The following is a 113,177-nucleotide window of genomic DNA, read 5'->3' as shown; positions in this document are numbered from 1 at the left end:
CATGGGCTCGAGTTGCAGAGCCCAATCCGAACTGAGACGGCTTTTTGAGATTTGCGAGGGGTTGCCCCTTAGCGTCCCATTGTCACCGCCATTGTAGCACGTGTGTAGCCCAGCCCGTAAGGGCCATGAGGACTTGACGTCATCCCCACCTTCCTCGCGGCTTATCACCGGCAGTCTCCCTAGAGTGCTCAACTAAATGGTAGCAACTAAGGACGGGGGTTGCGCTCGTTGCGGGACTTAACCCAACATCTCACGACACGAGCTGACGACAGCCATGCAGCACCTGTGCTCTATGCCCCGAAGGGAAGGTTCCATCTCTGGTACCGATCATAGACATGTCAAGGGCTGGTAAGGTTCTGCGCGTTGCGTCGAATTAAACCACATGCTCCACCGCTTGTGCGGGCCCCCGTCAATTCCTTTGAGTTTTAATCTTGCGACCGTACTCCCCAGGCGGAATGCTTAAAGCGTTAGCTGCGCCACTAGTGAGTAAACCCACTAACGGCTGGCATTCATCGTTTACGGCGTGGACTACCAGGGTATCTAATCCTGTTTGCTCCCCACGCTTTCGTGCCTCAGCGTCAGTAATGGGCCAGTGAGCCGCCTTCGCCACTGGTGTTCTTGCGAATATCTACGAATTTCACCTCTACACTCGCAGTTCCACTCACCTCTCCCATACTCAAGACTTTCAGTATCAAAGGCAGTTCTGGAGTTGAGCTCCAGGATTTCACCTCTGACTTAAAAACCCGCCTACGCACCCTTTACGCCCAGTGATTCCGAGCAACGCTAGCCCCCTTCGTATTACCGCGGCTGCTGGCACGAAGTTAGCCGGGGCTTATTCTTACGGTACCGTCATTATCTTCCCGTACAAAAGAGCTTTACAACCCTAAGGCCTTCATCACTCACGCGGCATGGCTGGATCAGGCTTGCGCCCATTGTCCAATATTCCCCACTGCTGCCTCCCGTAGGAGTTTGGGCCGTGTCTCAGTCCCAATGTGGCTGATCATCCTCTCAGACCAGCTACTGATCGTCGCCTTGGTGCGCCTTTACCACACCAACTAGCTAATCAGACGCGGGCCAATCTCTCGGCGATAAATCTTTCCCCGTAAGGGCTTATCCGGTATTAGCACAAGTTTCCCTGTGTTGTTCCGAACCAAGAGGTATGTTCCCACGCGTTACTCACCCGTCTGCCACTGACATATTGCTATGCCCGTTCGACTTGCATGTGTTAAGCCTGCCGCCAGCGTTCGCTCTGAGCCAGGATCAAACTCTCAAGTTGGACTTGAACTTTGAACCGGCTGATCACATCGTATTGACGAGGTCCCACCATACTTGGTCAATCAAGCCGAAGCTCGATCAACCTGCCGTCCGCGCTTCACAGCGCAAACAACGATGGTGTAACCTTTGTATCAAAACGTGTACCGCCGAAGTCTTTCGTCCGGCCTCAATCCCAAAACACCAACTTGCGTCGAATGCTTCCTGATCAAGGCCCGCAAGGACTCCGCCGTCCACGTTTCTCTTTCTTCATCTAAACTTGTCAAACAACCCGATGCGCGAAGCATCGCCCTCCCCGTAAGGGAGAAATTTCGTCAGGCACTTCTACTTAAAGAAGACCGGCTCCCATCGGACGACAAATCAACCGACACCTATCGGCTGCTAAGTCACTCACCTTGATGAGGAGCACCAGAGGCATGAAAGCTTGCCTGGACCCGTGGGCCCCGGCGCCGCCGCGCTCAGTGGCCGGTTTATAGGCCCTCCTACTCGGATCTGTCAACGGCAATCGTCAGAAAAACGTCATCGCATTTCGGTACCCTGCCGGACGCCGAAAAGCTGAGGTTTTTCAGGGCATGCGCCGTATAAGAGCCACATTGCTCCGGCGTTCTGGCGGCAAGTCGGGCGAAAAAACTTCGCAGTCCCGCAAAGTTTTTGGGGATTGCAGCAAGGTTTCGAGCCGGACGCTCTCCTGACGGTCCACTTCGGCCGCTCGCCGGCGAGATCGGCGGGCAGCAGGCGGGATACAGCGTGAGATTTTGCAGCATTGACGTCCGGCGTGAGCGCCAGCATTTTGGCGCGACGTGTTTGGGCATCGATGCGAAGTTCTGGGGAAGTCTCTTCGCATGATGATGGAATTTGGGGGGACGCCGGTTTGAGCGCTGGGACGTCACGCGGCGGCAACTACAATCGCGAGACCGGGGTGATCGACCTCGGCCACGAGCCGCCGCTATCCGTCGATGGCTCGGAAGCCGCCGTCATCGACCGCCGCCGCGTCTCCGTCCAATGGTTCAGCGGCACGATCCTCACGGGTCTTTGCGGCGCAGCTCTGATCGGCGGCGCCGTTTTTGCGTCGCTGGACGGCGAAATGACATTCGCCAAATTGCCGGAGCGCGCCGAGGGCGCGCTGCGCGGCGCCTTTGGCGGCAATGACAAGATGGCCAGCCTGCACAAGAGCGACCGGCTGCCGCCGCCCAGCGAATCCAGCGCGGCGCGCCAGGTGCTGCGGGTCTCCACTGTCACGCGCGTCGGCAATCGCGACGTGATGCGGGTGCGGCCCTACATCCGGATATCCGGCAATCTGTCGATGGCGACCTCCGACCTCTCCGCCAAGATCCCGCCCTTCAATGCGCAGCGCATGCTGACCGATGTCGGCACCGCCGCAGTCGCCACCCCCGATGATGCGGCCGCCAACCCGGAGGCGGTGGAACCCGACGCCGAGGTTTCGTTCGTCACCCGCGATCTCGCGCAGGTGCTGCCAAAGGCCAAGCTCGGCGCCTCTGTGGCGATCGATGAAGTGTTGATGCGGGTGCGCGACGCGTCGAACTGGCGCGGCAATTCCGGCGTTCGCTATACCCTCGCCAGCGCCACCGGCGATATCGGCGCGCAGCCGGACATGAAGATGGCCTATGCCACCGAAGGCAGCACGGCCGACCCCTATGCCGGCTTCGAGACAAGGGTGATCCCGGAAAACGTCACACAGATGCCGAAGACCAAGGACCAGGTCACCGGCGGCAACCCGATCGGCGAACGCATCCATATCGTCAAGAAGGGCGATACGGTGCTGACGATTCTGCGCGACCAAGGCGCGACACCGGAAGACGCCAAGGCCATCGCCTATACGCTCGGCCCGCGCGGTCGTGACGGAGGCCTCCGCGAAGGCCAGAAACTGCGTATCCTGATGGCGCCCTCCGGCTACGGGCAGCGGCTGCAGCCCTACCGCGTCATCGTCGCCAATGAATCCACCATCGAGGCGGTGGCCGCCTTGTCGGACCTTGGCAAATATGTCGCTGTCGACGTATCCAGCATGAACACCGTGGCGGAGGCCCCCACCGCCGCCGATGACGACGATGACGATGACGGCACCGGGGTGCGGCTCTACCAGAGCGTCTACGAGACCGCGATGCGCAACAAGGTGCCGGCCACCGTCATCGAGGACATGATCCGGATCTACTCCTACGACGTCGATTTCCAGCGCAAGGTTCAGCCCGGCGACTCGTTCGACGTATTTTTTGCCGGAGAGGACGAAGGCGCCACCATTACCGAGAAGACCGAGGTGCTGTTTGCCTCGCTCACCGTCGGCGGCGAGACCAAGAAATACTACCGCTTCCAGACCCCCGACGATGCGATCGTCGATTACTATGACGAGACCGGCAAGAGCGCGAAGAAGTTCCTGGTGCGCAAGCCCGTCAACAACGCCATCATGCGCTCCGGCTTCGGCAGCCGCCGCCATCCCATCCTCGGCTATGTCAAAATGCACACCGGCGTCGACTGGGCGTCGCCCTATGGCACGCCGATCTTCGCCTCCGGCAACGGCGTGGTCGAGACCGCCGGCTGGGAAGGCGGCTACGGCAAATTCGTCAAGCTCAAGCACAATAACGGCTACGAGACCGCCTATGGCCATATGTCGGCCTTCGCCAAGGGTCTGGAGCCCGGCAAGCGGGTCCGCCAGGGCCAGGTGATCGGCTTCGTCGGCTCGACCGGCGCCTCGACCGGCGCGCATGTGCATTATGAAATCCTGGTCAACGGCCGCTTCGTCGATCCGATGCGGGTGAAACTGCCGCGCGGGCGCTCGCTCGAGGGCACGCTGATGGCCGGCTTCGAGAAAGAGCGCGACCGGCTCGATGCGCAGATGAACATGCGCGGCAATGGCGCCCGGGTCTCGGACGCCGCAGGAACGGTTCCTGCCGCACCGGTGCGGCAGACCAGCAACCGCTGATCGCCGACGCGCTTCAGATAAGCCCCGCCAGATAGAGCAGCACGCCGGCGCCGCAGCACGCGGCGAGCACGGTGAGCATGCCCATCCGGAAGCGGAAAATGGCAACTGCCGCGGCCAGCGATAGCAGCAGGGCGGCGGGATCGACGCTCGAAAACACCGGCATCTCGAATGACAGCCCGAACGACCGGACCGGCACCGCTTCGCGAAAAACCGTATGGATGGCGAACCAGATCGACAGGTTCAGAATCACGCCGACCACAGCGGCGGTGATCGCCGACAACGCGCCGGCCAGCACCTTGTTGCCGCGCATCGATTCGATGAAGGGCGCGCCGAGGAAAATCCATAGGAAGCATGGCGCGAACGTCACCCAGGTCGCCAGCAATCCGCCGAGGGTGCCAGCCAGCATCGGTGACAGCTGGCCGGGATCGCGGAACGCCGCCATGAAGCCCACGAATTGCAGCACCATGATCAGGGGTCCCGGCGTGGTCTCGGCCATGCCGAGTCCATCCAGCATCTCGCGCGGCTGCAGCCAGTGACAGTGCTCGACCGCCTGCTGCGCCACATAGGCCAGCACGGCATAGGCGCCGCCAAACGTCACCATCGCCATCTTGCTGAAGAACAATGCGATCTGGCTGAACACATTGGCCTCGCCATAGAGCACCAGCAGCGCGACCACCGGCGTGAGCCATAGCAACAGCCAGACCGCGCTGACCTTCAAGGCACGGGACAGGTTTGGCCGGACGTGGTCGGGCACTTCGTCGCTCATCAGGCTGTCGATCACCGCCCCCGATGGCACGACCCCATGGCCGACAACGGCGAATTCCGGACGTCCAGCGCGCGCGCCGACATAGCCGATCAGGCCGGCGCTGACGATGATCATTGGAAACGGCGCATCGAAGAAGAAAATGGCGACGAAGGCGATGGCTGCGAGGCCAATCATGACGCCATTGCGCAGCGCGCGCCGGCCGAGGCGCACCACGGCCTGGATGACGATCGCCAGCACCGCCGCCTTGAGGCCGAAAAAGATCGCCGCGACGATGCCGACGTGGCCAAACCCTGCATAGATATAGCTGAGGCCCATGATGGCGATGACGCCGGGCAGGATGAACAGCCCGCCAGCCATGACACCGCCGGCCGTACGATGCAGCAGCCAGCCGATATAGGTAGCGAGCTGCTGCGCCTCCGGGCCAGGCAGCAGCATGCAGTAGTTCAGCGCGTGCAGGAACCGGCTGTCGGAGATCCAGCGTTTCTCGTCGACCAGGATGCGATGCATCACGGCGATCTGCCCCGCCGGGCCGCCGAAGCTGAGCAGCGCGATCTTCATCCAGACCCGAAACGCTTCGCTGAAGCTGACGCCGTGGGTGGGTGGGACCGCATCGGAGGTCGAAGCGGCGGGCAGATCGGTCATGGAAACGTCCTTTGGCAGGGCGATATCTTTACCCCCAGGCGGCGACTGTCACGATAAATGGTACCGTAGGGCAACAGGGCACAAACCACCCGCCTCGGTAAATCGGTTGTTAGGTACTTTGGTGCAGGCTGGAAAGATTGCCGCAAAGCGGCGCCCTGCCCTTCCGGGAGCGATGCCTTGCCAATCCTTCTCCGCGCTCAGAGCCGCTTTGGCGTAGCGATTTTCGTGTTGGCCGCAGCCACGCTCGCCTACCAGATCCTGATCACCCGCTTCTTCAGCGTGATGCTGTATTATCACTTTGCCTTCGCGGCGATCTCGCTGGCCATGCTCGGGCTGACGCGCGGCGCGATGACGGTCTACGACCAGCCTGAGAAATATTCACCGGAGCGCGTCGGGGTGGAATTCGCCCGCCACGCCGCAAATTTCGCGATCAGCAGCGTCGGCGCCATGATTGCCTTCCTCTGCGTCCCGCTGGTGGTGCCGGCCGACGCCGTGGCGATCGCGCTGGCCGTCGTCGCCTTCGCCTTCGTCATGCCGTTCACCGAAAGCGGCGTCTGCATCACGCTGTTGCTGACCCGCCTGCCCTATGGCGGCGGCTGGCTCTATGCCTCCGATCTTTCCGGCGCCGCGCTTGGCTGCCTCGGCGTGATCTTCGTGCTGTTGCTGATCGATCCGGTCAGCGCGACGCTGTGGATCGGCGCCTTCGCCGCGGGCGCCGGCTGGATGGTCGCGCGCCCCGAAGGCGACGCCCGGGCGCGGCGCTTCAGCGGTGCCGTGGCGCTCGCGCTGGCCGGCGCGGCGGCGCTGCATACCGGGTTGGCTGCCTCCGGTCACAGCCATCTCGGCGTGTTCTGGGCCAAGGGCGAAGCGCAGACCGGGACGCTGTTCGAGCGCTGGAACACCTATTCCCGCGTCCGGGTCACCGGCGAGGGCGAGAGCACGCCGGCCGGTTGGGGCATGTCGCGCGCGCCGCAGGGCAAGATCGAGCAGAAGCGCCTCGACATCGACGCCGACGCCGCCACCGTCATTACGCGGTTCGACGGCGACCTCGCCAAGCTTTCCTACCTGCAGGACGACGTCATCAACGGCGCCTATCTGGTGCAGCCGCCGAAGGCCGTCGCCGTGGTCGGCGTCGGCGGCGGACGCGACGTGCTGTCCGCTTTGTATTTCGGCGCTAAAAGCATCCGCGGCATCGAGATCAATCCGGCGATCTTCGAGGTGCTGACCGACAAGTTCGCGGATTTTTCCGGCCATCTCGACCGCCAGCCCGGCGTGGCGCTGGTCAATGCCGAGGCCCGCAGCTACATCAACCACTCCCCGGAACGCTACGACCTCGTGCAGATCTCGCTGATCGACACCTGGGCCGCCACCGCGGCCGGCGGGCTGACGCTGACAGAAAACCGGCTCTACACCGTGGAGGCGTGGGGAGATTTCTATCGCGCGCTGAACCCCGGCGGCATGTTGTCGGTATCGCGCTGGTACGAGCCGAACGGCCACCGCGGCGAGTTCTACCGGCTGGTCGCGATCGCAGCGGAGGCGCTGCAGCGCAAGGGCGTGCCGGCTGCGGAACTGTCCAGACATGTGATCGCGCTGAACGTCGGCGGCATCGTCAACGTCATCAGCCGCCCCGACGCCTTCACCGCGGCTGAGTGGCAGAGCGCGCGCCAAAGGCTCACGGCGCAGGGCTTTACCATCCTGCTCGGGCCGGACGTCGCGTTCGACATCGTTACCACGACCATGCTGTCCGGAAAGGCCGACAGAGCGTTCTTCGACTCGCTGCCGGAAAACGTCGCGCCCTCGACCGACGATAATCCGTTCTTCTTCTACACCTCGCGGCTTGGCCTGGACACCTTCTCGTCCGGCAAATTCGCGCACGCCAGTTCGGCGGTCTCGACCACGCTGGCGCTGGTGCTGGCGGGATTGCTGGCCTGCGTGGCCTATATCGTGCTGCCCTACCTGCGCGCCGCCCGGACGATGCCGTTATCGACGCTGACGCCGCCGGTCGCGTATTTCAGCGCGATCGGCATGGGCTTCATGCTGATCGAGATCTCGCAGATGCAGCGGCTGATGGTGTTCCTCGGCCACCCTGTCTACGGGCTCGGCGTCGTACTATTCACCATCCTGCTGTTCGGCGGCATCGGCAGCGTCACCGTCGGCGCCAATCCACCGCGGCCGGGCGCCGTGATCGCGCGCGTGGTCGCTCTGCTGGCCGCGTTGGTCGCCGCCGGCCTGTTGACGCCCTGGGTCAGCGACTTCGCCAAGTCCGCGACCACCGAGATCCGCATCGTCGTGTCCATCTTTCTGCTGGCGCCCCCGGCGTTCTGCATGGGCATGATGTTCCCGCTTGGCCTCAGCATCTGGCGACGCCACGCGGATCTCCTGCCGTTCTTCTGGAGCGCCAACGGCATCACCTCGATGCTCGCCTCCGCGCTAGGCATGGCGCTGTCGATCGAGTTCGGCATTGCCAAGACTTATGCTTTGGGCACGTGCTTCTACGCGGTGTGCGCGGTGATGATCCTGGTGAGTTGGAAGTCGAATCGACTGATCACGTCGGTGCCGGAAAAGCCGGAAGAAGCGGCAGCGGTGGTTGCTCCGACAACGCCTTGACGACGCTTAATCGCCGGAAAGCCGCTCGGCCTCGACGATGTAAATGCCAGGAGTTCCCTCAATTGCCCCATCTATCAAAGCATCGGCGATCGCCGTCGCGGGGCTGATGCGGTAGCGTCGCGGCAGCAGCGGCCCGAGCATGCCAAGCACGACAGACGCGATGCGCTCAGCGGCGCGAAATTCATTGCGCTCGCCGCCGATCAGGCCTGGCCGAACGATCGTCAATGACGGGAATGCCAGCGCCTGCAAGTCGCGCTCCACCTCGCCCTTGGTGCGTGGATAGAGCAAGCGCGACGATGCATCCGCCCCCATGGAGGAATTGAGCGCGAAGCGGGTCGCCCCGTGCTCGCGCACCAGCCGCGCGACGGCGAGCGGGAAATCGTGATCGACCTGGCGAAAGGCCGCATCCGACCCGGCCTTGGCGCGCGTCGTGCCCAACGTGCAGATCGCGCCATCCACCGTCCACCATGCGGCGTCGACGGGGAGTTGCGCAAAGTCGACGATGGGGTTCTCCAGCTTCGTATGGGCCGCGAGCGGATGTCGCGTCGGCGCAATCACGGCCTCGATCCGGTCGTCAGCCAGCAGTCTCGTCAGCACGGTGGCGCCGACAAGACCGGTCGCTCCTACCAACAGAATTCGCATGAACGTATCGTCCTCGTCTGCGCTGCGCCGTCGCCGCCGGAAATTGTGGATCATGCGCTACGGGGCCGCAACGGCAAGCGTGCGGCCCCGTGTTTCACTCAGTTCAGCATCCGCTTTGCCGGCCGCTCGAACGGCTCGGTGTCGGCGGTATGAGGCGGCTGGCCGTTGAAGGTCAGCGCGCCGCCTTCGGTCGAGATGTCCACGTCGTCGCCGTCCTTGACGTCGCCGGCCAAAATCATCTCGGCCAAGGGATCCTGTACGTGGCGCTGGATCACCCGCTTCAAGGGACGTGCGCCGTAGGCGGGGTCCCAGCCCTTTTCAGCCAGCCAGTCGCGGGCCGCGGGATCGAGCGCGAGCTCGATCTTGCGGTCCTTGAGCAGGCTCTGCAGCCGCGCGAACTGGATCTCGACGATGCGGCCCATCTCGCTCTTCTGCAGCCGGTGGAACAGGATGATCTCGTCGACACGGTTTAGGAATTCGGGCCGGAAATGCCCGCGCACCTGCCCCATGACAAGATCGCGCACTTCGGACGTGTCCTCGCCTTCCGGCTGATTGACCAGGAATTCGGAGCCGAGGTTCGAGGTCATGATGATCAGCGTGTTGCGGAAGTCGACGGTGCGGCCCTGGCCGTCGGTCAGGCGGCCGTCGTCGAGTACCTGCAGCAGCACGTTAAAGACGTCGGGATGCGCTTTCTCTATCTCGTCGAACAGCACGACCTGATAGGGCCTGCGCCGCACGGCTTCGGTGAGTGCGCCGCCCTCGTCATAGCCGACATAGCCCGGAGGCGCGCCGATCAGGCGGGAGACCGAGTGCTTCTCCATATATTCGGACATGTCGAGCCGCACCATCGCGGTATCGTCGTCGAACAGATACGACGCCAGCGCCTTTGTCAGTTCGGTCTTGCCGACGCCGGTCGGCCCCAAGAACATGAACGAACCCATCGGCCGGTTCGGGTCCTGCAGCCCGGCGCGCGAACGGCGCACCGCGGTCGCGACCGCATGCACGGCCTCGGCCTGGCCGACGACGCGTTCGGCCAGCGACTCCTCCATCCGCAGCAGCTTGTCTTTCTCGCCTTCCAGCATCTTGTTGACTGGCACGCCTGTCCAGCGAGAGACCACCTCGGCGATGTGGTTGGCGGTGACCGCCTCTTCCATCATCTCGCCGTGGTTTTCCTGCGCCTCGGTATCCGCCAGCTTCTTTTCCAGCTCCGGAATCCGGCCATAGGCCAGCTCACCGGCGCGCTGATATTCGCCGCGGCGCTGGGCATCGGCGAGTTCCAGCCGCAGCGCTTCCAGCTCGCTCTTCAGCTTCTGGGCGTTGGACAGCTTGTTCTTCTCGGCCGACCAGCGCTGCGTCAGCGCGGCCGACTTCTCCTCGAGTTCGGCCAGTTCCTTCGACAGCGTCTCCAGCCGGCTCTTCGAGCCCTGGTCGGTCTCCTTGCGCAAAGCCTCCTGCTCGATCTTGAGCCGGATGATCTCGCGGTCCATCGAATCCAGCTCTTCGGGCTTGGAATCGACCTGCATCTTCAGCCGCGCCGAGGCCTCGTCCATCAGGTCGATGGCCTTATCGGGCAGGAAGCGGTCGGTGATGTAGCGGTTGGATAGCGTGACGGCCGCGACCAGCGCGGAATCCGTGATGCGGACGCCGTGGTGCTGCTCGTACTTGTCCTTCAACCCACGCAGGATCGACACGGTGTCTTCCACCGTCGGCTCGGCGACGAAGATCGGCTGGAACCGGCGCGCCAATGCGGCGTCCTTTTCCACATGCTTGCGATATTCGTCGAGCGTGGTGGCGCCGATGCAATGCAGCTCGCCGCGCGCCAGCGCCGGTTTCAAGAGGTTGGACGCGTCCATCGCGCCCTCGCCCTTGCCGGCGCCGATCAGCTGATGCATCTCGTCGATGAACAGGATGATGCCGCCTTCGGCGGAGGTCACTTCCTGCAGCACGGCCTTCAGCCGCTCCTCGAATTCGCCGCGATACTTTGCGCCGGCAATGAGGGCGCCGAGATCGAGCGACAGCAGCTTCTTGTCCTTGATGCTGTCCGGCACGTCGCCGTTCAGGATGCGCAGCGCCAGACCCTCGACGATCGCGGTCTTGCCGACGCCGGGCTCGCCGATCAGCACGGGATTGTTCTTGGTGCGGCGGGACAGGACCTGGATGGTGCGGCGGATCTCCTCGTCGCGGCCGATCACCGGGTCGAGCTTGCCGTCGCGCGCCGCCTGGGTCAGGTCGCGGGCATATTTCTTCAGCGCATCATAGGCGTTTTCGGCCGTCGCGGAGTCCGCGGTGCGGCCCTTGCGAAGCGCATTGATCGATGCGTTGAGGTTCTGCGGCGTGACGCCGCCTTTGGCGAGCAGGCTGCCGGCCTCGGACTCCTTGTCGAGCGCGAGCGCGAGCAGCAGCCGCTCCACCGTGACAAAGCTGTCGCCGGCCTTCTCGGCTGCCTGTTCGGAGGCTTCCAGCGCGCGTGCCGTCGCCGGTGCCAGATAGACCTGACCGGCCCCTGCCCCTGACACTTTCGGCATCTTGCCGAGTTCGGCCTCGGTCGCCTGCAGAATCGAGCGCGAATTGCCGCCGGCGCGGTCGATCAGACCGCCGGCCAGCCCCTCGCTGTCGTCGAGCAGGACTTTCAGGATGTGCAGCGGCGAGAATTGCTGGTGGCCCTCGCGCACGGCCAGGGATTGTGCCGACTGGATGAAGCCGCGCACGCGTTCGGTGTATTTTTCGATGTTCATGGTTCGATGTCCCTCGGCCTGCCATTTTCGCCCCGAAGGCACGAAAGAGGCATCTTCACTGGGTTTCCGCGGCTCCGCATTGACAGTCGTCAACCGGACACGGTCGTCGCCGGTCTAAAACCCGGTTTGATGCAAATATGGGCAGCTTTGGCTGGAGCGGAAGAGAGCGGCAGAAAATTTTGGCCAATCTGGTGCGCCCGGCGAAATTCGCTTAAATCAGGCGATGCCTGAAAATCATCCCGCCTCCGTCGCCAACCTGTATCGCTACCCCGTCAAGGGCCTGACGCCCGAACAGCTTTCCGAAGTGACGCTGTCGGTCGGCCAGCCCCTGCCAGGCGACCGGCGCTATGCGATCGAGAACGGGCCGAGCGGGTTCGACCCGGCGGCGCCGCAATATTTTCCCAAGACGAAGTTTCTGATGCTGATGCGCAACGAGCGGCTGGCCGGCTTGCGCACCCATTATGACGACGCCAGCCATGTGCTGACGATCCGCGAGAATGGCGAGGAGACGGCGCGCGGCCATCTCGACAGCGCCGAAGGGCGCACGGCCATCGAGCAGTTCTTCGCTGCGAACTTTGCCGACGATCTGCGTGGGCCGCCGAAAATCCTGTTCGCCGACGGGCACAGCTTTTCCGACGTCGCCAGGAAGGTGGTGTCGATCATCAACCTCGCCAGCGTGGCCGCGCTGGAAGGCGAGATCGGGCAGTCCGTGCACCCGCTGCGGTTTCGCGGCAATCTCCATGTCGCGGGTTGGCCGGCATGGCATGAATTCGAGCTGATGGACCAGGTGCTGTCGATCGGCGGGGCCCGGCTGAAGATCGTCAAGCGCATCGTGCGCTGTGCCGCCACCAACGTCGATCCCGACACCGCGGCGCGCGATCTCACGATCCCCGCGACGTTGCAGAAGACCTATGGCCACGCCGATCTCGGCGTCTATGCCGAGGTGATCGGCGGCGGCGTGGTCGCCGCTGGCGATACAATTGAAGTGGAAGCGCCGACCTTCCTGTAGCCCGGATGACAATCCGGGGCCGGCCGATCCACAACGCCGGCCCCGGATTGCGTCACCGCGCCGAGACGCGGCGCGGCGACTTCATCCGGGCTACACGAGCCTCAGCTCGTCGGCATCACATAGGCGTAGATGCGGCCGCGCGAGTACACCGACTCCGCGACGCGGTTGCCATGGTTGCCCGACACGATGATGGGATTGCCTGACGCATCGATGCCGCTGACGACACCGACATGGCCGCCGCGACGGCCGCGCGACATCACGGCGATGGCGCCGACCTGCGGGCCCGAGATGCGCTGGCCGTAGCTCGAGAAAGAGCGCGCCATATCCGAGCCGGTCCCCTGATGGCCGGAGCGCTGCAGCACCATGTTCATGAAGCGCGCGCACCACAACCGGCCGCGACCGGTCGGATTGCCGCCGATGTATCGCCGGGCTTCCGCAACGACGTTGGACGAACCGAAGCTGCTGTTGTTCGAAAAGGATTCGGCGGCACTGTCCGCGCTCTGCAGCGTCGCCTCGCGACGCGAGATGCGCATGTGACGGCGGCCGTGATGACGATGGCCGGCTGCGTGATGCTTGTAAGAATGTGAATGGGCGTGATGCCCGCGGTGCTTGGGTTTTGCTGAAGCTGGAGTAGCGATCGCGAAGATGAGGACCGAGCACATCGCCAACGCAGAAATGCGAAGCGCACGGTAGAAAGCATTGAACTGAACCATACCTATTCCTTGTTACGCCCCCGAACTCATCGACCCCTTTGAGGCCGACAACGGAATGGCTAGAACAGATTTTGGTGTGGCCAGAGCAAGGCACGAAGCGAGGTCATTTCGTGACGTCGCGATCACATTGATGCCTCAGGCGTGAAAGCTATGCAGCAAAGCGATCAAAATGCCGGAAGCCATGCAGCGGGAACCCGCAAAAGGTATCATCCGCAGGTTTTTCGTTAACGAATCTTGCCCGCGCGGCTGAGCAGGAAGACGCCCTGTTCGCCGAACATGTTCCAGAACCACCACGGCGCGTTCAGCCGCAACGGCCGGCCGTTGAGATCGAGCGCCACGGCGCGCTCCATCTTGACGTTGGTCTCGTCGCATAGCTGGACGAAGTCCTTGATGGTGCAGAAGTGGATATTCGGCGTGTCATACCACGTCGCCGGCAGGTTCTCGGTGCGCGGCATGTGGCCGCCGACCAGCAACTGCAACCGCATCTTCCAGAAACCGAAATTCGGAAACGAGACGATCGCGCGGCGGCCGATACGCAGCAGATTTTCCAGCACCACGCGCGGCTGTCGTGTGGCCTGCAGGGTTTGCGACAGGATCACATAGTCGAAGGAATCGTCGGGATAGTTGTCGAGGTCGGTGTCGGCGTCGCCCTGCACCACCGCGAGGCCCTTGCGGACGCAGTGATTGACGCCCTCGCGCGACAATTCGATGCCGCGGCCATCGATGCCGCGCGTCTCCAGCAGTTGCAGCAGATCGCCGTCACCGCAGCCAACGTCGAGCACTTTCGAGCCGCTCGGTATCATGCCGGCAACCAGCAGGTGATCGCCGCGGTAGATTACTTCGTTGCTCGTCGTCGGCGTCAGCAGCGGCAGGCCCTCTTGCAGAACGGACATGCTACTTCTCCACCAGGCCACGCACCGAGGCCGCGGAATCCAGGAAGGCACGGGCGATCTCGAGGAATTCCGGCACGTCGAGCAGGAAGGCGTCGTGCCCCCTGTCGGTTTCGATTTCCGCGAACGAGACCCGGACGCCGCCGGCGTTCAGCGCATGCACGACGTTGCGCGATTCCGAGGTCGGAAACAGCCAGTCGGATGTGAAGGACATCAGGCAGAACCGCGTCTTGGTATCGCGAAACGCTTCCGCGAGCACGCCGTCATGATCGGCGGCGATGTCGAAGTAGTCCATCGCTCGGGTGAGATATAGATAGGAGTTGGCGTCGAAGCGCTCGACGAACGACGAGCCCTGGTAACGCAGATAGCTCTCGACCTGGAAATCGGCATCGAACGAGAAGGTCGGCAGATCCCTGTCCTGCATGCGGCGGCCGAACTTGCGATGCAACGCGGCGTCGGAGAGATAAGTGATGTGCGCGGCCATCCGTGCGACGCCGAGGCCGCGATGCGGATGCACGCCCTCCTCGAAATAGCGGCCGCCGCGCCAGTCGGGATCGGCCATCACCGCCTGGCGGCCGAGTTCGTGAAACGCGATGTTCTGCGCCGAATGCCGCGTGCTGCAGGCGACCGCCAGCGCGGAGAACACGCGGTCAGGATAGGCCGCGGTCCATTGCAGCGTCTGCATGCCGCCCATCGAGCCGCCGACCACGCTGAACAATTGATCGATACCGAGCCGATCGATCAGCATCGCCTGCGCGCGCACCATGTCGGGGATGGTGATGACCGGGAAATCCAGCCCCCACACCTTGCCGGTGGCGGGGTTGGTCGAGGCGGGGCCGGTCGACCCCATGCAGCCACCGAGCACGTTGGAGCAGATGATGAAGTAGCGGTCGGTATCGAGCGCCTTGCCGGGGCCGACCAGGGTCTGCCACCAGCCGGGCTTGCCGGTCACCGGATGGGTATTGAAGACGTGCTGATCGCCGGTCAAAGCATGGCAGACCAGAATGGCGTTGGACTTGTCGGCATTCAGCGTGCCGTAGGCCTGGTAGGCGATCTGGAACGGGGCGAGATCGATGCCGCAATCCAGCCGCAGCGGCTGGTCGGCGCCGAACAGCGCGACCTGCGAGGTCGGATGGTCCGCCTCCTGCCCGCGTTCGTCGGCCTTGACCGGGCCTTTTACCGATTGGATCGTGACCATCTTGATACCGGCCTCCTCGGGAGGTTCTCAGCACGGACAAGCCATAAAAAAAACCCGGCCTGAACATAGGTTCGGCCGGGATCAAACTGTCCCCGGCCTGTTTAGCGAATTATTTAACGTGGCTGCAAGCCGGCCGGCTCAAATGACCACGAAGTCTTGAGATATTAGTCCCACGGTGCCCCTCCGTCAAGATGCGGAGAACGATACCTCCCAGCGTCCGGCGCTCTTGCGCGTTCTCCGGGCTTGGAGGAGAACACCTGCCTCTCCCCCGTCATTGCGAGGAGCGAAGCGACGCGGCAATCCAGAGCCACGAACTCGGCAAGGACTGGATTGCTTCGTCGCTTCGCTCCTCGCAATGACGGCGGATAGGCCTCAGTCAAACCGCCAAGGTCTCGCCATGTCCACCAAGCCACCTGCCCCGCCGTCGCTGGAAGTGCTCCGCCAGGAGATCGACAGCATCGACGCGCAGGTCCATTCGCTCTTGATGCAGCGCGGCGACATCATCGACCGGCTGATCTCGGTGAAGCAGACCCAGGAGGTGGGCTCCGCGTTCCGCCCGGCGCGCGAGGCCGACATGATGCGCAGGCTGGTACAGCGCCACCGCGGCATCCTGCCGATCGACACCGTTGAGAGCATCTGGCGGGTCATCATTTCCACTTTCACGTATGTGCAGGCGCCGTTCTCGGTGCATGCCGACCTGTCGCTCGGCGAGCCGGCGATGCGGGATTCCGCGCGCTTCCACTTCGGCTTTACGGTGCCCTATGTGGCGCATTTCAGCGCCCAGGCCGCCGTCGAGGCCGTCGCCAAGTCCAAAGGCGACCTGGCGCTGGTGTCGGCGACGTCGAGCCGGACGCCGTGGTGGCTTGAGTTGGAGCCGCAGGGCATGCCGAAAATCATCGCCCGGCTGCCGTTCATCGAGCGCGCCGACCATCCCGCCGCGCTGCCGGTGTTCGTGGTGTCGCGCGTTGCCGACAGCGCGATGGTGACAGAGGTCGAGATGTGGAGCGTGCGGGTGTCCGGCTGGAACGCCGAGACCGCGCGCGCGCTGTCGCCGCTGGCCGAGATCGTGGCAGTGCCCGATACCGCGTTCGACGGCGCGGCACTGCTGATCTCGATCACGTCCGCCACCAGCCTGGAGCATATCAAGGCCGCGTTGATCGCGGCCGGCGCCTCGGTGCGCTCCTCTGCCCTCGTCGGCAGCCACGCAACCCGCTATACCGTGCCCGGCTAGGGCCTCGTGATCCCCAAGCAAATTGATCGTCTGGAGTTGAAGATGTCCCGTCCCGTGCCGAAAGCCGGCATTCTCGATATTGCGCCCTACACCCCCGGCAAGAGCCCGGTGGTCGAAGCCGGCCGCAAGACCTACAAGCTGTCTTCCAACGAGACCCCGTTCGGCCCCTCGCCGCGCGCCAAGGAGGCTGTGGCCGCGACCGCCGCGCATCTCGAGGATTATCCGGAAGGCACGTCGAAGGTACTGCGCGAAGCGATCGGCCGCCGTTACAGCCTCGATCCCGCGCGCATCATCTGCGGCGCCGGTTCCGACGAGTTGCTGAACCTGATCGCCCACACCTATCTCGGCCCCGGCGACGAGGCGATCCACACCACGCATGGCTTTCTGGTCTACCCGATCGCCACCTCGGCGAACGGCGCCACCAATGTGATCGCGGCGGAAACCGACTTCACCTGCAACGTCGACGCAATCCTGGCCGCGGTGAGCCCGCGCACCAAGCTGGTGTGGCTGGCCAATCCGAACAACCCGACCGGCACTTTTCTGCCCTATGACGAGGTCAAGCGGCTGCATGCCGGCCTGCCCTCGCATGTCATTCTGGTGCTGGACGCGGCCTATGCCGACTACGTCTGCCGTCCCGACTACGACAGCGGCTTGGAGCTGGCGAGCACGACCGAGAACACCGTGGTGTCCTACACCTTCTCCAAGGTGCACGGCCTCGCAGCCTTGCGGATTGGCTGGATGTATGGCCCGGCCCACATCATCGACGCGATGAACCGCATCCGCGGGCCGTTCAACGTCTCGGCGCCGGCGATGCTCGGCGCGGTGGCGGCGATCGAGGACACCGCACATGTCGAGATGTCTCAGGCCTTCACCGTGAAGTGGCGCAACTGGCTGACCGAGGAAGTCAGCAAACTCGGAATCAAGGTGACGCCCAGCGTGGCGAACTTCATCCTGATGCATTTCCCGGATACGCCGGGCAAGACCGCGCTGGAAGCCGACGCCTACCTGACCCATCGCGGCCTGGTGCTGCGCTCGGTCGCCAGCTACGGCCTGCCCAACGCGCTGCGCATGACGATCGGCACCGAGGAAGCCAACCGCTTCTTCATCGAAACGTTCCGCGCCTTCATGACGGCCAATACGCCGGAGACGAAGTGACTGCTCAGCCGCCTTTCAGGCGCATCGCGCTGATCGGGCTTGGACTGATCGGCTCGTCGCTGGCGCGCGGCATCCAGCAGCTTGGTCTGGCCGGCGAGTTGGTGGCGACCGATGCGTCCGCTTCGGTGCGGGCGCGTGCGGTCGAGATCAAGCTCGCCGACCGCATCGCGGACGACAATGCCAGCGCGATCAAGGACGCCGATCTGGTGATCGCCTGCGTGCCGGTCGGCGTGTCCGGCGCGGTCGCGGAGAGCATCGGGCCGCATCTGATGAAGGGGGCAATCGTCTCCGACGTCGGTTCGGTGAAGTCATCGGTGCTGAAGGCAATGGCCGCGCATTTGCCGGATCACGTGCACTTCATCCCCGGCCATCCCGTCGCCGGCACCGAGAATTCCGGGCCGGATTCCGGCTTCGCCGAATTGTTCAGCAACCGCTGGTGCATTCTCACGCCGCCGGACGGCGCCGACGCCGCGGCGGTCGAAAAGCTGGAGCAGTTCTGGAGCGCACTCGGCGCCAATGTCGAGATCATGGACGCCGAGCGCCATGACCTCGTGCTGGCCGTCACCAGCCACCTGCCCCATCTGATCGCCTATACGATCGTCGGCACAGCCGACGAGCTCGAGGACGTCACCCGCTCGGAAGTGTTGAAATTCTCCGCCGGCGGCTTCCGCGATTTCACCCGCATCGCGGCGTCCGATCCGACGATGTGGCGCGACGTGTTTCTCGCCAACAAGGACGGCGTACTGGAAATGCTCGGCGCGTTTCAGGAGGACCTGTCGAAGCTGACCCGCGCGATCCGCCGCGGCGACGGCGAGGCCTTGTTCGAGCACTTCACGCGCACCCGCGCGATCCGCCGCGGCATCGTCAGCATCGGCCAGGACGAAGCGGCGGCGGATTTCGGACGCAAGCATACGGCGCTGAAGAAGGCGGAGTAGTAGCGCTCTCTTCCTTCCTTCTCCCCTTGTGGGAGAAGGTGGCGCGGACGAAGTCCGCGTCGGATGAGGGCGAGTGGCGAGGCTCGGAGTTTGCGGCACCCCCTCACCCGTCTCGACCGCTACGCGGTCGATCCACCCTCTCCCACAAGGGGAGAGGGAAAAGAACCCCTGCTTTGCGACCTATTAAAACAACGGCGGGATCTGCGCGATCTTCAGCGACGCCAGCATCACCGCGCCATCGACGAATTTCAGCGGGAAGCTGCGCGCCTTCTTGCCTTCCAGCATGGTCTCGGTGCCGAGCGAATTGATGCCCGCGGCGACGCCGGTATTGGCGTTCTGGCGCACCATCCGTCCCAGGCCCGGGATCGCGCGGTCGAGCGCGCCGAGCACATTGTTAACGTCGGCGCTCTTCACGCCCGGCGCGAAGCGATCCAGTGCCGCCTGCGGCACGCCCATTTCCAGCAGCTTGTCGATGCCGAGCGCCGGGATCAGCTTCTCCAGCCCGGCCACCGTCATCTGCAATTCGCCGTCGAGATTGCCCGCCGCCGTGAGGCCCAGCGAGCCGGTCGCCAGCGACACCATTTCGCCCTGCTGGACCCGCGACTGCACGATCTCGACGCGGCCGCCGGCGGCCTGCAATTCGCGGAAACGCTGCGGCCAGGGTTTTGGCGAGACGTCGGTCAGCCCGCTGAGCCGGGTGCGGATATCGGCGTCGAACGGCGTTTCCAGCAGCGGATGGACGTCGAGGATGCTGCCGCCGGTGAGTTGCAGCGCGGATTCGAGAATCGGCTTGTCCGGCGTCGAGCCTTCGGCGGCGCGGCCGTGCAATTCGATGTGCTGGACGCGCACGGTAGCGGACTGAACGGAGCCCGCGATGCGATCGACCGAGGCGTTGTCGAATTCGAGGTCCGCGCTCTCAGGCGTGCCCGGCAGGCCGACGACGCTGCTGCGGCCCAGCGTCCAGTTCACCGCCATCGCCGGCTGGCCGTTCTGGGACAGGATCGCCGGCGCCTTGAACTCGGCGATCAGCAGCTTCGGGCTGTAGATCTGCGCGACCACCAGGATCTCGCCGAGCTTGGCGGTGATCGGGGCCTGCGTCGCCGCCTGTCCTGCAGTCTGCGACAACAACGCGACGCTAACGCCGCTGCAGCGGACTTCGAGCCGGAACGGGAAGCCCGCCACCGAGCGGTCGGCGCAATCATAGATCCGCCCGGCCGCGGCCTCGCGGGCGCGCCAGGCGTCGACGTTCTCGTCCACCTTGGAGGCCGCAAAGAACCAGAAGCCGGTCCATGCCGCCGCCAGAACGACGACGAGGACGGGCAGGATGAACACGGGCCACAATCGGCGCTGGCGCGGCAGGACTTGATCGGAGGGATAATCGGACATGGCGGGACGTAAAGCCTATGATTTTGTCAAATCGACGATGACGGTAGGTTGATGCAGCGCGCAGCCCGGGGTTGCGCCCAGCCGCGTCGCAGCAAACGGCGGTTTCTGCTAGGTCCGTAGCATGAAAGCGATCATTACCGGCGAATCGGAATCCGACGGCGAGCTCTGGGTGTTCGGCTATGGCTCGCTGATGTGGCGGCCGGGCTTCGACTTCGTCGAGCAGGCCCCCGCGCGGCTGATCGGCGAGCACCGCGCGCTGTGCGTCTATTCCTGGGACCACCGCGGCACGCCGGAAAAGCCGGGCCTCGTGCTCGGCCTCGACCGCGGCGGCGCCTGCCGCGGCATCGCGTTCAAGGTCGAAGCTGCCAAGCGGGCGGCGACCATCGCGTATCTGCGCGAACGCGAGCAGACCACCGGCGTCTATCATGAGGTGATGCGATCCGTTTGGCTCGAGAACGACGCGCGCCAGCGGGTCAGCGCGCTGGCCTATGTGGTCGATCGCGGCCATGTGCAATATGCCGGACGGCTGAGCCTGCAGGAGCAACTGCATTTCGTGAAACAGGGCCACGGCCGCTCCGGCGCCAACCGCGATTACGTGCTCTCGACGGTGAAGGCGATCGAGGCGGAAGGTTTCAGGGACCAGAAGCTGCACCAGTTGGCCGCGATGCTGCAAAGCTAGCTTGGTGCGGCGGCGCGCCTTCTTCCTTCTCCCCTTGTGGGAGAAGGTGGCTTCGCGAAGCCAAGACGGATGAGGGGTAATGCTGGGTTCGGTGTTTACGGCACCCCCTCACCCGTCTCGAACATGCTCCGCATGTTCGATTCACCCTCTCCCACAGGGGGAGAGGGAAGGAAGAAAGATCAGCTCTCTTTCGCAGCCACATTCGGCACCCGGCCGAACAGCTCCGCCTGCTCGACGCGGGCGGCGGCGACGATGCGGTTGGTGGCTTCCTCGATCCGGGTGCTCATCACGACGATGAATTCCTTGCGACCGAGGCCGGCCGGCAGCGGATCGAGGAACTCCACGACCAGCGTGCCGGGATAGCGCAGGAAGGTGCGGCGCGGCCAGAACAGGCCGGAATTCAGCGCCACCGGCAGGCACGGCACGCCCGAATTGACATAGATCTGGCCAACGCCGGTCTTGTAGTCCGGCGGCGCCTCGACCGGGGTGCGGGTGCCCTCCGGGAAGATGATCAGTTGCCGGCCGCTCTGCACTTCCTTCGGCGCGCGGCGCGCCATGTCCATCAGCGAACGCATGCCCCCTGCGCGATCGACGCCGATCATCTTCGACTTCATCAGGTACCAGCCGAAGAAGGGAATCCACGCCAGTTCTCGCTTGTAGATGAAGAGCGGCGCATCGAAGAACTGCATCAGCGCGAAGGTTTCCCACATCGACTGGTGCTTGGAGGCGACGATCAGCGGCCCCGCCGGAATTTTCTCGAGGCCGCGATATTCGGTCCGGGTGTTGCAGACCACCCTCATCAGCCAGACGCTGCTGCGCGCCCACGCCTTTGCGACCGCCATGAACGCGCGCGGCGGCATCACCATGGTCGGGATGGCGACCAGGATCCAGAACACCAGCAGCACGTAGAACAAGACGTTGTAGATCAACGAACGCACGAAAATCGAGGTCATGGCCATCCGTTCAATTGGCGGAAATGCGCGCCGGGGGTCGTCGCGGCGCCTCTGTTTGCTGCGTGGCCCACTCCCGCGTCAAGTCGAGCCCGGCGCCGGCCAGCCTCACGCGCACTTCGGCAGCGAGATATTTGGCGTATTCCGACAACAGCAGCCGCAAGGTCGGCGCGCTGAACCACCAGGGTTCATCGCGCCACTTGTCGCCGATCACCGAGAATGGAATCAGCTCGATATCCGGCATCTCGTGCGACAATTCGACGATAGCACGCGGCATGTGATAGTTCGACGTCACCACGATCAGCGAGCGGAAGCCGCGCTCATGCGCCCAGCGCCGCGTCTCCACCGCATTGCTGCGGGTGTTGACCGCCGAGCGATCGAGATCGACGCAGCAGGTCAGGAGCTGTTCGCTGTCGGGCAAGGAGCGCGCCAGATCGCTGACATTGTTGGTCGGATGCACGCCGGAGATCAGCAGGCGCTTGCCATACCCATTGGCGAGCAGTTCGATCGCGTCCGAAACCCGCGACGAGCCGCCGGTGAGCACGACGATGCCGTCGGCATTGGCGGAGGGCTTGATTTCGCCGCTGCGCAACTGCGAGAGAAAACCGATGAAGCCCACCGCACCGACCATGAAGCCGAGCGCAAACAACACCACGATGGTTGCGCGCACCACGCGCCGACGCGGCGGCGCAGCCACGGGGGCATCGATCGGATCCTGGTCGGTCGGCGGCAACATGGCGGCTTGGTACAATTCTCCCACGATAGTCTAGATAATTTCGCCGGGGCTGGCGATGCCAGCGCCGTTCCGTTTCAAACGCATCTGCCTGGCGACACGCCTCATTCGATATCGTTCAGCGTCGAAAACAGCGTGCGCCGCGAGGCCCAGGCGGTGATCCCGGCGATCAGACAGGCCTGCGCAGCCAGCGCCAGATAGCCGGACGGCCGCAGCGCGAAAGTGCCGAGCAAGGCTGCGAACTGGTCGCCCACCGGAGTGCCGGAAAACCAGCCGGCGATCGATTCCGAGAAGCCGAAGGCCAGCATCGCCACCCCGCCGCCGATCAGCCCGCCCTGCAGGCCGAGCCGCAGGAAGTGCCGGAAGAACCGGTTGGCGATGAAGCGGTCGGTGGCGCCGACGAAATGCAGTACCTCGACGATCGGCCGGTTCGCGGCCATCGCGCCGCGGGTGGCGAACGACACCGAGATCAGGGTGGCGATGATGACCAGCGCCAGAATGCCGATGCCGGCCAGTACCGTCGCCCCGGTCATCGAGCGCATCCGCTCGATCCATGCGCGGTGGTCGTCGACGCTGGCATTGGGCGCGACCTGGGTGACGCGGGCCCGCAGCCCGGCAATATCGAGCGTGGTGCCCGGCATCAGGCGGGCCACGATGACACGCGGCACCGGCAGGTCGTCGAGCGACAGGCCGCTGCCGAGCCAGGGCTCCAGCAGGCCGGCGGATTCCGCCTTCGTATAGGGCCGCACTTCGACGATCCCCGGCTGGCCGCGGACGGCCTCGGCCACCGCCTGCGTATCGCGCTCGAGATCGCGGCCGGGCAGCGGCTTGACCTGGATGGTGATCTCGCTGGCGACCTCGGACTGCCATTCCGACGCCGAGGCGGAGACCAGCAGCACCGCGCCGGTGGTCAGCGACGCCAGGAACGTCATGATCGCGACCACCGCGACCAGCGCGCGGCCGGCGATCGAGCCGCGCGGCACGATCGGCGAGGTATTGCGCGCCTTCACCGGAACCTGCGGGGTATCGTGCCCGAGATCCATCAGCGCGTCGTGGTCGTCGCGAGATCTATTCATCGACCTGCCTATTCATAAATATGCAGCCGTCCCTGATGCAGCACCATGCGGCGCGCATCATACTGGTCCATCAAGGTAATATCATGGGTGGCGATGATCACCGCGGTGCCGGACTTGTTGAGCTCGATGAACAGCCGCAACAGCCGGCGGCCGAGCGTCGGATCGACATTGCCGGTCGGCTCGTCGGCGAGCAGCAGCAGCGGCCGGGCGATCACCGCCCGCGCGATCGCGGCGCGCTGCTTCTCGCCGCCGGACAGGATCGGCGGCAGCGCGTCCATGCGCTCTCCGAGGCCGACCCATTTCAGGAGGTCGATGACCTCGCGGCGGTAGCTGGATTCGTCGCGGCCCATCACCCGGAACGGCAAAGCCACGTTTTCATAAGTTGTCATGTGGTCGAGCAGACGGAAATCCTGCAGCACGATGCCGATGCGCTGGCGCAGATCCGCGATCTCGTCCTTGCCGAGCTGCGAGATGTCATTGCCGAACAGATTGACCAGGCCGCGGGTCGGCCGCATCGACAGGAACAACAGCCGCAGCAGCGACGTCTTGCCGGCGCCCGAGGGGCCCGTCAGGAACTGGAACGAGTGCGCGGGGATCTGGAAATTGAGGTCGCGCAGAATTTCCGGGCCAAGCCCGTAGCGCAAGCCGACATTTTCGAACCGGACCACATTCAGCTCCGTTCGATGGGGTACGAGACGGCTCCATGACCGTCGATGGGGAGACCGTAATTCGGTTGTGCGACCGTTATGGTTTCCGATTCGTTAACAGTCATCTTGTAACCTGCAGGCCATGTCATCGGCGACCCGCTCCATGCATATCGTTTGCCCCAATTGTACGACATCCTATGCCGTCAATCCGGCTACCTTTGGCGACGCCGGTCGCCAGGTGCGCTGTGCGCGCTGCAAGGAGATCTGGCTGGCGCAGCCGGAGGACCTGGCGCGCGCCAAAGTACCGGCGATGGCCGAGCCCGACCCGAACGAGGACATGAGCGCCTGGGGTATCACAGAGGACGAGGCCGACGAGGCCCCGGCCGCGGTGCCGCAGATCGAAAGCCCGTCGATCTCGGCGGAACAGCTCCCCGAGGCCGCCGCTCCCGTGACGGACGCCGACTGGACCGCCATGGCCCGGGACGAACCCGTCGCCGGGCCGCGCTTCGGCCGCAAGTCGCGGCTGTCGCCGCTGCGCCGGCTAGCCCCGAAATTTTCGCTACGCCTGCCTTTTTTGCCGCGGCTGAGCCTTTCCACGGCCTGTTTCGGCATGGCGGCCCTGGTCCTGGCCTTGCTGTTCTGGCGCGTCGACATCGTCCGAATGATGCCGCAGACCGCCGGCTTCTATCAGTTGGCAGGTATTCATGTGAACCTGCGCGGGCTGTCGTTCAACGACGTCAAGGTCTTGACCGAGACGGTCGATGGCAAGCCGGTGTTGGTGATCGAGGGCAATATTGTCGGCGACAGCAAGACCGTTCCGGTGGCGCTGCCGCGGCTGCGCTTCGTGGTCCGTGACGCCAAGGGTACCGAGATCTATGCTTGGAACGCGGTCCTGGAGCAGCAGGGCCTCAATCCCGGCGACAAGGCCTGGTTCCGCTCGCGGCTGGCGTCGCCGCCGCCGGAAGGCCGCAGCCTCGACGTGCGCTTCTTCAACAAGCGTGACCTGGCGGGTTGAGTTGCGCGGACGTTGCAGGGAGTGGTGATGCGTATCCTGATTGCCGATGACGAAGAATCGATGCGCGTGCTGGTGGCGCGCGCCATCGCGCTGGACGGCCACGAGATCGTCACCGCGCAGGACGGCGCCGAGGCGCTGGAAATCCTGACCGATCAGGACGGCGCGTTCGACCTGCTGCTGACCGACATCAAGATGCCGGTGATGGACGGCATCGCGCTGGCTTTGGCCGCGGCGCGGGATTTTCCCGAGGTCATCATCCTGCTGATGACCGGCTTCGCCGACCAGCGCGAACGCGCCTCGGGATTGAACGCCATCGTGCATGACGTGGTGACGAAGCCGTTCTCGGTGGCGGATATCCGCACCGCCGTGGCAGATGCGCTGGCGTCGAAGGCGCAGAAATAGGCCTTTAAGCGACAGCGTTGCAGTTCTGACATCCCCTCTCCGACAAGCAAAGCGAAGCCTTGCGAAGGCGGGAGAGGGTGGCCGCGCGCAGCGCGGTCAGGAGAGGGGAAGAAAGAAGCCCTCAATAATCCTTCAGCAGCCGCTCGATATAGTCGAGTTCGAGCTGCGGGCGGGCGGTGTCGCCGAGGCGGCGGCGGAGTTCTTCCAGAATTCTCCGCACCCGCTGCACGTCGATCTCGCCGGGGATTTTCACGCTGAGATCATCGCCAAGGTCGCGGCCCTGCAGCGGGCGGCCGAGCGGATCGGTCTGGCGGCCGGCGCCCTGCTGGCGACCGGGATTGTTGCCGGGACCGTCCTGCTGGCCTTCGCCCTCGCCGGGCTGCATCGCCTGCGCCAGCTTCTGCGCGCCCTTGCGCAGCGCATCAAGCGCCTTGCCCTGCGAATCGACCGCGCCGTCGGCATTGCCGTCGCCGAGCCGGCCATCGGCATCGCCCATCGCCGAATCGGCCTCGCCCAATCCGTCACCATCATCGCCATCGCCGGGATCGCCCTGCTGGCCCTGTTCGCCCTGCCCGCTCTGGCCCTTTTGGCCTTTCTCGCCCTTTTGGCCCTTCTGTCCCTGGCCCATGCCCTGCTTGGCCAATTGGTCCTGCAGCTTCTTCAGGCGGTCGCGCAGGCTTTTCTGGTCCTGCTGCAGATCGCCCATGCCCTGCTCGCCCGGCTTGGCTTGGCGCTGGCGGCGCTGCTCGCGGGATTCCTGGCCCTGCTTGAAGGTCTTGTCGCGCAATTGCTGCTGCTTGCGGATCATGTCGCCGAGTTCGTTCAGCGCCTGCTCCATCTCGCCGTCGCCCTGCTGGCCGGGCTGCGCCATCTGCAGGTTTTCCAGCATCTGCTGCATCTGTTCGAGCAGCTGCTTGGCGGCGTCCTTGTCGCCGGAGCGCGACAGCCGCTCCATACGCTCGATCATGTTGTTGAGGTCCTGCTGCCGCATCACCTTGGTGTTCTTGTCGAGCGGACGCGCCAGCTGCTGCGGATTCTCCTTCATCTTCTCGGCGAGATGCTTGAGGAAATTATCCAGCGCGGCGCGAAGATTTTCCGTGAGCTTCTTGATTTCCTCGTCGCTGGCGCCGCGTTCCAGCGCCTGCTTGAGCGCCTCCTGCGCGGCCTTCAGCGCCTTGTCGACGTCGGTGATGTCGCCGTCCTCGATGGTCACGGCGAGCGACCACAGCGAGGCCACCACCTCGCGCAACGCCGCATCGGTGCGGGCGCGGTCGAGCTGGCTCATCACGCTGCGCAGGCCGAGATACTGCCCGGCCTCCGGCGTGAAAGCTTCCGGCGCGATCATCATCGCTTCCAATGCGACGCCGATCTGGCCGCGCTGGTTGGCGTCGAGCGCCAAGATCCGGCGCTGCTCGATCAGCGCGCGCGGCAGCGGCTTGGTGAACAGCCGCTCCGGCAGCCGGGTGGCGAACGGTTCGCTCTGGCCCTCATTGCCGGCCTCGTCCTTGGCGGTCAGGGTCAGCGTGACGTCCGCCCCGGCATAGGGGTCTTCCGAGAGGTCCTTGACCGTCTGGCCGACGCCGTTGCGGGTCCGCGCATTGGGCAGCACCAGCGAGAATGACGGCGGCTCGAACAGCGGCCGCGGCTTGGCCCCCCGGGCGTCGGACTCGCGGGCGGCAAATTGCGCGCGGGCTTCGGTGACGCCGTAATCGTCCTCGAGCCTGTAGGACATTTGCAGCGACCCGCGCGCCTGGCGCTCGGGGTCCCTCGCCAGCGCGATGCTCGGCGGGCGGTCGCCGGTGGCGGTGAATTTCCAGACCGGCTGGCTGGCCGGCGCACGGACATGCGCGGTGCCGTCGGTGGTGATGGTGAAATGCCGCTCGCTGGTGCCCTTCGGGGCCTCCGCCGTGGGGGCGACCTCACTGATGCCGCCGGTCAGCGCGACATCGAGCGTGCCGCCGCTGGAGCGCACGATCAGCGTGCTGCCGGCCGGCACCGGCAGCAGATTGGCATCGGCGGCGTCCTTGTTGGCGGCGGAAAGAATGATCGGCGCACGCCCGGTATAGGCCGGCGGGGTCACCCAGGCATCGACGCGGACATTGCTCGGCGGCAGCACGCCCTGCCAGTTGAACGCGGCCATGATCCGCGCGCCGTGCTCGCCCGACGCGGCAAACCAGGTGGCAAACAGCAGCACCGCGACCAGTGCGCGCAGCGCCCAGGGATCGTGGATGGCGAGCCGCGGCGACGGCAGGCCGGCGCGGATCTTGTCGAGCGAGGCCAGCGTGCGCTCGCGCTGCACCAGCCACAGCGCGCGCGCCACCGGGTCCTGCGTCGCCAGCGTGTCGCTCAGCGCCGTGGCCGGGCGATGCCGGATGCCGGTGCCGCGGTCGAGCCGGGAGAGGCCCTCCTCGCGCGACGGCCAGCGGAACTTGACGAGCGGGATCAGCGTCGCCAGCGCGGCGAGCGCAAACAGCACCAGGCCAATGGCGCGGGCCACCGACGGCAGCATCAGCCATAGCCCGGCCCAGGACGCCACCAGGAACAGGCCGACCACGCTGAGCAGCCGGCCGAGATGCGGCCACGATCGCTCCCACGCAATGGCGATCCGCGCACGCTGCAGCGCCTGCGCAAGCTCCGGCTCAGGTCGGGATGGGGCGAGGTCGGGGGGCGTGGCGCTCACGACGATCTCCGAAGGTTACGGCACGACATCCTAGCACGGCGGCGGCAATGAGGCGCGGTCCGCCGGGCAGAGAATGGCCATGCAAACGGTGAGCCTAAGGGGATTCGCGGGGAATGGGGTCACGAAGGCGTGAGGCCAACGGCGATACCTTCGCTGGAAGGAAATCGGCGCGGCGGTTAGCTCCCCTCCCCCTTGCGGGGAGGGGTTGGGGGTGGGGGTGCCGCGGGCGACGGCGTCTGTGGCTCCCCCCCTCCCCGACCCTCCCCCGCAAGGGGGGAGGGAGCTACAGCGTTTCAGCTCACAGCCACGGCGCAGGCTTGTCCATCGCGATCAAATCCTCGATCTCGACGCGGGGGCGGACCACGGCATAGTGCTCGCCATTGACCAGCACTTCCGGGATCAGCGCGCGGGTATTGTACGTCCCGGCCTGCACCGCGCCATAGGCGCCGGCGGTCATCACGGCGATCAGGTCGCCGGGCTTCGGCAAGGGCAGGCTGCGGTCGAGCGCCAGATAGTCGCCGGTCTCGCAGACCGGCCCAACGACGTCAGCCACGATCATCGGCGCGCCGGGGGCCGGCTGCACCACCGGCAGGATCTCGTGATAGGCCTCGTACAGCGTCGGGCGGATCAGGTCGTTCATCGCCGCATCGATGATGACGAAATTCTTGCCGTCGCCATGCTTCACATAGATCACGCGCGCGACGAGAATACCGGCATTGCCGACGATCAGCCGGCCCGGCTCGAACATCAGCGTGCAGCCGAGATTATGCGTGACGCGTTTGACCATCGCGGCATAGGCCGCGGGCTCCGGCGGCACCGCGCGGTCTTCATAATACGGAATGCCGAGGCCGCCGCCGAGATCGACGTGGCTGATCGTGTGGCCATCGGCCCGCAACACGCCGACGAAATCGGCGAGCAGCCGGAACGCGGCTTCCATCGGCGCGAGATCGATGATCTGGCTGCCGATATGCATGTCGACGCCGGTGACCTGGATTCCCGGCAGGCTGGCTGCGCGGGCATAGACGGCGCGCGCGCCGCTCAAGGGAATGCCGAACTTGTTCTCGGACTTGCCGGTCGTGATCTTGGCATGGCCGCCGGAATCGACGTCCGGATTGACGCGGATCGAGATGCGGGCAATGCGGCCCATTTCGGAGGCGATCGCCGACAGCAGTTCGAGCTCGGGCTCGGACTCGACGTTGATGCACAGGATGTTTTCGGCGAGTGCGGCGCGAATTTCGTTGGCGGTCTTGCCGACGCCGGAGAACAGGATCTTGTCGGGCGGAATGCCGGCGGCCAGCGCCCGCTTCAATTCGCCACCGGAGACCACATCGGCGCCGGCGCCGAGCTTCGCCAGTGTGCGCAACACGGACTGGTTGGAATTGGCCTTCATCGCGTAGCAGACCACCGACTTCACGTCGCTGAAGGCTTCGCTGAACACGCGAAAATGCCGCTCCAGCGTGGCGGTCGAATAGCAATAGAACGGCGTGCCGACGGCCTCCGCCATCGCGGCCACATCGACGCCCTCGGCGTGAAGCACGCCGTCGCGATAGTCGAAATGTCGCATGGCGCCTAATCCAGCAGCGGATCGAGGACGAACGCGCGCTTGCGGCCGCGCGCGGCCGATGGCTGCGAATCGTCGCCGCTCGACGTCGAGAACAGCGCCGTACCCTTGCCGGCCGCCGAATTGGCGTCGGGATTGATCGTGGGCTCGGACGAAGCACTCGGCTGCAAATTACCCTGCGGCGGCAGGTCGAGCCCGCCCTTGCGGCCGCAGCCGGCCAGCGCCAGCGCGGAGACGGTCAAAACAAGCAGGGCCCAGCGCCTGGAGGCGGGGCGGGTCGAACAATTCACGGCAAAATCCCCAAATGCGCGGGCACCATACAAAGATTGGGCGGCTGTGGCGAGAGGTCCCGTCGTCCCCGCGAAAGCGGGGACCCATAACCTCAGGCGCCGTAACTAAAATACCGCAGCTTCCGTGTCCTTATTGAGGAGACGGAGGCTATGGGTCCCCGCTTTCGCGGGGACGACACGCCTATTTCTTTTCTTTTTCCAGACGCTTGGACCACGCCTTGGCCTGCGCCAGGACGTTTTTCGGCGCGGTGCCGCCGTAGCTGACGCGGCTTTTCACCGAGGATTCCACCGACAGCACCACTAGCGCCGCCGCCGTGATCTTCGGCTCCACGGCCTGCATGTCCTTCAATGGCAGCTCATGCAGCGCCACGCCGGCCTTGGTGGCCAGGCCGACGATCCTGCCGGTGACGTGATGGGCGTCGCGAAAGGGCATTTTCAGGGTGCGGACCAGCCAGTCGGCCAGATCGGTTGCGGTGGCATAGCCCTCGCCGGCAGCGGCGTGCATCTTCGCCTCGTTCGGCACGAGGTCGCGGACCATGCCGGTCATCGCGCGGATCGCCAGCGACAGCGCCGAAAACGCCTCCATGGCGCCCTGCTTGTCCTCCTGCATGTCCTTTTGATAGGCCAGCGGCAGGCCCTTCATCACGATCAGGAGCCCGGTCAGCGCGCCGATCACCCGGCCGGTCTTGGCGCGGACCAGTTCGGCGGCGTCCGGATTGCGCTTCTGCGGCATGATCGAGGAGCCGGTGGTGAATTTGTCCGAGAGCCGCACCAGACCGACCAGCGGCGAGGTCCAGATCACGATTTCCTCGGCGAAGCGCGACAAATGCACGGCGGCGATCGACGCGGCCGACAGCGTTTCCAGCACGAAATCGCGGTCCGACACCGCATCCAGCGAATTGTTCATCGGCCGGTCGAAGCCCAGCGCACGGGCGGTGGCGTGGCGGTCGATCGGGAACGAGGTCCCGGCGAGCGCCGCAGCCCCCAGCGGGCTTTCATTGAGCCGCTTGCGGGCGTCGGCAAAACGGCCGCGGTCGCGCGCAGCCATTTCCACATAGGCCATCAGATGGTGGCCGAAAGTCACCGGCTGCGCGGTCTGCAGGTGCGTAAAACCGGGCATCACGGTGCCGGCATGCTCCAGCGCGCGATCGACCAGCGCCCGCTGGAACGCGGCAAAGGCCTCGTCCAGCACATCCAGCGTATCGCGGACGAACAGCCGGAAGTCGGTCGCGACCTGGTCGTTGCGCGAGCGCGCGGTATGCAGCCGGCCCGATGCCGGGCCGATCAGCTCGCCGAGCCGGCTCTCGACATTCATGTGAATGTCCTCGAGCGCGCGCTTGAAGGTAAACGAGCCCTTGGTGATCTCTGACAGGATCGTGTCTAGACCGCCGGCGATTTGTTTCGCATCCTTGGCGGTAATAATGCCCTGGGCGGCGAGCATGGCGGCATGCGCCTTGGACGCCGCGATATCCTGGGCGTAGAGGGCGCGATCGACATCGATGGAGACGTTGATCTCCTCCATGATCGCGTCGGGGTTCTCGCCGAACAGGCCGCCCCACATCTTGTTGCTCGTGCCTGCCATGCTGTATTCCCGACCTGCTTCGTGTGACCGGCCGCGCGGACGATGCGCTGTTGCCGGTCGCCTCCTATATGCCTCTGCATAGCCGTATCTGACACCGGATGACAAACGATATGCCCGACGTCACGCCCTCCCCCGCCCGGCCGATGCGCCGCCGTGCTCTCGTGCTCGGCGCAGTCGTGGTCGGCGCCATCGCGGGCTATGCCGGGGTTTCCTACCTGAGCGACCGCGCGCCCTCCGGCGATCCCTCGTGCCAGCCGGCCGTGGCGCTATCCAAGAGACTGGCGCCGCTGGCGCGCGGCGAGGTCGCCGCCCTGACGATGGCCACGGCGCCGCTGAAGCTGCCGGATCTGGCCTTTGTCGACGGCGAGGGCCAGCCGAAAAAACTCTCCGACTGGCGCGGCAAGACCGTGCTGGTGAATTTGTGGGCGACCTGGTGCGTGCCGTGCCGCAAGGAAATGCCGGCGCTGGACGAATTGCAGGGCAAGCTCGGCGGCGCCGATTTCGAGGTGGTGGCGATCAACATCGACACCCGCGATCCGCAGAAACCGAAGGCCTTCCTGAAGGACGGCAATTTGACGAAGCTCGGCTATTTCGCCGACGCCAATGCCAAAGTGTTCCAGGACCTCAAGGCCGTCGGCCGCGCGCTGGGGATGCCGACCTCGGTGCTGGTCGATGCCAAGGGCTGCGAAATCGCCACCATCGCCGGCCCCGCCGAATGGGCCAGCGAGGACGCGCTGAAACTGGTCCGGGCTGCCGTGAAGCCCGCTGCGGCGGGGATGTAGGCGCCTATCCGTCGCGACGCGGCCAGGTGGCCGCTCCCCGGGATGAGGGAGATTGTGGCGTTGCGCCACATCTGCAGGGAGAGACCGACATTCCCAGTATCGCGCACCGTTGTCGGAAACGGAAAGGCTCACACGTCTTCGGGTGAAGCCCGGCGCCGTGCGCCGCTGCTCGTGTCAGGAAGGAGTTCGATATGCCCTATGTCGATGGCTTCATCGTGCCGGTGCCGAAAGATCAGCTCGGCGCCTATCGCAAGCTGGCGCGCGTGGCCTGCAAGGTGTGGATGGAACACGGCGCGCTGGATTATCAGGAATGCGTTGCCGACGATGTGGCGGTCGGCAAGGTCACGTCGTTCCCGCGCAGCGTGAAGCTGAAGCCGGACGAGATCGTGATCTTCTCCTACATCGTCTACCCGTCACGCAAGGCGCGCGACCGGACCATGGCCAAGGTGATAAAAGACCCACGCCTGGCCGAGATGATGGATCCCAAGGCGATGCCGTTCGACGGCAAACGGATGATCTTCGGCGGTTTCAAGCAGATCGTGAGTGCATAGTAATCAGGCGGCGATATCGACCTGGCCGCCGACGCTGGCCGCGAGATTGGCCTGCGAGGACTGCTGGGCGGCGCCGAGAAGCGTCAGTACCGTGGATTTCTCCATGTCGGCGTTCGACTTCATGATCGTCGCGCCGATCTGCGACTGCGTCTTGCCCGCCTGCAAGGCGAGCGCACTGGCAACCAGGGCCATATCCATATCGTATACTCCGTACTGCCGATGAATATAGAAGGGCAACCGTTAACGAATGTTTCCGGACCATCTTCAAAGTCACCGGCCCCACCCGCCGGCCATCTGCCTTTCGCGCGCCGCAAACCGAGGCGCTTGTTGATGTCATTGAGATCGAAGGTGGCGATCTTCATGACTTTCAGAGACACTTAAAGACCGCTGAAAAAGAAAGAGCCGCGCGGGCGTTACACCGCGCGGCCTCTTTTGCGACTGCCGGGTGCGCCGGTTCCGTCTGCCGCACTAACAATGCCGGACCCTGTGAAATGTTCCGGTGCCGGTCAGACGGGCATCTGTCAGTCCGCAGTCCGGAAGCGATAACCTATTCCGGTTTCGGTCAGCACGAAGCTCGGCCGCTCCGGATCGGGCTCGATCTTCTGGCGCAACTGCCGAACGTAGACGCGCAGATATTGCGCGTCGGTGACTTCGTCCCATAATTCCTTCAGCAGGAAGCGATGCGTCAGCACCTTGCCGGCGTGCTGCACCAGCACGCGCAGCAAATCATATTCCTTCGGCGACAGCTTGACGTCGCGGTCGCCAATCTTCACCAGGCGGCGCACCAGATCGACCGTCAACTCCCCGGCCCTGAACACTGGCCGCTCGCCCTGCACCTGCAACTGGTGGCGCAATGCTGCGCGCAGCCGCGCCAGCAACTCGTCCATGCCGAACGGCTTGGTCAGATAGTCGTCGGCGCCGAGATCGAGCGCCTGCACCTTGCCGGCCTCGTCGCCGCGGCTCGACAGCACCACGATCGGCACGTGGTCGTTACGGGCGCGGATCATGCGCAGCAAATCATGGCCCTGGATGTCCGGCAGGCCGAGATCGAGGATGATCAGCGCCGGATCCTCCGCCAGTCTCTCCAGCGCGATCTTGCCGTTGGAGGCTTCGAGGATGTCGTAGCCCTGCGAGCCCAGCCCCATGCGCAGCAATTTTCGGATCGGCGGCTCGTCGTCGATGACGAGAACCTTGATGGCGGCGGCATTCATGCGGCGGTATCCAGGGCTTCGCGGGCTGGCGGGATCGGCAGGCGGATGGTCAATACCGCGCCGGAGCGGTCGGTGCGGTTGGCGGCCTCGATGGTGCCGTGCATGGCTTCGACGAAGCCACGCGCGATGACGAGGCCAAGCCCGGTGCCGGGCGGCACGTGGTCGCCCTTCTGCGCGCGATAGAATTTGCCGAACACGCTTTCCAGATCGCCATGCGGAATGCCGGCGCCTTGGTCGATAATTTCCAGCGCGACGCTGTCCCGGTCGCGCCGCGCCCGGATCGTGATCGCGGTATCTGCCGGCGCATATTTGGCGGCGTTGTCCAACAGGTTGAACAGCACCTGCTCGAACAGCACCGCATCGAGCCGCAGCATCGGCAGGGCCGGCGCGAGATCGAGGGTCACGGAATGCCGCGTCAAAATCTTGGCGGCGCGGCGCAGCACGCTGCCGATGATGTCGCCGAGATCCAGCAGCGAGGTCTGAGGGGCGACCGCGCCGGATTCCAGCCGCGTCATGTCGAGCAGATTGGCGATGAAACGGTTCAACCGCTCGGATTCGTCGATCACGGTGGTGAGCAAGTCGATCCTTTCAGCCTCGCTGAGGTTCGGAGCGAGATCGCGTAGCGTGCTGGCGGCACCGAGTACCGAGGCAAGCGGTGTCTTCAGGTCATGCGAGATTGACGTCAAAAGCGCCGCCCGCAGGCGATCTGATTCCACGTTGCGCTGAGCCCGGTCCATGTCCTCGACCAGTTGCACGCGCTCGATCGCCAGAGCGCCCTGATCGACCAGTGCGTCCAGAAGCCGTCGCTGATCCGGCGTCAGCAGCGGCCCGGTGCGGTCGTCGTCGATACCGATCACGCCGATGGGGCCGCGCCCGGTACGCATCGGCAGGAACAGACGCTTCGCGCCGGGCAGCGTATCGGAGCCGCGGCCGGCGGGGCGATCATTGTTCCAGGCCCAGTTGGCGGCGGCGAGATCGGCGCTGTCGAGTTCGTCTTCCGGCGGATAGCCGGCCTTGACGGCAATGACGCCCTGCTCCGGCAGCAGCAGCACGACGCGCACTTTCAACATCAAAGCGATCTGGTAGGCGGTGGCCCAGAGCACGTCGTCCAGCTTGGCGGTGCCGGCCAGCTTGCGGCTGAAAGCGTACAGCGATTCCGTGGTGCGGACGCGACCGAATGCCGAGACGGCCTGGGTGCGCACCCTTGCGGCGACATTGGACACCAGGATGGCGATCAGCATGAAGAAGAAGAACGCCGCGATATTGGTCGGGTCGGTGATGGTGAACGTATAGACCGGCGGCAGAAAGAAGAAATTGTAGCACAGCGACGCCACCACGCTCGCGACCATCGACGGCCACAGCCCGTAGCGCACGGCGACGCCAACCACCGCGGTGAGGAATACGAGATCGACATTCTCGATGCCGACCAGCGGCTGCAGCAGCCGGGCGACACCGAGCGACAGCGCCACGATCGCCAGCGCCGCCAGATAGGGTTTGACGTCGAACGGCTCGACGCGCTGCGCCGCCTGCACGGTTTTCTTCGCCAAAGGCTCGGCATTGAGCGCCTCGCCGGCGATGACATGAACGCTGATATTTCCGGAGCGGCGCACGAGGTCGTGCACCACCGAACCGTGCAGCAATTCGAAGGCCAGGGAGCGCGACGCCTTGCCGACCACGATCTGGGTGACGTTGTTGGCGCGCGCATAGCCCAACAGGTCGTCGGCGATTCGCCGCCCGGCGCCGGGAATCGTCAGGGCCTCGCCGCCCAGCGCCTCCGCCAGCCGCAGCGTGTCGGCCAGCCGGTCGCGCTGCTCTTCGGTGAGTTGCAGGCTGCGCCTTGTTTCGATCGCCACCGCGGTCCATGGCGCATGCAGCCGGTCGGCCAGGCGCTTGGCGGTCCGCACCAGGCCGGCCGAGCGCGGATCCTCGCTGATGCCGACCAGAATACGCTCGCCGGCGGCCCAGGGACCGGAGATGGCATTGGCCTGCATATGGGTGAGCAATTGCTCATCGACCCGCTCGGCGGTGCGGCGCAACGCCAGCTCGCGCAACGCGGTGAGATTGCCCGGCGAGAAATAATGCTCCAGCGCACGCTCGGCCTGTTTAGGCACGTACACCTTGCCCTCGCGCAGCCGCTGGATCAGATCGTCCGGCGTGAGGTCGATCAGCTCGATGGCATCGGCACCGTCGAACACCGAATCCGGCACGGTCTCGCGCACCCTGACATGGGTAATCTGGGCGATGACGTCGTTCAGGCTCTCGATGTGCTGGATGTTGACGGCGGTGTAGACGTCGATGCCGTGACTCAGGAGTTCGGCGACATCGAGATAGCGCTTCGGGTGCCGGCTGCCCGGCGCGTTGGTATGGGCGAGTTCATCGACCAGCGCGATGGCGGGCCGCCGTGCGATGATCGCATCGAGGTCCATCTCCTCGAGGGTCTGACCCTTGTGGTCGAAGCGGCGGCGCGGGATGACTTCCAGCCCGGCGAGCAGCGCTTCGGTCTCCGCCCGCTTGTGCGTCTCGACCACGCCAACCACGACATCGACGCCGGCCTTGCGCCTGGCGTGGGCGCTTTGCAGCATCTCAAAGGTCTTGCCGACGCCGGGTGCAGCGCCGACAAAGATCTTCAGCCGGCCCGCGCGGTCGTCCTCGCGCCGCGCCGCTTCGAGAAGCGCGTCCGGCGAGGGGCGTTGATCGGGGTCGCGGTGCTGATTTGCCATACGGCAATATAGTCTCCGCTCGGGCTGCAGCCTAGATCGATGCTTCAGCCATAGGGTGGGCGAAGCGAAGTGTGCCCACCGTTAGAGATGGTGGGCACGGCGCAGACGCGCCTTTGCCCACCCTACGATTACTTCGCTGCCGCTGCATCCAGCGCCAGATTGAGCGCCAGCACATTGACGCGCGGCTCACCCAGCAGGCCAATGAAGCGCCGCTGGGTGTTTTCCGTCACCAGTTGGCGGACCCGGTCCTCGGGCAGCTTGCGCGCGCGGGCTACGCGCAGAACCTGGAACAACGCCCCTTCCGGCGAGATGTCGGGGTCGAGGCCGCTGCCGGAGGTGGTCACCAGATCGATCGGCACCGGCATGGCGGGGTTCTCCGCCTTCAGCTTCGCCACATCTTCCTTGATGCGGTCATTGAGCGCCTGGCTGGTCGGGCCGAGATTCGAGCCCATCGAATTGATCGCATTGTAGGGCTGTGGCGCGGTCTTAGTGGCGTCCTTGGGGTCGGGCCCGGTGGTCGCCGAGGGGCGACCGTGGAAATACTCGTCGGTGGTGAATTCCTGGCCGATCAGCGTGGAGCCGACGACCCGGCCGTCGCGCTCGATCAGGCTGCCTTCGGCCTGTTTCGGGAAGATGACACATGACACCGCGGTCATGCCGAGGGGATAGATCACGCCGGTGATGACGGTCAGGCCAAGCAGCACGACGATGGCGGGACGAAGTTCTTTCAACATGACTTTCTCCTCAGACCAGATGCAAAGCGGTGACCGCGAGGTCGATCGCCTTGATGCCGATGAACGGGACGATGATGCCGCCGAGGCCATAGATCAGCAGGTTGCGGCCGAGCAGCGCGCCGGCGCCGATCGGGCGGTAGGCGACGCCGCGCAGCGCCAGCGGAATCAGCGCGATGATGATGATCGCGTTGAAGATGATCGCCGACAGGATCGCACTCTGCGGGCTGTGCAACCGCATGATGTTGAGCGCGTCGAGCTGCGGGTAGAACGCCAGGAAGATCGCCGGGATGATGGCGAAGTACTTGGCGACGTCGTTGGCGATCGAGAACGTCGTCAGTGCACCGCGCGTCATCAGGAGCTGCTTGCCGATCTCGACGATCTCGATCAGCTTGGTCGGGTTCGAGTCGAGGTCGACCATGTTGCCGGCCTCGCGCGCGGCTTGCGTGCCGGTGTTCATGGCGACGCCGACATCGGCCTGCGCCAGCGCAGGGGCGTCGTTGGTGCCGTCGCCGCACATCGCCACCAGCTTGCCCTTGGCCTGCTCGTCGCGAATGAGCTGCAGCTTGTCCTCCGGGGTCGCCTGCGCCAGGAAGTCGTCGACGCCGGCCTCGGCGGCGATCGCCGCCGCGGTCATCGGGTTGTCGCCGGTGATCATCACGGTGCGGATGCCCATCGTGCGCAGCTCGGCGAAGCGTTCGCGGATGCCGCCCTTGACGATGTCCTTCAGGTGGACGACGCCGAGCAGCTTGCCATCACGGGCGACTGCCAGCGGCGTGCCGCCGGCTTTCGAAATCTCGTCCGCAATCGCCTGGATCTCGCGCGAACTATCTGTGGCGCCGCCGACATAGGTCAGGATCGAATCCACCGCGCCCTTGCGCACCGACGAGCCCGACGCATCGACGCCGCTCATGCGTGTCTGCGCCGTGAACGGCACGAAGGTGGCGCCGAGCTCGGCCATGTCGCGGCCACGGATGTTGTACTTCTCCTTGGCGAGCACGACGATGGAGCGGCCTTCCGGGGTCTCGTCGGCCAATGATGCGAGCTGCGCGGCATCGGCCAGCTCCTGTTCGGTGACGCCGCGCACGGGGCGGAACGCGGTGGCCTGGCGATTGCCCAGCGTGATGGTGCCGGTCTTGTCGAGCAGCAGCGTGTCGACGTCGCCGGCGGCTTCCACCGCGCGGCCGGACATCGCGAGCACGTTGAAGCGCACCAGCCGGTCCATGCCGGCGATGCCGATCGCCGACAGCAGCGCGCCGATCGTGGTCGGGATCAGCGTCACGAACAAAGCGACCAGCACGACCACCGAGATCGAGCCGCCGGCGTAAGCCGCGTAGCTCGGGATCGTCACGGTGGCGAACACGAAGATGATGGTGAGGCCGATCAGCAGAATATTCAGCGCGATCTCGTTCGGCGTCTTCTGCCGCGCAGCACCTTCCACCAGCGCGATCATGCGGTCGATGAAGGTCGAGCCCTGCGCCGCGGTGATTCGGACGCGGATCCAGTCCGACAGGACCTGCGTGCCGCCGGTGACGGCGGAACGGTCGCCGCCGGATTCGCGGATCACGGGGGCAGACTCGCCGGTGATGGCTGCCTCGTTGACCGAGGCGACGCCTTCGATCACTTCGCCGTCGGACGGGATGTTGTCGCCGGCTTCCACCAGCACGACATCGCCGACCTTCAGGCTGGTACCCGAGACCATGCGGTAGCTCCGGTCACCGGCGTTGCCGGTCATCAGCTTGGCCTGGCTTTCGGTGCGGGTCTTCTTCAGCGATTCCGCCTGCGCCTTGCCGCGGCCTTCGGCAACCGCTTCGGCGAAATTGGCGAACAGCACCGTGAACCACAGCCACAGGATGATCTGGAACGCGAAGCCCAGATCCTCCCCGCCGGTGAACAGGTTCTTGATGAAGATCACCGTGGTCAGCGCGGCGACGACCTCGACGACGAACATCACCGGGTTCTTGATCATCAGGCGCGGATCGAGCTTGCGCATCGCCGAGCCGATGGCGGGCCCAACGATCTTGGCATCGAGCATGGCCGAGACCGGCACCCGCTTCTGCAGTTTCAACGTTTCCATGGCAGGTCTCCGATCAGAACAAAGTATGGGCGGTCATCGCGAGATGCTCGACGATCGGCCCGAGCGCGAGCGCCGGGAAGAAGGTGAGACCGCCGATGATCAGGATGACGCCGACCACCAGGCCGATGAACAGGCCGCCGGTGGTCGGCAGGGTGCCCGCCGACGCCGGGATCGATTTCTTCGCCGCCAATGACCCCGCCAGCGCCATCGCCGGCACGATCATGAAGAAGCGGCCGACGAACATCGAAGAGGCCAGCGTCAGATTGTAGAAGAAGGTGTTGCCGGTCAGACCGCCGAACGCCGAACCATTGTTGCCGGTCGCCGATGTGAAGGCATACAGCACCTCGGTAAAGCCGTGCGGGCCGGCATTGGCCATCGACGTAACCGCGGAAGGCAGCACCACAGCGACCGCGGTCCAGCCGAGATACATCAGCGGCAGCACCAGGATCGCGAGCATCGCCATCTTCACTTCGCGCTGCTCGATCTTCTTGCCGACATATTCCGGCGTGCGGCCGACCATCAGGCCTGCGACAAAGATCGCCAGCACGACGAACAGCAGCATGCCGTAGAGACCCGCGCCGACGCCGCCGATGATGATCTCGCCGAGCTGCATGTTGATCAGCGGGATCATGCCGCCGATCGCGGTGAAGGAATCATGCATCGCATTGACTGCGCCGCACGACGCCGCCGTGGTGACGACCGCAAACAGGCTGGAGGCTATGATGCCGAAGCGCAGCTCCTTGCCTTCCATGTTGCCGCCGGTGAGGCCGAGATCGGCCAGGCCGGTGGTGCCGGAGGCTTCGGCGCCGTAAGTGATCGCGACGCCGGCGAAGAACAGCACACCCATCACGCCGAGGATCGCCCAGCCCTGCTTCTCGTTGCCGACCATGCGGCCGAACACGTTGGTCAAAGCGGCGCCGAGCGCGAAGATCGAGATCATCTGGATGAAATTCGACAGTGCGGTCGGGTTCTCGAACGGATGCGCCGCATTGGCATTGAAGAAGCCGCCGCCATTGGTGCCGAGCATCTTGATCGCGACCTGCGACGCCACGGGGCCTACCGCGATGGTCTGCTTCGCGCCTTCCAGCGTGGTCGCATCGACATAGGCGCCGAGCGTCTGCGGGATGCCCTGCCAGACCAGGAACAGCGCATAGACGATGCAGATCGGCAGCAGCACATAGAGCGTGCAGCGGGTCACGTCGATCCAGAAATTGCCGATCGTCTTCATCGACGAGCGCGAGAAGCCGCGGATCATGGCGATGGCCAGCGCGATGCCGGTCGCGGCCGACAGGAAGTTCTGGTGGGTCAGGCCGACCATCTGGGTGAAATAGGACAGCGTGCTTTCGCCGCCGTAGTTCTGCCAGTTGGTATTGGTGACGAACGACATCGCCGTGTTGAACGACAGGTCTTCCGCCACCGCGGCCTGGCCCGCCGGGTTGAACGGCAGCACCGCCTGCAGCCGCATCACGGCGTAGATGATGAGGAAGCCGCCGACATGGAAGAACAGCACGGCGAGGGTGTAGGTCAGCCAGTGCTGCTCGCGCGTCTCATCGACGCCGGCCATCCGGTACAGCCCGTTTTCGACCGGCCGCAGGATCGGCGACAGAAACGTCCGCTCGCCGTTGAAGACGCGGGTCATGTAGCCGCCGAGCGGCTTCACCAGCGCGACGACGACCGCGCCGTATAAAAGAATTTGTATCCAGCCAATCAGGGTCATGGTGGCGAGCTTTCAAAGTTGCGCGTGATCTTTTCCGAAAACCGGGTTCCACTTTTAGGGATCACGCGGTCAAAACCGTTCGGGGCGCAGCAGCGCGTAAGTCAGATAGATGAGCAGTCCGGCAGACACGATGCCGGCGAGCGTGTAATCGAACATCATGATTGCAGCCTCACAGCCGTTCGCAGGCGTAGGCGTAGCCCGCCGATAAAATGAAAAAGCCGAGCCCAAGGGCCAGCATGGCGATGTCCAGCATGGGGAAACTCCTGTCCGCGAGGCGGACGCGGGTCCGCCGTCATGCACGCACAGATGCCGCGGACGGCGTAGGTTTTCGAGATGGTGGATCTGCCGAAGATATAGGAAAGCCATAAAGGCGGGCGGCCCTGAGGCCGCGCAGCTCGCAGCGCGCGAGGGGACCCGACCGCCGGATACGCGGTGCGGCCAATGGTCAGCAACACGCGATTTTTGCTAAAGCCCGGCTATGTCTTCCGGGCCAGCCGGGTCGTATCGTCCCTGATGCTTTTCACCACGACGAGCCGCTTGATGTCGCCGCTGTGGTACGCTTTCAGGAACGCATCATAATCCTTGAACGACACGCAGCCATTCGACTGGCCGTTTGGCCCCAGCAGATAACTGTGAGCCAAGAGCCCGCTTCGACCGAACAGCTCACCCTCTCCCACCGGCTTCATCCGCAACGCCTGGACACCGTGAAACAGCTTCTCCCGAAGGCTGAGCTCGTAGACGTTGGGCGGCGTGGCGCCCCGGTCCCGGACGTGGACGTTGTCAACATCGTCCATCAGGTCGCCGAATCCGGAATGGGCTTCCAGACGGGTGCCATCGGGCATGTGAACAACCCGCGCGGTGATGTCGTAGACCGCGGTCTGCTCGCCATAGGCCGACAGATCGACCGGCTTTTCCTGCCCATTGCCTAGCAGGCCGCCATCGGGATTGATCGATGCCAGTTGCAGGCCGGGCGGCAGCATGGCGAAGACGTTTCGGACGGCGGAGCTGACGTCAAAGCTTCCGCCCGTCATGGGCTGCGCAGCCAGCCGCCCGCCATCGGCGATGGCACCGGCGATCGGCGGTCGGGATCTCGGAATGGGGACTTTGGGACCGGGATCGGGCGCGATGGACGGCGCCTCGGTGGCCGATGGCATCGTCGTGCCGCGCAGTTGCTCGGCAAGCTGGGCTCGTGCCCGGCGCAACCCGGCTTCCCGCTGCTGGTCCAGGACAAGTTCATCGGGGTAGCGAAGCGCGAAAGCGATGCGCTGCGGCGTCGCCTGCGGGGCTACGGCGGGCGTCGGCGTCGACAGCCAGTCAGGGGCCAAAGCGGCGGCGACCGCCGCGACCAGCACGGCGGCGCCGAGGAGCGAAGCCCGCGCCAGCGCGATCGGGCGCTGTCTGCGGCCATAAGCCCTCGTCTGCTGTGCTACATCCATCACGCCGCCAGACCCGCCGATATCCAGCGACAGATTAGGAGAGAATGGTCGTCATCGCAATCTTCCGCAGCGGGGCTGATCCCCGCCTTCCGGATAGGACCGATTGCCTAGCGATCCCGTCGCGGGGCGTCGTGGCGGTCGGGCCGTCGAGCTGTTATGGACAATTGCGGATCGATGGTGCCCCTGGCCGGAATCGAACCAGCACTCCTTGCGGAACTCGATTTTGAGTCGAGCGCGTCTACCAATTCCGCCACAGGGGCCATCGCGCCGTCGCCTGGGCGGGGACGCGAAGCGGGCGGAATATAGCGGGCGCGCCGGGCGGGTCAACCGGCAGATGGCGGCCCATACACCCCAGTGTGATCGCGGCCCGCTCGACAGCCTGTTCCGGGGCAGATACCAGCAGTCGAACCCGGAGAATGCCGCCGTGACCGCCTCCACGACCTTCAAGCCCGTCTCGCCGGGCCATTTCGATCCCGCGCTGCTGGCGGCTGCCGTGGTCGGCCTGATCGCGGCGGCAACGCTGGCCGGCGCGTGGTTCTTTCAACTGGTGCTGGCCATCCAGCCCTGCCCGCTCTGCCTCGAGCAGCGCTACGCCTTCTATCTGCAGCTGCCGCTGGCCGTGCTGCTGGCGATCGCCGCCATCAGACGGGCACCGCGCGCATTGCTGGTCGCGGGCCTTGCGGTGCTGGCGCTGGCGGCGCTCGGCAATGCCGGCCTGGCGGCCTACCACGCCGGCGTCGAATGGCGGTTCTGGCCGGGACCGACCGATTGCTCCGGGCCGGTCGTCAGTCTCGGCAGCGCCGGCAGCCTGCTGGAGCGCCTCAATACCGTGAAGGTGATCCGCTGCGACGAGGTCCAGTTCCGCTTTCTGGGCGTCTCGCTGGCGGGCTACAATGTGCTGATCTCGCTCGCCATGGCGGCGATCGCCGGATGGGGCGCCGCAAAGACCGCGAAAGCCTAGTCGTCGATATCGTCCCGCGCCTTGCCGAACAGGTGCACGATGCCCGGCGTCACGATCGAGACGTAGACAAAGCGCGACAAATGATGCGCGCCGACGAACACCGGATCGATGTGCAGCGTCAGCGCCAGCGCCAGCATCGCGTCCATCGCGCCCGGCGCGAAGGCGACCACGATATCGCTCAGCTTCACATCGGTGGTCAGCGCGATCACCGCGACGAACACCGACGAGATCGCGATCGCGACCCCGAACGACCCCAGCCCCGCCGCCAGATGGCTGAGGATGGTGCGCGGGCTGATCTTGCCGAAGCGCGAGCCGATCAGCGTGCCGATCCCGGTCAAGGCAGCGATATAGGCCCATTGCGGCAGTGCGCCGTGGATCAGGCCGGTGCCATGCAGCACCGATGAGGCCAGCATCGCGCCGAACATCCAGCTCGCCGGAAACCGGATCCAGCGCATGAACAGCGACACGACGACAGCCGCGACGGCGAGCTGCGCCAGCGCCATTGCGGTCGCCGGTTCGCCGCGCGACGGCAGCGGGCCATGGCCCGCAATCCCGGTGGCGGCGAGCAGGAGCGGCACCAAAGCGGTCAGGATCATCACACGGAAGATCTGCACGACAGCGATCCCGGGCACGTCGGCATTGCGCTCGGTGGCCAGCATGATGATCTGCGACAGCGCGCCGGGACTGCCGGCGAGCAGCGCCGACGTGCGGTCCCAGCCGTGAAAGCGTTGCAAATAGAGGCTCGAGCCGAAGGTCGAGCAAAAGGTCGCCACCGCCAGCAGCGCGATTGTCACCGGATAGGCGCTGAGATTCTTCACCATCTCCGGCGACACCATCGATCCCAGCGACAGTCCGAGCGTCATCAGGATCACATGCGCCATCGGCTGCGGCAGCCCAACCGGGCGCCCGGAGACGCCGAACACCGCCACCGCGATCATCGCGCCGGAGATCAACCCGCCCGGCAATTCCGCGAGATAGAACAACGCCGCGCCGACCGTGCCGACCGCGAGGGTTTGCAGCGTGGTGATGTTTTGCGAGAGGGTGGGCAGCGAGAGATTCATGCGCGGGCTCGATTGAACCCGCCTTATGGCAAAGACCGGCGCGCCCTACAAATGCAGCAGGGCGTACGGGCCATGCGCGCGCTTATTCCTTCCCCTCTCCCGCCAACGCTTCTTCGCGGCGCCGTGGGAGAGGGAAAGAACCCGCGCTCGGTTCTCAGCTCTTACCGCCGGTCTTCTTGCAGGCGGAGCGGAATTTGCGGCGCTCCTCGCCGTGCAGCTTCTTGGCGTCGGCCTGCTTGGAGCATTCCAGCGACATTTCGGTGCGCGGCTTGGCCGTCTTGGAGTCCGTCTTGGCATCGGTCTTGGCGTCAGCCTTGGCGGCCGGCGCCATCTTCTCGGCCGGGGTCGACTGGGTCGCGGGGGCGGGCGCCGGCGCCGGCGTCTGCGCGGAAGCCGCGCCGATCAGCATCAAGGACGCGACGGCGGCAATGGCCGCGCGGGAAGCAAATCTCATCATGGGAGCACCTCGGGTTGAAGACAGGCTGAGCGTCGCGCCGCGGCGCTGAATGGCGCGTGAATGGAGGCGCGTGCGGCGCAGCAGCGTAGCGATAATTTTGCGGCGGTGGCGCGGCGACGTTGCCGAATGGCGAGCAGGCGCTACAATACCACCTTCGGATGTCGTTTATCGAGGGGAGTGAACGATCATGAAGACCACTAGCAAACTGCTGTACGCCGTCGCGGCGTCAAGCCTGACAATGCTGACCTTCGGCCCGGCGCAGGCGCTGACCATGCCGGAATGCAGCGCCAAATACAAAGCGGCGCAGAGCGCGGGTACGCTGAACGGCCAGAAGTGGAACGACTTCCGCAAGGCCGAATGCGGCGACGCGGCCAAGCCGGCGGCGGCAGCAACGGCTGCGCCCGCGGCGGCCGAAGCCAAGCCGCCGGAAGCAAAGCCCGCCGCCGCGCCAAAACCGGCAACGCCCGCGCCGGTCGCGACCGGCCCTGCCACCTTCCCCACCGCGATCGATCCGAAATACGCCAAGGAAACGCCAGGCAAGGCGCGGATGCACACTTGTGTCGACATGTACAATGCCAACAAGTCCGGCAGCGGCAATGGCGGCCTGAAATGGATCCAGAAGGGCGGCGGCTATTACAGCGAATGCACCAAGCGGCTGAAGGGCGCGGTGTAAGGGCTCCGGCGGTCGAAAAAAGACGCAGCTGCCCGCGTCCGTCATTGCGAGGTCGGGGAAAGCCTCCGGCTTTCCCCTTAGCGAAGCGACGCGGCAATCCAGAGCCACAAGCTTGGCAAGAACTGGATTGCTTCGTCGCAAGGGCTCCTCGCAATGACGAGGAGAGGTCGGTGCGTCAAGTAGTCAGCGGCCGGCGCTCCATCTCTTCGCCGAAATCGACCGGATGCAGCAGCGCCTTGTGGAGCTGCTCCTTGTCCAGTTCGCCTTCCCAGCGGCTGATCACGATGGTGGCGACGCCGTTGCCGATCAGGTTGGTCACCGCGCGGCACTCGCTCATGAACTTGTCGATGCCGACGATGATGGCCAGCGAGGTGATCGGAATGTCGGGTATGATCGACAGCGTCGCGGCCAGCGTGACGAAGCCCGCGCCGGTGACGCCGGAGGCGCCCTTCGAGGTCAGCATGGCCACCGCCAGCACGGTGGCATATTGCCCGATCGAGAGATGGGTATTGGTCGCCTGCGCCAGAAACAGCGTCGCCAGCGTCATGTAGATGTTGGTGCCGTCGAGATTGAAGCTGTAGCCGGTCGGGATCACCAGACCGACCACCGGCTTCGAGGCGCCCAAGGCCTCCATCTTGGTGATCATGCGCGGCAGCACCGTCTCCGACGACGAAGTGCCGAGCACGATCAGAAGCTCGTCCTTGATGTAGCCGATGAAGCGCAGGATCGAGAAACCGAAGACGCGCGCGATGCCGCCGAGGACCAGCAGCACGAACAACAGCGACGCCAGATAGAAAGTGAAAATCAGGTAGCCGAGATTGACCAGGGCGCCGAGGCCGAACGAGCCGATGGTGAACGCCATCGCGCCGAACGCGCCGATCGGGGCCAATTGCACGATCATGCCGATGATGCGGAAGAACATCTTGCCGGCGAGATCGATGCCGTTGGCGATGGCTTCACCGGGCTTGCCCATATGCGAGATCGCAAAGCCCGAGAGGATCGCGACCAGCAGAACCTGCAGCAGGTCGCCCTTGGCCAGCGAGTCGAAGTAGGAGTTCGGGATGATCGCCAAAAGGTGCGAGACGAAGCTCTCGTCCTTGGCGCGGGTGACGTAGCTCGCCACCGACTTCGGATCGAGCGTCGCCGGATCGATATTGAAGCCGGCGCCGGGCTGCAGGTAATGTCCGACCAGAAGACCGATCAGCAGCGCCACCGTCGACACCGTCTCGAAGTACAATAGCGTCTTGCCGCCGATGCGGCCGACCTTGCGCATGTCGCCGATCGAGGCGATGCCGTGCACCACCGTGCAGAAGATCGCCGGCGCGATCATCATCTTGATCAGCGAGATGAAGCCGTCGCCGAGCGGCTTCAGCGCCTTGCCCGCATCCGGATAGTAATAGCCGAGCGTCACGCCCAGAATGATCGCGATGATCACCTGGATGTACAGGATTCGGTACCAGGGCTGCTTGGGCATGACGGCACTCTTTCGCAAAACGCGTTCGGTCATTCAGGAGGGAAAGCGAACGTCAGGTCGCCGGAGCGATCTTGTCCTGCGTTTTCGTTTCGAAGTCCGAGGCATCATGGCGTTCGTGCAGCTGGCCTGCCGGGTCGCCCGAGATACGATTGACCATCCGTCCGCGCTTCACCGCAGGACGGCCAGCGATCGCCTTTGTCCAGCGCTGCATGTTCTTGTAGCTCTGCACGTCGAGGAATTCTGCGGAGTCGCCGTACAGCTTCCCCTCGGCAAGGCCGCCATACCAGGGAAACACCGCAATGTCGGCGATCGAATAGTCGTTGCCGCCGAGATACTCGGTTTCGGCCAGGCGACGGTCGAGCACGTCGAGCTGCCGCTTGGTCTCCATCGAGAAGCGGTCGATGGCATATTCGATCTTGCTCGGCGCGTAGGCATAGAAGTGCCCGAAGCCACCGCCCAGATAGGGCGCGCTGCCCATCTGCCAGAACAGCCATGACAAGGTTTCGGCGCGGGCCGGGCCGCTCGCGGGCAGCAACACGCCGAACTTTTCGGCCAGATGCATCAGGATCGCGCCGGACTCGAACACCCGCACCGGCGTCGGCCCGGACCGGTCCATCAGCGCCGGGATCTTCGAGTTCGGATTGACCTCGACGAAGCCGGAGCCAAACTGGTTGCCGTCGATCCGGATCAGCCAGGCGTCGTATTCCGCGCCGGCATGGCCGAGCGCGAGCAACTCCTCCAGCATGATCGTGACTTTCTGTCCGTTCGGCGTCGCCAGCGAATAGAGCTGCAGCGGATGCTTGCCGACCGGCAGCTCCTTGTCATGGGTCGCCCCGGCGATCGGCCGGTTGGTGCTGGCAAACTTGCCGCCATTTTCCTTGTTCCAGGCCCAGACCTTGGGCGGCGTGTAGGTAGAGTCGTTCATGGGATCTCCGTGCGTCGGGCAACGTCAAATCTGGCCGCGCTCATCAGGATGAGCGGCGTGCGGTGTCGGTCGTATAAGGGATAAAGGTCATATTGCCGCACCTCAAAAACAAGAGGCGGACGTGCAGCAAGGAGGGTTGACGTGGGGGCGGGGTAACCGGTGGCGGCTACCCGGGGAGCACAGCAGGGCGGCTACCCGGCTCCGAAGGCCACCGCCACATTGTACGTGATCAGGCTCGCTGCATAGGCCAGCGCGAACATGTAGAGGAACGCCACCACCATCCAGCCGGTGCTGCCGGTTTCGCGGCGGATCACGGCGAAGGTCGATGCGCATTGTGGGGCAAAGATGAACCAGGCGAGGAACGACAGCGCCGTGGCGAGGCTCCATTTGCTGGACAGCGCCTGGCCGATGGCATCGGCCGCTTCCTTGCCGCCCTCGATCGCATAGACGGTGCCGAGTGCGCCGACGGCGACCTCGCGCGCCGCCATGCCGGGGATCAGCGCCACCGCGATCTGCCAGTTGAAGCCCAGCGGCGCGAAGAACGGTTCGAGAAACTTTCCGATCATCGCCGCCAGGCTGTAATTGATCGCAGGCTCCGTGGCGCCGGCCGGCGGCTGCGGGAACGACGCCAGGAACCAGATCAACACCATCATCGCCAGGATCGTGGTGCCCGCCCGCTGCAGGAACATCTTGGCGCGGGTGTAGACGCCGATCGCGATCGATCGCAGACGTGGCAGCTTGTAATCCGGCAGTTCGAGCATGAACGGGGCAGGCTCATAGTCGCGCCACATGAAGAACTTGATGACGAACGACATCGCCAGCGCGCTGGCAATCCCGGCGACATACAGGCCGAACATCACCAGCCCCTGCAGGTTGAAGATACCCCAGATGTCGTTGGCTGGAATGAAGGCCGAGATGATCAGCGTGTAGACCGGGATCCGCGCCGAACAGGTCATCAGCGGCGCGATCAGGATGGTGGTGAGGCGGTCGCGCTTGTTGTCGATCACCCGCGTCGCCATGATCCCGGGGATCGCGCAAGCAAAGCTCGACAGCAGCGGGATGAAGGCGCGGCCATGCAGCCCGGCGCCGCCCATGATGCGGTCCATCAGGAACGCGGCGCGGGCCATGTAGCCGAAATCTTCCAGGAGCAGGATGAACAGGAAGATGACGATGATCTGCGGCAGGAACACCAGCACGCTGCCGACGCCGGCGATCAGGCCGTTCTGCAGGAAGCTTTGCAGCAGCCCCGCGGGCAGCACCTGCTGCACCAGGGCGCCGAGTGCGCCGAACGAATCCGACAGCAATTCCATCAAGGGCTGCGCCCAGCTGAACACCGCCTGGAACATGACGAACAGGATCAAGGCCAGGATCACCAGCCCGCCGACCGGATGCAGCACGACGGCATCGACCCGCGTGGTCAGCGTGTCCGGCTTGGCCGGCAGCGTCACGCATTGGCGGATGATCCGGTCGGCCTCGCGCTGCAGCGCCTTGAGGTCGGATATGGCCAGCGGCTGCCAGGTGTTGGCGATCGCGGCCGGCTGAGCGCGCGCCGCGAATTCCTCGGCACGGGCGATCAGTTCGGCGGTGCCGCCCTTGCGGACCGCGATCGAGGTCACGACCGGCACGCCGAGCGCCGCCGAGAGCGCGTCGATATCGACGCTGACGCCGCGGCGTTGCGCGATGTCGAACATGTTGAGCACCAGCAGCAACGGCCGGCCGGTACGCTTGAGCTCCAGCACCAGCCGGAAGCTCAGCCGCAGATTGGTGGTATCGGCGACACACAGCACAAGGTCGGGCAGCGTCTCGCCGGGATAATTGCCAAGCACGACGTCGCGGGTGATTTCTTCATCGGGGCTGCGGCCGCGCAGCGAATAGGTGCCGGGCAGATCGACCAGCGAAATCTGCCGGCCACTCGACGTGACGAAGGCGCCGGTCTTGCGCTCGACCGTGACGCCCGCATAATTCGCAACCTTCTGCCGGCTGCCCGTGAGCGCATTGAACAGTGCGGTCTTGCCGCTATTCGGCGCGCCGACCAGCGCCAGATGCACCGGGCGAGGATCCAGGGAAAGGGGGGTGACGAGCCGGTTCATCAGCGCACGACGATGGCCATCGCCTCGCGCCGGCGCAGCGCGATGGTGACATTATCGACGCGGACCGCGATCGGATCGCGGCGGATCGCGCCCTCATGCAGGATCTCGACCCGGGCGCCTTCGACGAAGCCCATCTCGATCAGCTGGCTTTCCAGCGCGAGCGCCGACAACGAAGAGCCACCTTCCAGAATCTCGAGCCGCTGGATCGTCCCGCAGAAGCCGCGGGGGGCGTTTCCAAGCACGTAAGCAATGGGGCTGGCGGTCGCTGTGTCCATCGCATGCTTCTTCCAAGCGCGGCCGATGCGGTCAAGCGCCAACCGGCAATCTAGAATGATTGTAAAGACACGATACCGGCAATGTCAGGAGAAGCAGCCATGAGGGCCGCGGAATCGACATCGCCGGCGACGCGAGCGATAAAGCCGGAACTGACGGGGACCCCATGATCGCGAGCCTGTGTTTGATTCTGCTGTGCCAGCTGGCCGGCGAGATTTTCGTGCGCGGCCTCGCACTGCCGATGCCCGGCCCGGTGATCGGCATGCTGCTGCTGCTCGTCCTGCTCCTGGCGCGCGACCGCATCAAGCTGCTGGCCCGCGGACCACTGGGGGACGGCGGCGTCGAGAGCAGCGCGCGCGGGCTGCTGGCGCATCTGTCGCTGCTGTTCGTGCCGGCGGGCGTCGGCATTGTGCAGAAGCTCGACCTGCTCGCCGCGCATGGCCTGGCGATCGCCGCGGTGCTGGCACTTTCGGTGCTGATCACGTTGTTGGTGACGGTGGCGACCTTCCTGCTGGTCGGACGGCTGATGTCGCGCGGACAGCAGACACCATGAGCGCCGATCCGTTCTCGCTCTGGGTCTTTCTGTCCCAGTCGCCGCTGCTGTGGCTGACGGTGACGCTGCTGGTCTATGCCAGCACCGACGCGCTGTCGCTGGCGACCGGCCGCAATCCGTTCGCCAATCCCGTATTTCACGCGATGTGGATCATCGCGGCCTTCCTGCTCCTGACCGGCACCTCCTACACCACCTATTTTGGCGGCGCGCAGTTTGTGCACTTCCTGCTCGGGCCGGCGACGGTGGCGCTGGCGGTGCCGCTTTACGAGAACCGCAAGATCGTCGCCGCGGCGATCGTGCCGATGCTGGTGGCGCTGGTGATCGGCTGCGCCACGGCGATCGTCTCGGTGGTGCTGCTGGCCAATGCATTCGGCCTGCCGCGCGAGATCGTGCTGGCGCTGGCGCCGAAGTCGGTGACCGCGGCGGTGGCGATGGGCATCAGCGAGTCGCTCGGCGCCGATGCCTCGCTGACCGCGGTGGCGGTGATCCTCACTGGCATCATGGGCGCGATCATCGTGACGCCGCTGATGAACAGAATGGGCATCACCGACTACCGCGCCCGCGGCTTCGCGGTGGGACTGGCGTCGCACGGCATCGGCACCGCGCGCGCGTTCCAGGTCGATGCGGTCGCCGGCGTGTTCGCCGGCATCGCGATGAGCCTGAATGCGCTGGTGACGTCGCTGCTGGTGCCGATCGCCGTCACGCTGCTGCTGCGCTGATGGCCATCACGAAATCGCGCCGCCAAGCCATCGCAGTTGTGATGACGCCGGCATGGAGCGGTGCGGCAAGACTGGTTATGGTCGCGCCGTCGATAACAAGAAGCGCCCGATTATGATGACCCTGATGCAGGACGTGTTGGCACTGGCATCGGGCGTGCTGGTCGGCTTCTCGCTGGGGCTGGTCGGCGGCGGCGGATCGATTCTGGCGGTGCCGCTGATGGTCTATGTGGTCGGCGTACCCAGCGCCCATGTCGCGATCGGCACCAGCGCCATCGCGGTGGCCGTCAATGCCGCGATCAATCTCGCCAACCATGCGCGTGGCGGCCGGGTGCACTGGTCCTGCGCGCTGGTGTTTGCCTCAGCCGGCATCGTCGGCGCGTTCGGCGGGTCCTCGCTCGGCAAGCGGGTCGATGGCAGCAACCTGCTGGTGATGTTCGCGCTCCTGATGCTGGCGATCGCCGGGCTGATGCTGCGGTCGCGATCCCGCACCGGAATCGACCGGGTCGCGATCAGCATGGCCAATACGCCGGCGCTGCTGGCGCTCGGCCTCGCCACCGGCGCACTGTCCGGTTTCTTCGGCATCGGCGGCGGCTTCCTGATCGTGCCGGCCCTGATGCTGGCGACCGGCATGTCGATCATGAGCGCGATCGCCTCGTCGCTGGTCGCGGTCACGGCGTTCGGCGTCACCACCGCTGCGAGCTATGCGTGGTCCGGCCTGATCTCGTGGCAACTGGCGCTGATGTTCATCCTCGGCGGCGTTGTCGGCGGCCTCGCCGGCACCGCTTCGGCTCGCTATTTGTCGCTGCGCCGCGGCGCGCTCAACACCGTGTTTGCATCTATCATTATCGTGGTGGCGCTCTATATGTTGGCCCGCAACATCTACGTCACCTGAACGTCGGCGCGCAGTACCGCCGGGAGCCCTGCATGAGCGATATCATCAACACATCCCGGCGCATCCCGGGCCCAAGCCGCCGCGGCGCCTTGGCACTGCTCGGCGGCGGCGCCGTGCTGCTCGGCTTCGATGTCGCGCCGGTCGCGGCGGTGGCCGCCAATGGCGACGAGAAGGTGCTGAACGAGGCCTCGGTGCTGCGCGATCCCGACATCCCCGTCGCCGGCAATCCCGACGGCGACATCACGATCGTCGAGTTTTTCGACTTCCAGTGCCCGTATTGCAAGAAGCTGGCGCCCGAGTTGAACGCCGCGGTGAAACAGGACGGCCGCGTCCGTCTCGTGCACAAGGACTGGCCGATCCTCGGGCCAGTATCGGTCTATGCGTCGAGGCTGGTGCTGGCGACGAAGTATCAGAACAAGTTCGTCGAAGCGCATGACGCGCTGATCTCTCTCCCAGTCAAACTCACCGAGTCCGGCGCCCGCGAGAGCCTCGCCAAAGCAGGCATCGACGTCGACCGCGCGATTGCCGACCTGCAGACCCATCAGGACGCCATTGTCGCCACGCTGAAGCGGACCAACGAGCAGGCGACGGCGTTCGGCTTCAACGGCACGCCGGCCTTCATCATCGGCAAGTTCCGTGTCCCCGGCCCGCTCACGCAGGAGCAGTTCGGCCAGGCCATCGCAGACGCCCGCAAGGCAAACGCGAAGAAGTAGACGCAAAAAACGCCCGCGTCGTGCGACGCGGGCGTTTTCGTTGTCAAATCAGGTCGATCAGTTCGACGTCAGCTTGACCCAGTCCTTGTGGGTGCGCGTCTTCAAAGCATCCCATTCGCTGGACGCGACGTCCCAGTTGACGATGGTGCGGCCGGGCTGCGCGACCTCGCCGCTGGCCACGGTCGATGTCGACATCGAATCGTGGATGTAGATGCCGCCGGTCAGCAGCAGCGCACCCAGGATCATTCCAACAAACATCCGCATCGCAAATTCTCCAATGAGCGCGAACAACGCGATGTCCCTGAGAATGGTTCCAATTTTCGTTTACCATCTTCCCGATGACGGGTTAGACGTTCAGCGATCATTGCGAGGAGCGAAACGACGCGGCAATCCAGAAGGCCGCAAGCTCGGCAAGAACTGGATTGCTTCGTCGCTTCGCTCCTCGCAATGACGGCGGATTGGCCTGAGCTAGGTCCGCGACTTCGTCGCAGCAGCAGGTGGTGCAGCAACGGGAGGCGTCGTCGGCGCAGCAGGCCCCGCCTCCGCCGTCACGATGTTCAGCGACTTCAACTCGTCCGGCTTGAAGATGAACAATCGGTCCGTCGGCGTTTCCATCGCATGCACCCAGACCTGCAAATTGATGCCCATGTCGGCGAGGTAGCGCTGGCAGCGCGCCGAGATGCGCTGCGCGTCGCTCATGTCGTCGCGCGGCGCCATCGGGTCCGGCCGGCTTCCGGCAAATACCTGATGCACCCCGATCGCGGCCTTGTCGCCGGCGCGGCGCTCGTGGCCGCCGAAGAACACCAGCGGACACGACGACGCGCAATATTTACCGGCGCCAACCTCGGTCGCCAGCTTCTTGTCACGAATGAGCTTGCCCATCGCCAGTGCATCGCCGACCGAGCCGCCCGGCGAGTTCAGCACCACGGTCTTGACGTAGTCGCCGCGCTTGCCGATTTCCGCGGCGAAGGCCTTGGAGATGCCCGGCGTGATGGTGCCGGTCGCCATCAGCCGGCCACCGCCGACCAGTTCGAAGGTCATCGGCCGGGCCATTGCGCCGTCGGGCTGCGGCAGCGGCGCGCCGCGGCGCTCGGCGCCGGGCAGCAGCGGCGCCAGGATCGCCGGCACCGAAAGCCCGGGCGACGCCTTGGTCTCAGCCGGGGTCAGCCCGATGTCTTCCGGCTTCATCCAGCCGTTCATGGTGGCGAGATCGAGCGCCAGCGCGCCGACGGCCAGCATCACCATGCCGCGGAAGATGAAGCGCAGGATACCGTCGTCGGGATGGTCCGACAGCCATGCTTGGAAGCGTTGGTTGAAGGTCGAGGAGGCCATCGCGGTTACTTGGTGTGCCGCGCCGAGGACAGCGGCGTGACGTTCTCGTCGCTCGCCGCTTCGGGAATGGCCGCGGCATCGCCATCCGGCGTCGTCCCCTCCGGCACCGCATGGCGTGCGGTCTCGATCTCCCTCGCCATCTTCAGCGCCATCATCATCTCGCCGACGGTCATATCCGTCGCATGGCTCGAAGGCTGCCCCTCGCGGCGGATCGCGGCGTGCACCACGCAGAGGATCAGCACCAGCACCGCCGGCATCAGGTCGATCGAGATGGCGCCGGCCCAGCTCGGGATGAAATCGCCGGCGTAACGCAGCACCGCTTCCGCCGGCGACATCGCCTGGAACCGGGCCGGCTCGACCCGCGGCGTCTGCAGGATCTTGTCGGCGGCATCCGACAGTGACGCGGCCTGCGCGTTGATCGAGCCTTCGACCTTGCTGACCACGGCGGTCTGCCGGTCGGCAAGATCGCCGCGGCCGCCGGCGGCCGGCGCGATGAAACCGGCGGTCAGCGACGCGGACGCGCGCTTCACCGCGGGCGCCACCGAGGTCTGCTGCAAATTGGCGATCACGCCCATCAGCGCCAGGGATTCGGAGGCAAAGGCGTCGCTGCGGGTGGAGATCGGGCCACGGTCGGAGATCAGCTCGCGCATCCTGGCCAGATGCTTGCCGCCCTGCTCGAACAGCGAGGTGACGCGCTTGCCGGAGGCCTGCACTTCCTGGCCGAGACTGTCGAGCTGCCCGGACATCTGGGTCAGCAACTGCACCACCGTGCCGGACCCCGAGGTTCCGGTCAGCAATCCCGTCCGCTCGGCATCGGCGAGGCGGGCAAAGCGCGACGACGCCAGCTGGATATCGGGCAGCAGGCCCTGCGCGGCGATGGCGTTGGTGTTCGCGGTGTCGAGGTCGCGGGTGTAGTTCTGCACGGTAATGCTGAGATGTTGCTGGATCGCGGCGGCGCCGGCCAGCGCCGAGGCGTTCAGCCACGACGACATCGCCACGATCATCAGCGATCCCAGCAGCATGCAGCCGAACATCAGGTTGCGGCCGCGGCGGTCGACCACATGCGGCATGAACTGCATCAGGAACACCCAGAACGCATAGATGCCGACCGAGACCGCAACCGAATAGATCACCGCGGCGAAGAACACCGTGGTCGGGCTGCCGTTCAGCAATTCGCGAACGCCGAGATAGGTGTAGACCCCCGCCGCCAGCGCCAGGATGGCGGTGGTCAGCTTCAGCATCCCCTCGAGGCGCGCGACGCCGGATGTCAGCAGCGCGGAGGTGGAGCGGGCGGGGGAAATCAGGGGCATGGGGTGTCCCAGTCCAATATGAATGAAAAAGAGCGCCCCCGCTAAGCCGTTCAGCTAGTGGAGAAAATCGACAAGATTATGTCGCGGCCTACTCTTGAAGCACGGGCAAGAGCGGTCAACTCTGGAACATAGCGCAATGGTGACTGTTCATTGACCGGCGCCGCTGGCCGCAAGCCGGCTTCGAAGCCTGTTGTCGAATGGAATCCACATGTCGAATGCCGAGATCATCGCCGCTCCTGCTGCGACCGAAGAGCCTGTGCACCAATATGATGGGGCAGTCGGCGGATGGGGGTCGCTGCGGGGTCTGACGTCCGTCGTGCTGCGCGAACAACCCAACCCGGTCACGCTCGGCCGGCAATTGCTTCGGCAGAACAAGGATGACGGGTTTGCATGCGTAAGCTGCGCTTGGGGCAAACCGGACAAGCTGAGCCCGGCTGAATTTTGCGAGAACGGCGCCAAGGCGACGGCTTGGGACCTGACTCGGCACCGCTGCACGCCGGAATTCTTCGCCAAACACACGCTGACCGAATTGCGGACGTGGCCTGACTTCGATCTGGAGCATCAGGGCCGACTGACCGCACCGATGCGCTACGACGCCGCCACCGACAAATATGTGCCTTGCCAATGGGAAGAGGCCTTCGCCGAGATCGGCCGCGAGTTGAAGGCGTTGAAGCCAAAGTCGGTGGTGTTCTATGCCTCCGGCCGAGCCTCGCTGGAAACGTCCTACATGTACGGCCTGCTGGCGCGCATGTACGGCAACAACAACCTGCCCGACAGCTCGAACATGTGCCATGAGTCGACCTCGGTCGGCTTGAAGTCGGCGATCGGCGTGCCGGTCGGCACCGTCAAGCTGGAGGACTTCGAACACACCGACTGCATCCTGTTCTTCGGCCAGAATGTCGGCTCCAACAGCCCGCGTATGCTGCACGAGTTGCAGCCCGCGGCAAAACGCGGCGTGCCGATCATCACCTTCAATCCGCTGCGTGAACGCGGCCTGGAGGAGTTCACCAATCCGCAGTCGCCGTTGCAGATGGTGACGGGCTCCTCGACCGCGATCAGCACGCAATATTACCAGCCGCGTCCGGGCAGTGACATCGCCGTGATGACCGGCATGTGCAAATGGCTGATCGAACGAGACGACGCGGCTACTGCGACAGGCGGCGCACGCGTGCTGGACCACGAATTCATTGCCACCCACACCTCCGGCTTCGAGGAACTCGCCACGTTCTGCCGCGCCGCCGACTGGGCGGAGATCGAGCAAGAAACTTCGCTGTCGCGCTCCGACATCGAAACTGCTGCGGAAACCTATGCCCGCGCCAAGGCCGTGATCCTGGTCTACGGCATGGGGCTGACGCAGCATCGCTTCGGCGTGCAGAACGTCCACATGGCCTGCAACCTGCTGCTGCTGCGCGGCAATATCGGCAAGCCCGGCGCCGGTCCGTGCCCGGTGCGCGGCCATTCCAATGTGCAGGGCCAGCGCACCGTCGGCATCTCCGAAAATCCTGAACTGGTGCCGCTGGACAAGTTGGCTACGCAGTACGGCTTCGAACCGCCGCGCGACAAGGGCCTCAACACCGTCGAAGCCTGCGAAGGAATCTTGAAAGGCGACGTCCGCGGCTTCATCGCCCTCGGCGGGAATTTTCTGCGCGCCATTCCGGATACCCAACGCATGGAACCGGCATGGGGCGGATTGCGGCTCTCGGTACAGATCGCGACCAAGCTCAACCGCAACCATCTGGTCCCCGGCGAGGTGACTTATTTGTTGCCGTGCCTCAGCCGGATCGAGCGCGACGTGCAGGCCAGCGGCCCGCAGACCGTATCGATGGAGGATTCCACCAGCGTCATTCACCCGTCGTTCGGCGATGTCGAGCCGAGCAGCAAGGACCTGCTGGCTGAAGCCACCATCGTGGCGGAAATCGCCAAGGCGACGCTGCCTGACAATCCGAAACTGGACTGGACGGCATGGACCGCCGATTACGCAAAGGTGCGCGACGCCATTGCCGAGACCTATCCGGAGTGGTTCTACGATTTCAACCAGCGCCTGAAAAAGCCTGGCGGCTTCTATCGAGACAACAAGGCGCGCCGTCGCGACTTCACCGCGACCAAGAGCGGACTGGCGACCTTCTTCGCGCCGACCCAACTCTCGGCCACCGGGTTTGCCGACGCGCCGGGCCTGCTTCGGTTGATGACACTGCGCTCCAACGACCAGTTCAACACCACGATTTACGGCTATGAAGATCGCATGCGCGACGTGAGCGGCACCCGCGAGATTTTGTTCATGAACCCGGAAGATATCGTGCACTACGGCCTGAAGGATGGCGACGCGGTTGGACTCGCCACCGATGCGCCGGACGGTCTGGCGCGCGAAATGCGCGGGCTGAAGGTGTTTTCCTACAACATCCCGCGCGGCAGCGTCGGCGCCTATTATCCGGAATGTAACGTGCTGGTCCCGGTCGGGCATTACGCCGAGGAGAGCATGGTCCCCGCGGCGAAATCAGTGCCGGTGCGTCTCATCCTGAAATGAGCCGTCTTACGACTCCGCCGAGCGGCCGCCCTGGATCACGACCACGCGGCTGCCGGTCTGGACGCGGCTGTAGAGGTCGATGATGTCCTGGTTCATCAGCCGGATGCAGCCGCTGGAGACGGCATGGCCGATGGTCGCCGGCTCGGTGGTGCCGTGGATCCGGAACATGGTGTCGCGGTCGCCCTGATACAGATACATCGCGCGCGGGCCGAGCGGATTGTCGATGCCGCCCTGCAGACCGCTGGCCATGTGGCGATAGCGCGCCGGCTCGCGGTTCATCATGTTCTCGGTCGGGCTCCAATGCGGCCATTCCGCCTTGCGCTTGATCACGGCGTTGCCGGCAAACGCCAGGCCCGCCTTGCCGACCCCGATGCCGTAGCGCATCGCGCGGCCGTTGCCCTCGACCAGATAAAGATGGCGCGCGGCGGTATCGACGATGATGGTGCCGGCAGGTTCCCGCGTGCGGTACTCGACCGGCTGGCGCAGCATCGCCGGGTCGATCTCGCTGACATCGATGGGGGGCAGTTCATGGCCACCATCGGTCATGGAGGCATATTTCGCCGACGCGCCCCCGGCAAAACCGCCGAGCCCGCCACCGCTGCTGGCGCAGCCGGCCAGCGAGGCCGACACCATCAACAGCGCCAGCAAGCGCAACCCGCGTGATCCGCCAAAACCCGTCATCATCATTCCCAGTCGTCACTACCAATGGAACCGCGCTTGGTAGCGCGATCCGTCCCCCCATCGGTTGGGGCCTGCAGCGAACTTAGGAAAGTGACATTCGTGTCAACGGCGCCATGGCGGGGCTTTTTGCGCAGGGTGTGATGCAAGCGCCACAGCCACCACCACTTCAGGGTGTCTGAGCGCGGTGATGCGTTCCGAATTTTTCGACCATGGTCTCGCTGGCCTGGTTCAGCCCCATCACCTCGACGTCCGCGCCATGGCGGCGCAGCTTCAGCACGATATCGTCCAGTGCGCCGATCGCGCTGATGTCCCAGAAATGCGCCGCGCTGACGTCGATGCAGACGCGCGCCGGCACGTCCTGGTAATCGAAGGCGTCGATCAGGCTCTGCGTCGAGGCGAAGAACACCTGGCCCCGGACGCGGTAGGTGATGCCGCCGCCGTCCGCGCTGCGCTCCGAGCCGACATCGAGCAACCGCGCCACCTTGGCGGCGAAGAACACGCCGCTCATCACCACGCCACCCAGCACGCCCATCGACAGATCACCGGTGACGACCACGAGGACCACCACCGTCAGCATCACCACGCTGGAGCTCAGCGGATGCGAGCGCAGGTTGGTGACCGACGACCACGAGAAGGTCGAGATCGACACCATGATCATGACGGCGACCAAAGCCGCCATCGGGATCTGTTTCACCCAGTCGCCGAGCACCACGATCAGGAACAGCAGCAGGCAACCGGCGAACAGCGTCGACAGCCGCGTCCGCGCGCCGGCGGTGACGTTGATGACGGACTGCCCGATCATCGCGCAGCCGCCCATCGCGCCGAGAAAGCCAGTGACGAAATTGGCGACGCCCTGGCCGACACATTCGCGGTTCTTGTTGCTGGACGTGTCGGTCATGTCGTCGACGATCGACGCCGTGAGCAGCGATTCCAGCAGGCCGACGGCCGCCATGGTCAGCGAATAGGGCAGGATGATCCGCAGCGTTTCGAAATTGAACGGCACCTGCGGCAGCGCGAAGAACGGCAGCGAGGACGGCAACTCGCCCATGTCGCCGACGGTGCGCAACTTGATTCCGGAAAGCAGCGTGAACGCCGTGAGCACGATGATGGCGACCAGCGCCGACGGCACGCGCTTCGTGACGTAGGGGAACAAATAGATGATGCCGAGGCCGGCGGCGACCATCGGGTAGGTTGGCCAGCCCACATTTATCAGCTGCGGCAGCTGCGCCATGAAGATCAGGATCGCCAGCGCATTGACGAAGCCGGTCATCACCGAGCGCGACACGAATTTCATCAGGAGGCCCAGCCGCAGCGCGCCAGCGACGATCTGGATCAGGCCCATCAGCACGGTCGCGGCGAACAGATATTGCAGGCCGTGGTCGCGCACGAGCGTGATCATCAGCACCGCGGTGGAGGCCGTGGCGGCAGAGATCATCGCCGGACGCCCGCCGACGATGGCGGTGACCACCGCGATCGAGAACGAGGCATAGAGCCCGATTTTGGGATCGACGCCGGCGACGATGGAGAATCCGATCGCTTCCGGAATCAGCGCCAGCGCGACCAGCGTACCGGATAAGAGTTCAGTGGGAATATTGCTCAACCATTCGCGGCGGAAGCGTTCGACGAATGTCATGGGGAAAGACCGATAGGGTCAGCGCGGCTGACGGGCCATGCCCGATCTACCGAAAGCAGAAAATTTCTGATTGCGCTGAGGGGTTTCCGGGGGATAGGCGCCCGGCCGAGCCACCCGATCAGATCGGGTCCGACGATCGTTTCAAACTGCCTTGGTAACGCCGCGGAATCAAGCGCGACTTCGCAGCATCGCCGCTCAAATGCCAGTCGTAATGCGAAGCAATCGCAGCTATGGGAATGCGCCTTGCATCTCCGGCGACGCCATACTAGAGCACACAGCCGCGCTTGCCGCGTCCCTCAATGAGCATAGATGATGACAAGCGTTCGCAGTCTGGCGCAGGGCAGCATCGTCGTGGGCTTCGCCGTCCTCGGCCTGAAATATGTCGCCTATCACCTCACCGGCAGCGTCGCGCTGCTGTCGGACGCGATCGAAAGCATCGTCAATGTGGTGACGGCCGTCGTGGCGCTGATGGCGATCAGCCTGAGTGCCAAGCCGGCCGACGAGGAACATCCCTACGGGCACCACAAGGCGGAATATTTCTCCGCCGTGCTGGAAGGCGTGCTGATCGTGCTGGCCGCGATCCTGATTCTCCACGAGGCCTATGCCAGCTATCTGGCGCCGCGCGCGCTCGATGCGCCCTGGCTGGGGCTGGCCGTCAACGGCCTGGCCACCGCACTCAATGCGATCTGGGCCTGGGTGCTGATGCGGTTCGGCCGCAGCCGGCGCTCGCCGGCGCTGGTGGCCGACGGCCGCCACCTCCTGACTGACGTGGTGTCGTCGATCGGCGTGCTGGGCGGCGTCGGCGTTGCCGCTGTCCTGAACATTCCGATCCTCGATCCGATCCTCGCCGCTTTGGTGGCGCTCAATATCCTGTGGGCCGGCTGGGCCCTGATGAAGGAATCGCTCAGCGGGCTGATGGACGAGTCGATTCCGCCGACGACGCTGCTGGCCATCAAGAAGATCATCTCGACCCAATCGGGTGGCGCGATCGAGGCGCACGACCTGCGCACCCGCCGCGCCGGCCGCATGACCTTCATCGACTTTCATTTGGTGGTGCCGGGCACCACCACCGTCAGCGACGCGCACGAGATCTGCGACACGCTCGAGATCGCGATCCGGGAGGAGATCGGCGAGGCGCTGATCACCATCCATGTCGAGCCCGACGACAAGGCCAAGCACGCCGGCATCGTGGTGCTGTAGACCTGTTGTCCGAGCGCCGCAGACGAAATCTGTGCTCTTTGACAGCGTCCCCTGCCATGCTAGTTGGGGGATGAGGAAAGTTCTTTGAAGCAGCATTCGCACAGACGCCGGTTTGGCACCGTGGCATCGCTCGCCGCGGCCTATGCGCTCGTGCTCAACGTCATCCTCTCCAGCCTGCTGCTGGCCTCGGTGTCGCCGGCGCTCTACGCCGCCGGCTTCGAGATCTGCGCCGTCAATCCGGACCATGGCGACGCCGGCAAGAGCCCCGGCCAGGTCGCGGTGCATTGCCCGGTCTGCGTATTCGCGCACGCGCCCGGCGCGCCGCCGCAGCCGACCGAGTTCCTCACCACGCGGATCGCGATCACCATCGCACCGACCATCGCCCGCGAGGCCGCCATTATTGCGCGGTTGGCCGCCACCGACCATCAGGCCCGTGCCCCGCCGCGACTGATCTGACGTCCCGCGCGATCCCGCGCGCCCATCTCGTCATATCAATCCGGTGGAGTTAACCCATGTTTTCCGTATCCCTGCGGCTGCGCAGCGCTTCGCTGGCATCCGCGGCTGCGCTGCTATCCAGCGCGACCTTCTCGGATGCCGCCTCCGCGCAAGCCGGTTCACAGACCGAGCTGCCGTCCGTGACCGTCGATGCCCCGCAGCAAAAGCGCGCTGCCGCCCGACCGGCCCGTCGCGCCACAACCACCTCGACACGCGCCTCGCGTCAGCCGGTGGTGGCATCGGCGCAAACCGCCCAGGCGCCGGGCGTACCGGGCTCGCTCACCGTCGCCACCGCGCAGCAGGCGCTCCGCGAAATCCAGCGAACGCCGGGCGGCGTCGCGCTGGTGACGGCCGATGTCTGGCGCAACTCGACCGTCAGCAACTCGATCAAGGACATCCTCGATTATGTGCCGGGCGTGATCGCGCAACCGAAATGGGGCGACGACACGCGGCTGTCGATCCGCGGCTCCGGCCTGTCGCGCAATTTCCATCTGCGCGGCGTACAGCTCTATATGGACGGCATCCCGATCAACACCTCGGATGGCTATGGCGATTTTCAGGAGATCGATCCGACCGCCTACAAATATGTCGAGGTCTACAAGGGCGGCAACGCGCTGCGGTTCGGCGCCAATTCGATGGGCGGCGCGATCAACTTCGTCACTCCGACCGGCCGCGATCCGTTCCCCAACAGCGCCAGCATCGACATGGGCGCGTTCGGCTATCGTCGCGTGCAGGCCAGCGCCGGCGGCGCCAACGGCCCGTGGGACGGCTTCCTCACCGCCTCGACGCAATCGACCGACGGTTTTCGCGATCATAGCTGGGGCACATCGACCCGCGTCAGCGGCAATGTCGGCTACCAGTTCTCGCCGGATTTCGAGACCCGGTTCTATCTCAACGCCAACGAGGTGCGGCAGCGGATTCCCGGCTCGGTGACCAGGGCCTCGGCGCTGAACTCGCCGACCACCGCCGCCGCCGGCAACATCAGCGGCGACCAGCAGCGCAATATCGACACCGTGCGGCTCGCCAACAAGACCACGATCCGCTTTGACAACACCACAGTAGATTTCGGCGTGTTCGGCGTCGATCGCCACCTGATGCACCCGATCTTCCAGGTGCTGGACTATCACTACCAGGACTATGGCGGCTTCGCGAAGCTCACCGACGACCGCTTCATCGGCGGCTACCGCAACGTGTTCACCGCCGGCGTCAACCTCGTCAACGGCCGCATCGACAACACGCAATACGTCAATGTGGGCGGTCAGAAGGGCGCGCTGGCTTCATCATCGGTCGACTCGTCGAAGAACACCTCGGTCTATGCCGAGAATTCGTTCTATTTTCTGCCGAGCGTGGCGGCGATTGCCGGCACCCAGTTCCTCTACGCGACACGCAATCGCCGGGATCGTTTCCTGAGCGACGGCGACAATTCAGGCTCGACCGAATTCAACCTGTGGAGCCCGAAGGCGGGCCTGTTGTGGCAGATCGATCCGACCTGGCAGGCTTATGCCAATGTCTCGCGCAGCGCCGAAGTGCCGAGCTTCGGCGAAAGCTCGTCGGGTGCAGGCATCCCGACGATCCCCTTCACCAGCATCAAGCCGCAACGCGCCACGACCTATGAGATCGGCACCCGTGGCCGGCGGCCCGACCTCACCTGGGAGCTGACCGGCTACCGCGCCGAGATCAAGAACGAGTTGCTGTGCCTGTACAGCGTATTCGGCAATTGCAACGTCACCAACGCCGACCGCTCCATCCATCAGGGTATCGAGGCCGGCCTCGGCATCGCCGTGATGAAGGGCCTGTTCGCCGTCGGCGAGCAGCCCGACCGGCTGTGGCTCAACATGGCTTACACGCTGAACGACTTCCGCTTCGACAACGACGCGGTCTACGGCAACAACCTGCTGCCCGGCGCGCCCAACCATTATTTGCGCGCCGAACTGCTCTACAAGCACGCCAACGGCTTCTACATCGGCCCCAATCTCGAATGGGTGCCGGAATCCTATTACGTCGACAGCGCCAACACGCTGAAGACCGAACCCTATGCGATCTGGGGCCTCAAGGCCGGCGTCGACAATGGCGGCACCTATTCCGGCTATATCGAGGCCCGCAACATCGCCAATACCACCTACATCGCCTCGGCCAGCATCATCGACAGGGCCAATGCGAATTCGACGCTGTTCGAGCCCGGCTTCGGCCGCGCCGTCTATGCCGGCATCAAGGCCCGCTGGTGATCGCCATGACCAAGCATCCAACGAAAGGACCTACCATGAAGAACCTCTCCACGCTCGCGCTCGCTGCCGGCCTCGCCGCCCTCGCGGCGCCGTCTCACGCCCACGTCTTCCTGCAAAGCGGCACCGCCACGGTGGGCGGATCTTATCGCGCCGTGCTGGCGGTGCCGCATGGCTGCAAGGCGTCGGCCACGACCAAGATCACCGTGACCATTCCCGAGGGCATGGTCGCGGTGAAGCCGATGCCGAAGCCGGGCTGGAGCATCGACGCGAAGAAGGGCGCCTATGCGAAATCCTACGAGTTCATGCACGGCATGAAGGCCTCCGAAGGCGTGCAGGAGATCAGCTGGACCGGCAAGCTCGACAACGACTTCTATGACGAGTTCGTCTTCACCGGCTATCTGCCGGCGGAGTTGAAGACCGATGCGCCGCTGTACTTCCCGACGCTGCAGAGCTGCGAGGCCGGCTCCGAGAACTGGGCCGAGATCCCCGCCGCCGGCCAGGACCCGCATGCGCTGAAATCCCCTGCCCCGATGCTGCAGCTTGCGGCATCCACGAAGCCGGCGATGGCCGCGATGGCGCAGGCCGGCGAGTTGATGATCACCGCGCCGTGGACCCGCGCGACCCCGCCCGGCGCCAAGCTCGCCGGCGGCTACCTCACGATCATGAACATGGGCAAGACCAGCGACCGCCTCACCGGCGGCAGCTTCGGCAATGGCGGCAAGATCGAGGCCCACGAAATGACCATGACGGACGGCGTGATGAAGATGCGCGAACTCGGCCGTGGTCTCGAGATCAAGCCCGGCGCCACCGTGAAGCTGGAGCCCGGCGGTTATCATCTGATGCTGCTCAACCTCCCCGCCCCCTTCAAGCAGGGCGACAAGGTCAAGGCGCAGCTGACCTTCGAGAAGGCCGGCAAGATCGACGTCGAACTCGATGTTGCCGGCATCGGCGCCCAGGCCCCGGCCGGTGCTGGCCACGCGCATTAACCTGCGGCGATCGGTAGCCCGGATAGCGGCGCGCAGCGTCGCGGTGCTGCTATCCGGGAACAGAGCTCATCCGGGCTACGACAGATCAATGATTTTCAATAGACAATCCAATTTTGTATACATATACAAAATCCATGAGCCCAATTGCTGCCCGCCCTTACCTACGAGACGAAGTCTATTCCGCGCTGAAAGCCAGCCTCGGGCTGCGCGCGGCCGGGATCACCGCGCCGGTCCGCGTGCGGGAGGAAGAGCTGGCCGCCGAGCTTGGCGTCAGCCGGACCCCGGTGCGGGAAGCGATGCGCCGGCTCGAGCAGGAAGGGCTGATCGCATTTCGCCCGCGCCGCGGCGCCCGGCTGATGCCGACCTCGCTGGCCGAATATCTAGAATGGCTGGCAATCCGCGAAATGCTGGAAGGGCTTGCCGCGCGCGACGTCGCAGCTCACGGCTCAGCCGACGTCTGCGCGCGTCTGCGCGCGGTATTCGCCAGTTTCGACGAGGCTGGCGCGCTGGCGCGTCCGGCCGACTATGCCGCGGCCAATACCGCCTTCCATGCCCTGCTGATGCGCGAGAGCCGCAACACGCTGCTGGAAAAGACCTGGGACTCGTTCGGCCATCTCAAAATGGCCGGGCTGCGCTTCATCGAGCGGCTCGATCGCGGCGCGCAATCCTTCCACGAGCACTTCGACATCATCGACGCCATTGAGGCCCGGGATCCCGACCGCGCCGAGGCGGTGGCGCGACGCCATGTCCGCGTGCTGCGCGAGCAGGCGGCATCCTCCCTCACCGAATTCGACATCACCGACAAAGACGGAAACCCATCATGATCTTTCTGACCTTCGAAGCCGGCAACGACAGCCACCTCGGCCTCCTGATCGGCGAGCAGGTGCTCGACCTCACGGCCGCCTGGCCGTCGAAACAGACCGCGCCGCGCCATGTCGGCGATCTCGCGGAAGCCGGCGAGGCCGGCATCGCGACCGTGCGCGAGTTGCAGTCGTCGGCGAAGAACCTGCTGCCGCGCGCGTCGCTGAAAATCCTGGCGCCGATTCCGCGGCCGAAGAAGAACGTGTTCTGCGTCGGCCGGAACTACAAGGAACATATCGACGAAGGCATGCGCGCGCAGGGCAAGGCCCCGGTGCCGCTGCCGGCCGTGCCGGAATTCTTCACCAAGCCGCCGACCGCGGTGATCGCCGACGGCGAGACCATTCCGCAGCACGCCAACGTCACCGCGCAGCTCGACTACGAGGTCGAACTCGCCGTCATCATCGGCACCAAGGGCTCCAACATTGCAGCCGCCGACGCCTATTCCCACATCTTCGGCTACTCGATCATCAACGACATCACCGGCCGCGACACGCAGCGCCGCTACGGCCAGTGGTTCAAGGGCAAGGGGCTGGACCGCTCCTGCCCGTTCGGGCCGGTGGTGGTGCACGCCTCGGCGCTGCCCAACGTCGAAGATCTCCGCATCTTCAGCACGGTCAATAGCGAGCTGCGCCAGGATAGCCGCACCAGCCGGATGATCTTCGATATTCCCGCCATCATCGAGCACCTGTCGCGCGGCCTGACGCTGGAGCCCGGCGACGTGATCGCCACCGGCACGCCGTCCGGCGTCGGCTATGCGATGGAGCCACCGCGCTTCCTGGTCGACGGCGACCGCGTCACCGCCGAAATCGAAGGCATCGGCATCCTCCACAACACGATCACCGCCTGAACAACAATAAAAACGAGAGGAAACGACCATGAGCAACGCCGAAACCTTTCGCATCAAGCGCGCGACGTCGGATTTTCGCTGGCCGAACGGCGCGAAGATCGCAGTCGTGTTCAACCTCGCTTATGAGGCCTGGTCGCCCGGCAAGGCGCCGGGCATCGGGCCGATGGGCAACGTGCTGCAGCCGGGCTATTTCGATACCAACGCGCATTCCTGGGCGAGCTATGGCGCGGTGCGCGGCATCCAGCGCCTGACGCGGATCGCCGCGGCCAACAAGGTCAAGACCAGCATCATGGTCAACGGCGTGCTGGCGGAGACGCATCCCACGGTGCTCGCCGAACTGCACGCTGCCGGCCACGAGATCGTGGCGCATTCCTACGGCATGGACGTGATCCCGGTCTATTTCGACGAGGCCGGCGAGCGCGCCAACATCCGCCGCACCGGCGACCTGATCGCGGGCATCACCGGCGAACGGCCGCTCGGCTGGATCAGTCCGCGCGGCACCGGCAGCCTGATCAGCCCACGGCTGCTCGCCGAGGAAGGCTATGTCTGGTTCGGCGACTGCAACGACGACGACCTGCCGGCGATCATCTCCTCGGGCGACGCCTCCGGTCCGTCGATCGTCGGCATTCCGCTGACCATGGACGTCAACGACCTGCCGCATTCGATCCGCTACGGCAATGCGCCGGCCGCTCTGGTCGAGCAATTCCGCGCCATCCTCGACAACGCCCCTGATGCCGACGATGCGCCGTTCATGCTCGACGTCACCGCGCATACCCATGCCTTCGGCCGCCCGGCCGGCGCCTGGGCCTATGACGCCATGATCAAACTGGCGCTCGCGCGCGATGACATCTGGATCGGCACCCGCATCGAGATCGCCCGCCACGCGCTCGCGCATGGTGAGTTGTTCAAGGACCAGACGACCTAAGCTCCCGACAAGACCAGCGGCGCCCAAGCGCCCGATCAATCCCAGGAGGAAACGCCATGTCATCCGCCGTCACCCGTCCGGCTTTCGCCGCTCTGCTTGCCGCTGTCACGATCGGCTCCACCCTGCCGGCCGCCGCGCAGCCCTACCCCTCGCAGCCGGTGAAGCTGGTCGTGGCCTTCGCGCCGGGCGGCCCGGCGGACCTGATCGCCCGCATCCTCGGCCAGAAGCTCAACGAGCAGTGGAAGCAGCCGGTGGTGATCGAAAACCGCGGCGGCGCCGGCGGCAACATCGCCGCGGGCGCGACCGCCAAGGCGGAGCCGAACGGCTATACCGTGCTGGTGACAACCAGCGCCTTCGCGGTCAATCCGAGCCTGTCGTCGAAGGCCGGCTACAATCCTGCCGATTTCACCACCGCGATCGTGGCGGCCACGACGCCGAACCTGATCGTCGGCGCGCCAAGCCTGAAGGCGAAGACGCTGCGCGACGTGATCGAGGCGTCGAAGACCGAGAACTACACCTATGGCACCGCCGGCGTAGGCACCACGCCGCACCTGTCGGCCGAGAAGATCTTCCGCCTCAATGCCAAGGTGACGATCGTACATGCGCCATTCACCGGCGCCGGCCCGGCGCTGAACTCGGTGATGGGCGGTCACACCGCGCTGGCCAGCGTGGCGCTGCCGGCGGCGATGGAACTGGTCAAGGGCGGTCAGGTCAAGGCGCTGGCCGTCACCAGCAAGGACCGCATGAAGTCTCTGCCGGACGTGCCGACCGCGCGCGAACTCGGCCTCAGCGACGACGAGGACGCCACCTGGGTCGCCTTCATGGTGCCGGCGCAGACGCCGCCCGCCGTGGTCGCCAAGCTGAACGACGACATCAACACCGCGCTGGCCGATTCGGGCATCCGCGAACAATTCGAGCGCATCGGCTTCAGCACGATCGGCGGCTCATCGTCGGACTCGCAGGGCTATGTGAAGTCCGAAATCACCAAATGGGGCGAGATCATCCGCAAGCTGGATCTGAAGCAGGAATAACCGCCGGCCTCAATGCATCCGCGGCGCCTTGAGCATCCGGTTGCGATCGGTCGAGACCAGCTCGACGTCGAACGTGTCGCCGCCACGGTACAGCGTGAGCGGCACGTCGATGCCGGCGGGGCCGAGCGCCCATAGCGCGCGGTAAAACTCCGCCGAATCCGTCACCTCCTCGCCATTGACGGCGAGGATGACGTCGCCGGTCTTCAACTCGGCGCGCGCGGCGGGGCCGCGGGCGGCGAGGCCGACCACGACCACCTTGTCCTCGACCTCGGCGGCATAGAGCCCGAGCCACGGCCGCGCCGGGCGGTTGACCTTGCCGAACTTCCTGAGGTCGTCGAGCACCGGCTTCAACAGATCGATCGGCACCACCATATTGAGGTGCTCGCTCCGGCCGCCGAGGTCGCGCTCGATCTGCAGCGACCCGATGCCGATCAACTCACCCTTGGCATTGATCAGCGCAGCGCCGCCCCAATTCGGGTGTGCGGGATGCGTGAAGATCGCGTCGTCCAGCAGATATTCCCAGTAGCCGGCGAATTCCTGCACCGCGGCGATCTTGCCGGCGACCGAGCGGGTGCGCCCGCCGACGCCGCCGACCACCACGGCATCGCCGATCTTCGCCCTGCCGGAAACGCCGAGCGGCAAGGGGGCAATATCGATCTCGCCGAGCGCCTGCACCAGGCCGAAGCCGCTCTCCGGATCGACGCCAAGCGCATGGCCGGGCACCACGCGGCCGTCGCCGAGATGCACCCAGATCGTCTCGGCCTCGGTGATCAGATAGCCGATGGTGAGGATCAATCCCTTGTCGATCAGCACGCCGTTACCGGCGCGCTCGGTGCCGAGCGTCTGCGCGGTGAAGGCGTCTTCCGGGACGATGCAGTGCAGCCCGACCACCGCCTCGAGCGTGGCCTCCAGATCGAACGCAAATTCGTCCGCGCGCGGCTGCACGGCGGCCGGCACCTTCCATTCGGTCAGGGATGGCATGCAGGGTCTCCTTCTGATCGCGGCGTGGACCTGCATATAAGATGCGATGGCAGCCTTGGAAGTCCAGCCCCGGCCGGATTTCCGCCGGGCCGCGCGCACCGCGATGGCCGGCCCGGCCTACACGCCGAGATAGACCTGACGGATATACTCGTCACCGGCGAGTTCGGCGGACTTGCCCTCGCGGATGGTACGGCCGTGTTCCAGCACATAGACCCGGTCGGCGATGCGCAGCGTCGAGGTGGCGTCCTGCTCGACGATCAGGATGGCGGTGCCGTCGCGACGGATCTGCTGGATCGAATCGAAGATCAGCCCCTTCAGCTTGGGTGCGATACCGACCGAGGGTTCGTCGAGCAGCAGCAGTTCGGGACGGCCCATCAAAGCGCGGCCGATCGCCACCATCTGCTGCTCGCCGCCGGACAGGGTGCTGGATTGCTGCCACTGCCGTTCACGCAGCACCGGAAACAGCGTGAAAACACGCTCCAGATCAGCGTTGATTTCGGCCTTGTTGCTGCGCAAATAGGCGCCGAGTTGCAGGTTCTTCAGCACCGACAATTCGGAAAACAGTTTCCGTCCCTCGGGGCAATGGCAGATACCGCGCGCCACGACATTGTAGGGCTCGACGTCATGCAGCGACTGGCCCTTGAACGCCAGCGTGCCGGAGGAAGCGATCGAGCGCGAGATCGCCTTCAGCAGCGTGGTCTTGCCGGCGCCGTTGGGGCCGAGCACACCGACCAGCTCGCCCTTCTCGACCCGGATCGAGACCGACTCGATCGCCAGCGCCTTGCCGTAACTGACCTTGAGATCGGCGACTTCAAGCAGAGGCATGTTCGTCCTCCGTCTTGCCGATATAGGCCTCGATCACCTTTGGATTTTTCACGATCTCGTCGGGCGGCCCGACCGCGATGATCTCGCCGAAATTCATCGCGATGACGCGCGACACCAAGGCCATGAACTCGCGCAGCTTGTGTTCGATCAGGAGGATGGTGAGGTTTTCCTCGCGGTGCAGCCGGCGGATCAGTTGCGCCAGCTGCTCGATCTCGCTGCTGCCGAGGCCGGCGAAGGGCTCGTCGAGCAGCAGGAGGTCCGGCCTCGTCGCCAGCGCGCGGGCGATTTCGAGCCGCCGCAGGTCGCCGTAAGGCAGCGTTTCCACCGGCTCCTTGTCGCGACCGCCGAGGCCGACCTGACCGAGCAGATAGCTCGCGCGGGCCTCCTTATCCTTGTCCTGATGCGCGCGTGGCGACATGCAGGCCACCAGCACGTTCTCCAGCAGGTTCATGCCGAGGAACGGGCGCGTGAGCTGGAAAGTCCGCGCCATGCCGCGATTGACCACCTTGTACGGCGCCAGCTCCCGCACCAACTCGCCGTTGAAGTGGATGGCGCCGGAGGTCGGCGGCATGAAGCCGGTGAGGATATTGAACAAGGTGGTCTTGCCGGCGCCGTTAGGCCCGAGAATGCCGGTGAATTCGCCTTTCTGCAGCGTGAAGCTCACGTTCTTGACGGCGGTCAGACCACCGAAGCGTTTTGTGACGCCATCGACCTCGAGCAGCACGGTCATCGCAGCCGCTCCGTCACCCGGCGCCACAGCGGCGCGATCAGCCCGTTGGGCAGGAAGAACAGGATCAGCATCAGCGTAAGGGTGTATATCCACAGCCGGTACTCGCCGAAACCGCGCAGCATTTCGGTAAGCAGCGTCAGCAAGATCGCCGCGACGGCGGCGCCGTAGATCGAGCCGATGCCGCCGACATAGACCATGATGATCACGGTGATGGAGACGACCACCGAGAACAAAGGCGGCGAGACCTGCAGCTGATAGTGCGCGTAGAGCGCGCCGCCGAGGCCGGCGAAACCGGCCGAGATCATCAGGGATGCTATTTTGTAGAAGGTGACGTTGATGCCGGCGGCCTGACAGGTCGCCTCATCGCCGCGAATGGCCCGCAGCAGCAGGCCCCAATGCGACTGCGCCAGCAGCGTGAGAACGATCACGGTGACCACCAGCACGCCGAGCACGAACCAGTAGTAGTGCAGCGGGTTCTTGATCAACGGGTCGAGGCCGTACAGCCCCTCCTCGCCGCCGGTATATTCCCAGAAGATCAGGCACAGCCGCTGCAGGATGGCCGAGGCCGACAACATCGCCAGCGCGAAATACGGGCCGCGCAGCCGCAGCGTGGGAAAGCCGACCAGCAGGCTGAAGGCCACCGCGATCACCACCGCCAGCGGCAGGCTGAGCCACGGATTGGTGAACCAGATGGTGGCGAGAAAACCCGCGGTATAGGCCCCGGCGCCGATGAACAGCGAGTGGCCGAAATTCTCCCGGCCGGTGAGGCCGGACATGAAGTCCCAGCTCGAGGCCCAGATGCCGTAGACGGCGCAGACCGTCAGCACGCCGGTGAGATAGTTGCTGGATACCTGCATCGGTGCCACCGCGAGGATGGCGACAAGCGCGATGCCGCCGGCGATATCGATCGGAGCGATGCTGCGCATATCAGAACGCCGCCCGTCGGCCGAGGATGCCGGAGGGCCGGATCATCAGGGTGACCACCACGGCGACCAGCGAGACCAGTTCGGTCCATGAGGTGGAGATCATGTAGGCGACGATGGTCTCGGAATAGCCGAGGATCAGGGAGGCGATGATGCTGCCCGGGATCGAGCCGAGCCCGCCGACGATGACGATGGCGAAGGCCTTGACCATCGGCAGCAAGCCCATGGTGGGCTGCACCGTCAGGAACGGCGACACCAGCACGCCGGCCAGCGCGGCGGTGCCGGCCGAAATCGCCATGACGATCGAGAAGATGCGGTTGGTCGGAATGCCCATGTACTGCGCGGCTTCCGGATCCTGCGACACCGCAAGAATGGCTGCGCCCAGCCGGGTGCGCTGGATGAACAGCCACAGCAGCAGCAGCACCAGCACGCCGGCGACCAGCGCCAGCAGACGCTGCCCGCCGATATCGACGCCGCCGATCGACAGCTTGTCGGCGACGAAGGACGGCACATTGCGGTATTCCGAGCCGAAGGTGATGAACAGCGCCTGCTCCACGGCCAGCGACACCGCCAGCGTGATCATCAGCACCGCCAGTTGCGAGGCGCGCAGCGGGCGCACCAAAAAGCGCTCCATCAGCACGCCGAAGCCGGCAACCAGCAGCACGGCGATGGGGGCGGCGAGAAACAAGGGCACGCCCAGCAACGAGGTCAGCACGTAGGCGGCGTAGGCGCCGAGCGCATAAAACGAACCATGGGCCAGGTTGAGGATGCGGGCGACGCCGAAGATGAGGGTGAATCCCACGGCTAGCATTGCGTAGATCGCGCTGGAGACCGCGCCGTAAATCAGAATTTGAAGCATGAGGTCCCGCTGTTGGTGCCAGGAAGGGGGAGGCCGAACGTTACGGTTCGGCCTCCTGACTCGACGACAGCTAGTTGCTCATCCAGGGCGGCGAGATCATCGGGCCGGTGGCGGCTTCCTTCGGCCACACCACGACGCGTTCGCCGTTCTTCTGCCACTGCACGAACAGCAGGTTCTGCATGCCCGGCCCGGTTTTCACGTCGTGCAATTCATCGAACACGAGCTTGCCGGCGATGCCGACATGATCGGTCTTCTCCAGTTCCTTGATGACCGCGTCGGGCTCGATCGAATTGGCGCGCTTCACCGCATCGGCATAAATGTAGACCGCGTCATAGGCGCCGATCCCGGTATAGACCGGGGCGGTGCCGAAGCGCTTCACGAACTCGTCCCAGAACGGGATCGTCTTCGGCGTCAGTGGCGCGCGGATCGCGAACATGCCGACGGTTTCCGCATTGGCCTTGCCGCTGACGCGGGTGAAGAAATCGGCGTCCTGGCTCTTGACGTCGATGCCGCCGATCGGGATCGGCACCTGCGCGTCATGCCACTGCTTGACGAAAATGTCCGACGAGGCATGCGACAGCACGACGATGAGATATTGCGCGCCCGAGTCCTTGACCTTGGCGAACAGCGGCGAGAAGTCCGACGTCGAGGTATCGAAGAATTCCGCCAGCTTCACCTCGGTGCCGCCATCGGTGGCACCCTTTTTCAGGATCGGGACCAGGTCCTGAACCCATTTGGCATTCTCGCCGACGATGGCGATCTTGGTCATCTTCAACTCGCCCTTCAGCTTGCCGTTGATGAAGTCGACCAGCGCGCGGGCCTGGTGCGCAGCGTTAATGGGAAATGCGCGGAAAATGTACTTGTAGTTGTCGTAGTCGGATTTCACCTTGGCGGTGATGGCCGGCGAGGCGGCTCCCACGCCGATATAGATCGTCTTGGCGCTCGAGATGTGCGGCAACTGGGCGAGGGTAACGCCGCTGGTGTAGCCGCCGATCAGCACATTGACCTTCTCGTCGGCGGTGAGCTTCTTGATCGCGGCGATACCCTGTTCGGGGTTCTCGGTTTCGTCGGCAACGACGATCTCGAGTTTGCGTCCGAGCACGCCGCCCTTGGCGTTGATCTCCTCGGCGGCCAGTTTGGCGGCGTTCTGGGTATCGCGACCGACCTGCAGCTGCACCGAGGTGGGCACGCCGATCTTGATGGTCTGCTGCGCGGTGGCGGGATTGGTGATGGCAAGGGCGCCGGCAACGATCAGACTCGCAGCCGAAAGCGGCCTCATAAATGAGCTCATGACGTCTCTCCCTGATGCATCCGGATCGTTGTCCGATGCGTTCTTGGTCACGCCAGACTGCCTAGTTCCGTGATACCAAGTCAAGGAGGTTTGAAAGAGCGAACTACACTTCGCTGCAGAGGGCGCTGCAGCATGCGAATGGTGCGGGCATTGCTGCGACGCGGCCGGACGAGGCTACTGGCCGCCGCGCCCGTTGTTGCCGATCGACGCTGCAATCAACTCTGCGCAGCGGCTCAAATCGAAGTCCGGCGCAAGCAGATCGTCGAGACTAAGAGGGCATTCAGACGGCAACGTGAGCGCCGGCAGAGCGACCTGCTCCTGCGTCCAGGCATAAAAGTCGGCATCATACGCGCTGGCTTGCGCCGTCGCGTGCTCGAGAACAGATTTGAAGATGTCCTCCCTACGGATCCAGCTCAGTATCCCAGTACAGGTAGTCGACCCAGCTATCGTGCAGGTAGTTCGGCGGGAACAGCCGGCCGTTGCGGTGCAACTGGTGCACGGTGGGGGAGAACGCGGTCTGCCGCGGGAACATGCGAGCCTGCTGGGTCGTCATATCGGCCTTGCGCAGGTTGCAGGGCGAGCAGGCCGCGACGACGTTTTCCCAGGTGGTCTGGCCGCCCTTCGAGCGCGGGATGATGTGATCGAAGGTGAGGTCGTCATGTGCGCCGCAATACTGGCAGGTGAAGCGGTCGCGCAGGAATACGTTGAACCGGGTGAAAGCGGGGTGCGTTGTCGGCTTGACGAAGGATTTCAGCGACACCACGCTGGGCAGCTGGATCTCGAAAGACGGGCTGTGCACCAAGTGATCGTAGTGCTCGACGATATTGACGCGGTCGAGGAACACCGCCTTGATCGCATCCTGCCACGACCACAGTGACAGTGGATAATAGCTCAGCGGCCGGAAGTCCGCGTTGAGGACCAGGACCGGCCAACCACCCTGCGAGACGTGTGCGTTCAAGTAACGCTCCTGACCCCACCCGACGCTGCGACGCAGCCAACACTGTCATACTACAGGCAGCGTGACGGCGTTGTGAAGGGTGTTGAACGGGATATCCCGGAAGGTGGCAGGACCCCGGATGGTCGCCTTGCCCTCGGACCGTACCGGGCCACTCCCGGTCTGCACTTGCGTCGTATTCGCAGTCCTTGCAGCGGCGCGGATTCCCCGACGGCGCGTTGACCGGCGCCGCTCAGACAGCGTGGTCGCTGACCGACGCGATCGCCCGTTCCGCAGCCGCATCGAACTGCGCCTCCAGCCAGGGCGACACGCCACGACCCTGCGCAACCACCTCCCGTGCCCACTGCACGTAATCGAGACGTCGCTGAACCGACCAGTCGGGCGCAGGGCTAGCGCTTATCGTGCGCAAGTTGCTGGTCTTGTCGGCGAGCTTTATCATCTTGGCCTCGCGGCTCTTGTGGCTGGTGGACGCGACCTGCCGAAGCTTGCGTTCAGCCTTCGGCAGGCTCTTGTCGTCGGTCACCTCCATGACGATGCCGGCGATCCTGGCGCCGAACTGCTGCGCAACCTGCTCCTCGGTCACGCCGACATCTTCCACCGCGTCGTGCAGGAGGGCGGCAATGACCAGATCCGGCTCTCGCCCGCCGGTCGCCTCGGCGACCAGGCTGGCGACTTCCAGCAGATGGTTGAGGTAGGGCTCCTGCGCGGCCCCCTTGCGGCGCTGATCGACGTGCCAGCGTGCGGCGGCGTCAGCGGCTTTCATAACGCGTACGAGATCGTTCATTCAAACTCCCTTGGACAAACGCCGTCGGCCAGCAACGGAACGTTGCTGTTGTCAGGCTTTGCGATGTGGTCATGCCTGCACTATACGAAGCGCACGATAGCGATGCAATGGCGTGACTACGCAAACGGCAATGAAATGCCTGAAACGCCAAGTCTCACCAGGGAATGGATTGGCCGAACCGATCGAGAAACCCGCCGGAATCGTCGGGTTGCAGCCCGTCGATCGCAGCCAGCAGGCAAGCGGCAGCGTCTGCCGGGGTTTGCACGTCGAGCCCGGTTTTCGAGAATGGTCCGGTGAGCGCGGTCGCGACGGTGCCTGGATGCAGCGCGACGCAGATCGCTTGCGGCCTGCGTCGCTTCAATTCGACCGACGCCGTTTTGACGAGCTGGTTGAGCGCGGCCTTGGCGGCGCGGTAGGCGTACCAGCCGCCAAGCTCGTTGTCGCCGATGCTACCGACCTTGGCCGACAGCGTGGCAAACACCGCCCGGCCGTCAGCGGCGAGCAGCGGCAAAAAATGCTTCATCAGCAGCGCCGGGCCGATCGCATTCACCGCAAAGGATTTCTGCATGTGATCGGGATCGATCTCACGCCAGCTCTTTTCGGGCTGGAAGTCGTCGTCATGCAGGAAGCCGGTGGCGTCGAACACCAGACGCAGCTTGCCGCCGCGCGCTGCAACCGCCGCAGCGGCCTGTGCGATGCCCGGCTCCGACGTGATATCGAGCGCCGGCGTACCCGAGCGGCTGAAGCGGACAACCTCGGCAAAATGGCCGCTGCTCTCCAGCAGTTCTGCGAGGGCGCCGCCGATCCCGCCGGAGGCACCGATCAAGACTGCAATGCCGCCTGCGGGGAATGAGTTCACGTTGCTGCTTCCATTCTTGTCGCCCGGATGACAATCCGGGGTCGGCTCATTTACCAGCGTCTCCCCCCGGATTGCGTCGATGCGCGCGGCGGGCCGACTTCATCCGGGCTACTGATTACACGCCTTCGCGCTTCTTGATCGCGTGATAATAGCTCCACCACAGATGCGCCGCCGCACCCCGCAGCGGGCGCCAGGGCTCGGCGAGCGGGGCCATCTGCTTTTCGGTCGGGCGTGCCGCAAGACCAAGGCCGACCTTGATGGCTTCCTGCAAGGCGACGTCGCCGGCCGGCCAGGCGTCGCCATGGCCGAGGCAGAACAGCAGATAGACGTCCGCGGTCCACGGGCCGATGCCGTGCAGCCGGGTCAGCGTCGCATGCGCGGCGTCGGCGTCTTCTTCCGCCAGTACGTCGAGATTGAGCCGTCCGGCGACCAGTTCGCGCGCGATGCCCTTCAGCGTCCGGATCTTCGCCGCCGAGAGACCAAGGCGGCCGAGCCGGTCGGTGCGCGCGCGGCGCACGGCGTCGTGGTGAAACGGCACAAACGCGCCGGTCAGCCGGCCCCAGATCGCCGAGGCCGAGGCCACCGAGAGCTGCTGGCCGCAGACGATCTGCGCCAATCCTTCGAAGCCGGGGGCGCGGCGCCGCAACGTCGGCGGGCCGGCAATCTCCAGCACCGGCGCAAGGCGGGGGTCGAGCCTGACCAGCGCCGCCACGGCGTCGTCGAGATCGGCCTGGCTGTTGAGGTGCACGGTCATCGCGATCTAGGATCATCACGTCCCGGACAAGAGTTCAATGCCACCCGTTTTCAGATTTGCGCCGAGCCCCAACGGCTACCTGCATCTCGGCCACGCCTATTCGGCGCTGCTAAATGCCGAACTGGCGCGGCAATCCGGCGGCCGCCTGCTGCTGCGGATCGAGGATATCGACCGCGCGCGCTGCAAACCGGCGTTCGAGGCGGCGATCTATGAGGACCTCGCCTGGCTCGGCATCGAGTGGGAGACCCCGGTGCGGCGGCAGTCGGAGCATTTTGAGCAATACCGGGCGGCCACCGACCGGCTGAACGCGCAGGGCCTGCTGTATCCCAGCTTCGAGAGCCGGGCCGAAATCGCCAGGCTGGTCGCGGCCGAACAGATCAGGGGCAAGTGGCCGCACGATCCGGACGGCGTGCCGCTGTATCCCGGCATTGCCAGATCGCTGACGCCTTCGGCGGTCGCCGAATTGCGCCGGGCGGGTGCTCCGACCGCGCTGCGGCTCGACATGGCGGAAGCCAGCCGCCGCGCCGGCGCGCTGCAATGGACGGAGTTCGGCGCCGGCCCGTCCGGCGAGAGCGGCGCGGTGGCGGCGCGGCCGGAGGCGTGGGGCGATGTCATCCTGGCCCGCAAGGAAATACCGACCAGCTATCATCTCTCGGTGGTGATCGACGACGCCCTGCAGGGCGTCACCGACGTGGTCCGTGGCCAGGACCTGTTCTGGTCGACCAGCGTTCACCGGCTATTGCAGACGTTGCTCGGGCTGGAGCCGCCGACCTACCGGCACCACCCGCTGCTGCGCGATGAGGGAGGCGGCAAGCTGGCGAAGTCGACCGGCGCCACCGCGCTGCGCGAGCTGCGCGCCCGGGGGGCAGGCCCGGCCGACATCCGGCGAATGATCGGCCTGCCAGCCGCCTGACTCGCTGCAAGCTTTCCGGGGGACGCACGGGGTCGACTACGTGACTCTTGAAGTCCCGCCATGCATGGTGATCGGGGATTGGGTGGAAGATACATGGCGCCAGTAAAGCGCCCGCCGCAGCCGCTGCGGAAGCGCACCAAACGAGTTGTGAAAACGCGCGTCGCCAAGACGGCGGCGGCGAAGTCGTTCGCCAAGCGCGGCGCGGTGCGTTCCGGGTCGATGGTCGAGGCCGCGCTTGCCGCCTTCGCCCACGAGGTTCGCACCCCCCTCACCGGCATCCTCGCGGTCAGCGACCTGCTCGCTACCTCGGATCTCGGCGAACGCGAGCGGCGCTGGGTCGACACCATCAAGGCCGGCGCCGAGCATCTGGCCGGGCTGGCGACGCTGTTCGTCGATGCTGCGCGCAGCAGCAATTCGCGGCTCGAGGTGCGCCAGGACTTCTTCGACCTGCGCTCCCTGGCGCGTAATTCCGGCGACTCGCTGGCCGGCCGCGCCGCCGCCCGCGGCCTGCAGTCCACCGTCACCATTTCCGAAAAATTGCCGGTCTTCGTGATCGGCGACCCGGTGCGGCTGCGCGCCGCGCTGGAGAACCTGATCGACAACGCCGTCAAATTCACCGATCGCGGCAGCGTCACGCTCAAGGTCGCGCCGGTGCGAGTGGCCGGCCGGGTCGGCGTCTCGTTCAAAATTGCCGACAGCGGCATCGGCCTGTCGCTGGCCGAGATCAAGAAACTGTTCCGGCCGTTCTCGCAAGCCAATGTCACCATCGCCTCGCGGTTCGGCGGCGCCGGGCTCGGCCTGTCCTCGGTGAAACAACTGGCGCGCGCGATGGGCGGCGACATCGTGGTGGCGCAGCGGCCGGGCGGCGGCACGATCTTTACCCTGACCGTGACGCTGGCCAAAGCGAGCGGCCCGGTCAGCGCGGCGTCGGACACCGACGATGACGACCCGTTCGGGCCGCGCGAGACGCTGCGCGTGCTCAGCGTCGAGGACAATCCGTTCGGCCGCGTCGTCCTGAACACGATCCTCACCGAGCTGGGCCATCAGGCCGAATTCATCGGTCGCGGCGAGGCCGCCGCCGAACGGGTGGCGCAGGGCGCGTTCGATGCGGTGCTGATGGACATGGTGCTGCCGGGCATCAACGGCGTCGAGGCGATCAGCCAGATCCGCGCGCTGGACACCCCGCAGGGCCGCGTCGCCATCATCGGGGTGTCCGGCCGCGGCGACGACGAGGCGGCCTCGCTGGCCGCCGGCGCCGATGCATTCCTGACTAAACCTGTGTCTCCACGGGGGCTAGCGACTGCGCTGCTTGAAGCGAGACGCCGCGCGGTAGCCGTGACTTGATGATGGCGGCGTTGAGTTCGCCGCCATAGACGAAGATCGCGGCGATGAAATACAGGAACACCAGCGCAATGATCACCGAGGCCAGACCCGCATACATCGTGACGTAATTGTTGGCGAAGCGCGCCAGATACAGGCCGAAACCGATTCCCGATACGAGCGACGCCAGCATCGTGAACACGATGCCGGGCAGGATCTGCATGAAACTGCGCCTTCCTGCCGGCAACCAGGCATGCAGCATGAACAGCACCACGATCATCGCCGTGATGGTAATTCCGTAGCGCGCGATGTTGAGCGGCGTCTCATTACTGGCCACCACCAACGGCACATAAAGCCGCACGATCTCCAGGATCAGCGGCCCGAGCACGATCAGAAACGCCATCGCCAGTGCGGTGACCGCGGCGAGCAGCGTGTAGCCGATCGATTCCAGCCGCAGCCAATACCAGCGCCGCGGCTCGATGACGGCATAAGCGCGGTTCAGCGCTACCCGCAAACTCTCGATGCCGTTGGAGGCGAAATAGACCGCCAGCACCAGGCCGATGGTCAAGGCGTCGCCGCGGGTGGTGGTCAGCACGTCATGGATCTGGCTGGACAGCGTGCTGGCGACCTGCTCCGGCCAGACCTGCAGCAACAGCCCGGCGGCCTGGTCGGCAAGGTCCTCGGAACCGAAGAATCCCGCCAGCGAGGCCAGCACGATCAGAAACGGAAACAGCGCCATCAGCGACGACAGCGCGATATGGCTGGCGATCGCCCAGCCATCATCGGCGAGAAACGTATAAAAGGCGTCCAGCCCGACATCGTAGACGTAGCGAATCTGCCTCACATATCACCTGGTTCGGGCGGCAGGGGCGCGCTGCCAGCATGACGCTAGTATTTGATAATTACGGATAAAACGCCAGATCGTTGCACTGCGGCGGGGATTTTCCGGGCGCTGGCGAAGCGCGGCTGGTGGTGATATGGAGCTGATATGACATCCTTCCTGAGCCAATTCCTGCTGCCTATCGCGGCCGGCGCGGTGGCCGTGGTGCTGCTGCTCGGCCTGTTCAACATGATGCGCGGCGGTTCGCCGAACCGCTCGCAGAAATTGATGCGCTGGCGCGTGGCGCTGCAGTTCGTCGCCATCGTGCTGACCATGGCCACGGTGTGGGCGATGGGAAGATAAAGCGAGATTTCGTAGTGTGGGCAAAGGCGCACTTGCGCCGTGCCCACCATCCCAGCGGCGAGCGCAACGGTGGGCACGCTGCGCTTTGCCCACCCTACAGCCTGCATTCCGGAATTCATTCATGGTCGTTCTCAACAAGATCTACACCCGCACCGGCGATGACGGCACCACGGCGCTGGGCTCCGGCGAACGGCGGCCGAAATATGATCTGCGGATCGAGGCCTACGGTACCGTGGATGAGACCAATGCCGCGCTGGGCGTGGTCCGGCTGCATCTGGCGGCGGCGCCCGCGCTGGACGCCATGCTGATGGCGATCCAGAATGATCTGTTCGACCTTGGGGCCGACCTCGCGGTGCCGCAGCGCGACGGCCGCGCCGAGCGGCTTCGAGTGCTGGCTAGCCAGGTCGACCGGCTGGAGCGCGATATCGACGCTTTGAACGAGTCCCTGACCGAGCTGACCTCTTTCGTGCTGCCGGGCGGCACGCCGGCTTCGGCGCATCTGCATGTCGCCCGCACGATCTGTCGCCGCGCCGAGCGGCTCATGGTGGAACTCGCCGCCCGGCCGAACGAGCCGGTGTCTGATGCCGCGATCCAGTACATGAACCGGCTGTCGGACTTCCTGTTTGTCGGCAGTCGGTCGCAGAACGACAACGGGGCCGGCGACGTGCTGTGGGTACCCGGCAAAAATCGATAAACTGCCGGCAAAAGCGGGCAGCTCCCACCCGCCCTTTTCGGTTTTCGCGCGTTGACCCCGGTTGGCCGGCGCTTTAGGTTCCGCGGCCAAGCTTCAAGTGCTGCGTCAAACGAAGAAACTCACACGAAAGAGGATCGATGAAGATTCTGGTGCCGGTCAAGCGAGTGGTCGATTACAACGTCAAGGTTCGCGTCAAGTCCGACGGAACCGGGGTTGAACTCGCCAACGTCAAGATGTCGATGAATCCGTTCGACGAAATCGCCGTCGAGGAAGCCCTGCGCCTGAAAGAGGCCGGCAAGGCGACCGAAGTGGTGGTCGTGTCCATCGGGCCCGCGCAGGCCTCGGAAACCATCCGCACCGGCCTCGCGATGGGAGCCGACCGCGGCATCCTGGTCAAGGTCGACGGACCCGTCGAGCCGCTGGCCGTCGCCAAGATCCTCAAGGCCGTCGTCGCGGAAGAACAGCCCGGCCTGGTCATTCTCGGCAAGCAGGCGATCGATGACGACTCCAACCAGACCGGCCAGATGTTGGCCGCCTTGCTCGGCTGGTCGCAGGCGACGTTCGCATCCAAGCTCGAAGTCGAAGGTTCGGATTTCCTGGTGACGCGCGAAGTCGACGGCGGCTCGCAGATCGTCAAGCTGAAGGGTCCGACGATCGTTACCACCGATCTGCGTCTCAACGAGCCGCGCTACGCCAGCCTGCCCAACATCATGAAGGCCAAGAAGAAGCCGATCGCCGACAAGACCGCCGAGGAATACGGCGTCGATGTCACGCCGCATCTTGAGATCATCAAGACCACGGAACCCGGGACCCGCAAGGCCGGCGTCAAGGTCAAGGACGTCGCCGAGCTGGTATCCAAACTGAAGACCGAAGCGGGGGTGATCTGATGACCACACTTCTCATTGCCGAACACGAACACGACATCCTCAAGGACTCCACCAACAAGGCGTTGACAGCCGCGACCGCGCTCGGCGCGGAAGTCCACGTGCTCGTCGCCGGTGGCGGCGAAGGCACCAAGGCCGCGGCCGAGAAGGCTGCGAAGCTGGCCGGCGTGACCAAGGTGCTGATCGCCGACGACGCTCTCTATGCGCATGACCTGGCCGAGCCGCTGGCCGCGCTGATCGTGTCGCTGGCTCCGGCCTACGACGCCTTCGTGGCGCCTGCCACCTCACGCTTCAAGAATGTGATGCCGCGCGTCGCCGCCCTGCTCGACGTGATGCAGGTGTCGGAAATCACCAAGGTGATTGCACCCGACACCTATGAGCGCCCGATCTATGCCGGCAACGCGATCCAGACCGTGAAGTCGAAGGACGCCAAGAAGGTCATCACCGTGCGTACTTCGACCTTTGCCGCAGCCGCCGGTGAAGGTGGCAGCGCGTCGATCGAATCCGCCACCGCGGCGGCCGATCCGGCGCTGTCGACCTTCGTCGGCGAGGAAGTCGCTAAGAGCGACCGTCCGGAACTGACCTCGGCGAAGATCATCGTCTCCGGTGGCCGCGCCATGCAGAGCCGCGAGAACTTCACCCAGTACATCGAGCCCCTGGCCGACAAGCTCGGCGCCGGCGTCGGCGCCTCGCGTGCCGCGGTGGATGCCGGCTACGCGCCGAACGACTGGCAGGTTGGCCAGACCGGCAAGGTGGTAGCGCCGGAACTGTACATCGCGATCGGGATTTCCGGCGCGATCCAGCATCTCGCCGGCATGAAGGATTCCAAGGTGATCGTCGCGATCAACAAGGATGAAGACGCGCCGATCTTCCAGGTCGCCGATTACGGCCTGGTCGCGGACCTCTACCAGGCAGTACCGGAACTGACCGCAGCGCTCGGCAAGTAACCGCGCTAAGGTCGATGAGAAACGCCGGCCGGGATCAGAGGACTTCGGCCGGTGTTTGTGCAATAACAGGGGGCGGTCGCGGTGACGCAGCCGGCCACCCGATCAGATGACAAGATGGCGGTTATGATCAAGAAAGTCGGCGTGATCGGCTCGGGCCAGATGGGCAACGGCATCGCACATGTCGCGGCCCTGGGCGGCTTTGACGTGGTGCTCAACGACGTCTCGGCCGAGCGGCTGAAGTCGGCGATGGCGACCATCAACGGCAATCTGTCGCGGCAGGTCGCCAAGAAGATCATCACCGAGGACGCCCGCAAGTCGGCGCTCGACAGGATCGTATCATCGGATGCGATGGACGGTCTGTCGGATTGCGACCTCGTGATCGAGACAGCGGTCGAGAAAGAAGAGATCAAGCGCAAGATTTTTCACGATCTCTGCGCCGTGCTGAAGCCGGAAGCGATCGTGGCCTCCAACACCTCGTCGATCTCGATCACCCGGCTGGCGGCGTCCACCGACCGCCCGGAAAAATTCATCGGCATTCACTTCATGAACCCGGTGCCCTTGATGGAGCTGGTCGAACTGATCCGCGGCATCGCCACCGACGACGCGACGTTCGACGCCTCCAAGGAATTCGTCAGCAAGCTCGGCAAGCAGATCGCCGTCTCCGAGGATTTCCCGGCCTTCATCGTCAACCGCATCCTGCTGCCGATGATCAATGAGGCGATCTACACGCTGTATGAAGGCGTCGGCAACGTCGAGGCGATCGACGCCGCGATGAAGCTCGGCGCGCACCACCCGATGGGCCCGCTCGAACTGGCCGACTTCATCGGCCTGGATACCTGCCTGTCGATCATGCAGGTGCTGCATGAGGGCCTGGCCGATTCCAAGTACCGCCCCTGCCCGCTGCTGGTGAAATATGTCGAAGCCGGCTGGCTCGGCCGCAAGACGCAGCGCGGCTTCTACGACTACCGCGGCGACAAGCCGGTCCCGACGCGGTAATCCGTAGCCCGGATGAAGTCGTCGCGCGCGCAGCGCGTGGCGACGCAATCCGGGGCAGCGAGCGCGCAGACCCCCATCACTTGACGTACTGCGCCTCGCCCATCCCGAACGACCAATTCTCCGGCAGCACCTCGACGAGATTGATGAACACGTCCTCGGGCCGCAGCCCGGGATCGGCAGCAAGTAACTCGACGATGCGCCGGTATAGCGCCCGCTTCTTCTCGCGCGTCCGGGTGTTGCTCACCGTGAGCTGGATGATGACGAAGTCGTCGCTGCGGTCGATGCCGAGATAGAAACGGTCGAAGATGAAATCCTCGCCGTCATGCTCCGTGATCGTGACAAAGCGGTCGCGGTCCGGCACGTCGAACGTATCGCGCAGCGCCTGATAGACCGCTTCGGCAATCGCCTGGCGATAGGCGGACGGCTTGCCCCGCAGCAGTGAAATACGAACCAGCGGCATGGTGGTCTCCTGTGATCAATTCCGATGCCGCAAACCTAGCCCCACATTGATCATTGGAAAACGATATGAAATGATATTTCAATGATACCAGATTTAAATGGTGGCCGATGAAGACGCTGGATGTCGAAGCCGTGCAGGCCTTTGTGCTGGTGGCCGATCTCGCCAGTTTCACCCGAGCGGCCGAGGCGATGGGCAGCACCCAGTCGGCCGTTAGCCTGAAGATCAAGCGGCTGGAAAGCGGGCTCGGCAAGCGGTTGTTGGAACGCACGCCTCGGCTGGTGCGGTTGTCATCGGAGGGGACCGCGTTCCTGGCGTCTGCCCGCCATCTGGTCGCCGCGCACCAGGCGGCGCTCGGCGCGTTTGCGGTCGAGCGCCGCCGCCTGGTGGTCGGGATCAGCCATCATCTGGTCGGCGCCGATCTGGCGCAGGTGCTGACGCGCATGAACGCGACCGATCCCGCGCTGGTCATGGAGCTGCATATCGAGACGTCGCGCCTGATGCTGGAGGCGTATGACAGCGGCACCCTGGACGCCGCGATCGTGCTGCGCCACGATTCCCGCCGCCGCGACGGCGAGCTGTTGCTGACCGAGGAATTCGGCTGGATGGCCTCGCCCGACTTTCGTCATCAGCCCGGCGAGCCGTTGCGGCTGGCCACCCAGGCCGAGCCCTGCAACGTGCGCGCGATGGCGATCGGTGCCCTCGATGCCGCAGGTGTCGCGTGGGAGGAAGTGTTCGTCGGGGGCGGGGTCGCGACCATCGGCGCGGCGATCTCGGCGGGCCTCGCGCTTGCCGCGCTGGTTCGCCGGGTGGCACCAGCAGGCAGCGTCGATGTCGGTCCACGGCTCGGCCTGCCGAAATTGCCTGATGGCGAGGTGATGCTGCATTCCAGCCTCACCGACGCCCGGGCGCGCGGCGCGCTGCGTACGCTGGGCGCCGCCTTTCGGTCCCATGCACGCTGAGGCGGCGACGATACGATCGCTCGGCACTGAGGTGTACGGCAATCCGGAATGGCACGGCTGCGCTGGCGATCCCGGCGCCTCGTGCCTAGATACCGTAGAACGGCAAGCCGCCCAGGAGCCACCCATGACCGTGCTTTCGATCCTCGACCTCGTCCGCGTCACCCAGGGAACCGACGCGCGCGGGGCGCTCGACAATGCGCGCGACCTCGCCGCGCATGCCGAGCAATGGGGCTACCAGCGGTTCTGGGTCGCCGAACACCACAACATGGCCGGCATCGCCAGCGCTGCCACCTCGCTGGTGGTCAGTCACATCGCGGCCGGCACCAAGACCATCCGCGTCGGCGCCGGCGGCATCATGCTGCCCAACCATGCGCCGATCGTCATTGCCGAACAGTTCGGCACGCTGGCGCGGCTGTATCCGGGCCGCATCGACCTCGGGCTCGGGCGCGCCCCCGGCACCGACCAGATCACCATGCGCGCGCTGCGCCGGACGATGACGAATTCCGACAATTTCCCGCAGGACGTGATGGAGCTGCAGGCCTATTTCGCCCCTGTCGGGCCGAACCAGAACATCCAGGCGGTCCCCGCCGCCGGCACCGACGTGCCGCTGTGGATCCTGGGCTCCTCGACCTATGGCGCGCAGCTCGCCGCCGCGCTCGGCCTGCCCTACGCCTTTGCCTCGCATTTCGCGCCGGAGGCCTTGATGCAGGCGCTGCAGATCTACCGCGAGCGCTTTGAGGCGTCCGAGCAGTCGGCGAAGTCACATGCCATGGTCGGCGTCAACATCATCGCCGCCGATACCGACAAGGAAGCGAACCGCCTGTGGACCACGCAGCAGATGTCGTTAACCAACATGGCGCGCGGCACCCGCGGCCTCAGCCAGCCGCCGATCGACGATATCGAAACCTACTGGTCGCCCACCGAGAAGATGCAGGCGATGCGGATGCTGTCGCTGTCCATCGTGGGATCGAAAGAGACCGTGCGCGCCGGCATCGCGGCCCTGGTCGCCAAAACCGGCGCGGATGAATTGATGATCGTGTCGGACGTCTACGACCACCAGGCGCGGCTGCATTCCTACGAGCTGATTGCGCAAGCCAACGCGCAACTCGCCGACGCGCCGGTCAGCGCGGTCGCCTAAAGCTCAGATCGCCGACGCGACGGCGTTGAGGCCGATCAGGCGGGCCAGCGATCGCACTTCGCGCTTCTGGTCCTCGCGCAGCTGAACCAGCAACGGCATCGCGGCCGACTTCAACTGCTGGACCTCGGCGCTGGCGGGATCGAGCGGCGCGCTGCCACCGGGATTGGCGAGACGCGCCGCGTGAATCTTCCGCGCGACGGCGCGCAGCGCGTCTTCCACGGCGGGCCAGTTCTGCTGCTGTGCGGCGGTGAGGTTGAGCCGGCCCTTGATGGCGGCGATCTGCGCGTCGCTGAGCAGCGAATAGTTTTTGTGGCCGGACGGCGCGGCCAGTTTCGGCCTGGCGGGCTGCTGCGAGGGGATCACGATCGGCGCCAGTACAGTATTGCCCGGGCCGGCCAGCGGACTATCCGACGCGAAGGCCTGGCGCAGCGAATCCTCGGCCAGCGCGAAGGGGGCCGTGACCAGCCGGTCCTTCTTGTTTTCGCGATTGGCCACCGGGCCGCGCGTCACCGCCACTGAACTGACGGCGGCCGGGTCCGGCGATGGCGCGCTGTCGCGGCCAAGGATCGCCGCCACGGCGGCGCCGACCACGATCACACCGACCAGCGCCAGAATGAGCAGCGTTCGCGTCAAGCCACTCCTCCGTTATCGACGAACCGCCTTTATCGCCGTGAGATGTGCCGGCGAATTGCGGCTGAACCATGCCGCGGCGGTATCGCGATACGTCAGGCGGCGACGAGACTATAGGCTTCCTGGATGTCAGAGACGATATCGGAAGCCTCCCACAGCGCTTCCGGTTCGACTCGCTCGATGCAGATGGTCCAGTTCGCGCCTTTCGAGCTGCGCGGGCTGGAAACGACGTCGAAAGCGACATCGCGGCACAGCGGATGGCGTTCGAATGCAAAGGCGACCCGCGCCTTGATCTCCTCGATTGACGCCGGTGTCTTCGCAGAAAAAACAGCGAGGTCCATGACAGCTCCCCGAGCCAGGCCGCGATATGCGGCCGATCCTGGGCTATTGATGGAACCAACATGGTTAACAGATGGTAAATTCCGCAGCCCGCTGCATTACGGCCCCGGACAAGCCGCCCACGACCGGGATGGCGTAGCGGCTGCTACCCCAGCAACTGGTCGAGCCGCTCGCGCAGCTGCTCCTGATGATATGGCTTGGCCAGCCGCGGCAGATCAAGCTGTGCCCCTTCGGGCAAATCGGCATAGCCGGTGGCCAGCAGGATCGGCAGCGACGGCCGCAGCTCGCGGGTCGCGGCCGCCAATTCGATGCCGGTCATGCCCGGCATCACATGGTCGGTCATCATCAGGTCAAGCGGCTCGCCGCTGTTGAGGATGTCCAGCGCGTGGCGGCCGGAATTGGCGCCGATGATGCGGTGGCCGAGGTCTTCCAGCATTTCCGTCGTCGACATCGCAATCAGCGGGTCGTCGTCGACGAACAGGATCACCGCCGACCGCGCGGCCTGGCGCGTGACCTCGGCGGGACCGACGGTTTCCAGCGCCTTGGTGGTCACCGGCAGGATCAGCGTCGCGGTGGTGCCGCAGCCGACCACACTGGACAATTCCAGCGTACCGCCGAGTTGCACGGCCAAGCCATGCACCATCGAGAGCCCGAGCCCGGTGCCCTTGCCGACCGGCTTGGTCGAAAAGAACGGTTCGATCGCCTTCGTCAGCGTCTCCGGCGACATGCCGCCGCCATTGTCGATCACCGAAACCTTGAGATAGTCGCCGGGGTTGAGGGCCGCGTCACCCTTGCCGGCGCTGTATTCAGACACCCGGATATCGATCGAGCCCCCGTCCTGCATCGCGTCGCGGGCGTTGATCGCCAGGTTGAGGATGGCCAGCTCGAGCTGGTTGGCATCGATCCGCGCCGGCGGCAGGCCATCGGGAATGTCGAGCCGCAGCGCCACGCGCGGCCCGAGCGAACGCTCCAACAGATCGATCATGCCCCGGATCAGGCCGCCGAGATCCACGGCGACGGCCTTGAGGTCCTGCTGGCGCGCGAAGGCGAGCAGCCGCTGCGTCAGCGAGGCGCGGCGTTCGGCGCCCTGCAGCGCGCCGTCGATCAGCCGATGCAGGCGCGGATCGTCGGGAATCCGCTTGCGCAGCAATTCAAGATTGCCCATCACGGCCATCAGCAAATTGTTGAAATCATGCGCGACACCGCCGGTGAGCTGACCGATGGTTTCCATCTTCTGCGCCTGGCGCAGCTGCTCCTGTGCACGCTCGCGGGCGGCGACCTCCTTCATCAGGTCGGCGGTGCGCTCCTCGACACGCTGCTCGAGCGTCGCCGTGAGCTCCGCCAGCGCCGAACGCTCGGACGTCAACTGGTCCAGCAGCGTATCGCGCTCGATGTCGGAGGTCTTTCGCGCGGTAATATCGACGCAAACGCCGACCAGCGACCGCGCTTGGCCATCGGGATGACGGACAATGCGAGCGCGCGTCTCGACCCAGTGCACCGAACCATCGGGCCAGACATTGCGGTACTCGACATTGTAGTCGGCGCCGTGCCGCAAGGCGGCGTCGAGCTCGACCTGGCGACGCTCGCGGTCATCGGGATGAATGGAAGCCTGCAGATCGTCGAACGTGAAAGGCTCGGTCGGGCCGCGCCCGAAGAAGGACTTGCAGGTATCCGACAGCTCCAGCTCCATGCCCGGCAGATGCAATTCCAGCGCACCGAGGCGCCCGGCATTGAGCGCGGTCTGCAACAGCCCCTCGCTCTCGCTCAGGTTCTCGAGAATGGCGCGGGTCTGATACTGCCGGCGCCGGCCGCGCACGGCGGAGCCGATCACCGAGATCAGCGTCGTCGGGTGAAAAGGCCGCTCGATGAAGGTGACGTTGCCGAGCAGATGCCCGAGCCGTGCGGCGTCTGGATTTCGCTCCGGCCCGCCGCCCTGATGTGTCAGCAGCACGATCGGAAAATCCGACCATGACGGCTGTTCGTGCAGCCATTTGCCCAAACCGCGCAAATCGGCTGTCTTGATGGCTTCGTCGGCGATCACCGCGCAGCCGGCGCCGCCTTCGATCTCGTGCAGCAGTGTCGCGAAATCCGGACAGGCCTGTGCGTAATAGCCGGCCTCCCGGATCAGTGCTTCAGCCACAACGGCATCGCGCCCCTTTGGCGCGAGAATTACTGCACGCTCGGAGGACAGACCGGGTTTCACGTGGCCTGCTCCTCCAGCAATGCGGCGCCGCTATAGATCGGCACGCCACGCAGCACGCCCTGGAATTCGGTCAATGGCGCGCCGATGGTCAGTCCGCGATGATCGATCCGGTATTCGCGGATCGTGTCCTCATGGCTACCGGTGCGCTTCTTGATCACCGAGACGGCGCGCCGCACGCTGCCAGTGGCTTCAAAGTAGCGCAGCAGGATTACCGTGTCGGCAAGATAAGTGACATCGATCGGCGCCTTCATGTCGCCCACCAGCCCGTGCTGTGCCACCGTCATGAAGGTCGCCGCACCGCGTCGGTTCAGATACTGCAGCAGCTCGTGCATGTGCAGGATCAGCGAATTTTCCTCCGGCATCGCCGCCTGGTAGCCGTTGAGGCTGTCGATCACCACGGTCTTGATATCGTGCTCGTCGATCTGCCGGCGCACCCGATGGGCGAATTCGCCGGGCGACAATTCGGCGGCGTCGACCTGTTCGACGACCAGATGCCCGGACTTCTGCATCGCGGCGAGATCAATGTTCATCTTCTTCATGCGATCGAACAGCAGTCCCAGCTCCTCGTCGAATACGAACAGCGCAGCCTTCTCGCCGCGTCGGATCGCGGCGACGACATTGGTGATGGCGACAAGCGACTTACCGGTGCCGGCAGGCCCCAGCACCAGCGTGCTCGACCCGGTCTCGATGCCGCCGCCCAGCAGCTTGTCCAATTCGGCAATGCCGGATGACTTTGTCGAGCGCGCCAGCTGGCTGCGATATTCCGAGGCCACCAGGCGCGGAAACACGTTGAGGCCGCCCCTGGTGATGGTGAGGTCGTGATAGCCGCCGCGAAACTTGACGCCGCGATATTTGATGACGCGGGCGCGGCGGCGCTCGGCGCCGTAGGCCGGCGCCAGTTCTTCAAGCCTCAGCACCCCGTGCGCGACGCTGTGCACGGTCTTGTCGGCGACCTCGGCAGTGAGATCATCAAGCAGCATGACCGTGGTGCCGAACCTGGCGAAGTAATGCTTGATGGCAAGGATCTGTCGGCGGTACCGCAACGAGCTCTGCGCCAGCAGCCGGATTTCCGACAGGCTGTCGAGCACGACGCGCATGGGCTGCACGCGCTCAACGGCCTCGAAGATCTGCTTGGTGGTTTCGCCAAGTTCGAGGTCGGAAGAGTACAGCAGGCTTTGCTGCTGATCGGAATCCAGCAGGCTTTCCGGCGGCAGCAGTTCGAACACCTCGATGCCGTCACCGAGCGTCCAGCCGTGCGACGCCGCACCATCGCGCAGTTCGGCTTCGGTTTCCGACAGGGTGATGTAGAGCCCCTTTTCGCCCCGGCGTGCGCCCTCCTGCAGGAACTGCAGCGCGACGGTCGTCTTGCCGGTGCCGGGCGCGCCTTCGACAAGGAAGACATGACCGCGCGAAAAACCGCCCGAGAGAATATTATCCAGACCCCATATTCCGGTCTGGGCTCTGTCGGATAATGCTGGCATCGAACTCATACGGCCCCCTAACGGCCAATAACCTCCATGCAATCAGACGGTTCCATCGTCGACTGGATTTTTCGCATGTCTGGAAGCGTACCCAAGCCTATCGCTTTTCGATCACCAGGCTCTGCACCGCGCGGCCAAAATAGCCGTTGACGTCGGCAAGTTTCGAAGCCGCCAGACCGGTGCCGTCCGGACCGATCCAGCTTTCGGAATCCAGCAGGATCCAGTCACCGACCGGCGGTCGCGCCAGGCTGACGGTGAGGTCGGCATTGAGGAAGGTCCAGTGCTCGAACGGCAGCACCGCCGAAGAGCCGTTGCTGAAATCCGCGGCGACCACGGCGCGCATCACCTGCGAGGTGGCGGCGCCTTCGATCAGGGACCGGTCGAGCCGGTACCACATCGCCCCCGGACCCGATGCCATCAATCCACCGCCGCGCACCACGCAGGTTGACAGGCCGCTCATGAAGGCATTGCCGGGCCGGCGGTTCAACGGCAGGCCGCTATCCGGCCCCGGCAGCGCAAGCGGCGGATCGGTGATCTCCGGCGGCAGCGGCTGCGGCTCGCTGCGCATCTTCAACACGCTGGCGCGCGCGACAATCACGTTATTGGCAAGCAGGGTGATACCGCAGAGCTGGATTTTCCGTCCCTCGCGCAGCACCTCGGTCTGATAGGTCAGCGGCGCCACCGGCACCGGCCGCAACAGATCGATGGTCACGCGCACCACCTGCATCGGCGATGCCGTCGGCATCTGCTCGGCCAGATAGGTCACCAGCGCCGATGGCGCGGAGCCGTGCTGCATGGTCGCATTCCAGGGACCGGCGGCATGCGGTGTGGTGAGGACGTGGTGGCCGTCGAGCTGGTAAATGAAGTCCATCGGAACGGGGAGCTTTCTTACTTCCTTCTCCCCTCGCGCGAAGCGAAGCTTCGCTAGGTGGGAGAAGGTGGCGCGGGCGAAGTCCGCGACGGATGAGGGGGAGCGACAGGCTCGGAGTCTGTGGCACCCCCTCACCCGTCTTCGCTTCGCGAAGCCACCCTCTCCCACCTAGCGAAGCTTCGCTTCGCGCGGGGGAGAGGGAAGGAAGAGCGGCGCGTTAAACTACAGCGCCGGATCGATCGCTTCGTCGTATTCCTTCTTCAATCGCGCGACCAGTTCGGCAACCGGTACCACCTTGGCTACGCTGCCGATGCCCTGGCCGCTGCCCCAGATTTCCTTCCAGGCCTTCGGCTTGGCGCGCTCGCCCGACGCATCGGTGCCGAAGTTCATCTTGGTCGGATCGGACTCCGGCAGGTTGTCGGGGTCCATGCCGGCGGCGACGATCGAGGGTTTCAGATAGTTGCCGTGCACGCCGGTGAACAGGTTGGAGTAGACGATGTCTTCGGCCGTCGAGGTGGTGATCATGTCCTTGTAGCCCTGCACCGCGTTGGCTTCGGTGGTGGCGATGAAGGCCGAGCCGATATAGGCGAAGTCGGCGCCGAGCACGCGCGCGGCGCGGATCGCGCGGCCGTTGGCAATGGCGCCGGACAATGCGATCGGGCCATCGAACCACTGCCGGGTCTCGGCGACGAAAGCGAGCGGCGAGATTTCGCCGGCATGGCCGCCCGCGCCGGCGCAGACCAGCACCAGGCCGTCCGCGCCCTTCTCGATCGCCTTGTGCGCGAACTTCTGGTTGATCACGTCGTGAAACACGATGCCGCCCCAGCCATGCGCCGCCTGGTTCAACTCCTCGCGGGCCCCCAGCGAGGTGATCATCATCGGCACCTTGTGCTTCTCGCACAGCGCCATGTCCTGCTCGAGCCGGTTGTTCGACTTGTGGACGATCTGGTTGACGGCAAAAGGCGCCGAGAGACGGTCGGGATGCGCCCGGTCGTGGGCGGCGAGTTCTTCCTTGATCTGCGACAGCCATTCGTCGAGCAGCGCCGCGGGACGTGCGTTCAGCGCGGGAAACGATCCGACGATGCCGGCCTTGCACTGCGCGATCACAAGCTCGGGCCCCGAGATGATGAACAGGGGCGAACCGATCACCGGAATCGTCAGGCGGTTCTTGAACAAAGCAGGCATCGACATGGGAATTCCTCGGTTGCTTTTCTTGGCGGGATCGCGGGCACGGCGTCTTTGCGCCGGCCGTTCTGGCGGGCGGACGATGCCAGAAGCGAGGCCAACATGGCAATCGCGCCGCAGCCAGATCGGCTGCCCGAAAAAGCAGCTATTGGCAGAGCGCCCGCGTGACGAAATTCTCGGTCTTGCAGTCGCCCTCTTCCGGCTTGCGGCCGGGTATCATCGCCTTCGGCGAGCAGCTCTGCGCGGCATCGGTATCCATGCTCTTGCCCTCCTTGAAGCCCTTGCTCTGGCACAACCGGTCGGAGGCGGTCTTGCAGTCCGGTGCACCATTGGCGGCAAGCGGGCAGGCCATGCGGCCTTTGACCATCGTGGTCATCTTCGGCATCACATCGAGGCTGTCGCCGGGCAGCTTCAGCGCCGGCAATGCCGGCCACATGGAGGTGGAGTTGTTGAACAGCTTGCCTAGTTCATGGATCAGGCCGGGATTTTCCGGCGGCGCGGCCGGTGGCTCCGGAGCCGCCTGCACCACGGCCGGCGGATCGGGCGGCACCACCGGTCCCGGCGCCGGCGCGATCTGGATGATCACCGATTTGGACGTCGCGGCAGGCGGCGTCTGCGACCAGGCACAGGCCACGGCCGCGGCAAGCACAAAGGTAGCCAACACCGCAACAAGGAAGCTGCGCAGCAGGAGGCTCAGCGGGTTCGCCTGATCAGACATGGTTGGAAACGTAGCCCGGTGTCGGCGCCGGGGGAAGCGCTTCGGATCAAACCAGGCGGAAGGCAAGGACGAAGCCGAGCACCAAGGCCATCGCTGCGAGGGTGACGACCAGACCCAGGTGCTTCTCGATGGTTTCACGGATAACGACGCCATAACGATTCAGCAAAACCGCGACAAGGAAGAACCGACCGCCGCGCGCGATCAGCGACATAGCGATGAACATCCAGATGTTATAATTGGCGAAGCCTGACGTGATGGTGACAAGCTTGAACGGGATCGGCGTCAGGCCCTTCAGCAGGATGATCCACGCGCCGTATTGCGCGTAACCCTCGCGAAACGCTTCGACCTTGTTGCCATAGCCGTAGAAGTTGATGACCCACTGCCCGACGGAATCGTACAACAGGGCGCCGATCGCATAGCCAACCAGGCCGCCCGCAACCGAGGTGATGGTGCAGAACGCGGCGTAGAACCAGGCCTTCGGCGGCCGGGCCAGCGACATCGGGATCAGCATGACATCCGGCGGGATCGGAAAGAACGAACTTTCCGCGAACGACACCATTCCCAGGATCCAGAGCGCATAGGGCTTGTGAGCGGCGTCGATGCACCAATCGTACATTTTTCTGAGCATGGCCGCGATGAACCATCCTCATCGCGATTTGTCCATGCCGGGGATATGACGATCTGCTGGATCGAGCTCTGAACCGCGACAATTGGTCGCCAGAATACGCACAGGCGACACGCAGCAACGCCGGCCGCGGGTGGGCGGCCGACGTTGTCCTCGACTTCAGGCTAGGCGATCAGTAATGGCCGTAGTAACCCGGACCATATCCGCCGCCGCCGTAATAGGCAGGGCCGCCGCCATAATAGCCGGGGCCGCCATGATAATAGCCGGGGCCGCGGTCGTAATAATAATCGCGGCGGTGCTGGGAGGCCGCAATCGCGCCGATCGTACCGACAATACCGGCAAACGCGGCCAGTCCGGCCGCATTACCGTTGCCCCGTCGGGCATAGTGCCGGCGACGTTGCGAACTGAAGTCGGTGGCGTCGCTGGCGCCCTGCGTCGTTACGCCCTGTTTGGCCGCCGGCGCGGCCATGACGGCCGTCGGCGCTACTGCCGCGATAGCCACCGCGGCGACGGTCGCCAGAACGGCGGCGCGGGCGGTGGTTGAAAACCTGCTGTGTGCGAACATCTGAATGTCCTTCCGTGGTCGCTGACCCCTGCGGGGTTCGAACAGTCAACCCGCCGAAGCACTATGGGTTCCCGAACCCCAATGCAGGGTGAACGCTCGGTGTCGATTTCAAGGCAGTCACCCGCCGTTCAGCTTTGGACGATAGGGTGCGGGGCGGAAGATGTCGCATGCCGGCGACATCCATCGAACCTGTCGTCGTTGTGACACTTGGCACGGGTCCTGCTGTGGTTTGCCAATGACATCTTCCGCACCCCATCTCCCGAGACGGCTGACCTGGCTGGTCGGCATGCTGCTGCTGGCCGGTACCGCGCCGGGCCGCGCCGTGGAGCCGGCCAAGTCCCCGGCCACGATCCAGTTCACACTCGACCGGCCGATCGACGCGATCGCCGCTCCTTTTGTGCTCGCCAACGTCCGCGGACTGTACCGCGCCGAAAATCTGGTGGTCTCCACCAATGTGGCGGCAGGTAGCAAGGAGACGATCGCGCGCGTGGCCGCGGGCGCCAGCGACATGGCCCTGGCCGATCTCAACGCGCTGATCCGCTACCGCGACGCCGCCGATGCGGCGCCGGTCAAGGCGGTCTTCGTGCTGCTGAACAAGGCGCCCTATGCCGTGATCGCGCGGCGCAGCCGCGGCGTCACCGGGCTCGCCAGTCTCGAGGGCAAGACGCTGGGCATCGCCGACGGCGATCTGGCGATCCGGCTGTGGCCGGCGCTGGCGAAGCGCAACGACATCAAGCCGGCCAGCGTGAAGCAGGAAAAAATCAGCTCCGCCGTGCGCGAGCCGATGCTGTCGGCCGGCCAGGTCGATGCCGTCACCGGCTTCTCCTACGCCTCCCCGGTCAATCTGCGCGACCGCGGCGTGCCGTCCGCCGACCTTGCGGTATTTCGCTTCGCCGATTATGGCAGCGCCGCCTATGGCCTTGCCATCGTCGTCAATCCGAAATTTGCGGCGGAAAAACCCGACGCGGTAAGCGGCTTCCTGCGCGCCGTGACGGCCGGCACGCAACTGGCGATCCAGCAACCGGACAAGGCGATCGACGCCGTATTGGCGGAAATGGACAACGGAACGCGTGAACTCGAACTGGAGCGACTGCGTACCGTGCTGGCCGACAATATCCTGACCGACGATGTCCGCCGCGACGGCCTGGGCGGTATCGACGCGACACGTTTCGCCGCCGCGCTGGATGAGATCGCCGAAGACCACGTCTTTCGCAAGCGGCCGGCAGCCGCGGAGATTTTCGACGGATCACATCTTCCGCCGTTGGCCGATCGCACCATCGACTGACGAAATGAACTGGAACAAGGTGCCGGCGCGGGTGTATAGCGGCATCAACCGGCCCGGTTACGCCGCGATCTTTCCTTTCTAGCTGCGAGTGCATCCCATGATCCGCATCTACACTCGCGTGCTGCAATTGCTTGGCCGCGAGCGACGGCTCGGCTGGATTCTCGCCGCCGCCAATCTGCTGCTGGCCGGCGCGCAATTCGCCGAACCGGTCCTGTTCGGCCGTATCATCGATGTGCTCTCCAGCAAGGCCGCCACCGGCCCGCAGGACGCGTCGGCATCGCCATGGCCGCTGCTGGCCGCGTGGGCCGCGTTCGGGCTGTTCGGCATCGTTTGCGGTGCCATCGTCTCGCTCTACGCCGATCGGCTGGCGCACCGCCAGCGCCAGAAGGTACTGACCGATTATTTCGAACACATCATGCACCTGCCGCTGATCTTTCATACCGGCACCCATTCCGGCCGATTGATGAAGATCATGCTGCAGGGAACGGACGCGCTATGGCGGGTCTGGCTCGGCTTTTTCCGCGAACACTTTGCGTCGATCGTATCGCTGCTCGTGCTGCTGCCGCTGTCGGTCTACATCAACTGGCGGCTGGCGATCCTGCTGGCCGTGCTCTGTGTGGTGTTCTCGGTGTTGACCACGCTGGTGGTGCGCAAGACGTCGGGCATGCAGAGCGAGGTCGAGGCGCAATACAGCGATCTGTCGGCGCGTGCCTCGGACTCGCTCGGCAATGTCGCGCTGGTGCAGAGCTTCGCCCGGGTCGATGCCGAGGTTCAGGGACTGCGCACCGTCGCCGACCAATTGCTGATGGCGCAGATGCCGGTGCTGTCGTGGTGGGCGATGGTCACCGTGATGACCCGCGCCTCCACCACCATCACGGTGCTGGCGATCTTCACGGTCGGCATCGCCCTGCTGCAAAAGGGCCTGTGCACGATCGGCGAAATCGTGATGTTCATCTCGTTCGCCACCATGCTGATCCAGCGGCTCGAACAGGTCGTCGGCTTCATCAACAGCGTGTTCATGGAAGCGCCGCGGCTCGAGGAATTCATCAACGTGCTCGACACCGTGCCCGCCGTGCACGATCGCTCCAATGCGGTCGATCCGGGACGGCTGACCGGCGAGGTCGAATTCCAGAACGTGTCATTCTCCTACGAGCGCGATCGTCCGGCGATCGAGGACCTGTCGTTCGTGGCCCGACCGGGCCAGACCATCGCGCTGGTCGGCGCCACCGGCGCCGGCAAATCGACCGCGATCGCGCTGCTGCATCGGGCTTTCGATCCGCAATCCGGTTCGATCCGGATCGATGGCATCGACATCCGCGACATGACGCTGGCCGGGCTGCGCCGGAACATCGGCGTCGTGTTCCAGGAGCCGCTGCTGTTCAACCGCTCGATCGCCGACAATCTTCGCGTCGGCAAGCCGGACGCAACCGATGACGAATTGCGCATCGCCGCCACCCGCGCCCAGGCGATCGACTTCATCGACCGTGGCGAGCGCGGCTTCGAGACCAATGCCGGCGAACGCGGCCGTATGCTGTCGGGAGGCGAACGGCAGCGGCTGTCGATCGCCCGGGCGATCCTGAAGGATCCACCGATCCTGGTTCTGGATGAAGCGACCAGCGCGCTCGACGCGGTGACCGAAGCCAAGCTCAACGTGGCTCTCGACGAAGTGATGCGGGGTCGCACCACCTTCGTGATCGCGCACCGGCTATCGACCATCCGCAATGCCACGCATATTCTGGTATTCGATAGCGGTCGCGTCATCGAAAGCGGAACGTTCGATGAACTGGTGGCGCGCGGCGGGCATTTCGCCGATCTCGCCAACGCGCAATTCATGGTGCAGGACCATGCCCGCGCGAGCGTCGCCACGCCCGACGGTGCAACGACGCTGTAGCCGCCAGGCCGCGGTCGAAATTTGGCCCCTTTCATCGTCGAATTAGGGATCTTGACCACTGTTCTGATGATTTTAGCCGGTATAGGTTTGCAGCCGTCACCGTTTGATGGCCGGATCGTATGAAAATCCAGAACCTTCCACTCCAGGATGTCAGCCCGCGGCACAGCCGAGCGGCAGGCGACCGGACAACAATCGGAACCGGATAGTGCAGCTTCTTTCCGCCTCGTCTCGCCGGCTGTCCGCCAATTGGATCGTCCTCGTCGCAGCACTCGCGCTCGCGAGCTTCGCGCCGCGCGCCGTGCAGGCCGAGGCGTTGTTGGTGGTCGAAGTCGAGAGCGGCAAGGTGCTGCAGGCGGAAAACGCCACCTATCCGTGGTACCCGGCGTCCGTGACCAAGATCATGACCGCCTATGTGGTTCTGAAGGCGGTGAAGGAAGGCAAGATCAATCTCGACTCGCTGGTCACCGTATCGCCGATCGCCGCGGCACAGGCGCCGTCGAAGATGGGTTTCAAGGCCGGCACCCAGCTTACCGTCGAAAACGCGCTGACGATGATGATGGTGAAATCCGCCAACGACATCGCCGTGGTGCTGGCCGAAAATATCGGCGGCTCCGTCGACGGTTTCTCCGACATGATGAACGCCAATGCCGCGCGGCTTGGCATGACCCAGACGCATTACGTCAATCCGAACGGGCTGCCGGCCGATGGCCACGTCACCTCGGCACGCGATCTGGCGATCCTGGCGCGCGCCATCATTCACGACCTTCCCGAATATGAGTATTTCGTCCACATCCCGTCGATGAAGTTCGGCAAGCGCGTGACGCAGAACTTCAACCGGCTGATCGGCCGCTTCCCCGGCGCCGACGGCATGAAGACCGGCTTCATCTGCGCCTCCGGCTACAATCTGGTGGCCACCGCGACGCGCAACGGCAAGCGCCTGGTTGCGGTGGTGCTGGGCTCGAGTTCGGGCCAGGCCCGCGCCATAAAGGCCGCACAGCTCCTGGAGCGCGGTTTCGCCAACAACAATCTGACCTGGCTGCGCCCCGCACTCGGCACAGTCGATAATCTGGCGCCGATCGACGCCGCGCCGCCGAACCTGCGCGACGAGATGTGCGGCCCCAAGCGCAAGCGCCCGGCCTCCGACGCCGACGAAGAAACCGTCGCCAGCTCCGAGGCCGGCAGCGACAAGGTGATGACCTTCTTTGCCGCCGGCCTGCAGCCGCCCACGCTGCGGCCGGTCGACATGATCGCGGCGGCGCCGGCGCCGTCCGAGCCGGTCATCGTCTATATCGGCCCGAAAAAGACCGGCGCCGATCTGATCGCCGCCAATGCGGTGGAAGAAGCCAAACAGACCCCGAAGGCTAAACCGTCCAGGAAGCGGGCGGTCGCGGCGAAACCGGACGCGACCGACGGCAAGGATGCCAAGCCGTCCGCCGCCGGCAAGCCCGCGCTGAAGCGTGTCGTGATCCAGCCGGAGGCGCCGGCCAAGCCCGCCGCGGCGAAGCCTGCGGCAGCCGCCAAACCGGCGATAGCCGCTAAACCAGCGACGACATCGCCAGACAAGCCGAAAGCCGCAGCCCGGCCGGCGCCAAAGGCCACCACCGGCGAGGCCAAGCCGGCCGCGACCCCGCCGCGCAGCTAAGCCGTTGATCGCCCGCGACGAATGGACCGCCGCCAGATTGCGGCGCGGCTTGCTATCTGTTGCGGCTTTGCTCAATACTTCCCCAAAATAATCCAAGCCAAGGGGGAACGTCATGGAGCGAATCTGGCTCAAGCAATACCCGGCCGGCGTACCGGCCGATATCGACCCGTCGCAATATCCGTCGCTGGTCGCGCTGCTGGAAGAAAGCTTTGCCAAGTTTCGCGATCGCAAGGCCTTCATTTGCATGGACAAGTCGATCAGCTACCGCGAGCTCGACGAATTGTCGCTGGCGCTCGGCGCCTATCTGCAAAGCCGCGGCCTCGCCAAGGGCGCTCGCGTCGCCATCATGATGCCGAACGTGCTGCAACATCCGGTGGCCACCTCCGCCGTGCTGCGCGCCGGCTTTGCCGTCGTCAACGTCAATCCGCTCTATACGCCGCGCGAGCTCGAGCACCAGCTCAAGGATAGCGGCGCCGAAGCCATCATCGTGCTGGAGAATTTCGCTTCCGTCGTGCAGCAGGTGATCGGCAAGACCGCGGTGAAGCACGTCATCGTCGGCAGCATGGGCGACCTGCTCGGCCTCAAGGGCATGATCGTCAATCTGGTAGTTCGCCGGGTCAAGAAAATGGTGCCGACGTGGTCGCTGCCGGGCTCGGTGACGTTCAACGAGGCACTCTCCGCCGGCCGCAGCGTGAAGATGAACAAGCCGGCAATCGGCCCGGACGACGTCGCCTTCCTGCAATATACCGGCGGCACCACCGGCCTCTCCAAGGGCGCCACGCTGCTACACCGGAATATCCTGGCCAACGTGCTGCAGAACGACGCCTGGCTGCAGCCGGCGCTGCGCAAGCCGCCGCAGGTCGATCAGTTGTTCATCGTCTGCGCGCTGCCGCTGTATCATATCTTCGCGCTGACGGCCTGCTTCCTGCTCGGGATGCGCGCCGGCGGCGTCAACCTGTTGATCCCCAACCCGCGCGACATGGCGGGATTCATCAAGGAATTGATGAAGTATCAGGTCAACACGTTCCCCGCCGTCAACACGCTGTACAACGGCCTGCTCAACACGCCCGGATTCGATCAGGTGGATTTCTCCAAGCTGAAGATTTCCAATGGCGGCGGCATGGCGGTGCAGCGCGCGGTGGCGGAAGCCTGGGCGAAGCGAACCGGCTGTTCGATTGCCGAGGGCTACGGCCTGTCGGAAACCTCGCCGACGCTGACCTGCAACCCGGCCGACATGGACCAGTTCTCCGGCTCGATCGGCCTGCCGGTGCCGTCCACCTGGATCTCGATCCGCGACGACGACGGCAACGAAGTGCCGCTCGGCGAGCCCGGCGAGATCTGCGCCAAGGGCCCGCAGGTGATGTCTGGCTACTGGAACCGGCCGGACGAGACCGCCAAGGTGATGACATCAGACGGTTTCTTCCGCACCGGCGACATCGGCATCATGAACGCCGACGGCTACACCAAGATCGTCGACCGCAAGAAGGACATGATCAACGTTTCCGGCTTCAACGTCTATCCGAACGAGGTCGAGGAGGTGCTGGCCAGCCATCCCGGCGTGCTGGAATGCGCGGTGATCGGCGTCAGTGACGCCCGCACCTCGGAAGCCGTGAAAGCGTTCGTGGTGAAGAAGGACCCGAATGTCACCGCGGAGGACCTGATCAAGTTCTGCCATGCCGAACTGACCAACTACAAGGTGCCGAAGAAGATCGAATTCCGCACCGCGTTGCCGAAGACCAATGTCGGCAAGATCCTGCGCCGCGAATTGCGCGACGAGAAGCAGTCCGACGCGGCGGCGTGAGTCCTCCCACTCGGCCGTCATCCTGAGGTGCCGTCGCGCTTTGCGACGGCCTCGAAGGATGGCCGCAATCGCTAGCGCCCATGGCCGCATCCGTCGAGGCTCGCCCTTCGGGCGAGCACCTCAGGATGACGGGGACGGAGCTATTCAGCTCCCGCCCGCGTCAATTTCCTTCGATCACGAAAATGGTCTAAGAAACCCTCGCAAATTTCCTGGAGAGATCGACGATGACCATCAAAGTTGGCGACAAGCTGCCCGAGTCCAAGTTCCGCGTTATGACTGCCGAGGGTCCGGTCGAGAAAACCACCGACGACGTGTTCAAGGGCAGGAAGGTGGCGCTGTTCGCGGTGCCCGGCGCCTACACCGGCACCTGCCACAAGATGCACCTGCCCAGCATCTTCCTCAACGCCTACGCCATCAAGGACAAGGGCGTCGACTCGATCGCGGTGATTTCGGTCAACGACGCCTTCGTGATGAACGCCTGGAAGAAGGACACCGACCTGCGTGACGAGGCCATCTTCCTGGCCGACGGCAACGCCGATTTCGCCAAGGCGATCGGCATGGAAATGGACGGCTCCGGCTTCGGCCTCGGCATCCGCTCCAAGCGCTACTCGATGCTGGTGGAAGATGGAATCGTCACCAAGTTCAACCCCGAGCAGAGCTCGGGCAAGGTGGAAGTGTCCGGCGGCGATACGTTGCTCGGCCAGCTGTGAGCTGAAAGGCTCGCTTCTTTCTTCCCTCTCCCCCGCGCGAAGCGAAGCTTCGCTAGGTGGGAGAGGGTGGATCGAACGCGAAGCGTTCGAGACGGGTGAGGGGTAGCAGCAAGCTCCGCGCATTTTTGCTACCCCTCATCCGGCCCGGCCTTCGGCCGCGCCACCTTCTCCCACAAGGGGAGAAGGAAGAAGAGCCCCCTCGCTACTTCTTGTTCTTGTTCTCGATCAGCCCGTCGCGCGACAATTGATCGGCGCGTTCGTTCTCGACGTGGCCGGCGTGGCCCTTGACCCAGTGCCAGCGCACCTCGTGGGTCTGCAGCGCGGCATCCAACCGTTGCCAAAGATCGACGTTCTTCACCGGCTTCTTGTCGGATGTCTTCCAGCCATTGCGCTTCCAGCCGTGGATCCAGGTCATGATACCGTTGCGGACATACTGGCTGTCGGTGTGAAGATCGACGCTGCACGGCTTCTTCAGCGCTTCCAGCGCCGAGATCGCCGCCATCAATTCCATGCGGTTGTTGGTGGTGTGCGCCTCGCCGCCCTTCAATTCCTTTTCGGCATCGCCGAACTTCAGAATCGCGCCCCAGCCGCCGGGGCCGGGATTGCCGGAGCAGGCGCCGTCGGTATGGATCAGAACGGGGGTCATGCGGGCAATCCGGAAACTTCAACGCCGTAATCGGCCATGGTCTTCACCGATTGGTGGAAGCGCAGTTTCCGCACATATTCCAAGGGGTCCTTCAGCTGCACCAGGGCGCCGGGCGGCACGTTAAGCAGATCCACCAGCCGCGTCAGCAAGAACCGCAAGGCCGCGCCGCGCGCCAAGAGCGGCAAGGCTGCCTGCTCGGCCTCTGACATCGGACGCTCGCGGTTATAGGCCGCGAGAAACGCCCGCGCCTTGGTGACGTTAAAGGAGTGATCGGGCTCAAAGCACCAGGCGTTCAGGCATATCGCGACGTCGTAGGCGAACATGTCGTTGCAGGCGAAGTAGAAGTCGATCAGTCCGGACAATTCCTCGCCGAGGAACAGCACATTGTCGGGAAAGGCGTCGGCATGGATCACGCCGCTGGGCAGATCGCGCGGCCAGCGGCCTTCGAGATAGTTCAGCTCGGAGGCGAGGAATTCGCGCAAGCCCGGCTGCACGTCATTGGCGCGCGACGCGGCAGCGGCAAACAGCGGCCGCCAGCCCGACACGGACAGCGCATTCGGCCGGCTCATGGCGAAGTCCTGTCCGGCCAGATGCATCTTCGCCAGCGCGCCGCCGATGCCGGCGCAATGTGCAGCGTTCGGCTTGCGCGGCCACACGCCCTCGAGGAAGTCGATGATCGCGGCCCGACGCCCAGCGAGCGTGCCGAGCATGGTGCCGTCGCGCATCTTTACCGGCTCCGGGCAGGGAAGGCCGTGCGAAGCCAGATGCGACATCAGGCCGAGGAAGAACGGCAGATCGCCGACCGCCGTCCGCTTTTCGTACAGCGTGAGGAAGAACGATCCCGACGTCGTATGCATCAGGAAGTTCGAGTTCTCGACGCCTTCGGCGATGCCCTTGTAGGACAGCAGCTCGCCGATGTCATAGGCGGCGAGAAACTCCGACAATTCATCGGCGGTAACGTCGGTATAGACCGCCATGGAGATTACGCCGCGTCGGGACGCAGCGAGCGCGGCAGCGGGAAGAATTCGTTTTCTTCCGCGGCCGACACGGTCTCGACGTGCAGTTCGTAACGCTCGGCAAAGGCGCCCATGATCTCCTCGACGATCACTTCCGGCGCCGAGGCGCCCGCGGTGATGCCAAGGCTCTGGATGCCGTCGAACATCGACCAGTCCAAATCGGCAGCGCGCTGCGCCAGCACGGATACCTTGCAGCCCTCGCGCTCGGCAACTTCACGCAGACGCTGCGAGTTCGACGAATTCGGCGCGCCGACCACGATCAGCGCATCGACCACCGGCGCAACCTTCTTCACCGCAAGCTGGCGGTTGGTGGTGGCGTAGCAGATGTCTTCCTTGTGCGGCCCGTTGATGGTCGGGAAGCGGCTCTTCAGCACCTCGACGATTTCCGCGGTGTCGTCGATCGACAGCGTCGTCTGGGTCACGAAAGCGAGGTTGTTGGGGTCCTTCGGCGTGAAGGTCGCGGCATCATGCGCGGTCTCGATCAGTTCGACCGCGCCGACCGGCAGCTGGCCGAGCGTGCCGACCACTTCCGGATGGTGCGAATGCCCGATCAGCAGGATCTCGCGGCCGCGCTTGAAGTGGATCGCCGCCTCGCGGTGCACCTTGGTGACCAGCGGACAGGTGGCGTCGAGCGAGAAGAAATTGCGCTGCTTGGCGTCGGCCGGGACCGATTTCGGCACGCCATGGGCGGAAAACACCACCGGCGCCGAGGTATTGTCGGGAATTTCGGCCAGTTCCTCGACGAAAATCGCGCCCTTGGTCTTCAGGCTGTCCACGACATATTTGTTATGGACGATCTCGTGCCGGACATAGACCGGGGCGCCGTGGATCGCGAGCGCGCGTTCCACGGTATCGATGGCCCGTACGACGCCCGCGCAGAAGCCGCGAGGAGAACAAAGCACGATCTTGAGAGGCGGTTTGGCCGACATAAGGGGCAATCCAGGGGTTATCGAGGTCCGAAACACCGAAAACGGCCGGAACCGAGCGGTAAATTCGACAGATAATACGGCAAAGTGCCAGTTAGAGGAAGGACTTGGGGCCGTCCGGCCGCGCTGTCAAGGCTGAACAGTCTTCCATTGCGCGGTTCACCCCGGACAGACTATATACAGCCTGAATTCCCGTCATCCCCGATGACCAGACGGCTCCGCCTCTCGAAAAGGTGGGCGGAGCGTAAAGGAGATTTGCCATGAGCAATGCACCGCTGATGCCAAAGGCGACTGCCGTGTGGCTGGTCGACAATACCGCGCTGACCTTCGACCAGGTCGCCGATTTCACCAAGATGCACCCGCTGGAAATCCGCGCCATCGCCGATGGCGACGCCGCCCAGGGCATCAAGGGCAGCGACCCGATCTCGAACGGGCAACTGACCCGCGACGAGATCGAAAAGGGCGAGAAGGACAAGAATTATCGCCTCAAGCTCGAGGAGAGCAAGGTGATTCTGCCGCCGGCCGCCAAGAAGAAGGGCCCGCGCTACACCCCGGTGTCGCGCCGCCACGAGCGGCCGAGCGCGATCCTGTGGCTGGTGCGCAACCATGCCGAATTGAAGGACAGCCAGATCATGCGGCTGGTCGGCACCACCAAGACCACGATCGCCTCGATCCGCGACCGCACGCACTGGAACGCCTCGACACTGACGCCGATGGATCCGGTGACGCTGGGCCTGTGCTCGCAGATCGAACTCGACTTCGAAGTTCAGCGCGCGGCGAAGGAAAAGCCGACCGACACGCCCTATGGCGGCGCGACGCTGCTACCGGCTTCCGAGACCACCCGCAAGGACGAGTTCGAGGATAGCGAGCGCAGCAGCGACGACCTCAACGTCGATGCCGTATTCGCCAAGCTCAAGGGCATCGGCGGCGGCAAGAAGCACGACGACGAGGAAGAATAGGCACGCGCGCGGCTTTCGCGACGCGCCTCAACCATTTGAAAAAAAACGCGGCGAAGCCATTCGCCGCGTTTTTGTTGAAGGGTAGGGTGGGCAAAGGCCGGCGCGCGAAGCGCGACGAACGTGCCCACCATCAAGCGCAGCGCTGCACATGGTGGGCACGGCGCAACGGCGCCTTTGCCCACCCTACGCGACTACGGATCGACGATCAGGCTCACGCCTTCTTCAGAAACTCGACGCGCAGCACCAGGCCCTTGACCTTGTCGGTGCGACCTTCGATTTCGTCGGGGTCGTCGGTGAGGTGAATGTTCTTGATCACGGTGCCGCGCTTGAGCACGGTGGACGAGCCTTTCAGCTTCAGATCCTTGATCAACGTGACGGTATCGCCCTCGGCCAATTGCGCGCCGTTGGCATCCCTGACCTTGATGTCCATGATCTATCCTTTTTCTTCCTTCTCCCCTTGTGGGAGAAGGTGCCTTCGCGAAGCGAAGGCGGATGAGGGGGTGAGGATCGCGCATGCGGGCCCCCCCCCTCACCCGTCTCAATCTCGCTTCGCTCGATTGATCCACCCTCTCCCACAAGGGGAGAGGGGAAGCAAGAAAGCGCGGCGCCCATCACAGGATAATAGCCCACCGCAGAGGCATCGACAAAAAAAACGCGGCACCGGTTCGCACCGGTGCCGCGCGTAAACTCGTCAGATCAGAACTTGTAGGTAATGCCGGTGCCGATCAGCCACGGATCGAGCTTGACCTGGCCGGTGATCGCCGCGCCGGAGGCCAACGTGCCGTTCCAGTCCGGGCGCAGCCAGAGCTTCTTCACGTCGACGTTCCAGCCCCAGTGCCTGTCGATCATGTAGTCGAAGCCGAACTGTACCACGGGCGCGAAGGAATCGTGCAGGTGGCTGTCGACGACGCGCAACCCGGCGCCGTTGGTCACATTGCCGGCGGACTGGCTGAAGAACCAGGTGTAGTTGACGCCCGCGCCGACATAGGGCTTGAACGCGCCGAATTCGGTGAAGTGATATTGCAGCGTCAGGGTCGGCGGCAGCAGCCAGGACTTGCCGACGTCGAGGCCGTCGATCGATCCGGTGCCGGTGACATGATGCTTGGTGACGCCAAGGATGAGTTCGGCCGCGATGTTCCTGGTGAAAAAGTAGGAGATATCCAGTTCGGGCACGACCTGGTCCGAGGTCTTCAGGCCGGAATTTGCCACGCCATTGACCGAACCGCCATCTTCCGGGATCACGCCGAGCACGCGCAGGCGGATCATCCAGGGATTCCAGGCCTCGACGAGCGGAGCCTTGTAATAGGGTGCTTTGGTGGCGAGATCGGCGGCCTGCGCGGTCGCTGCCGTGCCGGTTAGCGCCGTCGCCATCATCAGCGCAGTCACAACTTTCTTCATCGAATTTTCTCATCCCCTCAATGTCAGCTCGAACGTTTCAGCTGGCTCGGAGATGAAAGACGACAGGCGGTCTCTGGAAAAATTGATCTCAGTCAACTATTCGAGGACACGCGGCGGTTGCACGACGACCGTTGCCTTGAAGTCACAGCGGCCGTGGGCACAAGCGGCTCAGGGCCTGCCGGGATTGTTCAGCATGTATTCGCCGAGATTGCGCTGGGCGCGATCGGCCCGCTGAATCGAATTGCTGCGCTGAACATCGCGGTTCTTGCGGCATGCGGCATAGTCGGCCGAGCCGACGACTACGCCGTTGGCGCGGCAGATCGCGTCGTCATCCTCGCCGAGGCTCGACACCGGCACGTCGCTGCGCCGCGCGCAGGACGCCAGCGCCAGAGCGGCCAGCGTCAGCGCGATGAGATGGGTTCTGGTCGGGCGCATGCGGAAATCCTGGAGGCGAGAGATTAGCGCCGTGTTTAGCGCGAAATGCGGGGATTGTAAGGGGGGCCTTGGCTGTCATTCCGGGATGCGACAGACGGCGAAGCCGGTTGGCGCAGGCCTCAGCCACTCCAACTGGAGTGGCGGGGAATCCCGATGTTTTGCGCTGAACATTTCGGGATTCCGGGTTCGATCGCGCTGACGCGCTCTCGCCCCGGAATGACAATCAAACCCTGCCCTTCAGCGCGTCGCCGATCTCGTCGAGCACGCGGGCGTCTTCGATCGTCGCCGGCATCGCCCAGGCATCGCCGTCAGCGATCTTCTTGATGGTGCCGCGAAGAATTTTTCCCGACCGCGTCTTCGGCAGCCGGCCGACGGTGATCGCCAGCTTGAACGCCGCCACCGGCCCGAGCTTCTGGCGCACCAGCGCCACCACTTCCTTCTCGATCTCGGCATGGCTCTTGGTCACCCCGGCCTTGAGCACCAGGAAGCCGCACGGCGCCTCGCCCTTGATGGCGTCGCGGATGCCCAGCACGGCGCATTCGGCGACGTCGGGGTGGCTGGCGAGAATCTCCTCCATGCCGCCGGTCGACAGCCGGTGACCGGCGACATTGATGATGTCGTCGGTGCGACCCATCACGAAGACATAGCCGTCGGCGTCGAGATAGCCCGCGTCGGAGGTTTTGTAATAGCCGGGGAATTCGTTGAAATAGGCTTCTTTGCAGCGCTCGTCCTGCTCCCAGAGTGTCGGCAGGCAGCCCGGCGGCATCGGCAGCTTGATTACCAGAGATCCCATCGTGCCCGCGGGCAAGGGCTTGGCCGCCTCGTCGACCACTTCCACCTTGTAGCCGGGCATCGGCACGGTCGGCGAGCCGTGCTTGACCGGCAGCAGGCCGAGGCCGACCGGATTGCCGGCAATGCACCAGCCGGTCTCGGTCTGCCACCAGTGATCGATCACCGGCTTCTGCAACTGCTGCTCGGCCCACTCTACCGTCGGCGGATCGGCGCGCTCGCCGGCCAGGAACAGGGTGCGCAGATGCGACAGATTGTATTTGCGGATGAAGGTGCCGTCGGGGTCTTCCTTACGGATCGCGCGGAAGGCGGTCGGCGCAGTGAAGAAGGCGACCGCCTTGTGCTCGGCAATCACCCGCCAGAACGCGCCTGCGTCCGGGGTGCCGACCGGCTTGCCCTCATACATGACCGAGGTCGCCCCGTGCAGCAGCGGGCCGTAGATGATGTAGCTGTGGCCGACCACCCAGCCGATGTCGGAGCCGCACCACCAGACCTCGCCGGGCTTCACGCCGTAGAGATTCCACATCGACCATTTCAGCGCGACGAGATGGCCGCCATTGTCGCGCACCACGCCCTTAGGCTTGCCGGTGGTGCCCGAGGTATAGAGGATATAGAGCGGATCGGTCGCCAGCACCGGCACGCAAGGAGCGGATTTCTTCGCCGCGATCGCCTGGCTGCGTAGCTCCGCCCAGTCGTGATCGCGCCCCGCTATGAGATCGCAGGCGTGCTGCGGCCGCTGCAGGATGATGCAGGCGGCCGGCTTGACGCTGGACAGCGCGATCGCCTCGTCGAGCAACGGTTTGTACTGTACGAGGCGGCCGGGCTCGAGGCCGCAGCTGGCGGAGAAGATCAGCTTCGGCTGGGCGTCCTCGATACGGGTGGCGAGTTCTTTTGAGGCAAAGCCGCCGAACACCACCGAATGCACCGCGCCGATCCGCGCGCAGGCCAGCATAGCGATCATCGCCTCCGGCACCATCGGCATATACAGAATGACACGGTCGCCCTTGGCGACGCCGAAATCCTGCATGATGGCGCCGAGCGCCTCGACCTCGTGCAGCATTTCGGCGTAGGTGTATCGGGTGATGGTGGTTGGTCCGGTAGGATCGGCCAGTGGCGAATCGTGGATCAACGCGACCTGGTCGGCACGGCCGCCCGCGACGTGGCGGTCGAGCGCATTGTAGCAGGTGTTGACGACGGCGCCGGCGAACCAGCGGCCATACAGGCCCATCGAGGGATCGAATATCTTTCGCGCTGGCTCGATCCAGTCGATTTCGCGCGCCGCCTCGCCCCAGAACCCCTCGGGGTCGGCGATCGAACGGGCGTGGGTCTCCGCGTAGCGGCTCTGGTCGTGAATGGTCATGACGTATCTCCCGGCCCCGGTCGTTACGCCGGAGGCACGGCCGGCATTGTTACCCGATGAAGCATTATTTCAAGGGCGGTTTTGTCGACCTTTGATTGCCATATCGGCACCGATCTTTTCCAACTCCAGCGCCAGCGCCTTGAAATTGGCCCGCGCCGCGGCGTGCTGCGGGTCGATCTTCAGCGCAGCGCCGAAATCGGCGAGCGCGCGTGGCCGGTCCGCCCGGCTGCGATGCAACTCGCCGCGGGTGTTGAAGACGTCGGCAAGCTTCGGATCGAGCCGCAGCGCCACATCAAAATCGGCAATGGCGCGGTCGATGTCGCTGCGGCGCTGATAGGCCGCGCCCCGCGCCAGCAACGCCTTCAGGCGATCGGCGCGTTGGGTTTTGTCGTTGTCGATCAACGCATCAAAGACAGAGATCACGGAATCGTCGATCCCGGAGGCGATCGCGGCCACGCAAGGCGCGGAATCGACAGCGGGATCGGCGGGCAGCCCGGACGGCGCGGCGAATGCGACGACCGACAACACGGAGCACGATGCCAGGATGAAGGCAAATTTCCCGCGACGCTGCATTATTTCAGCAACCCCTTTTCCCTGTAGTAACGGATCGCGCCGGGGTGCAGTGGCACCGGGCCGGGCTTCGCGGCCGTCTCGCGCCGGATGTCGCTGCCGACCATATGGGCGACGGCGAGTTCCGGCAGCGAGTCGAATACCAGCTTCGTCATCCGGTAGGCCAGGTCGTCCGACACCGCCGCGCTGGTGACGAGATAGTTCATCACTTGTGCGGTCGGCAATGCTTGATCCTGGCCGCGATAGGAGTTGGCGGGGATGACCCCGGGCCTGAACGGGGCGCCCATTTTCACCACTACCGGTTTCGGCACGGCGATGAAAACGATGTCGTTGTTGTCGCTCAATTCCTTCAGCGCGGTGACGCCAAGGCCGGCGGATTGCAGCGTGGCATCGAGCTTGTTCTGCGCCATCGCCTGCGCGGAATCGCCGAACGACCTGTGCTCGATCCGTCCGAGGCGGCTCTCCTTCAACCCGACGGCCGCAAGAATTACGCGTGCATTCAATTCGGTGCCGGATTTCTCGGGGCCGACCGACAGGCTTTTGCCCTGGAGATCCGGCAGCGTGCGAATTCCGCTGGCCTTGGTGGCGACGATCTGGATGAAGCTCGGATACAGCGCGCCGATCACACGCAGGCCGTCGAGCTTGCCATCGAAGCCGGCTTCCGTTCGGCCCTTCCAGGCGTCCTGCAGCGCGTCGCCGAGCGCGAAGGCGATCTGACCGGTGCCCTGCTGCAGCCGCATCAGGTTCTCCACAGACCCGTCGGTGGTCTGGACCTCGACCCGGCTGTCGGGGATGTCGGCGAATATCTTGGCGATGGTGACGCCGAGCGGGTAGTACACGCCGGACGCGCCGCCGGTCAGCACGATGATCGGCTGCCGAG

At 64.8% G+C, this 113,177-nt stretch carries 105 protein-coding genes, 1 tRNA gene, 1 rRNA gene, 1 riboswitch and 1 other annotated feature (2 of these 109 cut by a window edge); of the genes, 41 read left to right on the top strand and 66 right to left on the bottom strand.

Annotated elements, in window-relative coordinates; all coding sequences use genetic code 11:
- Nucleotides 1–1,276 (bottom strand): 16S ribosomal RNA (locus tag FNL56_RS04565); it reaches 211 nt to the left of the window's first position.
- Between the two features lie 810 nt (nucleotides 1,277–2,086).
- On the opposite strand from FNL56_RS04565, the gene FNL56_RS04560 reads away from it, so the two are divergent.
- A complete protein-coding gene (locus tag FNL56_RS04560; protein ID WP_143571797.1) occupies nucleotides 2,087–4,207 on the top strand; it encodes a M23 family metallopeptidase in 2,121 nt (706 codons plus the stop codon).
- Between the two features lie 13 nt (nucleotides 4,208–4,220).
- On the opposite strand, the gene chrA is transcribed toward FNL56_RS04560, so the two are convergent.
- Nucleotides 4,221–5,615 (bottom strand): chromate efflux transporter, encoded by a 1,395-nt coding sequence (gene chrA, locus FNL56_RS04555; protein WP_143571796.1) that lies wholly within the window; start codon nucleotides 5,613–5,615, stop codon nucleotides 4,221–4,223.
- Between the two features lie 177 nt (nucleotides 5,616–5,792).
- Here chrA and FNL56_RS04550 point away from each other — a divergent pair, with 177 nt between their 5' ends.
- Complete coding sequence (locus FNL56_RS04550; RefSeq protein WP_246661620.1) at nucleotides 5,793–8,222, top strand: hypothetical protein; 2,430 nt, start codon at nucleotides 5,793–5,795, stop codon at nucleotides 8,220–8,222.
- 6 nt (nucleotides 8,223–8,228) lie between these two features.
- Here the strand turns inward: FNL56_RS04550 and FNL56_RS04545 are convergent, their stop codons facing one another.
- Both FNL56_RS04545 and clpB read right to left on the bottom strand, forming a co-directional pair.
- Nucleotides 8,229–8,918 carry an NAD-dependent dehydratase gene (locus tag FNL56_RS04545; RefSeq protein WP_246660856.1) on the bottom strand — a complete coding sequence of 230 codons (690 nt, stop codon included), beginning with the start codon at nucleotides 8,916–8,918 and terminating at the stop codon, nucleotides 8,229–8,231.
- A gap of 44 nt (nucleotides 8,919–8,962) precedes the next feature.
- Nucleotides 8,963–11,599, bottom strand: coding sequence for an ATP-dependent chaperone ClpB (gene clpB / locus FNL56_RS04540; protein WP_143571795.1), 2,637 nt, complete (start codon nucleotides 11,597–11,599; stop codon nucleotides 8,963–8,965).
- 223 nt (nucleotides 11,600–11,822) lie between these two features.
- On the opposite strand from clpB, the gene FNL56_RS04535 reads away from it, so the two are divergent.
- Entirely contained in the window at nucleotides 11,823–12,608 is a 786-nt protein-coding gene (locus tag FNL56_RS04535) for an MOSC domain-containing protein (protein ID WP_143571794.1), read from the top strand.
- 101 nt (nucleotides 12,609–12,709) lie between these two features.
- On the opposite strand, the gene FNL56_RS04530 is transcribed toward FNL56_RS04535, so the two are convergent.
- The 3 genes from FNL56_RS04530 to metX form a co-directional block, all read right to left on the bottom strand.
- Nucleotides 12,710–13,321, bottom strand: coding sequence for a TIGR02594 family protein (locus tag FNL56_RS04530; protein WP_143571793.1), 612 nt, complete (start codon nucleotides 13,319–13,321; stop codon nucleotides 12,710–12,712).
- Between the two features lie 224 nt (nucleotides 13,322–13,545).
- Nucleotides 13,546–14,214 carry a methionine biosynthesis protein MetW gene (gene metW, locus FNL56_RS04525; RefSeq protein ID WP_143571792.1) on the bottom strand — a complete coding sequence of 223 codons (669 nt, stop codon included), beginning with the start codon at nucleotides 14,212–14,214 and terminating at the stop codon, nucleotides 13,546–13,548.
- A 1-nt stretch (nucleotide 14,215) separates the two neighbouring features.
- Nucleotides 14,216–15,409, bottom strand: a complete 1,194-nt coding sequence (gene metX, locus FNL56_RS04520) for a homoserine O-acetyltransferase MetX (protein ID WP_143571791.1) — start codon at nucleotides 15,407–15,409, stop codon at nucleotides 14,216–14,218.
- A gap of 80 nt (nucleotides 15,410–15,489) precedes the next feature.
- Nucleotides 15,490–15,569: riboswitch (SAM riboswitch) on the bottom strand.
- A gap of 237 nt (nucleotides 15,570–15,806) precedes the next feature.
- Between metX and FNL56_RS04515 the strand changes: the two genes are divergently transcribed.
- From FNL56_RS04515 to FNL56_RS04505, 3 genes are read left to right on the top strand one after another with little or no spacing between them, the layout of a single operon-like run.
- On the top strand, nucleotides 15,807–16,640 hold the full coding sequence (locus FNL56_RS04515) for a chorismate mutase (RefSeq protein ID WP_143571790.1): 834 nt from the start codon (nucleotides 15,807–15,809) through the stop codon (nucleotides 16,638–16,640).
- Between the two features lie 42 nt (nucleotides 16,641–16,682).
- The gene (gene hisC / locus FNL56_RS04510) at nucleotides 16,683–17,795 is read left to right on the top strand and encodes a histidinol-phosphate transaminase (protein ID WP_143581798.1); all 1,113 of its coding nucleotides are present in this window, start codon (nucleotides 16,683–16,685) and stop codon (nucleotides 17,793–17,795) included.
- Nucleotides 17,792–18,730, top strand: coding sequence for a prephenate/arogenate dehydrogenase family protein (locus FNL56_RS04505; protein WP_143571788.1), 939 nt, complete (start codon nucleotides 17,792–17,794; stop codon nucleotides 18,728–18,730). The genes hisC and FNL56_RS04505 overlap by 4 nt, the downstream gene beginning before the upstream one ends.
- Before the next feature lie 183 nt (nucleotides 18,731–18,913).
- Here the strand turns inward: FNL56_RS04505 and FNL56_RS04500 are convergent, their stop codons facing one another.
- Nucleotides 18,914–20,116 (bottom strand): DUF2125 domain-containing protein, encoded by a 1,203-nt coding sequence (locus tag FNL56_RS04500; RefSeq protein ID WP_143571787.1) that lies wholly within the window; start codon nucleotides 20,114–20,116, stop codon nucleotides 18,914–18,916.
- Nucleotides 20,117–20,237: 121 nt separating this feature from the next.
- Between FNL56_RS04500 and FNL56_RS04495 the strand changes: the two genes are divergently transcribed.
- The gene (locus FNL56_RS04495; protein ID WP_143571786.1) at nucleotides 20,238–20,795 is read left to right on the top strand and encodes a gamma-glutamylcyclotransferase; all 558 of its coding nucleotides are present in this window, start codon (nucleotides 20,238–20,240) and stop codon (nucleotides 20,793–20,795) included.
- A 179-nt stretch (nucleotides 20,796–20,974) separates the two neighbouring features.
- Here FNL56_RS04495 and FNL56_RS04490 read toward each other — a convergent pair whose 3' ends face one another.
- From FNL56_RS04490 to ftsE, 4 genes are all read right to left on the bottom strand, one after another.
- Complete coding sequence (locus FNL56_RS04490) at nucleotides 20,975–21,748, bottom strand: lysophospholipid acyltransferase family protein (RefSeq protein ID WP_143577524.1); 774 nt, start codon at nucleotides 21,746–21,748, stop codon at nucleotides 20,975–20,977.
- Between the two features lie 10 nt (nucleotides 21,749–21,758).
- Nucleotides 21,759–22,481, bottom strand: a complete 723-nt coding sequence (locus FNL56_RS04485) for a YdcF family protein (RefSeq protein ID WP_143571784.1) — start codon at nucleotides 22,479–22,481, stop codon at nucleotides 21,759–21,761.
- A gap of 101 nt (nucleotides 22,482–22,582) precedes the next feature.
- Entirely contained in the window at nucleotides 22,583–23,554 is a 972-nt protein-coding gene (locus FNL56_RS04480) for a cell division protein FtsX (protein ID WP_143571783.1), read from the bottom strand.
- A gap of 8 nt (nucleotides 23,555–23,562) precedes the next feature.
- Nucleotides 23,563–24,222 (bottom strand): cell division ATP-binding protein FtsE, encoded by a 660-nt coding sequence (ftsE, locus tag FNL56_RS04475; RefSeq protein WP_143571782.1) that lies wholly within the window; start codon nucleotides 24,220–24,222, stop codon nucleotides 23,563–23,565.
- Between the two features lie 142 nt (nucleotides 24,223–24,364).
- Here ftsE and FNL56_RS04470 point away from each other — a divergent pair, with 142 nt between their 5' ends.
- Both FNL56_RS04470 and FNL56_RS04465 read left to right on the top strand, forming a co-directional pair.
- Nucleotides 24,365–25,216 carry an MJ0042-type zinc finger domain-containing protein gene (locus tag FNL56_RS04470; RefSeq protein WP_143571781.1) on the top strand — a complete coding sequence of 284 codons (852 nt, stop codon included), beginning with the start codon at nucleotides 24,365–24,367 and terminating at the stop codon, nucleotides 25,214–25,216.
- 24 nt (nucleotides 25,217–25,240) lie between these two features.
- Nucleotides 25,241–25,618 (top strand): response regulator, encoded by a 378-nt coding sequence (locus tag FNL56_RS04465; RefSeq protein ID WP_143571780.1) that lies wholly within the window; start codon nucleotides 25,241–25,243, stop codon nucleotides 25,616–25,618.
- Between the two features lie 121 nt (nucleotides 25,619–25,739).
- Here FNL56_RS04465 and FNL56_RS04460 read toward each other — a convergent pair whose 3' ends face one another.
- The 4 genes from FNL56_RS04460 to argH form a co-directional block, all read right to left on the bottom strand.
- Complete coding sequence (locus FNL56_RS04460) at nucleotides 25,740–28,298, bottom strand: TIGR02302 family protein (RefSeq protein ID WP_143571779.1); 2,559 nt, start codon at nucleotides 28,296–28,298, stop codon at nucleotides 25,740–25,742.
- A gap of 298 nt (nucleotides 28,299–28,596) precedes the next feature.
- Nucleotides 28,597–29,862: a diaminopimelate decarboxylase gene (lysA, locus tag FNL56_RS04455; protein WP_143581797.1), complete on the bottom strand. Its 1,266-nt coding sequence runs from the start codon at nucleotides 29,860–29,862 to the stop codon at nucleotides 28,597–28,599.
- Between the two features lie 5 nt (nucleotides 29,863–29,867).
- Nucleotides 29,868–30,149, bottom strand: coding sequence for an LPS translocon maturation chaperone LptM (lptM, locus tag FNL56_RS04450; protein WP_246661503.1), 282 nt, complete (start codon nucleotides 30,147–30,149; stop codon nucleotides 29,868–29,870).
- Between the two features lie 181 nt (nucleotides 30,150–30,330).
- Nucleotides 30,331–31,731: an argininosuccinate lyase gene (gene argH, locus FNL56_RS04445; protein WP_143571776.1), complete on the bottom strand. Its 1,401-nt coding sequence runs from the start codon at nucleotides 31,729–31,731 to the stop codon at nucleotides 30,331–30,333.
- 110 nt (nucleotides 31,732–31,841) lie between these two features.
- Between argH and tlpA the strand changes: the two genes are divergently transcribed.
- Together tlpA and FNL56_RS04435 are read left to right on the top strand one after the other, a co-directional pair.
- On the top strand, nucleotides 31,842–32,513 hold the full coding sequence (gene tlpA / locus FNL56_RS04440) for a thiol:disulfide interchange protein TlpA (protein ID WP_441351291.1): 672 nt from the start codon (nucleotides 31,842–31,844) through the stop codon (nucleotides 32,511–32,513).
- Nucleotides 32,514–32,704: 191 nt separating this feature from the next.
- Entirely contained in the window at nucleotides 32,705–33,064 is a 360-nt protein-coding gene (locus FNL56_RS04435) for a DUF1428 domain-containing protein (RefSeq protein WP_143571774.1), read from the top strand.
- 3 nt (nucleotides 33,065–33,067) lie between these two features.
- Here the strand turns inward: FNL56_RS04435 and FNL56_RS04430 are convergent, their stop codons facing one another.
- The 9 genes from FNL56_RS04430 to FNL56_RS04385 form a co-directional block, all read right to left on the bottom strand.
- Nucleotides 33,068–33,262, bottom strand: coding sequence for a hypothetical protein (locus FNL56_RS04430; protein ID WP_143581796.1), 195 nt, complete (start codon nucleotides 33,260–33,262; stop codon nucleotides 33,068–33,070).
- Nucleotides 33,263–33,585: 323 nt separating this feature from the next.
- The gene (locus FNL56_RS04425; RefSeq protein WP_143571772.1) at nucleotides 33,586–34,275 is read right to left on the bottom strand and encodes a response regulator; all 690 of its coding nucleotides are present in this window, start codon (nucleotides 34,273–34,275) and stop codon (nucleotides 33,586–33,588) included.
- The gene (locus tag FNL56_RS04420) at nucleotides 34,272–36,995 is read right to left on the bottom strand and encodes a sensor histidine kinase (protein WP_143571771.1); all 2,724 of its coding nucleotides are present in this window, start codon (nucleotides 36,993–36,995) and stop codon (nucleotides 34,272–34,274) included. The genes FNL56_RS04425 and FNL56_RS04420 overlap by 4 nt, the downstream gene beginning before the upstream one ends.
- A gap of 128 nt (nucleotides 36,996–37,123) precedes the next feature.
- Nucleotides 37,124–37,729 carry a K(+)-transporting ATPase subunit C gene (locus tag FNL56_RS04410; RefSeq protein WP_143571770.1) on the bottom strand — a complete coding sequence of 202 codons (606 nt, stop codon included), beginning with the start codon at nucleotides 37,727–37,729 and terminating at the stop codon, nucleotides 37,124–37,126.
- Between the two features lie 10 nt (nucleotides 37,730–37,739).
- Nucleotides 37,740–39,803 (bottom strand): potassium-transporting ATPase subunit KdpB, encoded by a 2,064-nt coding sequence (kdpB, locus tag FNL56_RS04405; protein WP_143581795.1) that lies wholly within the window; start codon nucleotides 39,801–39,803, stop codon nucleotides 37,740–37,742.
- Between the two features lie 13 nt (nucleotides 39,804–39,816).
- A complete protein-coding gene (gene kdpA, locus FNL56_RS04400) occupies nucleotides 39,817–41,520 on the bottom strand; it encodes a potassium-transporting ATPase subunit KdpA (RefSeq protein ID WP_143571768.1) in 1,704 nt (567 codons plus the stop codon).
- A gap of 69 nt (nucleotides 41,521–41,589) precedes the next feature.
- Nucleotides 41,590–41,679: a K(+)-transporting ATPase subunit F gene (locus tag FNL56_RS04395; RefSeq protein ID WP_143571767.1), complete on the bottom strand. Its 90-nt coding sequence runs from the start codon at nucleotides 41,677–41,679 to the stop codon at nucleotides 41,590–41,592.
- A gap of 317 nt (nucleotides 41,680–41,996) precedes the next feature.
- Complete coding sequence (locus FNL56_RS04390; protein WP_143577521.1) at nucleotides 41,997–42,956, bottom strand: DUF2778 domain-containing protein; 960 nt, start codon at nucleotides 42,954–42,956, stop codon at nucleotides 41,997–41,999.
- Between the two features lie 175 nt (nucleotides 42,957–43,131).
- Nucleotides 43,132–43,216 (bottom strand) — tRNA-Leu (locus FNL56_RS04385).
- Between the two features lie 164 nt (nucleotides 43,217–43,380).
- Here FNL56_RS04385 and FNL56_RS04380 point away from each other — a divergent pair.
- Nucleotides 43,381–43,917 (top strand): disulfide bond formation protein B, encoded by a 537-nt coding sequence (locus FNL56_RS04380; protein ID WP_246660854.1) that lies wholly within the window; start codon nucleotides 43,381–43,383, stop codon nucleotides 43,915–43,917.
- Here FNL56_RS04380 and FNL56_RS04375 read toward each other — a convergent pair.
- The gene (locus FNL56_RS04375; RefSeq protein ID WP_143571764.1) at nucleotides 43,914–44,978 is read right to left on the bottom strand and encodes an AbrB family transcriptional regulator; all 1,065 of its coding nucleotides are present in this window, start codon (nucleotides 44,976–44,978) and stop codon (nucleotides 43,914–43,916) included. The genes FNL56_RS04380 and FNL56_RS04375 overlap by 4 nt on opposite strands.
- 154 nt (nucleotides 44,979–45,132) lie before the next feature.
- Nucleotides 45,133–45,432, bottom strand: coding sequence for a PsiF family protein (locus tag FNL56_RS04370; RefSeq protein ID WP_143576015.1), 300 nt, complete (start codon nucleotides 45,430–45,432; stop codon nucleotides 45,133–45,135).
- Nucleotides 45,433–45,622: 190 nt separating this feature from the next.
- Between FNL56_RS04370 and FNL56_RS04365 the strand changes: the two genes are divergently transcribed.
- The gene (locus FNL56_RS04365; protein WP_143571763.1) at nucleotides 45,623–46,108 is read left to right on the top strand and encodes a hypothetical protein; all 486 of its coding nucleotides are present in this window, start codon (nucleotides 45,623–45,625) and stop codon (nucleotides 46,106–46,108) included.
- Between the two features lie 175 nt (nucleotides 46,109–46,283).
- Here the strand turns inward: FNL56_RS04365 and FNL56_RS04360 are convergent, their stop codons facing one another.
- From FNL56_RS04360 to FNL56_RS04345, 4 genes are all read right to left on the bottom strand, one after another.
- Entirely contained in the window at nucleotides 46,284–47,615 is a 1,332-nt protein-coding gene (locus FNL56_RS04360) for a dicarboxylate/amino acid:cation symporter (RefSeq protein ID WP_143571762.1), read from the bottom strand.
- A 19-nt stretch (nucleotides 47,616–47,634) separates the two neighbouring features.
- Nucleotides 47,635–48,507 carry a glutathione-dependent disulfide-bond oxidoreductase gene (yghU, locus tag FNL56_RS04355; protein WP_143571761.1) on the bottom strand — a complete coding sequence of 291 codons (873 nt, stop codon included), beginning with the start codon at nucleotides 48,505–48,507 and terminating at the stop codon, nucleotides 47,635–47,637.
- A 191-nt stretch (nucleotides 48,508–48,698) separates the two neighbouring features.
- Nucleotides 48,699–50,597 (bottom strand): ferrous iron transporter B, encoded by a 1,899-nt coding sequence (gene feoB / locus FNL56_RS04350; RefSeq protein WP_441351267.1) that lies wholly within the window; start codon nucleotides 50,595–50,597, stop codon nucleotides 48,699–48,701.
- On the bottom strand, nucleotides 50,597–50,872 hold the full coding sequence (locus tag FNL56_RS04345) for a FeoA family protein (protein WP_168204636.1): 276 nt from the start codon (nucleotides 50,870–50,872) through the stop codon (nucleotides 50,597–50,599). The genes feoB and FNL56_RS04345 overlap by 1 nt, the downstream gene beginning before the upstream one ends.
- Before the next feature lie 164 nt (nucleotides 50,873–51,036).
- Between FNL56_RS04345 and FNL56_RS04340 the strand changes: the two genes are divergently transcribed.
- From FNL56_RS04340 to FNL56_RS04325, 4 genes are all read left to right on the top strand, one after another.
- Nucleotides 51,037–51,423, top strand: coding sequence for a CidA/LrgA family protein (locus FNL56_RS04340; RefSeq protein WP_143581794.1), 387 nt, complete (start codon nucleotides 51,037–51,039; stop codon nucleotides 51,421–51,423).
- Entirely contained in the window at nucleotides 51,420–52,142 is a 723-nt protein-coding gene (locus tag FNL56_RS04335) for an LrgB family protein (protein ID WP_143571759.1), read from the top strand. Before FNL56_RS04340 ends, FNL56_RS04335 begins: the two co-directional genes overlap by 4 nt.
- A gap of 112 nt (nucleotides 52,143–52,254) precedes the next feature.
- Nucleotides 52,255–53,034, top strand: coding sequence for a sulfite exporter TauE/SafE family protein (locus FNL56_RS04330; RefSeq protein WP_143577520.1), 780 nt, complete (start codon nucleotides 52,255–52,257; stop codon nucleotides 53,032–53,034).
- Between the two features lie 32 nt (nucleotides 53,035–53,066).
- Nucleotides 53,067–53,747: a DsbA family protein gene (locus FNL56_RS04325; RefSeq protein ID WP_143571757.1), complete on the top strand. Its 681-nt coding sequence runs from the start codon at nucleotides 53,067–53,069 to the stop codon at nucleotides 53,745–53,747.
- A 57-nt stretch (nucleotides 53,748–53,804) separates the two neighbouring features.
- On the opposite strand, the gene FNL56_RS04320 is transcribed toward FNL56_RS04325, so the two are convergent.
- The 3 genes from FNL56_RS04320 to FNL56_RS04310 form a co-directional block, all read right to left on the bottom strand.
- A complete protein-coding gene (locus tag FNL56_RS04320) occupies nucleotides 53,805–54,011 on the bottom strand; it encodes a hypothetical protein (protein ID WP_143571756.1) in 207 nt (68 codons plus the stop codon).
- 204 nt (nucleotides 54,012–54,215) lie between these two features.
- Nucleotides 54,216–55,079, bottom strand: coding sequence for a hypothetical protein (locus FNL56_RS04315; RefSeq protein WP_143571755.1), 864 nt, complete (start codon nucleotides 55,077–55,079; stop codon nucleotides 54,216–54,218).
- Between the two features lie 5 nt (nucleotides 55,080–55,084).
- Entirely contained in the window at nucleotides 55,085–56,389 is a 1,305-nt protein-coding gene (locus tag FNL56_RS04310; RefSeq protein WP_143571754.1) for a hypothetical protein, read from the bottom strand.
- Nucleotides 56,390–56,597: 208 nt separating this feature from the next.
- Here FNL56_RS04310 and FNL56_RS04305 point away from each other — a divergent pair, with 208 nt between their 5' ends.
- Nucleotides 56,598–58,913, top strand: a complete 2,316-nt coding sequence (locus tag FNL56_RS04305) for an FdhF/YdeP family oxidoreductase (protein WP_143571753.1) — start codon at nucleotides 56,598–56,600, stop codon at nucleotides 58,911–58,913.
- A gap of 6 nt (nucleotides 58,914–58,919) precedes the next feature.
- On the opposite strand, the gene FNL56_RS04300 is transcribed toward FNL56_RS04305, so the two are convergent.
- Nucleotides 58,920–59,594: a L,D-transpeptidase gene (locus FNL56_RS04300; RefSeq protein ID WP_246660853.1), complete on the bottom strand. Its 675-nt coding sequence runs from the start codon at nucleotides 59,592–59,594 to the stop codon at nucleotides 58,920–58,922.
- Nucleotides 59,595–59,760: 166 nt separating this feature from the next.
- Nucleotides 59,761–61,227, bottom strand: a complete 1,467-nt coding sequence (locus FNL56_RS04295; RefSeq protein ID WP_143577519.1) for a SulP family inorganic anion transporter — start codon at nucleotides 61,225–61,227, stop codon at nucleotides 59,761–59,763.
- An 80-nt stretch (nucleotides 61,228–61,307) separates the two neighbouring features.
- Nucleotides 61,308–61,361: a sequence feature (sul1 is cis-regulatory element that is thought to sense ions involved in sulfur or methionine metabolism; They are found in Alphaproteobacteria), on the bottom strand.
- Between the two features lie 178 nt (nucleotides 61,362–61,539).
- Between FNL56_RS04295 and FNL56_RS04290 the strand changes: the two genes are divergently transcribed.
- The 8 genes from FNL56_RS04290 (at nucleotide 61,540) to FNL56_RS04255 (ending at nucleotide 69,797) form a co-directional block, all read left to right on the top strand.
- The gene (locus FNL56_RS04290) at nucleotides 61,540–62,427 is read left to right on the top strand and encodes a cation diffusion facilitator family transporter (RefSeq protein ID WP_143576011.1); all 888 of its coding nucleotides are present in this window, start codon (nucleotides 61,540–61,542) and stop codon (nucleotides 62,425–62,427) included.
- 84 nt (nucleotides 62,428–62,511) lie between these two features.
- The gene (locus FNL56_RS04285) at nucleotides 62,512–62,883 is read left to right on the top strand and encodes a DUF2946 family protein (RefSeq protein ID WP_143571751.1); all 372 of its coding nucleotides are present in this window, start codon (nucleotides 62,512–62,514) and stop codon (nucleotides 62,881–62,883) included.
- A gap of 56 nt (nucleotides 62,884–62,939) precedes the next feature.
- A complete protein-coding gene (locus FNL56_RS04280) occupies nucleotides 62,940–65,147 on the top strand; it encodes a TonB-dependent receptor family protein (RefSeq protein ID WP_143571750.1) in 2,208 nt (735 codons plus the stop codon).
- Nucleotides 65,148–65,182: 35 nt separating this feature from the next.
- A complete protein-coding gene (locus FNL56_RS04275) occupies nucleotides 65,183–66,133 on the top strand; it encodes a DUF1775 domain-containing protein (RefSeq protein ID WP_143578549.1) in 951 nt (316 codons plus the stop codon).
- 134 nt (nucleotides 66,134–66,267) lie between these two features.
- Complete coding sequence (locus FNL56_RS04270) at nucleotides 66,268–66,957, top strand: GntR family transcriptional regulator (RefSeq protein ID WP_143571748.1); 690 nt, start codon at nucleotides 66,268–66,270, stop codon at nucleotides 66,955–66,957.
- Nucleotides 66,954–67,841 (top strand): fumarylacetoacetate hydrolase family protein, encoded by an 888-nt coding sequence (locus FNL56_RS04265; RefSeq protein ID WP_143571747.1) that lies wholly within the window; start codon nucleotides 66,954–66,956, stop codon nucleotides 67,839–67,841. The genes FNL56_RS04270 and FNL56_RS04265 overlap by 4 nt, the downstream gene beginning before the upstream one ends.
- A gap of 28 nt (nucleotides 67,842–67,869) precedes the next feature.
- Nucleotides 67,870–68,766, top strand: coding sequence for a polysaccharide deacetylase family protein (locus FNL56_RS04260; protein ID WP_143571746.1), 897 nt, complete (start codon nucleotides 67,870–67,872; stop codon nucleotides 68,764–68,766).
- 56 nt (nucleotides 68,767–68,822) lie between these two features.
- Nucleotides 68,823–69,797 carry a Bug family tripartite tricarboxylate transporter substrate binding protein gene (locus FNL56_RS04255; RefSeq protein WP_143571745.1) on the top strand — a complete coding sequence of 325 codons (975 nt, stop codon included), beginning with the start codon at nucleotides 68,823–68,825 and terminating at the stop codon, nucleotides 69,795–69,797.
- A 9-nt stretch (nucleotides 69,798–69,806) separates the two neighbouring features.
- On the opposite strand, the gene FNL56_RS04250 is transcribed toward FNL56_RS04255, so the two are convergent.
- The 10 genes from FNL56_RS04250 to FNL56_RS04205 all read right to left on the bottom strand — a co-directional run bounded on the left by FNL56_RS04250 (nucleotide 69,807) and on the right by FNL56_RS04205 (nucleotide 78,758).
- Nucleotides 69,807–70,778: a S1C family serine protease gene (locus FNL56_RS04250; protein ID WP_143571744.1), complete on the bottom strand. Its 972-nt coding sequence runs from the start codon at nucleotides 70,776–70,778 to the stop codon at nucleotides 69,807–69,809.
- A gap of 117 nt (nucleotides 70,779–70,895) precedes the next feature.
- Entirely contained in the window at nucleotides 70,896–71,603 is a 708-nt protein-coding gene (locus FNL56_RS04245; RefSeq protein ID WP_143571743.1) for an ABC transporter ATP-binding protein, read from the bottom strand.
- Nucleotides 71,590–72,333 (bottom strand): ABC transporter ATP-binding protein, encoded by a 744-nt coding sequence (locus tag FNL56_RS04240; protein WP_143571742.1) that lies wholly within the window; start codon nucleotides 72,331–72,333, stop codon nucleotides 71,590–71,592. Before FNL56_RS04240 ends, FNL56_RS04245 begins: the two co-directional genes overlap by 14 nt.
- Nucleotides 72,330–73,259, bottom strand: coding sequence for a branched-chain amino acid ABC transporter permease (locus FNL56_RS04235; RefSeq protein WP_143577518.1), 930 nt, complete (start codon nucleotides 73,257–73,259; stop codon nucleotides 72,330–72,332). Before FNL56_RS04235 ends, FNL56_RS04240 begins: the two co-directional genes overlap by 4 nt.
- A gap of 1 nt (nucleotide 73,260) precedes the next feature.
- Nucleotides 73,261–74,115, bottom strand: a complete 855-nt coding sequence (locus FNL56_RS04230; RefSeq protein WP_143571740.1) for a branched-chain amino acid ABC transporter permease — start codon at nucleotides 74,113–74,115, stop codon at nucleotides 73,261–73,263.
- Between the two features lie 70 nt (nucleotides 74,116–74,185).
- Nucleotides 74,186–75,406 (bottom strand): ABC transporter substrate-binding protein, encoded by a 1,221-nt coding sequence (locus tag FNL56_RS04225; RefSeq protein WP_143571739.1) that lies wholly within the window; start codon nucleotides 75,404–75,406, stop codon nucleotides 74,186–74,188.
- A 400-nt stretch (nucleotides 75,407–75,806) separates the two neighbouring features.
- Complete coding sequence (locus tag FNL56_RS04220; RefSeq protein ID WP_143571738.1) at nucleotides 75,807–76,364, bottom strand: HNH endonuclease; 558 nt, start codon at nucleotides 76,362–76,364, stop codon at nucleotides 75,807–75,809.
- Nucleotides 76,365–76,593: 229 nt separating this feature from the next.
- Nucleotides 76,594–77,145, bottom strand: coding sequence for an HD domain-containing protein (locus FNL56_RS04215; RefSeq protein WP_143571737.1), 552 nt, complete (start codon nucleotides 77,143–77,145; stop codon nucleotides 76,594–76,596).
- Nucleotides 77,146–77,299: 154 nt separating this feature from the next.
- The gene (locus tag FNL56_RS04210; RefSeq protein ID WP_143571736.1) at nucleotides 77,300–78,004 is read right to left on the bottom strand and encodes an SDR family NAD(P)-dependent oxidoreductase; all 705 of its coding nucleotides are present in this window, start codon (nucleotides 78,002–78,004) and stop codon (nucleotides 77,300–77,302) included.
- A 115-nt stretch (nucleotides 78,005–78,119) separates the two neighbouring features.
- Complete coding sequence (locus FNL56_RS04205) at nucleotides 78,120–78,758, bottom strand: DNA-3-methyladenine glycosylase family protein (RefSeq protein ID WP_143571735.1); 639 nt, start codon at nucleotides 78,756–78,758, stop codon at nucleotides 78,120–78,122.
- 37 nt (nucleotides 78,759–78,795) lie between these two features.
- Here FNL56_RS04205 and gluQRS point away from each other — a divergent pair, with 37 nt between their 5' ends.
- The gene (gene gluQRS, locus FNL56_RS04200) at nucleotides 78,796–79,671 is read left to right on the top strand and encodes a tRNA glutamyl-Q(34) synthetase GluQRS (RefSeq protein WP_143571734.1); all 876 of its coding nucleotides are present in this window, start codon (nucleotides 78,796–78,798) and stop codon (nucleotides 79,669–79,671) included.
- Nucleotides 79,672–79,764: 93 nt separating this feature from the next.
- The gene (locus tag FNL56_RS04195; RefSeq protein WP_143571733.1) at nucleotides 79,765–81,015 is read left to right on the top strand and encodes an ATP-binding protein; all 1,251 of its coding nucleotides are present in this window, start codon (nucleotides 79,765–79,767) and stop codon (nucleotides 81,013–81,015) included.
- Here the strand turns inward: FNL56_RS04195 and FNL56_RS04190 are convergent.
- Nucleotides 80,942–81,835, bottom strand: coding sequence for a YihY/virulence factor BrkB family protein (locus tag FNL56_RS04190; protein ID WP_143571732.1), 894 nt, complete (start codon nucleotides 81,833–81,835; stop codon nucleotides 80,942–80,944). The two genes, FNL56_RS04195 and FNL56_RS04190, sit on opposite strands and share 74 nt — an antisense overlap.
- Before the next feature lie 144 nt (nucleotides 81,836–81,979).
- Here FNL56_RS04190 and FNL56_RS04185 point away from each other — a divergent pair, with 144 nt between their 5' ends.
- The 5 genes from FNL56_RS04185 (at nucleotide 81,980) to FNL56_RS04165 (ending at nucleotide 85,695) form a co-directional block, all read left to right on the top strand.
- A complete protein-coding gene (locus FNL56_RS04185) occupies nucleotides 81,980–82,174 on the top strand; it encodes a twin transmembrane helix small protein (protein WP_143571731.1) in 195 nt (64 codons plus the stop codon).
- Nucleotides 82,175–82,295: 121 nt separating this feature from the next.
- Nucleotides 82,296–82,868: a cob(I)yrinic acid a,c-diamide adenosyltransferase gene (locus FNL56_RS04180; RefSeq protein ID WP_143581793.1), complete on the top strand. Its 573-nt coding sequence runs from the start codon at nucleotides 82,296–82,298 to the stop codon at nucleotides 82,866–82,868.
- Between the two features lie 137 nt (nucleotides 82,869–83,005).
- Nucleotides 83,006–83,755, top strand: coding sequence for an electron transfer flavoprotein subunit beta/FixA family protein (locus FNL56_RS04175; RefSeq protein ID WP_143571729.1), 750 nt, complete (start codon nucleotides 83,006–83,008; stop codon nucleotides 83,753–83,755).
- On the top strand, nucleotides 83,755–84,699 hold the full coding sequence (locus FNL56_RS04170) for an electron transfer flavoprotein subunit alpha/FixB family protein (RefSeq protein ID WP_143571728.1): 945 nt from the start codon (nucleotides 83,755–83,757) through the stop codon (nucleotides 84,697–84,699). The genes FNL56_RS04175 and FNL56_RS04170 overlap by 1 nt, the downstream gene beginning before the upstream one ends.
- Before the next feature lie 114 nt (nucleotides 84,700–84,813).
- Complete coding sequence (locus FNL56_RS04165) at nucleotides 84,814–85,695, top strand: 3-hydroxybutyryl-CoA dehydrogenase (RefSeq protein ID WP_143571727.1); 882 nt, start codon at nucleotides 84,814–84,816, stop codon at nucleotides 85,693–85,695.
- Nucleotides 85,696–85,771: 76 nt separating this feature from the next.
- On the opposite strand, the gene FNL56_RS04160 is transcribed toward FNL56_RS04165, so the two are convergent.
- On the bottom strand, nucleotides 85,772–86,155 hold the full coding sequence (locus tag FNL56_RS04160) for a tautomerase family protein (RefSeq protein WP_143571726.1): 384 nt from the start codon (nucleotides 86,153–86,155) through the stop codon (nucleotides 85,772–85,774).
- A gap of 107 nt (nucleotides 86,156–86,262) precedes the next feature.
- On the opposite strand from FNL56_RS04160, the gene FNL56_RS04155 reads away from it, so the two are divergent.
- Together FNL56_RS04155 and FNL56_RS04150 are read left to right on the top strand one after the other, a co-directional pair.
- A complete protein-coding gene (locus FNL56_RS04155; protein ID WP_143577517.1) occupies nucleotides 86,263–87,114 on the top strand; it encodes a LysR family transcriptional regulator in 852 nt (283 codons plus the stop codon).
- A 124-nt stretch (nucleotides 87,115–87,238) separates the two neighbouring features.
- Entirely contained in the window at nucleotides 87,239–88,252 is a 1,014-nt protein-coding gene (locus tag FNL56_RS04150; RefSeq protein ID WP_143581792.1) for an LLM class flavin-dependent oxidoreductase, read from the top strand.
- 3 nt (nucleotides 88,253–88,255) lie between these two features.
- Here FNL56_RS04150 and FNL56_RS04145 read toward each other — a convergent pair whose 3' ends face one another.
- From FNL56_RS04145 to FNL56_RS04105, 9 genes are all read right to left on the bottom strand, one after another.
- A complete protein-coding gene (locus FNL56_RS04145; RefSeq protein WP_143571723.1) occupies nucleotides 88,256–88,885 on the bottom strand; it encodes a hypothetical protein in 630 nt (209 codons plus the stop codon).
- A gap of 92 nt (nucleotides 88,886–88,977) precedes the next feature.
- Complete coding sequence (locus FNL56_RS04140; protein ID WP_143571722.1) at nucleotides 88,978–89,223, bottom strand: hypothetical protein; 246 nt, start codon at nucleotides 89,221–89,223, stop codon at nucleotides 88,978–88,980.
- A gap of 143 nt (nucleotides 89,224–89,366) precedes the next feature.
- Nucleotides 89,367–91,424: a hybrid sensor histidine kinase/response regulator gene (locus FNL56_RS04135; protein WP_143581791.1), complete on the bottom strand. Its 2,058-nt coding sequence runs from the start codon at nucleotides 91,422–91,424 to the stop codon at nucleotides 89,367–89,369.
- Nucleotides 91,421–92,914, bottom strand: a complete 1,494-nt coding sequence (locus FNL56_RS04130) for an ATPase domain-containing protein (RefSeq protein WP_143571720.1) — start codon at nucleotides 92,912–92,914, stop codon at nucleotides 91,421–91,423. Before FNL56_RS04130 ends, FNL56_RS04135 begins: the two co-directional genes overlap by 4 nt.
- Before the next feature lie 88 nt (nucleotides 92,915–93,002).
- Complete coding sequence (locus tag FNL56_RS04125; protein ID WP_143577515.1) at nucleotides 93,003–93,776, bottom strand: thioesterase family protein; 774 nt, start codon at nucleotides 93,774–93,776, stop codon at nucleotides 93,003–93,005.
- A 222-nt stretch (nucleotides 93,777–93,998) separates the two neighbouring features.
- Nucleotides 93,999–94,967 carry an NAD(P)H-dependent flavin oxidoreductase gene (locus tag FNL56_RS04120; RefSeq protein ID WP_143571718.1) on the bottom strand — a complete coding sequence of 323 codons (969 nt, stop codon included), beginning with the start codon at nucleotides 94,965–94,967 and terminating at the stop codon, nucleotides 93,999–94,001.
- A gap of 139 nt (nucleotides 94,968–95,106) precedes the next feature.
- Nucleotides 95,107–95,679 (bottom strand): hypothetical protein, encoded by a 573-nt coding sequence (locus tag FNL56_RS04115; protein WP_143571717.1) that lies wholly within the window; start codon nucleotides 95,677–95,679, stop codon nucleotides 95,107–95,109.
- Nucleotides 95,680–95,725: 46 nt separating this feature from the next.
- On the bottom strand, nucleotides 95,726–96,307 hold the full coding sequence (locus tag FNL56_RS04110; RefSeq protein WP_143571716.1) for a YqaA family protein: 582 nt from the start codon (nucleotides 96,305–96,307) through the stop codon (nucleotides 95,726–95,728).
- A 169-nt stretch (nucleotides 96,308–96,476) separates the two neighbouring features.
- Entirely contained in the window at nucleotides 96,477–96,869 is a 393-nt protein-coding gene (locus FNL56_RS04105; protein ID WP_143571715.1) for a hypothetical protein, read from the bottom strand.
- Nucleotides 96,870–97,104: 235 nt separating this feature from the next.
- On the opposite strand from FNL56_RS04105, the gene FNL56_RS04100 reads away from it, so the two are divergent.
- From FNL56_RS04100 to FNL56_RS04080, 5 genes are all read left to right on the top strand, one after another.
- The gene (locus FNL56_RS04100) at nucleotides 97,105–98,154 is read left to right on the top strand and encodes an ABC transporter substrate-binding protein (RefSeq protein ID WP_143571714.1); all 1,050 of its coding nucleotides are present in this window, start codon (nucleotides 97,105–97,107) and stop codon (nucleotides 98,152–98,154) included.
- Between the two features lie 97 nt (nucleotides 98,155–98,251).
- The gene (locus FNL56_RS04095; protein ID WP_143571713.1) at nucleotides 98,252–100,045 is read left to right on the top strand and encodes a glucan ABC transporter ATP-binding protein/ permease; all 1,794 of its coding nucleotides are present in this window, start codon (nucleotides 98,252–98,254) and stop codon (nucleotides 100,043–100,045) included.
- Between the two features lie 205 nt (nucleotides 100,046–100,250).
- A complete protein-coding gene (locus FNL56_RS04090; protein ID WP_246660851.1) occupies nucleotides 100,251–101,687 on the top strand; it encodes a D-alanyl-D-alanine carboxypeptidase family protein in 1,437 nt (478 codons plus the stop codon).
- 112 nt (nucleotides 101,688–101,799) lie between these two features.
- Entirely contained in the window at nucleotides 101,800–103,488 is a 1,689-nt protein-coding gene (locus FNL56_RS04085; RefSeq protein ID WP_143571711.1) for a long-chain fatty acid--CoA ligase, read from the top strand.
- Between the two features lie 224 nt (nucleotides 103,489–103,712).
- Nucleotides 103,713–104,198 (top strand): peroxiredoxin, encoded by a 486-nt coding sequence (locus FNL56_RS04080; RefSeq protein ID WP_143571710.1) that lies wholly within the window; start codon nucleotides 103,713–103,715, stop codon nucleotides 104,196–104,198.
- A gap of 202 nt (nucleotides 104,199–104,400) precedes the next feature.
- Here FNL56_RS04080 and rnhA read toward each other — a convergent pair whose 3' ends face one another.
- From rnhA to ispH, 3 genes are read right to left on the bottom strand one after another with little or no spacing between them, the layout of a single operon-like run.
- On the bottom strand, nucleotides 104,401–104,844 hold the full coding sequence (rnhA, locus tag FNL56_RS04075) for a ribonuclease HI (protein ID WP_168202852.1): 444 nt from the start codon (nucleotides 104,842–104,844) through the stop codon (nucleotides 104,401–104,403).
- Entirely contained in the window at nucleotides 104,841–105,821 is a 981-nt protein-coding gene (locus tag FNL56_RS04070) for a homoserine kinase (RefSeq protein WP_143571708.1), read from the bottom strand. Before FNL56_RS04070 ends, rnhA begins: the two co-directional genes overlap by 4 nt.
- Nucleotides 105,822–105,826: 5 nt before the next feature.
- Nucleotides 105,827–106,789: a 4-hydroxy-3-methylbut-2-enyl diphosphate reductase gene (ispH, locus tag FNL56_RS04065; RefSeq protein WP_143571707.1), complete on the bottom strand. Its 963-nt coding sequence runs from the start codon at nucleotides 106,787–106,789 to the stop codon at nucleotides 105,827–105,829.
- A 257-nt stretch (nucleotides 106,790–107,046) separates the two neighbouring features.
- On the opposite strand from ispH, the gene FNL56_RS04060 reads away from it, so the two are divergent.
- Nucleotides 107,047–107,745 carry a DUF1013 domain-containing protein gene (locus FNL56_RS04060; protein ID WP_143571706.1) on the top strand — a complete coding sequence of 233 codons (699 nt, stop codon included), beginning with the start codon at nucleotides 107,047–107,049 and terminating at the stop codon, nucleotides 107,743–107,745.
- 211 nt (nucleotides 107,746–107,956) lie between these two features.
- Here the strand turns inward: FNL56_RS04060 and FNL56_RS04055 are convergent, their stop codons facing one another.
- The 6 genes from FNL56_RS04055 to FNL56_RS04030 form a co-directional block, all read right to left on the bottom strand.
- The gene (locus FNL56_RS04055) at nucleotides 107,957–108,175 is read right to left on the bottom strand and encodes an alkylphosphonate utilization protein (protein WP_143571705.1); all 219 of its coding nucleotides are present in this window, start codon (nucleotides 108,173–108,175) and stop codon (nucleotides 107,957–107,959) included.
- 266 nt (nucleotides 108,176–108,441) lie between these two features.
- Entirely contained in the window at nucleotides 108,442–109,143 is a 702-nt protein-coding gene (locus FNL56_RS04050; RefSeq protein ID WP_143571704.1) for an OmpW/AlkL family protein, read from the bottom strand.
- Between the two features lie 168 nt (nucleotides 109,144–109,311).
- Complete coding sequence (locus FNL56_RS04045) at nucleotides 109,312–109,578, bottom strand: hypothetical protein (protein ID WP_143571703.1); 267 nt, start codon at nucleotides 109,576–109,578, stop codon at nucleotides 109,312–109,314.
- Nucleotides 109,579–109,801: 223 nt separating this feature from the next.
- Nucleotides 109,802–111,727, bottom strand: a complete 1,926-nt coding sequence (locus FNL56_RS04040; RefSeq protein ID WP_143581790.1) for a propionyl-CoA synthetase — start codon at nucleotides 111,725–111,727, stop codon at nucleotides 109,802–109,804.
- Nucleotides 111,728–111,796: 69 nt separating this feature from the next.
- On the bottom strand, nucleotides 111,797–112,183 hold the full coding sequence (locus FNL56_RS04035) for a tetratricopeptide repeat protein (RefSeq protein WP_143581789.1): 387 nt from the start codon (nucleotides 112,181–112,183) through the stop codon (nucleotides 111,797–111,799).
- A 116-nt stretch (nucleotides 112,184–112,299) separates the two neighbouring features.
- On the bottom strand, nucleotides 112,300–113,177 hold the 3' portion of the coding sequence (locus FNL56_RS04030; RefSeq protein WP_143571700.1) for a TAXI family TRAP transporter solute-binding subunit. Its footprint extends 67 nt past the window's final position; 878 of the gene's 945 nt are visible here — the last part of the coding sequence; its start codon lies off the right edge, out of view — the gene reads right to left on this strand; the stop codon is at nucleotides 112,300–112,302.

This window comes from Tardiphaga sp. vice304 (assembly GCF_007018905.1).
Lineage (GTDB): Bacteria > Pseudomonadota > Alphaproteobacteria > Rhizobiales > Xanthobacteraceae > Tardiphaga.
This window is presented reverse-complemented; position numbering and strand designations above follow the sequence as displayed.

Excerpts from the sequence above, each read along its gene's own strand:
- FNL56_RS04560 (WP_143571797.1), top strand. The coding sequence starts at position 2,087 with ATGCGAAGTTCTGGGGAAGTCTCTTCGCATGATGATGGAATTTGGGGG.
- chrA (WP_143571796.1), bottom strand. The coding sequence starts at position 5,615 with ATGACCGATCTGCCCGCCGCTTCGACCTCCGATGCGGTCCCACCCACC.
- FNL56_RS04545 (WP_246660856.1), bottom strand. The coding sequence starts at position 8,918 with ATGATCCACAATTTCCGGCGGCGACGGCGCAGCGCAGACGAGGACGAT.
- clpB (WP_143571795.1), bottom strand. The coding sequence starts at position 11,599 with ATGAACATCGAAAAATACACCGAACGCGTGCGCGGCTTCATCCAGTCG.
- FNL56_RS04535 (WP_143571794.1), top strand. The coding sequence starts at position 11,823 with ATGCCTGAAAATCATCCCGCCTCCGTCGCCAACCTGTATCGCTACCCC.
- FNL56_RS04530 (WP_143571793.1), bottom strand. The coding sequence starts at position 13,321 with ATGGTTCAGTTCAATGCTTTCTACCGTGCGCTTCGCATTTCTGCGTTG.
- metW (WP_143571792.1), bottom strand. The coding sequence starts at position 14,214 with ATGTCCGTTCTGCAAGAGGGCCTGCCGCTGCTGACGCCGACGACGAGC.
- metX (WP_143571791.1), bottom strand. The coding sequence starts at position 15,409 with ATGGTCACGATCCAATCGGTAAAAGGCCCGGTCAAGGCCGACGAACGC.
- FNL56_RS04515 (WP_143571790.1), top strand. The coding sequence starts at position 15,807 with ATGTCCACCAAGCCACCTGCCCCGCCGTCGCTGGAAGTGCTCCGCCAG.
- hisC (WP_143581798.1), top strand. The coding sequence starts at position 16,683 with ATGTCCCGTCCCGTGCCGAAAGCCGGCATTCTCGATATTGCGCCCTAC.
- FNL56_RS04500 (WP_143571787.1), bottom strand. The coding sequence starts at position 20,116 with ATGTCCGATTATCCCTCCGATCAAGTCCTGCCGCGCCAGCGCCGATTG.
- FNL56_RS04495 (WP_143571786.1), top strand. The coding sequence starts at position 20,238 with ATGAAAGCGATCATTACCGGCGAATCGGAATCCGACGGCGAGCTCTGG.
- FNL56_RS04490 (WP_143577524.1), bottom strand. The coding sequence starts at position 21,748 with ATGACCTCGATTTTCGTGCGTTCGTTGATCTACAACGTCTTGTTCTAC.
- FNL56_RS04485 (WP_143571784.1), bottom strand. The coding sequence starts at position 22,481 with ATGTTGCCGCCGACCGACCAGGATCCGATCGATGCCCCCGTGGCTGCG.
- FNL56_RS04480 (WP_143571783.1), bottom strand. The coding sequence starts at position 23,554 with ATGAATAGATCTCGCGACGACCACGACGCGCTGATGGATCTCGGGCAC.
- FNL56_RS04470 (WP_143571781.1), top strand. The coding sequence starts at position 24,365 with ATGCATATCGTTTGCCCCAATTGTACGACATCCTATGCCGTCAATCCG.
- lysA (WP_143581797.1), bottom strand. The coding sequence starts at position 29,862 with ATGCGACATTTCGACTATCGCGACGGCGTGCTTCACGCCGAGGGCGTC.
- argH (WP_143571776.1), bottom strand. The coding sequence starts at position 31,731 with ATGGCAGGCACGAGCAACAAGATGTGGGGCGGCCTGTTCGGCGAGAAC.
- tlpA (WP_441351291.1), top strand. The coding sequence starts at position 31,842 with ATGCCCGACGTCACGCCCTCCCCCGCCCGGCCGATGCGCCGCCGTGCT.
- FNL56_RS04435 (WP_143571774.1), top strand. The coding sequence starts at position 32,705 with ATGCCCTATGTCGATGGCTTCATCGTGCCGGTGCCGAAAGATCAGCTC.
- FNL56_RS04430 (WP_143581796.1), bottom strand. The coding sequence starts at position 33,262 with ATGGATATGGCCCTGGTTGCCAGTGCGCTCGCCTTGCAGGCGGGCAAG.
- FNL56_RS04425 (WP_143571772.1), bottom strand. The coding sequence starts at position 34,275 with ATGAATGCCGCCGCCATCAAGGTTCTCGTCATCGACGACGAGCCGCCG.
- FNL56_RS04420 (WP_143571771.1), bottom strand. The coding sequence starts at position 36,995 with ATGGCAAATCAGCACCGCGACCCCGATCAACGCCCCTCGCCGGACGCG.
- FNL56_RS04410 (WP_143571770.1), bottom strand. The coding sequence starts at position 37,729 with ATGTTGAAAGAACTTCGTCCCGCCATCGTCGTGCTGCTTGGCCTGACC.
- kdpB (WP_143581795.1), bottom strand. The coding sequence starts at position 39,803 with ATGGAAACGTTGAAACTGCAGAAGCGGGTGCCGGTCTCGGCCATGCTC.
- kdpA (WP_143571768.1), bottom strand. The coding sequence starts at position 41,520 with ATGACCCTGATTGGCTGGATACAAATTCTTTTATACGGCGCGGTCGTC.
- FNL56_RS04395 (WP_143571767.1), bottom strand. The coding sequence starts at position 41,679 with ATGATGTTCGATTACACGCTCGCCGGCATCGTGTCTGCCGGACTGCTC.
- FNL56_RS04390 (WP_143577521.1), bottom strand. The coding sequence starts at position 42,956 with ATGGATGTAGCACAGCAGACGAGGGCTTATGGCCGCAGACAGCGCCCG.
- FNL56_RS04375 (WP_143571764.1), bottom strand. The coding sequence starts at position 44,978 with ATGAATCTCTCGCTGCCCACCCTCTCGCAAAACATCACCACGCTGCAA.
- FNL56_RS04370 (WP_143576015.1), bottom strand. The coding sequence starts at position 45,432 with ATGAGATTTGCTTCCCGCGCGGCCATTGCCGCCGTCGCGTCCTTGATG.
- FNL56_RS04365 (WP_143571763.1), top strand. The coding sequence starts at position 45,623 with ATGAAGACCACTAGCAAACTGCTGTACGCCGTCGCGGCGTCAAGCCTG.
- FNL56_RS04360 (WP_143571762.1), bottom strand. The coding sequence starts at position 47,615 with ATGACCGAACGCGTTTTGCGAAAGAGTGCCGTCATGCCCAAGCAGCCC.
- yghU (WP_143571761.1), bottom strand. The coding sequence starts at position 48,507 with ATGAACGACTCTACCTACACGCCGCCCAAGGTCTGGGCCTGGAACAAG.
- feoB (WP_441351267.1), bottom strand. The coding sequence starts at position 50,597 with ATGAACCGGCTCGTCACCCCCCTTTCCCTGGATCCTCGCCCGGTGCAT.
- FNL56_RS04345 (WP_168204636.1), bottom strand. The coding sequence starts at position 50,872 with ATGGACACAGCGACCGCCAGCCCCATTGCTTACGTGCTTGGAAACGCC.
- FNL56_RS04340 (WP_143581794.1), top strand. The coding sequence starts at position 51,037 with ATGATCGCGAGCCTGTGTTTGATTCTGCTGTGCCAGCTGGCCGGCGAG.
- FNL56_RS04335 (WP_143571759.1), top strand. The coding sequence starts at position 51,420 with ATGAGCGCCGATCCGTTCTCGCTCTGGGTCTTTCTGTCCCAGTCGCCG.
- FNL56_RS04330 (WP_143577520.1), top strand. The coding sequence starts at position 52,255 with ATGATGACCCTGATGCAGGACGTGTTGGCACTGGCATCGGGCGTGCTG.
- FNL56_RS04325 (WP_143571757.1), top strand. The coding sequence starts at position 53,067 with ATGAGCGATATCATCAACACATCCCGGCGCATCCCGGGCCCAAGCCGC.
- FNL56_RS04320 (WP_143571756.1), bottom strand. The coding sequence starts at position 54,011 with ATGCGGATGTTTGTTGGAATGATCCTGGGTGCGCTGCTGCTGACCGGC.
- FNL56_RS04315 (WP_143571755.1), bottom strand. The coding sequence starts at position 55,079 with ATGGCCTCCTCGACCTTCAACCAACGCTTCCAAGCATGGCTGTCGGAC.
- FNL56_RS04310 (WP_143571754.1), bottom strand. The coding sequence starts at position 56,389 with ATGCCCCTGATTTCCCCCGCCCGCTCCACCTCCGCGCTGCTGACATCC.
- FNL56_RS04305 (WP_143571753.1), top strand. The coding sequence starts at position 56,598 with ATGTCGAATGCCGAGATCATCGCCGCTCCTGCTGCGACCGAAGAGCCT.
- FNL56_RS04300 (WP_246660853.1), bottom strand. The coding sequence starts at position 59,594 with ATGACGGGTTTTGGCGGATCACGCGGGTTGCGCTTGCTGGCGCTGTTG.
- FNL56_RS04295 (WP_143577519.1), bottom strand. The coding sequence starts at position 61,227 with ATGACATTCGTCGAACGCTTCCGCCGCGAATGGTTGAGCAATATTCCC.
- FNL56_RS04290 (WP_143576011.1), top strand. The coding sequence starts at position 61,540 with ATGACAAGCGTTCGCAGTCTGGCGCAGGGCAGCATCGTCGTGGGCTTC.
- FNL56_RS04280 (WP_143571750.1), top strand. The coding sequence starts at position 62,940 with ATGTTTTCCGTATCCCTGCGGCTGCGCAGCGCTTCGCTGGCATCCGCG.
- FNL56_RS04275 (WP_143578549.1), top strand. The coding sequence starts at position 65,183 with ATGAAGAACCTCTCCACGCTCGCGCTCGCTGCCGGCCTCGCCGCCCTC.
- FNL56_RS04270 (WP_143571748.1), top strand. The coding sequence starts at position 66,268 with ATGAGCCCAATTGCTGCCCGCCCTTACCTACGAGACGAAGTCTATTCC.
- FNL56_RS04265 (WP_143571747.1), top strand. The coding sequence starts at position 66,954 with ATGATCTTTCTGACCTTCGAAGCCGGCAACGACAGCCACCTCGGCCTC.
- FNL56_RS04260 (WP_143571746.1), top strand. The coding sequence starts at position 67,870 with ATGAGCAACGCCGAAACCTTTCGCATCAAGCGCGCGACGTCGGATTTT.
- FNL56_RS04255 (WP_143571745.1), top strand. The coding sequence starts at position 68,823 with ATGTCATCCGCCGTCACCCGTCCGGCTTTCGCCGCTCTGCTTGCCGCT.
- FNL56_RS04250 (WP_143571744.1), bottom strand. The coding sequence starts at position 70,778 with ATGCCATCCCTGACCGAATGGAAGGTGCCGGCCGCCGTGCAGCCGCGC.
- FNL56_RS04245 (WP_143571743.1), bottom strand. The coding sequence starts at position 71,603 with ATGCCTCTGCTTGAAGTCGCCGATCTCAAGGTCAGTTACGGCAAGGCG.
- FNL56_RS04240 (WP_143571742.1), bottom strand. The coding sequence starts at position 72,333 with ATGACCGTGCTGCTCGAGGTCGATGGCGTCACAAAACGCTTCGGTGGT.
- FNL56_RS04235 (WP_143577518.1), bottom strand. The coding sequence starts at position 73,259 with ATGCGCAGCATCGCTCCGATCGATATCGCCGGCGGCATCGCGCTTGTC.
- FNL56_RS04230 (WP_143571740.1), bottom strand. The coding sequence starts at position 74,115 with ATGCTTCAAATTCTGATTTACGGCGCGGTCTCCAGCGCGATCTACGCA.
- FNL56_RS04225 (WP_143571739.1), bottom strand. The coding sequence starts at position 75,406 with ATGAGCTCATTTATGAGGCCGCTTTCGGCTGCGAGTCTGATCGTTGCC.
- FNL56_RS04215 (WP_143571737.1), bottom strand. The coding sequence starts at position 77,145 with ATGAACGATCTCGTACGCGTTATGAAAGCCGCTGACGCCGCCGCACGC.
- FNL56_RS04205 (WP_143571735.1), bottom strand. The coding sequence starts at position 78,758 with ATGACCGTGCACCTCAACAGCCAGGCCGATCTCGACGACGCCGTGGCG.
- gluQRS (WP_143571734.1), top strand. The coding sequence starts at position 78,796 with ATGCCACCCGTTTTCAGATTTGCGCCGAGCCCCAACGGCTACCTGCAT.
- FNL56_RS04195 (WP_143571733.1), top strand. The coding sequence starts at position 79,765 with ATGGCGCCAGTAAAGCGCCCGCCGCAGCCGCTGCGGAAGCGCACCAAA.
- FNL56_RS04185 (WP_143571731.1), top strand. The coding sequence starts at position 81,980 with ATGACATCCTTCCTGAGCCAATTCCTGCTGCCTATCGCGGCCGGCGCG.
- FNL56_RS04180 (WP_143581793.1), top strand. The coding sequence starts at position 82,296 with ATGGTCGTTCTCAACAAGATCTACACCCGCACCGGCGATGACGGCACC.
- FNL56_RS04175 (WP_143571729.1), top strand. The coding sequence starts at position 83,006 with ATGAAGATTCTGGTGCCGGTCAAGCGAGTGGTCGATTACAACGTCAAG.
- FNL56_RS04170 (WP_143571728.1), top strand. The coding sequence starts at position 83,755 with ATGACCACACTTCTCATTGCCGAACACGAACACGACATCCTCAAGGAC.
- FNL56_RS04165 (WP_143571727.1), top strand. The coding sequence starts at position 84,814 with ATGGCGGTTATGATCAAGAAAGTCGGCGTGATCGGCTCGGGCCAGATG.
- FNL56_RS04160 (WP_143571726.1), bottom strand. The coding sequence starts at position 86,155 with ATGCCGCTGGTTCGTATTTCACTGCTGCGGGGCAAGCCGTCCGCCTAT.
- FNL56_RS04155 (WP_143577517.1), top strand. The coding sequence starts at position 86,263 with ATGAAGACGCTGGATGTCGAAGCCGTGCAGGCCTTTGTGCTGGTGGCC.
- FNL56_RS04150 (WP_143581792.1), top strand. The coding sequence starts at position 87,239 with ATGACCGTGCTTTCGATCCTCGACCTCGTCCGCGTCACCCAGGGAACC.
- FNL56_RS04140 (WP_143571722.1), bottom strand. The coding sequence starts at position 89,223 with ATGGACCTCGCTGTTTTTTCTGCGAAGACACCGGCGTCAATCGAGGAG.
- FNL56_RS04130 (WP_143571720.1), bottom strand. The coding sequence starts at position 92,914 with ATGAGTTCGATGCCAGCATTATCCGACAGAGCCCAGACCGGAATATGG.
- FNL56_RS04125 (WP_143577515.1), bottom strand. The coding sequence starts at position 93,776 with ATGGACTTCATTTACCAGCTCGACGGCCACCACGTCCTCACCACACCG.
- FNL56_RS04120 (WP_143571718.1), bottom strand. The coding sequence starts at position 94,967 with ATGTCGATGCCTGCTTTGTTCAAGAACCGCCTGACGATTCCGGTGATC.
- FNL56_RS04115 (WP_143571717.1), bottom strand. The coding sequence starts at position 95,679 with ATGTCTGATCAGGCGAACCCGCTGAGCCTCCTGCTGCGCAGCTTCCTT.
- FNL56_RS04110 (WP_143571716.1), bottom strand. The coding sequence starts at position 96,307 with ATGCTCAGAAAAATGTACGATTGGTGCATCGACGCCGCTCACAAGCCC.
- FNL56_RS04105 (WP_143571715.1), bottom strand. The coding sequence starts at position 96,869 with ATGTTCGCACACAGCAGGTTTTCAACCACCGCCCGCGCCGCCGTTCTG.
- FNL56_RS04100 (WP_143571714.1), top strand. The coding sequence starts at position 97,105 with ATGACATCTTCCGCACCCCATCTCCCGAGACGGCTGACCTGGCTGGTC.
- FNL56_RS04095 (WP_143571713.1), top strand. The coding sequence starts at position 98,252 with ATGATCCGCATCTACACTCGCGTGCTGCAATTGCTTGGCCGCGAGCGA.
- FNL56_RS04085 (WP_143571711.1), top strand. The coding sequence starts at position 101,800 with ATGGAGCGAATCTGGCTCAAGCAATACCCGGCCGGCGTACCGGCCGAT.
- FNL56_RS04080 (WP_143571710.1), top strand. The coding sequence starts at position 103,713 with ATGACCATCAAAGTTGGCGACAAGCTGCCCGAGTCCAAGTTCCGCGTT.
- rnhA (WP_168202852.1), bottom strand. The coding sequence starts at position 104,844 with ATGACCCCCGTTCTGATCCATACCGACGGCGCCTGCTCCGGCAATCCC.
- FNL56_RS04070 (WP_143571708.1), bottom strand. The coding sequence starts at position 105,821 with ATGGCGGTCTATACCGACGTTACCGCCGATGAATTGTCGGAGTTTCTC.
- ispH (WP_143571707.1), bottom strand. The coding sequence starts at position 106,789 with ATGTCGGCCAAACCGCCTCTCAAGATCGTGCTTTGTTCTCCTCGCGGC.
- FNL56_RS04060 (WP_143571706.1), top strand. The coding sequence starts at position 107,047 with ATGAGCAATGCACCGCTGATGCCAAAGGCGACTGCCGTGTGGCTGGTC.
- FNL56_RS04055 (WP_143571705.1), bottom strand. The coding sequence starts at position 108,175 with ATGGACATCAAGGTCAGGGATGCCAACGGCGCGCAATTGGCCGAGGGC.
- FNL56_RS04050 (WP_143571704.1), bottom strand. The coding sequence starts at position 109,143 with ATGAAGAAAGTTGTGACTGCGCTGATGATGGCGACGGCGCTAACCGGC.
- FNL56_RS04045 (WP_143571703.1), bottom strand. The coding sequence starts at position 109,578 with ATGCGCCCGACCAGAACCCATCTCATCGCGCTGACGCTGGCCGCTCTG.
- FNL56_RS04040 (WP_143581790.1), bottom strand. The coding sequence starts at position 111,727 with ATGACCATTCACGACCAGAGCCGCTACGCGGAGACCCACGCCCGTTCG.